The organism is Pseudomonas sp. BNK-15, assembly GCF_047456105.1.
Lineage (GTDB): Bacteria > Pseudomonadota > Gammaproteobacteria > Pseudomonadales > Pseudomonadaceae > Aquipseudomonas > Aquipseudomonas putida_E.
Map to the genome: position 1 here is coordinate 572,329 of NZ_CP179898.1, position 113,278 is coordinate 685,606.

Annotated in this window: 108 protein-coding genes, 5 tRNA genes and 1 pseudogene (1 of these 114 cut by a window edge); 38 read left to right on the forward strand and 76 right to left on the reverse strand. The window is 61.5% G+C overall.

Going from position 1 to position 113,278, the window contains the following annotated elements; translation table 11 throughout:
- Positions 1-105 carry the start of a LysR family transcriptional regulator gene (locus ACMGF5_RS02525; RefSeq protein WP_115274237.1) on the reverse strand. The gene continues 789 nt to the left of window position 1, outside the view, so 105 of the gene's 894 nt are visible here — the first part of the coding sequence; its start codon is at positions 103-105; its stop codon lies beyond the left edge, outside the window.
- A 132-nt stretch (positions 106-237) separates the two neighbouring features.
- Between ACMGF5_RS02525 and ACMGF5_RS02530 the strand changes: the two genes are divergently transcribed.
- The 3 genes from ACMGF5_RS02530 to ACMGF5_RS02540 all read left to right on the forward strand — a co-directional run bounded on the left by ACMGF5_RS02530 (position 238) and on the right by ACMGF5_RS02540 (position 2,401).
- Positions 238-1,218: an aldo/keto reductase gene (locus ACMGF5_RS02530; protein WP_115274238.1), complete on the forward strand. Its 981-nt coding sequence runs from the start codon at positions 238-240 to the stop codon at positions 1,216-1,218.
- 86 nt (positions 1,219-1,304) lie between these two features.
- Positions 1,305-1,994, forward strand: coding sequence for a carboxymuconolactone decarboxylase family protein (locus tag ACMGF5_RS02535; protein ID WP_254466040.1), 690 nt, complete (start codon positions 1,305-1,307; stop codon positions 1,992-1,994).
- A gap of 95 nt (positions 1,995-2,089) precedes the next feature.
- Entirely contained in the window at positions 2,090-2,401 is a 312-nt protein-coding gene (locus ACMGF5_RS02540) for a putative quinol monooxygenase (protein WP_115274240.1), read from the forward strand.
- A gap of 530 nt (positions 2,402-2,931) precedes the next feature.
- On the opposite strand, the gene ACMGF5_RS02545 is transcribed toward ACMGF5_RS02540, so the two are convergent.
- The 6 genes from ACMGF5_RS02545 to dapA form a co-directional block, all read right to left on the reverse strand.
- Complete coding sequence (locus ACMGF5_RS02545) at positions 2,932-3,462, reverse strand: hypothetical protein (protein WP_346640884.1); 531 nt, start codon at positions 3,460-3,462, stop codon at positions 2,932-2,934.
- A 775-nt stretch (positions 3,463-4,237) separates the two neighbouring features.
- Positions 4,238-4,327, reverse strand: a tRNA-Ser gene (locus ACMGF5_RS02550).
- Positions 4,328-4,419: 92 nt separating this feature from the next.
- On the reverse strand, positions 4,420-5,130 hold the full coding sequence (purC, locus tag ACMGF5_RS02555; RefSeq protein WP_012315794.1) for a phosphoribosylaminoimidazolesuccinocarboxamide synthase: 711 nt from the start codon (positions 5,128-5,130) through the stop codon (positions 4,420-4,422).
- A gap of 30 nt (positions 5,131-5,160) precedes the next feature.
- A complete protein-coding gene (locus ACMGF5_RS02560; protein ID WP_115274069.1) occupies positions 5,161-5,919 on the reverse strand; it encodes an MBL fold metallo-hydrolase in 759 nt (252 codons plus the stop codon).
- Complete coding sequence (gene bamC, locus ACMGF5_RS02565; RefSeq protein ID WP_196996893.1) at positions 5,920-7,038, reverse strand: outer membrane protein assembly factor BamC; 1,119 nt, start codon at positions 7,036-7,038, stop codon at positions 5,920-5,922. It lies immediately after the preceding gene.
- A 17-nt stretch (positions 7,039-7,055) separates the two neighbouring features.
- Positions 7,056-7,934, reverse strand: coding sequence for a 4-hydroxy-tetrahydrodipicolinate synthase (dapA, locus tag ACMGF5_RS02570; RefSeq protein ID WP_012315797.1), 879 nt, complete (start codon positions 7,932-7,934; stop codon positions 7,056-7,058).
- 260 nt (positions 7,935-8,194) lie between these two features.
- Between dapA and ACMGF5_RS02575 the strand changes: the two genes are divergently transcribed.
- Complete coding sequence (locus tag ACMGF5_RS02575) at positions 8,195-8,755, forward strand: glycine cleavage system protein R (protein WP_008097509.1); 561 nt, start codon at positions 8,195-8,197, stop codon at positions 8,753-8,755.
- Positions 8,756-8,766: 11 nt separating this feature from the next.
- A complete protein-coding gene (locus tag ACMGF5_RS02580; RefSeq protein WP_039605383.1) occupies positions 8,767-9,240 on the forward strand; it encodes a peroxiredoxin in 474 nt (157 codons plus the stop codon).
- A 114-nt stretch (positions 9,241-9,354) separates the two neighbouring features.
- Here the strand turns inward: ACMGF5_RS02580 and ACMGF5_RS02585 are convergent, their stop codons facing one another.
- Entirely contained in the window at positions 9,355-10,425 is a 1,071-nt protein-coding gene (locus ACMGF5_RS02585; protein ID WP_046787985.1) for an AI-2E family transporter, read from the reverse strand.
- Between the two features lie 20 nt (positions 10,426-10,445).
- Positions 10,446-10,685: a sulfurtransferase TusA family protein gene (locus ACMGF5_RS02590; protein ID WP_012315801.1), complete on the reverse strand. Its 240-nt coding sequence runs from the start codon at positions 10,683-10,685 to the stop codon at positions 10,446-10,448.
- Positions 10,686-10,804: 119 nt separating this feature from the next.
- On the opposite strand from ACMGF5_RS02590, the gene ACMGF5_RS02595 reads away from it, so the two are divergent.
- Positions 10,805-12,241 (forward strand): M48 family metalloprotease, encoded by a 1,437-nt coding sequence (locus ACMGF5_RS02595; protein ID WP_012315802.1) that lies wholly within the window; start codon positions 10,805-10,807, stop codon positions 12,239-12,241.
- A 96-nt stretch (positions 12,242-12,337) separates the two neighbouring features.
- Here ACMGF5_RS02595 and nadA read toward each other — a convergent pair whose 3' ends face one another.
- Positions 12,338-13,396, reverse strand: a complete 1,059-nt coding sequence (nadA, locus tag ACMGF5_RS02600) for a quinolinate synthase NadA (RefSeq protein ID WP_119687636.1) — start codon at positions 13,394-13,396, stop codon at positions 12,338-12,340.
- Positions 13,397-13,694: 298 nt separating this feature from the next.
- Positions 13,695-15,203, reverse strand: a complete 1,509-nt coding sequence (locus ACMGF5_RS02605; protein ID WP_174142327.1) for a YdgA family protein — start codon at positions 15,201-15,203, stop codon at positions 13,695-13,697.
- 548 nt (positions 15,204-15,751) lie between these two features.
- Between ACMGF5_RS02605 and ACMGF5_RS02610 the strand changes: the two genes are divergently transcribed.
- The 4 genes and pseudogenes from ACMGF5_RS02610 to ACMGF5_RS02625 all read left to right on the forward strand — a co-directional run bounded on the left by ACMGF5_RS02610 (position 15,752) and on the right by ACMGF5_RS02625 (position 20,271).
- The gene (locus ACMGF5_RS02610) at positions 15,752-17,104 is read left to right on the forward strand and encodes an APC family permease (protein ID WP_046787983.1); all 1,353 of its coding nucleotides are present in this window, start codon (positions 15,752-15,754) and stop codon (positions 17,102-17,104) included.
- Between the two features lie 285 nt (positions 17,105-17,389).
- A pseudogene (locus tag ACMGF5_RS02615) lies at positions 17,390-18,379 on the forward strand (HAMP domain-containing protein); the annotation flags it as partial.
- A gap of 102 nt (positions 18,380-18,481) precedes the next feature.
- Positions 18,482-19,237, forward strand: coding sequence for a methyl-accepting chemotaxis protein (locus ACMGF5_RS02620; RefSeq protein ID WP_371928101.1), 756 nt, complete (start codon positions 18,482-18,484; stop codon positions 19,235-19,237).
- Positions 19,238-19,311: 74 nt separating this feature from the next.
- Positions 19,312-20,271, forward strand: coding sequence for a cation diffusion facilitator family transporter (locus ACMGF5_RS02625; RefSeq protein ID WP_046787981.1), 960 nt, complete (start codon positions 19,312-19,314; stop codon positions 20,269-20,271).
- A 62-nt stretch (positions 20,272-20,333) separates the two neighbouring features.
- Here ACMGF5_RS02625 and ACMGF5_RS02630 read toward each other — a convergent pair.
- The 18 genes from ACMGF5_RS02630 to ACMGF5_RS02715 form a co-directional block, all read right to left on the reverse strand.
- A tRNA-Lys gene (locus tag ACMGF5_RS02630) sits at positions 20,334-20,409 on the reverse strand.
- Between the two features lie 61 nt (positions 20,410-20,470).
- Positions 20,471-21,145 (reverse strand): 7-cyano-7-deazaguanine synthase QueC, encoded by a 675-nt coding sequence (queC, locus tag ACMGF5_RS02635; RefSeq protein WP_046787980.1) that lies wholly within the window; start codon positions 21,143-21,145, stop codon positions 20,471-20,473.
- Between the two features lie 16 nt (positions 21,146-21,161).
- Positions 21,162-21,809, reverse strand: coding sequence for a 7-carboxy-7-deazaguanine synthase QueE (gene queE / locus ACMGF5_RS02640; RefSeq protein ID WP_174142329.1), 648 nt, complete (start codon positions 21,807-21,809; stop codon positions 21,162-21,164).
- Positions 21,810-21,968: 159 nt separating this feature from the next.
- Positions 21,969-22,784 (reverse strand): tol-pal system protein YbgF, encoded by an 816-nt coding sequence (ybgF, locus tag ACMGF5_RS02645; RefSeq protein WP_046787979.1) that lies wholly within the window; start codon positions 22,782-22,784, stop codon positions 21,969-21,971.
- A gap of 6 nt (positions 22,785-22,790) precedes the next feature.
- The gene (gene pal / locus ACMGF5_RS02650) at positions 22,791-23,288 is read right to left on the reverse strand and encodes a peptidoglycan-associated lipoprotein Pal (RefSeq protein WP_115274062.1); all 498 of its coding nucleotides are present in this window, start codon (positions 23,286-23,288) and stop codon (positions 22,791-22,793) included.
- A gap of 54 nt (positions 23,289-23,342) precedes the next feature.
- Positions 23,343-24,614, reverse strand: coding sequence for a Tol-Pal system beta propeller repeat protein TolB (tolB, locus tag ACMGF5_RS02655; protein WP_046787978.1), 1,272 nt, complete (start codon positions 24,612-24,614; stop codon positions 23,343-23,345).
- A 26-nt stretch (positions 24,615-24,640) separates the two neighbouring features.
- Positions 24,641-25,717, reverse strand: a complete 1,077-nt coding sequence (gene tolA, locus ACMGF5_RS02660) for a cell envelope integrity protein TolA (RefSeq protein WP_012315815.1) — start codon at positions 25,715-25,717, stop codon at positions 24,641-24,643.
- The gene (gene tolR, locus ACMGF5_RS02665) at positions 25,717-26,169 is read right to left on the reverse strand and encodes a protein TolR (RefSeq protein ID WP_039603824.1); all 453 of its coding nucleotides are present in this window, start codon (positions 26,167-26,169) and stop codon (positions 25,717-25,719) included. Before tolR ends, tolA begins: the two co-directional genes overlap by 1 nt.
- Positions 26,170-26,183: 14 nt before the next feature.
- Positions 26,184-26,879 (reverse strand): protein TolQ, encoded by a 696-nt coding sequence (gene tolQ / locus ACMGF5_RS02670; protein ID WP_010952367.1) that lies wholly within the window; start codon positions 26,877-26,879, stop codon positions 26,184-26,186.
- A gap of 2 nt (positions 26,880-26,881) precedes the next feature.
- Positions 26,882-27,334, reverse strand: coding sequence for a tol-pal system-associated acyl-CoA thioesterase (gene ybgC / locus ACMGF5_RS02675; protein WP_414157554.1), 453 nt, complete (start codon positions 27,332-27,334; stop codon positions 26,882-26,884).
- 125 nt (positions 27,335-27,459) lie between these two features.
- On the reverse strand, positions 27,460-28,506 hold the full coding sequence (ruvB, locus tag ACMGF5_RS02680; RefSeq protein ID WP_414157555.1) for a Holliday junction branch migration DNA helicase RuvB: 1,047 nt from the start codon (positions 28,504-28,506) through the stop codon (positions 27,460-27,462).
- Complete coding sequence (gene ruvA, locus ACMGF5_RS02685) at positions 28,503-29,120, reverse strand: Holliday junction branch migration protein RuvA (RefSeq protein ID WP_115274061.1); 618 nt, start codon at positions 29,118-29,120, stop codon at positions 28,503-28,505. Before ruvA ends, ruvB begins: the two co-directional genes overlap by 4 nt.
- A gap of 109 nt (positions 29,121-29,229) precedes the next feature.
- The gene (ruvC, locus tag ACMGF5_RS02690; protein ID WP_012315820.1) at positions 29,230-29,754 is read right to left on the reverse strand and encodes a crossover junction endodeoxyribonuclease RuvC; all 525 of its coding nucleotides are present in this window, start codon (positions 29,752-29,754) and stop codon (positions 29,230-29,232) included.
- A 196-nt stretch (positions 29,755-29,950) separates the two neighbouring features.
- Positions 29,951-30,697 carry a YebC/PmpR family DNA-binding transcriptional regulator gene (locus ACMGF5_RS02695; protein ID WP_012315821.1) on the reverse strand — a complete coding sequence of 249 codons (747 nt, stop codon included), beginning with the start codon at positions 30,695-30,697 and terminating at the stop codon, positions 29,951-29,953.
- A 111-nt stretch (positions 30,698-30,808) separates the two neighbouring features.
- Positions 30,809-32,584: an aspartate--tRNA ligase gene (gene aspS / locus ACMGF5_RS02700; protein ID WP_012315822.1), complete on the reverse strand. Its 1,776-nt coding sequence runs from the start codon at positions 32,582-32,584 to the stop codon at positions 30,809-30,811.
- Between the two features lie 95 nt (positions 32,585-32,679).
- The gene (locus ACMGF5_RS02705; protein ID WP_046787975.1) at positions 32,680-32,901 is read right to left on the reverse strand and encodes an FmdB family zinc ribbon protein; all 222 of its coding nucleotides are present in this window, start codon (positions 32,899-32,901) and stop codon (positions 32,680-32,682) included.
- 93 nt (positions 32,902-32,994) lie between these two features.
- Positions 32,995-33,324, reverse strand: coding sequence for a ribbon-helix-helix domain-containing protein (locus ACMGF5_RS02710; protein WP_046787974.1), 330 nt, complete (start codon positions 33,322-33,324; stop codon positions 32,995-32,997).
- A gap of 189 nt (positions 33,325-33,513) precedes the next feature.
- Positions 33,514-33,987 (reverse strand): Dps family protein, encoded by a 474-nt coding sequence (locus ACMGF5_RS02715; RefSeq protein WP_012315825.1) that lies wholly within the window; start codon positions 33,985-33,987, stop codon positions 33,514-33,516.
- 282 nt (positions 33,988-34,269) lie between these two features.
- Between ACMGF5_RS02715 and ACMGF5_RS02720 the strand changes: the two genes are divergently transcribed.
- Entirely contained in the window at positions 34,270-34,863 is a 594-nt protein-coding gene (locus tag ACMGF5_RS02720) for a cold-shock protein (protein WP_012315826.1), read from the forward strand.
- 39 nt (positions 34,864-34,902) lie between these two features.
- Here ACMGF5_RS02720 and ACMGF5_RS02725 read toward each other — a convergent pair whose 3' ends face one another.
- Entirely contained in the window at positions 34,903-35,109 is a 207-nt protein-coding gene (locus ACMGF5_RS02725) for a SlyX family protein (protein ID WP_039602955.1), read from the reverse strand.
- A 1-nt stretch (position 35,110) separates the two neighbouring features.
- The gene (locus ACMGF5_RS02730) at positions 35,111-35,530 is read right to left on the reverse strand and encodes an HIT family protein (RefSeq protein WP_046787973.1); all 420 of its coding nucleotides are present in this window, start codon (positions 35,528-35,530) and stop codon (positions 35,111-35,113) included.
- Between the two features lie 759 nt (positions 35,531-36,289).
- Here ACMGF5_RS02730 and ACMGF5_RS02735 point away from each other — a divergent pair.
- From ACMGF5_RS02735 to ACMGF5_RS02745, 3 genes are all read left to right on the forward strand, one after another.
- The gene (locus tag ACMGF5_RS02735) at positions 36,290-37,573 is read left to right on the forward strand and encodes an OprD family porin (protein ID WP_346640934.1); all 1,284 of its coding nucleotides are present in this window, start codon (positions 36,290-36,292) and stop codon (positions 37,571-37,573) included.
- Between the two features lie 160 nt (positions 37,574-37,733).
- The gene (locus tag ACMGF5_RS02740) at positions 37,734-39,449 is read left to right on the forward strand and encodes a proline--tRNA ligase (protein ID WP_046787972.1); all 1,716 of its coding nucleotides are present in this window, start codon (positions 37,734-37,736) and stop codon (positions 39,447-39,449) included.
- A gap of 20 nt (positions 39,450-39,469) precedes the next feature.
- A complete protein-coding gene (locus tag ACMGF5_RS02745; protein WP_115274059.1) occupies positions 39,470-40,423 on the forward strand; it encodes a hypothetical protein in 954 nt (317 codons plus the stop codon).
- Positions 40,424-40,453: 30 nt separating this feature from the next.
- Here ACMGF5_RS02745 and dinB read toward each other — a convergent pair whose 3' ends face one another.
- Positions 40,454-41,512, reverse strand: a complete 1,059-nt coding sequence (gene dinB, locus ACMGF5_RS02750) for a DNA polymerase IV (protein ID WP_174142345.1) — start codon at positions 41,510-41,512, stop codon at positions 40,454-40,456.
- Positions 41,513-41,731: 219 nt separating this feature from the next.
- Here dinB and ACMGF5_RS02755 point away from each other — a divergent pair.
- The 5 genes from ACMGF5_RS02755 to ACMGF5_RS02775 all read left to right on the forward strand — a co-directional run bounded on the left by ACMGF5_RS02755 (position 41,732) and on the right by ACMGF5_RS02775 (position 46,414).
- A tRNA-Met gene (locus tag ACMGF5_RS02755) sits at positions 41,732-41,808 on the forward strand.
- A gap of 136 nt (positions 41,809-41,944) precedes the next feature.
- Positions 41,945-42,021 (forward strand) — tRNA-Met (locus ACMGF5_RS02760).
- A 135-nt stretch (positions 42,022-42,156) separates the two neighbouring features.
- Positions 42,157-42,233, forward strand: a tRNA-Met gene (locus ACMGF5_RS02765).
- Between the two features lie 246 nt (positions 42,234-42,479).
- On the forward strand, positions 42,480-45,122 hold the full coding sequence (mprF, locus tag ACMGF5_RS02770) for a bifunctional lysylphosphatidylglycerol flippase/synthetase MprF (RefSeq protein ID WP_414157556.1): 2,643 nt from the start codon (positions 42,480-42,482) through the stop codon (positions 45,120-45,122).
- Entirely contained in the window at positions 45,122-46,414 is a 1,293-nt protein-coding gene (locus ACMGF5_RS02775) for a virulence factor family protein (RefSeq protein ID WP_119687642.1), read from the forward strand. The genes mprF and ACMGF5_RS02775 overlap by 1 nt, the downstream gene beginning before the upstream one ends.
- Before the next feature lie 38 nt (positions 46,415-46,452).
- Here the strand turns inward: ACMGF5_RS02775 and ACMGF5_RS02780 are convergent, their stop codons facing one another.
- Positions 46,453-48,351: a potassium transporter Kup gene (locus ACMGF5_RS02780; protein ID WP_046787967.1), complete on the reverse strand. Its 1,899-nt coding sequence runs from the start codon at positions 48,349-48,351 to the stop codon at positions 46,453-46,455.
- A 236-nt stretch (positions 48,352-48,587) separates the two neighbouring features.
- Between ACMGF5_RS02780 and rimO the strand changes: the two genes are divergently transcribed.
- The 5 genes from rimO to tsaA all read left to right on the forward strand — a co-directional run bounded on the left by rimO (position 48,588) and on the right by tsaA (position 52,502).
- Positions 48,588-49,919, forward strand: a complete 1,332-nt coding sequence (gene rimO, locus ACMGF5_RS02785) for a 30S ribosomal protein S12 methylthiotransferase RimO (RefSeq protein WP_046787966.1) — start codon at positions 48,588-48,590, stop codon at positions 49,917-49,919.
- Positions 49,920-50,003: 84 nt separating this feature from the next.
- On the forward strand, positions 50,004-50,459 hold the full coding sequence (locus ACMGF5_RS02790) for a GNAT family N-acetyltransferase (protein ID WP_115274054.1): 456 nt from the start codon (positions 50,004-50,006) through the stop codon (positions 50,457-50,459).
- A gap of 121 nt (positions 50,460-50,580) precedes the next feature.
- Positions 50,581-51,291: an rRNA pseudouridine synthase gene (locus ACMGF5_RS02795; protein WP_046787964.1), complete on the forward strand. Its 711-nt coding sequence runs from the start codon at positions 50,581-50,583 to the stop codon at positions 51,289-51,291.
- A 47-nt stretch (positions 51,292-51,338) separates the two neighbouring features.
- Entirely contained in the window at positions 51,339-51,800 is a 462-nt protein-coding gene (locus tag ACMGF5_RS02800) for a DUF1456 family protein (protein WP_115274053.1), read from the forward strand.
- 6 nt (positions 51,801-51,806) lie between these two features.
- Complete coding sequence (gene tsaA, locus ACMGF5_RS02805; RefSeq protein ID WP_046787962.1) at positions 51,807-52,502, forward strand: tRNA (N6-threonylcarbamoyladenosine(37)-N6)-methyltransferase TrmO; 696 nt, start codon at positions 51,807-51,809, stop codon at positions 52,500-52,502.
- 246 nt (positions 52,503-52,748) lie between these two features.
- On the opposite strand, the gene fpr is transcribed toward tsaA, so the two are convergent.
- Positions 52,749-53,528 carry a ferredoxin-NADP reductase gene (fpr, locus tag ACMGF5_RS02810; protein ID WP_012315841.1) on the reverse strand — a complete coding sequence of 260 codons (780 nt, stop codon included), beginning with the start codon at positions 53,526-53,528 and terminating at the stop codon, positions 52,749-52,751.
- 117 nt (positions 53,529-53,645) lie between these two features.
- Between fpr and finR the strand changes: the two genes are divergently transcribed.
- On the forward strand, positions 53,646-54,572 hold the full coding sequence (gene finR, locus ACMGF5_RS02815) for a LysR family transcriptional regulator FinR (RefSeq protein WP_046787961.1): 927 nt from the start codon (positions 53,646-53,648) through the stop codon (positions 54,570-54,572).
- On the opposite strand, the gene ACMGF5_RS02820 is transcribed toward finR, so the two are convergent.
- From ACMGF5_RS02820 to ACMGF5_RS02835, 4 genes are all read right to left on the reverse strand, one after another.
- Positions 54,569-54,931, reverse strand: coding sequence for a diacylglycerol kinase (locus tag ACMGF5_RS02820; protein WP_046787960.1), 363 nt, complete (start codon positions 54,929-54,931; stop codon positions 54,569-54,571). The genes finR and ACMGF5_RS02820 overlap by 4 nt on opposite strands.
- Positions 54,932-55,004: 73 nt before the next feature.
- Positions 55,005-55,655, reverse strand: coding sequence for a response regulator transcription factor ErdR (gene erdR / locus ACMGF5_RS02825; RefSeq protein WP_012315844.1), 651 nt, complete (start codon positions 55,653-55,655; stop codon positions 55,005-55,007).
- 178 nt (positions 55,656-55,833) lie between these two features.
- Complete coding sequence (locus tag ACMGF5_RS02830) at positions 55,834-56,544, reverse strand: tRNA-uridine aminocarboxypropyltransferase (RefSeq protein WP_115274052.1); 711 nt, start codon at positions 56,542-56,544, stop codon at positions 55,834-55,836.
- A gap of 81 nt (positions 56,545-56,625) precedes the next feature.
- The gene (locus ACMGF5_RS02835; protein WP_158621143.1) at positions 56,626-56,769 is read right to left on the reverse strand and encodes a hypothetical protein; all 144 of its coding nucleotides are present in this window, start codon (positions 56,767-56,769) and stop codon (positions 56,626-56,628) included.
- On the opposite strand from ACMGF5_RS02835, the gene ACMGF5_RS02840 reads away from it, so the two are divergent.
- Positions 56,768-57,187, forward strand: a complete 420-nt coding sequence (locus tag ACMGF5_RS02840) for a quorum-sensing-regulated virulence factor family protein (protein WP_012315846.1) — start codon at positions 56,768-56,770, stop codon at positions 57,185-57,187. The genes ACMGF5_RS02835 and ACMGF5_RS02840 overlap by 2 nt on opposite strands.
- Here the strand turns inward: ACMGF5_RS02840 and ACMGF5_RS02845 are convergent, their stop codons facing one another.
- The gene (locus ACMGF5_RS02845; RefSeq protein ID WP_046787958.1) at positions 57,188-57,391 is read right to left on the reverse strand and encodes a hypothetical protein; all 204 of its coding nucleotides are present in this window, start codon (positions 57,389-57,391) and stop codon (positions 57,188-57,190) included.
- Positions 57,392-57,693: 302 nt separating this feature from the next.
- On the opposite strand from ACMGF5_RS02845, the gene ACMGF5_RS02850 reads away from it, so the two are divergent.
- A complete protein-coding gene (locus tag ACMGF5_RS02850) occupies positions 57,694-58,812 on the forward strand; it encodes an LOG family protein (protein ID WP_414157557.1) in 1,119 nt (372 codons plus the stop codon).
- Between the two features lie 25 nt (positions 58,813-58,837).
- Here ACMGF5_RS02850 and recX read toward each other — a convergent pair whose 3' ends face one another.
- The 5 genes from recX to ACMGF5_RS02875 form a co-directional block, all read right to left on the reverse strand.
- Positions 58,838-59,308 carry a recombination regulator RecX gene (gene recX, locus ACMGF5_RS02855; protein WP_046788328.1) on the reverse strand — a complete coding sequence of 157 codons (471 nt, stop codon included), beginning with the start codon at positions 59,306-59,308 and terminating at the stop codon, positions 58,838-58,840.
- Between the two features lie 17 nt (positions 59,309-59,325).
- Positions 59,326-60,393: a recombinase RecA gene (recA, locus tag ACMGF5_RS02860; RefSeq protein ID WP_046788327.1), complete on the reverse strand. Its 1,068-nt coding sequence runs from the start codon at positions 60,391-60,393 to the stop codon at positions 59,326-59,328.
- A gap of 103 nt (positions 60,394-60,496) precedes the next feature.
- Complete coding sequence (locus tag ACMGF5_RS02865; RefSeq protein ID WP_012315851.1) at positions 60,497-60,979, reverse strand: CinA family protein; 483 nt, start codon at positions 60,977-60,979, stop codon at positions 60,497-60,499.
- Positions 60,980-61,085: 106 nt separating this feature from the next.
- Positions 61,086-61,421: a phage holin family protein gene (locus ACMGF5_RS02870; protein WP_115274050.1), complete on the reverse strand. Its 336-nt coding sequence runs from the start codon at positions 61,419-61,421 to the stop codon at positions 61,086-61,088.
- A 202-nt stretch (positions 61,422-61,623) separates the two neighbouring features.
- Positions 61,624-62,370, reverse strand: a complete 747-nt coding sequence (locus ACMGF5_RS02875) for a S24 family peptidase (RefSeq protein WP_046788325.1) — start codon at positions 62,368-62,370, stop codon at positions 61,624-61,626.
- A 139-nt stretch (positions 62,371-62,509) separates the two neighbouring features.
- Between ACMGF5_RS02875 and mutS the strand changes: the two genes are divergently transcribed.
- Positions 62,510-65,083, forward strand: a complete 2,574-nt coding sequence (gene mutS / locus ACMGF5_RS02880) for a DNA mismatch repair protein MutS (RefSeq protein WP_119687643.1) — start codon at positions 62,510-62,512, stop codon at positions 65,081-65,083.
- Positions 65,084-65,223: 140 nt separating this feature from the next.
- A complete protein-coding gene (fdxA, locus tag ACMGF5_RS02885) occupies positions 65,224-65,547 on the forward strand; it encodes a ferredoxin FdxA (RefSeq protein WP_012315871.1) in 324 nt (107 codons plus the stop codon).
- A gap of 499 nt (positions 65,548-66,046) precedes the next feature.
- Here the strand turns inward: fdxA and rpoS are convergent, their stop codons facing one another.
- The 8 genes from rpoS to ACMGF5_RS02925 all read right to left on the reverse strand — a co-directional run bounded on the left by rpoS (position 66,047) and on the right by ACMGF5_RS02925 (position 73,269).
- The gene (gene rpoS, locus ACMGF5_RS02890; protein WP_012315872.1) at positions 66,047-67,054 is read right to left on the reverse strand and encodes an RNA polymerase sigma factor RpoS; all 1,008 of its coding nucleotides are present in this window, start codon (positions 67,052-67,054) and stop codon (positions 66,047-66,049) included.
- Positions 67,055-67,162: 108 nt separating this feature from the next.
- Positions 67,163-68,020 carry a peptidoglycan DD-metalloendopeptidase family protein gene (locus tag ACMGF5_RS02895; protein WP_119687644.1) on the reverse strand — a complete coding sequence of 286 codons (858 nt, stop codon included), beginning with the start codon at positions 68,018-68,020 and terminating at the stop codon, positions 67,163-67,165.
- Positions 68,021-68,206: 186 nt separating this feature from the next.
- Positions 68,207-68,845, reverse strand: coding sequence for a protein-L-isoaspartate(D-aspartate) O-methyltransferase (locus tag ACMGF5_RS02900; protein ID WP_414157842.1), 639 nt, complete (start codon positions 68,843-68,845; stop codon positions 68,207-68,209).
- Positions 68,846-68,883: 38 nt separating this feature from the next.
- Complete coding sequence (gene surE / locus ACMGF5_RS02905; protein ID WP_039601868.1) at positions 68,884-69,633, reverse strand: 5'/3'-nucleotidase SurE; 750 nt, start codon at positions 69,631-69,633, stop codon at positions 68,884-68,886.
- Positions 69,621-70,679 (reverse strand): tRNA pseudouridine(13) synthase TruD, encoded by a 1,059-nt coding sequence (truD, locus tag ACMGF5_RS02910; protein ID WP_046788322.1) that lies wholly within the window; start codon positions 70,677-70,679, stop codon positions 69,621-69,623. The genes surE and truD overlap by 13 nt, the downstream gene beginning before the upstream one ends.
- Positions 70,676-71,149 carry a 2-C-methyl-D-erythritol 2,4-cyclodiphosphate synthase gene (ispF, locus tag ACMGF5_RS02915; protein WP_119687645.1) on the reverse strand — a complete coding sequence of 158 codons (474 nt, stop codon included), beginning with the start codon at positions 71,147-71,149 and terminating at the stop codon, positions 70,676-70,678. The genes truD and ispF overlap by 4 nt, the downstream gene beginning before the upstream one ends.
- A gap of 144 nt (positions 71,150-71,293) precedes the next feature.
- A complete protein-coding gene (fghA, locus tag ACMGF5_RS02920) occupies positions 71,294-72,148 on the reverse strand; it encodes an S-formylglutathione hydrolase (RefSeq protein ID WP_115274045.1) in 855 nt (284 codons plus the stop codon).
- Between the two features lie 8 nt (positions 72,149-72,156).
- The gene (locus ACMGF5_RS02925; RefSeq protein ID WP_046788319.1) at positions 72,157-73,269 is read right to left on the reverse strand and encodes an S-(hydroxymethyl)glutathione dehydrogenase/class III alcohol dehydrogenase; all 1,113 of its coding nucleotides are present in this window, start codon (positions 73,267-73,269) and stop codon (positions 72,157-72,159) included.
- Between the two features lie 107 nt (positions 73,270-73,376).
- On the opposite strand from ACMGF5_RS02925, the gene ACMGF5_RS02930 reads away from it, so the two are divergent.
- On the forward strand, positions 73,377-74,273 hold the full coding sequence (locus ACMGF5_RS02930; protein ID WP_115274044.1) for a LysR substrate-binding domain-containing protein: 897 nt from the start codon (positions 73,377-73,379) through the stop codon (positions 74,271-74,273).
- Between the two features lie 134 nt (positions 74,274-74,407).
- Here the strand turns inward: ACMGF5_RS02930 and ispD are convergent, their stop codons facing one another.
- The 22 genes from ispD to rpsB all read right to left on the reverse strand — a co-directional run bounded on the left by ispD (position 74,408) and on the right by rpsB (position 99,493).
- Positions 74,408-75,115 (reverse strand): 2-C-methyl-D-erythritol 4-phosphate cytidylyltransferase, encoded by a 708-nt coding sequence (ispD, locus tag ACMGF5_RS02935; RefSeq protein WP_174142340.1) that lies wholly within the window; start codon positions 75,113-75,115, stop codon positions 74,408-74,410.
- Entirely contained in the window at positions 75,112-75,393 is a 282-nt protein-coding gene (gene ftsB / locus ACMGF5_RS02940) for a cell division protein FtsB (RefSeq protein ID WP_012315882.1), read from the reverse strand. Before ftsB ends, ispD begins: the two co-directional genes overlap by 4 nt.
- A gap of 162 nt (positions 75,394-75,555) precedes the next feature.
- Positions 75,556-76,845, reverse strand: coding sequence for a phosphopyruvate hydratase (eno, locus tag ACMGF5_RS02945; protein WP_012315883.1), 1,290 nt, complete (start codon positions 76,843-76,845; stop codon positions 75,556-75,558).
- Between the two features lie 195 nt (positions 76,846-77,040).
- Positions 77,041-78,669: a CTP synthase gene (locus ACMGF5_RS02950; protein WP_046788316.1), complete on the reverse strand. Its 1,629-nt coding sequence runs from the start codon at positions 78,667-78,669 to the stop codon at positions 77,041-77,043.
- A gap of 269 nt (positions 78,670-78,938) precedes the next feature.
- Complete coding sequence (gene tilS, locus ACMGF5_RS02955; RefSeq protein WP_046788315.1) at positions 78,939-80,219, reverse strand: tRNA lysidine(34) synthetase TilS; 1,281 nt, start codon at positions 80,217-80,219, stop codon at positions 78,939-78,941.
- A gap of 55 nt (positions 80,220-80,274) precedes the next feature.
- Positions 80,275-81,222: an acetyl-CoA carboxylase carboxyl transferase subunit alpha gene (gene accA / locus ACMGF5_RS02960; protein ID WP_042111686.1), complete on the reverse strand. Its 948-nt coding sequence runs from the start codon at positions 81,220-81,222 to the stop codon at positions 80,275-80,277.
- Between the two features lie 105 nt (positions 81,223-81,327).
- Complete coding sequence (gene dnaE / locus ACMGF5_RS02965) at positions 81,328-84,852, reverse strand: DNA polymerase III subunit alpha (RefSeq protein WP_046788314.1); 3,525 nt, start codon at positions 84,850-84,852, stop codon at positions 81,328-81,330.
- An 89-nt stretch (positions 84,853-84,941) separates the two neighbouring features.
- Positions 84,942-85,565, reverse strand: coding sequence for a ribonuclease HII (rnhB, locus tag ACMGF5_RS02970; RefSeq protein ID WP_414157558.1), 624 nt, complete (start codon positions 85,563-85,565; stop codon positions 84,942-84,944).
- A gap of 1 nt (position 85,566) precedes the next feature.
- Complete coding sequence (gene lpxB, locus ACMGF5_RS02975) at positions 85,567-86,694, reverse strand: lipid-A-disaccharide synthase (protein WP_174142343.1); 1,128 nt, start codon at positions 86,692-86,694, stop codon at positions 85,567-85,569.
- 1 nt (position 86,695) lies between these two features.
- Entirely contained in the window at positions 86,696-87,472 is a 777-nt protein-coding gene (lpxA, locus tag ACMGF5_RS02980; RefSeq protein WP_012315890.1) for an acyl-ACP--UDP-N-acetylglucosamine O-acyltransferase, read from the reverse strand.
- Positions 87,469-87,909, reverse strand: coding sequence for a 3-hydroxyacyl-ACP dehydratase FabZ (gene fabZ / locus ACMGF5_RS02985; protein WP_012315891.1), 441 nt, complete (start codon positions 87,907-87,909; stop codon positions 87,469-87,471). Before fabZ ends, lpxA begins: the two co-directional genes overlap by 4 nt.
- A 112-nt stretch (positions 87,910-88,021) precedes the next feature.
- The gene (gene lpxD, locus ACMGF5_RS02990) at positions 88,022-89,077 is read right to left on the reverse strand and encodes a UDP-3-O-(3-hydroxymyristoyl)glucosamine N-acyltransferase (RefSeq protein ID WP_012315892.1); all 1,056 of its coding nucleotides are present in this window, start codon (positions 89,075-89,077) and stop codon (positions 88,022-88,024) included.
- Between the two features lies 1 nt (position 89,078).
- Entirely contained in the window at positions 89,079-89,582 is a 504-nt protein-coding gene (locus tag ACMGF5_RS02995; RefSeq protein WP_012315893.1) for an OmpH family outer membrane protein, read from the reverse strand.
- Positions 89,583-89,626: 44 nt separating this feature from the next.
- Positions 89,627-91,975, reverse strand: a complete 2,349-nt coding sequence (bamA, locus tag ACMGF5_RS03000) for an outer membrane protein assembly factor BamA (RefSeq protein ID WP_119687649.1) — start codon at positions 91,973-91,975, stop codon at positions 89,627-89,629.
- A gap of 70 nt (positions 91,976-92,045) precedes the next feature.
- Complete coding sequence (gene rseP, locus ACMGF5_RS03005) at positions 92,046-93,398, reverse strand: RIP metalloprotease RseP (RefSeq protein WP_115274038.1); 1,353 nt, start codon at positions 93,396-93,398, stop codon at positions 92,046-92,048.
- A 61-nt stretch (positions 93,399-93,459) separates the two neighbouring features.
- A complete protein-coding gene (gene ispC, locus ACMGF5_RS03010; RefSeq protein ID WP_174142369.1) occupies positions 93,460-94,650 on the reverse strand; it encodes a 1-deoxy-D-xylulose-5-phosphate reductoisomerase in 1,191 nt (396 codons plus the stop codon).
- Positions 94,647-95,462, reverse strand: a complete 816-nt coding sequence (locus tag ACMGF5_RS03015) for a phosphatidate cytidylyltransferase (RefSeq protein WP_046784286.1) — start codon at positions 95,460-95,462, stop codon at positions 94,647-94,649. Before ACMGF5_RS03015 ends, ispC begins: the two co-directional genes overlap by 4 nt.
- Complete coding sequence (gene uppS, locus ACMGF5_RS03020) at positions 95,462-96,217, reverse strand: polyprenyl diphosphate synthase (RefSeq protein ID WP_046784287.1); 756 nt, start codon at positions 96,215-96,217, stop codon at positions 95,462-95,464. The genes ACMGF5_RS03015 and uppS overlap by 1 nt, the downstream gene beginning before the upstream one ends.
- Positions 96,218-96,232: 15 nt before the next feature.
- A complete protein-coding gene (gene frr, locus ACMGF5_RS03025) occupies positions 96,233-96,790 on the reverse strand; it encodes a ribosome recycling factor (RefSeq protein ID WP_008094910.1) in 558 nt (185 codons plus the stop codon).
- Positions 96,787-97,530, reverse strand: a complete 744-nt coding sequence (gene pyrH / locus ACMGF5_RS03030; RefSeq protein WP_008094912.1) for a UMP kinase — start codon at positions 97,528-97,530, stop codon at positions 96,787-96,789. Before pyrH ends, frr begins: the two co-directional genes overlap by 4 nt.
- 176 nt (positions 97,531-97,706) lie before the next feature.
- Entirely contained in the window at positions 97,707-98,570 is an 864-nt protein-coding gene (gene tsf, locus ACMGF5_RS03035) for a translation elongation factor Ts (protein ID WP_008094914.1), read from the reverse strand.
- Positions 98,571-98,755: 185 nt separating this feature from the next.
- Positions 98,756-99,493, reverse strand: coding sequence for a 30S ribosomal protein S2 (gene rpsB, locus ACMGF5_RS03040; RefSeq protein ID WP_012315900.1), 738 nt, complete (start codon positions 99,491-99,493; stop codon positions 98,756-98,758).
- A gap of 304 nt (positions 99,494-99,797) precedes the next feature.
- Here rpsB and map point away from each other — a divergent pair, with 304 nt between their 5' ends.
- Genes map through dapC form a run of 3 tightly spaced genes read left to right on the forward strand, consistent with a single transcriptional unit; the run spans position 99,798 to position 104,546 of the window.
- Positions 99,798-100,580, forward strand: coding sequence for a type I methionyl aminopeptidase (gene map / locus ACMGF5_RS03045; RefSeq protein ID WP_004375406.1), 783 nt, complete (start codon positions 99,798-99,800; stop codon positions 100,578-100,580).
- Between the two features lie 36 nt (positions 100,581-100,616).
- Complete coding sequence (locus tag ACMGF5_RS03050) at positions 100,617-103,319, forward strand: [protein-PII] uridylyltransferase (RefSeq protein WP_039601208.1); 2,703 nt, start codon at positions 100,617-100,619, stop codon at positions 103,317-103,319.
- A 30-nt stretch (positions 103,320-103,349) separates the two neighbouring features.
- Positions 103,350-104,546 (forward strand): succinyldiaminopimelate transaminase, encoded by a 1,197-nt coding sequence (gene dapC / locus ACMGF5_RS03055; protein WP_161872977.1) that lies wholly within the window; start codon positions 103,350-103,352, stop codon positions 104,544-104,546.
- Between the two features lie 60 nt (positions 104,547-104,606).
- On the opposite strand, the gene ACMGF5_RS03060 is transcribed toward dapC, so the two are convergent.
- Complete coding sequence (locus ACMGF5_RS03060) at positions 104,607-106,256, reverse strand: Na+/H+ antiporter (protein ID WP_414157559.1); 1,650 nt, start codon at positions 106,254-106,256, stop codon at positions 104,607-104,609.
- Positions 106,257-106,572: 316 nt separating this feature from the next.
- Here ACMGF5_RS03060 and ACMGF5_RS03065 point away from each other — a divergent pair, with 316 nt between their 5' ends.
- The 4 genes from ACMGF5_RS03065 to ACMGF5_RS03080 all read left to right on the forward strand — a co-directional run bounded on the left by ACMGF5_RS03065 (position 106,573) and on the right by ACMGF5_RS03080 (position 109,692).
- Complete coding sequence (locus ACMGF5_RS03065) at positions 106,573-106,920, forward strand: ArsC family reductase (protein WP_075043977.1); 348 nt, start codon at positions 106,573-106,575, stop codon at positions 106,918-106,920.
- 42 nt (positions 106,921-106,962) lie between these two features.
- Positions 106,963-107,997 (forward strand): 2,3,4,5-tetrahydropyridine-2,6-dicarboxylate N-succinyltransferase, encoded by a 1,035-nt coding sequence (dapD, locus tag ACMGF5_RS03070; protein ID WP_046784321.1) that lies wholly within the window; start codon positions 106,963-106,965, stop codon positions 107,995-107,997.
- 82 nt (positions 107,998-108,079) lie between these two features.
- Complete coding sequence (locus ACMGF5_RS03075; RefSeq protein WP_125924499.1) at positions 108,080-109,285, forward strand: cysteine desulfurase; 1,206 nt, start codon at positions 108,080-108,082, stop codon at positions 109,283-109,285.
- The gene (locus ACMGF5_RS03080) at positions 109,282-109,692 is read left to right on the forward strand and encodes a SufE family protein (RefSeq protein ID WP_204918738.1); all 411 of its coding nucleotides are present in this window, start codon (positions 109,282-109,284) and stop codon (positions 109,690-109,692) included. The genes ACMGF5_RS03075 and ACMGF5_RS03080 overlap by 4 nt, the downstream gene beginning before the upstream one ends.
- A gap of 21 nt (positions 109,693-109,713) precedes the next feature.
- Here ACMGF5_RS03080 and tcdA read toward each other — a convergent pair whose 3' ends face one another.
- Entirely contained in the window at positions 109,714-110,523 is an 810-nt protein-coding gene (tcdA, locus tag ACMGF5_RS03085) for a tRNA cyclic N6-threonylcarbamoyladenosine(37) synthase TcdA (protein WP_039601802.1), read from the reverse strand.
- Positions 110,524-110,655: 132 nt separating this feature from the next.
- On the opposite strand from tcdA, the gene ACMGF5_RS03090 reads away from it, so the two are divergent.
- Positions 110,656-113,247, forward strand: coding sequence for a glycosyltransferase (locus ACMGF5_RS03090; RefSeq protein WP_046784325.1), 2,592 nt, complete (start codon positions 110,656-110,658; stop codon positions 113,245-113,247).
- The last annotated feature ends 31 nt before the right edge of the window (positions 113,248-113,278 follow it).

A 113,278-nucleotide genomic window follows, 5' to 3' on the forward strand; every position in this document is an offset into this window, starting at 1 on the left:
GATAGCGGATTGGGACACACCCAGATGGGCAGCGGCCCTAGTGAAACTGCGCTCACGCGCTACGGTGATAAACACCGAAAGGCTGTTGAAATCGTACTGGGCCACTATGAATTTATCTCATGCCGGTTATCTCAGTATGCCACTTCTTGAATGTATAAGGTGTTTTTAAAGTAGCTGCATCCCCAGTAACCCGACAGTTTGAGGGTTGGTTTCTCATACCTTCAAAGGAGATGGATGATGCAAAAGCGCAAAATCGGCAGCAACGGCCTCGAGGTTTCAGCCATTGGTCTGGGCTGCATGGGCCTGACATTCGGCTATGGCCCCGCCACTGACAAAGCGGAAGCAATCAAACTCATCAGGGCGGCTTTTGAGCATGGTGTCACTCTCTTCGATTCGGCCGAAGCCTATGGGCAAGTCAACGAAGAAATGGTGGGCGAAGCCGTTCAACCATTCCGCGAGCAGATCGTCATCGCGACAAAATTCGGTTTCAAAGACGGCAATCCCGTTGCTGGGCTGGACAGTCGGCCGGAGCGCATCCGACAGGTAGCGGAAGAGTCACTCAAGCGCCTGAAGACCGACTGCATTGACCTGTTTTACCAACATCGCGTTGATCCTAACGTCCCCATGGAGGATGTTGCCGGGGCCGTGCGCGACCTCATCAAGGAAGGTAAGGTCAAATATTTTGGCATGTGTGAAGCCGGCGTAGACGCTATCCGTCGCGCCCATGCGGTACAGCCGCTGTCAGCGCTTCAAAGCGAGTATTCGATGTTTACCCGCGAGCCTGAACTGGAAATTATTCCAACCCTTGAAGCGCTCGGGGTTGGTTTCATTCCCTTCAGCCCCCTGGGTAAGGGTTTCCTGAGCGGGAAAATTGATGCCAGCACGACCTTCTCCAGCGGTGATGTACGGAACAATCTGCCTCGTTTTGCTGACGGTGCCCGGGAGGCTAACCACCATCTCGTCGCCCTGATTGGTGAAATCGCCCAGCGCAAGCAAGTAACCTCGGCTCAGATAGCATTGGCTTGGCTGCTGGCACAAAAGCCGTGGATTTCACCTATCCCCGGTACCACCAAGCTGCATCGCCTGGAAGAAAACGTAGGCGGAGCATACGTGCAATTGACCGCAGAAGACCTTCGTGAACTCAGTGAGGTTCTGGCAGAGGTGCCTGTGCAAGGTGAGCGTTATAACGCGCAGATGATGAAAACCATCAACCGTTAAGCATTCTTCAGCGCGTGACGCTGTTTCTTAGAGCCAGCGTCACGCGCTCGTTTCCAACTATTCATCTGCACGAGCGATCATTCACTATGAAATCAGACAAAGCGGACTTCGCCGTACCGGCATTTGTACGCTACACCCAAGACGTGCTTCTGGAAGAGATATGGCAGCGTCCCCAATTGCTGCCCCGGGATCGCAGCATCGTGACCGTTGCCGCCTTGATTGCGCTGCATCAGCCAGCCGAAATGGTCCGCCAATTCGATTTGGCGTTGGACAATGGTGTTACGCCCACCGAACTGAGTGAAGTCATCACTCATCTAGCATTCTATTCAGGCTGGGGCAGTGCCACATTAGCCGCATCCATCGCCAAAGACGTATTTGAGGCCCGCGATATCGCCCGAACCGCTTTGGCGGATGTACAGGACAGCATGCTCCCCGTCGACGAAACCTTTGAGCAGATGCGCGTGGCGGCGGTAGAACAGATGATCGGCCCTGCATTCGAAGCGCTTGCAGGCTATACCACTTCGGTACTGTTCCATGACCTGTGGCTGCGCCCGACGCTAACTCCGCGTGATCGCTGTCTGGTCACGGTCGCAGCCCTGGTTGCAGTGGGGCAAGCCGCTCAAATTCCCTTTCACGTGAATAAAGCCATGGACAATGGCCTGACCCAAATTCAGGCCGCTGAAGTCATTACCCATCTGGCCTTCTACGCCGGCTGGCCGAACGCAATGTCGGCGGCTGCGATAGCCAAAGGCATATTCGAAAAGCGCTCCGAGTAAGTCGCCAAGCAATTCCGGCGATGTACGTCGAATCGGCGGCCGCGAATCGGTCGTTTCGCGTCAGCTAAGGGCTCCTCTAGATCCAGGATACAAACATGCAAAGCAGCAAATCCGAAGAGCGGCACATCATCTGCGAGCTTCGCTGCAATGACTGCAATATCGACCGGGTCAAAGCGTTGATCATGCGATTTGTCGAACCGGCAAGAGCGGAACCCGGCTGCCTGTATTACAACCTCTATCAGAGCTTCAAGGCACCCAATACGTTTTACATTATCGATGGCTGGATGAACCAGCAGGCTGTCGAAGAGCACGCTGCCAACCGGCATGTCTCCAGTGTTATGGATAAGCTACGTCCACTGCTCACTTTCGGCCCCGTCATTACCCTCAATGCTCGTGTAAGTGATTAAGGCCAATCGGCTGGTTGCACTTATTGGAAGTGCCGACGGTTATGCAATTCAAATTTCACCAAGAGCGGTTTTTGATTGATGTCCATTTAGGGTCCAGGCTGTGTGAAAACGCTTGGCGCGATCCGGCTGGTTAGAAAATGACCAGAATTTCGCGCTCCTGCGCGAAATCTGGGTTAGCTGAATAAGACCAAGCCATTTCAGATTTCACGTACGCTCGCGATCTTCAGAGACCCGTTTGGGTTTTCACACAGCCTGGACCCATTGCAGCCGTTCGATAACGACTGCAAATGGCCGATAGCGATCCGTAGTCGAGCATTAGCCAGAGGTGCCCTATGCCCCTAGATCCCGTCTAATACCTCACTGGATGGCTACGCCCTCGCCTCACACATAGAGGGCATAGCTCAAGCCCCAATCGAGACTGGAAACATTCCGGCAGAGCCGGGTCAGTCCTGCGATCGCACAGTGATAGAAACTCGAAATGCGTTATCCGTTATGGTAGGGATCGTAAGCTTACGCATTAATGCGAATGCTTAGTCTCCGCCGCACTGATACATTTTCACTGTCCCTATCAAGCTACTGGCTGGAATAAAGACAAGCTCGCCCAAAGAGTGCTCAGACACATATCCTTCCCAAACGAAATCCACGAGACTTGAAACCTCCTTGGAAAACTCAGCGGGCAGGGTAAACGACCTTAGTACTTTTAGAACTTTTGCCTGGGTGTCGACAGCGTGCAGATCAACCTGGATTCTGGTATTTGGAGTGGGGAAACTGGAGGGAGTGTATTTGGCCTCAGGGATCAACCGAGGGTCGAATGGGCACTCAAACTCCATGTCATCAATCCGGAACAAGATGATGATCAGAAACCCTTCAAGCCTATACCCGACTTTAACTGAGCCCGAACGTAGGCATTTCACTTCAGACTTGAGCATGCCGGGGAGGCATACCTGAAGAAGAAATGAGTCATCGATAAAGAACTGTGCAGAAGCACCCTCATAGCAAGCGAGCGGCAAAGGGTATTTAGAGCCAACTGCAAGGGACTGGCGTTTCTTTTGGTTGTGCATAATGCTCTCCTTTGAGCGTAAATACTTTACTGACTGCCATGCAAAGGAGATGAAGCTAAAATCTGTGGCGAACCACAGTAAAAGCCACTTAAAAAGATAAGCGATATATAAAATATTTCAGAGTTTTCTTATCACGTCAAGCCCCGAATTAGATGCAGGCTGATAATAGATTACCAGCGGTACGTAATTTCGGAATTAAAGACGTACACTTTCGGCCCCAACCGACGGGCTAAGTTGACCGGCAGAATCATACTGTGCAACAAAACTTTTCATTCGAGAAAATTGGGAATTGCCCAATCAAGCGCTAAACTCACTACTGCTCAGACACCGCCATACAAGCATGCTCACTCGTTCTGAAGGCCAGTACTGCGATTCGCCTGCTACTCGCGTACCCCATGCCACGGAGCCCTGGCGTGTCTAATTTGAGCATTCAGACTGATTGGCTAGACTGCTAACGGGTCGGCTAATGGAAATCGCTGCGAGGGCGCTGCAAGCTCTTTCAGCGAGACCGCTCCCACCACCTCCCCTACCGCCTTCTCACGATGATCTCTGTGGACGCTGGCGAGTGGACTCGCGCTGACTGTGATGGGAGGAAAGAGGTGCTCTGGAAATTGCCAGCCTGAGGATTTGGCGTAGGCTTTCGAGGTAAAATCGGCACAACGAAAAAAGCCCAATCGTGGGATTGGGCTTTTAGAAAAAGTGGGATCATAGTGGGATCACCACCATTTTCGCCACTTCGTAAAAAGTTGGAAAAAAACCTCCAACCCTTTAAATATGGCGGAGAGATAGGGATTTGAACCCTAGGTACTGTTGCCAGTACAACGGATTTCGAATCCGTCCCGTTCGACCACTCCGGCATCTCTCCAATGCCGCGCATCATACCAGCGAATTCTGAAAACGCAAACCTTTATTTTCAAAAAAACCGCGTGGTATCAGGCGCTTGCGTGAATGCGCCGCTTACAGCGGCACGCCCAGGCGCTTGGCAACTTCTTCGTAGGCTTCGATCACATCGCCCAGGCCCTGGCGGAAGCGGTCCTTGTCCATCTTCTTGCGGGTTTCTTTGTCCCACAGGCGGCAGCCGTCCGGGCTGAACTCGTCACCCAGGACGATCTGGCCGTGGAATACACCGAACTCCAGCTTGAAGTCGACCAGCAGCAGGCCGGCGTCATCGAACAGCTTGTTCAGCACTTCGTTGACCTTCAGCGACAGCTTCTTCATCTCTGCCAGTTGCTCGGCGGTGCCCCAGCCGAAAGCGACAACGTGGGATTCGTTGATGAACGGGTCGCCCTTCTCGTCGTTCTTCAGGAACAGTTCGAAGGTGGACGGTTCGAGCTTGATGCCCTCCTCCACGCCCAGGCGCTTGACCAGGCTGCCGGCGGCATAGTTACGCACTACGCACTCGACCGGGATCATGTCCAGCTTCTTGACCAGGCACTCGTTGTCGCCCAGCAGCTTGTCGAACTGGGTCGGCACGCCGGCTTCTTCGAGCTTCTGCATGATGAAGGCATTGAACTTGTTGTTCACCATGCCTTTGCGGTCCAGTTGTTCGATGCGCTTGCCGTCGAACGCCGAGGTGTCGTTGCGGAACAGCAGGATCAAGCGGTCGGCGTCGTCGGTCTTGTAAACCGATTTGGCCTTGCCGCGGTAGAGTTCTTCGCGTTTTTCCATGATTGGGCTCCGCTTGCTTGAGTGGTTGGGCTAGGCGATTTCGCGCCAGTCGAGCCCGTGTTCCTGATTCGCCACCTGGAGCCAGTCCGGGTCGCACCCAAGGGTGTCGACGAAGCACTGGCGGGCCAGATGTGGCAGGTTGTTCTTGCTGCTGAGGTGGGCCAGCACCAGGTGCTGCAGGTTGCTCCACCCCAACTCGTCCACCAGGCGCGCGGCCTGGTGGTTGTTCAAATGTCCTTGCATGCCGCCGACCCGCTGCTTGAGGAAGTACGGGTAGTGCCCGCGGGCCAGCATGTCGCGGCAATGATTGGCCTCGATCAGCAGTGCATCCAGGCCCTGATAGCGCTCAAGCAACAGCGCGTCGTACGAACCCAGGTCAGTGAGCATGCCAAAGCGTCGGCGACCGTCGCTGATGACGTACTGCAGCGGCTCGTAGGCGTCGTGCTCGACCCGCGCCGCACTCACTTGCAGGCAGCCGATACTCAGGCTGTCGCCACAGGCAAGAAAACCGGCCGCCTCCACCGGCTTGCGCATGCCGCGCAATGTGCCCTGGCTGAGGTAGACCGGTACATTGTAGCGCCGCGACAGCAACCCCACCCCATGCACATGGTCGGCATGTTCGTGGGTCACCAGCACGGCGCTCAGTTGAGACGCCTGCACCCCGAGCAGCGCCAGGCGCCGCTCGGTTTCACGCAGGGAAAACCCGCAATCGACCAGGATGAACGTGTCACCACTGGCGATCAGCGTGCCATTTCCCTGGCTGCCGCTTCCCAGTACCGCGAAGCGCACTTAACCCAGGTGGTCCTGAATGGCACTCAGCACGCGGCGAGCGACATCGGCCGGGGCCACGGTGTTGATGTTCTTCTCGACGGTAACCTGCACGCTTTCGCCAACCTTGCTCAGGCGCACCTGGTAACGCTCGGCGCGGGCTTCAAGCTCTTCCTTGGTTGGCTCGCTGCCAAACATGCGGCTGAAGAAGCCAGGCTGGTTCTGCTTGTCGTCGGGCTTCTCAGACAGGTTGATGTAGTACAGGCCCAGGCTGCGGTTGATGTCTTCCACACGCCATTCGCCACCCTGCTCCAGGGCACGGCCCACGCCGGACCAGGCACGGTCCAGGTCGGCGCCGAGGAACAGCACGGGGTTGCCGCTGCCGTCTTCGCTCAGGCTGACGCGGCTCGGCGCATCGAAGTCGCGCGCAGCCAGCAAGGACACCGAACCGCCCTTCTCGGCGCTGCGGTTCATGCTGGCGAGCATTTCGTCGACCAGCAGCGCATCGGCGGCCGTGTTGCTGGACGCGGACGGGAACCCAGGCTCGGCAGTGCTGCCAGCCGGGCGCTCGACACTGACGACATACACCTCGGAGGTGTTGCGTTGTACGCCAGGCTCCATGCGCACACGCACGCGCACTTCGCTGTCACCATTGCTGGCGGTGCTCGCCAGGCGCTGGCCGAGCGATGCCGACAGCTCGTCAAAACGCTGCCAGGTGGTGGTGAACTCGCCCGTCTGCGGGCGCTCTTCGGCAATACGGAAGCCGTTGTCTTCGAAGAACTGATGCGCTACCGGCCAGACTTCGGCCGGCGAACGCTGGGCCAGCACCCAACGGCTGCTGCCGCTGCGCTGCAGGCTGAAATCGCTGACGTCGGCGCCAGCCGACAGCGGTTGCGGACGCGGCACTTCGAACTCGCCCTTGGCGGTATCGTCGGCGACGTTGCGCGGGATCGGCAGCAGCGGGTCAAGGCGCTTGACGTTGCTGGCGTCCTGCGGGAGCTGCATCGGTGCAGTCGGGTGCGCCTGCAGGTAATCGCTGCCGCGGTCGCGGAAATAGCCATCCTCGCCCCACAGCCAGCCACACCCACTGGTGCTGGAAATGATCAGGGCGAGCGCGGAAAGACCAGCCAGTCGCTTCATGCGGTGTACTTCCTCGATTAAACCAGTACGCCGGACTGGCGCAAGGCAGTACGGACTTTTTCGTGACAGCCTTCGCTCAGCCAGGTCAGTGGCAGGCGAATGCCTTTTTGCATCAGGCCCATTTCGACGAGCGCGTATTTCACCGGAATCGGGTTGGCTTCGCAGAACAGGTCTTTGTGCAGCGGCATGAGTTTTTCGTTGATTGCGCGGGCCTTCTCGGCGTTGCCCTCAAGGGCGGCCTCGCACAGATCGGCCATTTCGCGCGGGGCGACGTTGGCGGTGACCGAAATGTTGCCTTTGCCACCCAGCAGGATCAGCTCGACGGCAGTCGGGTCGTCGCCGGACATGACGATGAAGTCCTTGCTGACGCCATCGAGGATGGCCTTGGCACGGGCCAGGTCGCCGGTGGCTTCCTTGATGCCGATGATGTTGGGCACGGTCGACAGGCGGATCACGGTCTCGGCCTGCATGTCGCAGGAGGTGCGGCCGGGTACGTTGTAGAGGATCTGCGGGATGTCGACGGCTTCGGCGATGTGCTTGAAGTGCAGGTACAGGCCTTCCTGGGTCGGCTTGTTGTAGTACGGCACCACCAGCAGGCAGGCGTCGGCGCCGGCGTCCTTGGCGTTCTGGGTCAGGTGCACGGCTTCGGACGTGGAGTTGGCACCGGTGCCGGCGATGACCGGAATGCGGCCAGCGACCCGCTTGACCACGAATTCGATGACCTCGATGTGTTCTTCGACGCTCAGGGTGGCCGACTCGCCGGTGGTGCCGACGGCGACGATCGCGTGGGTGCCGTTTTCCAGGTGGAAGTCTACAAGTTTGCCGAGGCTGCCCCAATCAAGACGCCCTTGTGCATCCATGGGTGTGACCAATGCCACCATACTGCCCGCAATCATGTAACTGCTCCTGCCGGAAAAAGAGAGCGGTAATGGTACTGGGGGCATCGGCCTTGCACAAGCGAAGCAGGCGGGTGGAGCATTCCCCTCGGCGCCTTATTTCGCTACCCTTGATCCTTTGATCGGTGCAGCGCGGCCCGCCGGGCCGTCGACCTTGCTCCCCGGCCAGCGTCCACGTCCTCGCATGCGAGCCTCGGGCCCTGCCGACAGGAGGCTTTCGCCCGTCCTGTGCCGACCGCTCATCGCTTTAGGAATGCTGCATGTCCACCCCCACCGTCCGCGAACAATTCCTTGTCATCAGTGCCCTGGGCCCCAACCCCATGGAGCTGGCCAACGTCCTCAGCCGCGCTGCCTTCGAGAACCGCTGCGCGGTCGTCACCTCGCGCCTGAGCCGCCATGGCGAGACCAGCGCCCTGGTATTGCAGGTCGGTGGCAGCTGGGACGCCCTGGCGCGCCTGGAGTCCACCCTCCCCGGCCTGGGCAAGAAGCACGGCCTGACCCTCGACGTGGTGCGCAGCGCCGACCAGGAAGTGCGCCCGCAGGCCCTGCCTTATGTGGCCTATGTCAGTGCGGCCTACCGCCCGGACATCATCAACGAGCTGTGCCAGTTCTTCCTCGACCACCGTGTCGAGCTCGAAGCCATGACCTGCGACACCTACCTGGCGCCGCAGACTGGCAGCAGCATGCTCAACGCCCAGTTCACCGTGATCCTGCCGGCCGGCACCCAGATCAGCTGGTTGCGCGACCAGTTCCTCGACTTTGCCGACGCCCTCAACCTGGACGCGCTGATCGAGCCTTGGCGCCCACAGAACCCCGTTTAAGGAATGCATCCATGGCAGTAGCACTCGACCAACCCGTCGCCGATTTCCAGGCCCAGGCCACCGGCGGCCAGACCGTCAGCCTGGCCGAGCTCAAGGGCCGTCAGGTAGTGGTGTACTTCTACCCCAAGGACAGCACCCCAGGCTGCACCACCGAAGGCCAGGGCTTCCGCGACCAGCATGCAGCGTTCGAAGCGGCCAACACCGTGGTGTTCGGCGTGTCGCGCGACGGCATCAAGTCGCATGAGAACTTCAAGGCCAAGCAGGGCTTTCCGTTCGAGCTGATCAGCGACAAGGACGAGGCCCTGTGCCAGCTGTTCGATGTGATCAAGCTGAAGAAGCTGTATGGCAAGGAGTACATGGGCGTAGACCGCAGCACCTTCCTGATCGACAAGGACGGTGTGCTGCGCCAGGAATGGCGTGGCGTGAAGGTGCCGGGCCATGTGGATGCCGTACTCGCGGCGGCCCAGGCGCTGAACAAGGCTTGAGATTGACTGGGGCTGCTGCGCAGCCCTTTCGCGGCACAAGCCCGCTACAGGGGGTTGCGTTCGTCTGTAGGAGCGGCCTTGTGCCGGGAAAGGGCCGCAAAGCGGCCCCATGCATCACAACATCGGCGCCACAGCAGGTTCCTGCCGCGGCCAGGCATCGAGCACTGCCTTGATCAGCGTCGCCAGCGGGATCGCGAAGAAGATCCCCCAAAAGCCCCACAACCCGCCAAACAGCAACACCGCGCAGATGATCGCCACCGGGTGCAGGCTCACCGCCTCTGAGAACAGCAGCGGCACCAGCACGTTGCCATCGAGCGCCTGAATGATGGCGTACACCGTCATCAGGTAGATGAACTGATCACCCCAGCCCCATTGGAACAGCGCGATCAGCGTCACCGGCACAGTCACCACCACCGCCCCTACATACGGCACCACCACCGACAGGCCTACCAGCAGCGCCAGCAGCGCGGCGTAATTGAGCCCCAGGCTGATGAACGCGATGTAAGTGGCAATACCGCAGATCAGGATCTCGATGCCCTTGCCGCGGATGTAGTTGGCGATCTGCCGGTTCATTTCAGTGCCTACCCGGTTCAGCAAGGTCCGCTGGCGCGGCAGGTAGCCACTGACCCAGCGGCCGATCTGCTCACGGTCCTTGAGAAAGAAGAACACCAGAATCGGCACCAGCACCAGATAGATCATGGCACTGACCAGCAGCGGCAGGCTCGACAGCGAGAAGGTCAGTGCCCATTGGCCGAACTTGCCGATCTCGCCGCGCACCGACTCGATGGCATGCAGCACCTGCTCATCAGACACCAGATGCGGGTAGCGCTCGGGCAGCAGCAACAGCAGCGACTGCCATTTGCCGAGCATGCCCGGCAACTCGTTGAACAAGGTGATCAACTGGTGCCACAGCAACGGCACCAGCACCAGCAGGAACACCGCCAGCGCGCCCATGAACAGGGCGAACACCACCATCACCGCCAGCCGCGTCGGCACCCGAAGGCGCTCCAGGGCATTGACCAGCCCCTGCATCAGAAAAGCCAGCACCATGCCCGCCAGCACCGGCGCGAGCATGCCGCCCAAGGTAAGGACCGCGGTAAAGGCCAGAAACAGCAGGACCGCCAGCACCACCGCTTCCTCATCGGAGAAGTAGCGCTCTATCCAGTCGCGAAGCACTTTGAACATTGACGATCCTTGATTGGGGCTCAGGCCTTGCGCAGCCAGTAGGTATAGGTGCCGGCCTCGGCCATTTCATGCAGCAGCGTATGACCGGCCAGCTGGGCAAAAGTGCGGAAGTCGCGCTGTGAGCCTGCGTCGGTCGCAATCACCTTCAGCACCGCGCCACTGGCCAGACGGTTGAGCTCCATCTTCGCCTTGAGCAGAGGCAGGGGGCAGTTCAGCCCGCTGGCGTCGAGTTCGGCGTCGCAGGTCGGGGTGCTAGTCATCAGGGGTCTCCAAACGTGGGGCAGACGTCTTTGGTAACAGGCTGGCTAGCATACCGCCACTGGTCGCCAACGTGTGAGCGGGCTACAGTAGGGGCTTTGACCCGACGCGAGCTTCGTGCATGAATCTACTGCGCCCTACCCTGTTGACGCTGGCCTGCCTGATGGCCCTACCCGGCCATGCTAGCGACCTGCCTTCACTGGGCGACGCCAGTTCCGCGATCGTCTCGCCGCAGCAGGAGCACCAGCTCGGGCGCGCCTGGCTCAGCCTGCTGCGCGGCCAGGTCAACCAGCTGAACGACCCGCAGCTCAAGGACTACGTCGAAACCACCGTGTACCGCCTGGCCGAAACCAGCCAGCTGCAGGACCGGCGCCTGGAATTCATCCTCATCGACAGCCGAGAGCTGAACGCCTTCGCCGCCCCCGGCGGCATCGTCGGCGTCAACGGCGGCCTGTTCCTCAACGCCCAGACCGAAGGCGAATACGCCTCGGTACTGGCCCACGAACTGGCGCACTTGTCGCAGCGCCACTTCGCCCGTGGCGTCGAGGCCCAGCAACGCATGCAACTGCCAATGATGGCGGCGCTGCTGGCCGGTATCGTACTGGCGGCAGGGGGCGCCGGCGATGCCGGCATCGGCATGATTGCCGGCACCCAGGCGGCGGCGATCCAGGAGCAGCGGCGCTTCTCGCGGCAGAACGAGCAGGAAGCCGACCGCGTCGGTATCCAGAACCTGGAAAAGGCCGGTTACGACCCGCGCAACATGCCGACCATGTTCGAGCGCCTGGCGCGCCAATACCGCTACGACGCCAAACCACCAGAATTCCTGCTGACTCACCCGGTGACCGAATCGCGTATCGCCGACACCCGCAACCGGGCCGAACAGGCCCCCCCGGGCGGCGTCGAGGACAGCCAGCGTTATCAGTTGATCCGCGCCCGCGTGGCCCTCATCTACGAAGGCACGCCGGGCCTGGCGGCCAAACGCTTCCGTGCGCAGTTGGACGAAGACCCCAAGCTGGACGCCGCCCGCTATGGTCTTGCCCTGGCACAGATCAAAGGCGGCCAGCTCAACGAAGCGCGTGAGAACCTGAAGCCGTTGCTGGCCAAGGCGCCCAACGACATCACCTACAACCTGGCGCAGATCGACCTGGACATCACCAACAACCGCTTGGCCGATGCGCAGCAGCGGGCGGAGCGCATGCAAGGTTTGTATCCGGGCAACTACCCGCTCAAGCAGGTGCGTGCCGACCTGCTGATCAAGCAGAACAAGCCCGCCGAGGCCGAAAAGGTACTGAACGACCTGCTCAAGAACCGCCCGGATGATCCGGATGTGTGGTACGACATGGCCGAAGTGCGTGGTTTGTCGGGCAACACCATAGGCCTGCACCGGGCTCGGGCAGAGTACTTTACCCTGGTGGGTGACTTCGACCAGGCGATCCAGCAGCTGGATTACGCCAAGCGTCGTGCCGGTAGCAACTTCCCGCTGGCGTCACAGATCGACCAGCGCCAGCGCGAGATCATGGAGCAACGGCGCATGGTGCAGGAGATGATGGGGCGTTAAGGGGGCTGCTTTGCGGCCCAATCGCCGGCAAGCCGGCTCTCACAGGTTCTGCAGCGCTGCAGATATTGTGGGAGCCGGCTTGCCGGCGATTGGCCCTCAGGCGTTACCCGACAGCTTGAGCCGAGCAGCCTGGGTGAAGTCCAGCATGCGGTTCAAAGGCTTGATCGCCTTCGGCACCAGCGCCGGGTCAACGAAAATCTCGTTGCTGCCTTTGCGCAAGCAATCCAGCACCCGCTCCAGGGTGTTCATGGCCATCCACGGGCAGTGCGCGCAGCTGCGGCAGGCCGCGCCGTTACCGGCGGTGGGGGCTTCGACGAATTCCTTGTCCGGGCACAGCTGCTGCATCTTGTAGAAGATGCCGCGGTCTGTGGCGACGATGAAGGTTTTGTTGGGCAGTGTCTGCGCGGCCTTGATCAGTTGGCTGGTGGAACCCACCGCATCGGCCAGGTCGATCACTGCCTCTGGCGACTCCGGGTGCACCAGGATCGCCGCATCCGGATACAGCGCCTTCATGTCCGCCAGCTGGCGCGATTTGAACTCTTCGTGGACGATGCAGGCACCGTCCCACAGCAGCATGTCGGCACCGGTCTGCTTCTGGATGTAACGGCCCAGGTGCTGGTCCGGGCCCCAGATGATGGTCTCGCCGTTGTCCATCAGGCTTTCGACGATCTCCAGCGCGCAGCTCGAGGTCACGACCCAGTCGGCACGCGCTTTAACGGCGGCAGAGGTATTGGCATACACCACCACGGTACGCTCGGGGTGCTGGTCGCAGAAGGCCGAGAACTCTTCGACCGGGCAACCGAGGTCGAGCGAGCAGGTAGCCTCCAGGGTCGGCATCAGCACGCGCTTTTCCGGGGTGAGGATCTTCGCGGTCTCGCCCATGAAGCGCACACCGGCGACGATCACCGTCTGGGCAGGGTGGTTCTTGCCGAAACGGGCCATTTCCAGCGAGTCGGACACGCAACCGCCGGTCTCTTCGGCAAGCGCCTGGATAACCGGGTCACAGTAGTAATGGGCAACCAGCACGGCATTCTGCGCCTGGAGCTCGGCAGCAATGGCCGCACGGTATTCGGCCTCCTGCTCGGCTGTCAGCGGGTTGGGCTGCTTGGCGTCGAGGTGGGCCTGAACCAACAGGCGTTCGGATATCTGGGTCATGATCGCTGGACCTGCAGGCGCGCATGCGCGTCAAATCGAGTGTATCACCCGGCCCTGACAGATCGGCTAAGGGCGCCGGACGGCAGGCAAGCCGCCACGGCCCTCTGCGGGCGCGGATTATTATCGGACGCCGAAGGCTACAGACAATCAAGGGATTTCTAAAGCGGTTTTTGTGTGGCCAGTACTGGCCTCATCGCCGGCAAGACAGTTGCCCCCACAGGTGTACACAGGCCATGAGGCTGTAGCCATCCTGCAGAAGCCGGCTTGCCGGCGATGAGGCCGGTACAGGCTCAATCAATCAGCCCTGCGGCTGCATCGCCGCAAAGTGCGCCGCGAGGATCATGGCGAACTCTTCAACGGTCATCTTCTTGCCATTGAAGTCGACCATGCCATCGACGTAGTGCAGGCTAGCCACCACGTCATTGCCCTGCACGGTGGCCATGCCACTCTGCAGCGCCATCATCCCGACCATCTCACCCGCCTGACTGGATTGCATGGCAATCGCCTGGGCATCGGTCTGCCCTTCCAGCAACGCCTGCAAGGTCGCCAGGTCACCCATCATCGGTTTGGACAGCGACAGCTTGCTCTTCACCTGAGTGATCAGCTGCTTGCTCAACTGGTCAGGCGGCAGGTCGAAGGAGGTGGGGCTGGCGAAGTCCATCGACAGGTTGAACCGGCTCTCGCCGTTGGCCGTCTTGAACGAAAGGTTCTCCACCGCCACCTGCGGCTTGGATGCCAACAGTTGCTTCAGGTCGCCCTGGAACTTGGCCTTCTCCTGTTCACCCATCTGGATTTGCGGCATCGGCTGGCCTGCCGCGGCGGCCTGCTCGAACTCCGGCAGATGGGCCTGGTACCACTGCGAGAGCGACTGCAAGGCCGGGGCGTTGAGCGACTTGATGCTGACCGCCATCTGCCCGCTGCCGACTGCGCGGCCATCCCAGCTGATGTCCGCGACCTTGTAATCCACGCGGCCACCGACGGTATCGGGGCCATCGAGGGTTTGCAGGACGTGCTGCTCCAGGCCTTTGAGCAACAGTACCTGTTGCTTGGGCCCCAGCGTCGCCTTGGCTTCGGCCAGCAGCACATCGACGTTACCGACATAGATCGCGTCATGCTGGGTAGCGGCCAGGTTACCGCCGATTTTCAGGCCCTTGAGCTCGAACGTGGCCGGCGGGTGATCATCCCCGACCAGCTTCATTTCGAAGCGATCGGCAGCACCATGGAATTTCGACGCCTTGCCTTCACTGTCGCCACTGATCTGCAGCTGCATACCCGAAAAATCGAGGGTCGTGCCGTTGTCTTCGGCCAGCTTGACCGGCGCCAGGAAGATGCTGCCATCGACACTGCCGTCAAAGCCCAGGCTGGTTTGCGAGCTGACCGGGACCTTGTCGCCGGCGGCGGCGAACCAGGGCGCGGTGAAGTCGTCCTTGTCCAGCGCACTGTTGCTGGCTGCCAGCACCGGCATCAGCCTGAAGGCCTTGACCCGCGACCAAGGGAACGGGCCGTGCTCGATCTGATCGGTTACACCCACATCGAAACTGATCGGCTCACCGTCAGACAGGCGAATGTCACGGACCTTGAGGCGATAGCGTGCGGTACTGGTGAAGAAGTGCTGCTCCAGCGAGGCCACTTCGATGGTCATGCTGCCGCCAACCCCGACAAGGGCCTTCTTCAACTGGGCATTGCCCTGATTGACGGCTTGCTCCAGCTGCGCAGGCAACTGCTTGCCGGTGTACCAGGCGCCAGCGGTGGTTACGACGGCAATGGCGATGGCCAGGCCGGAAAGGATGCCTACTGATTTCTTCATGAATAGAACCGATTGATGTCCATATTGGCGTGTTCGCAGCCATGAGCTGCGGGGGGAGCAGAATAGTATCACTCCCACCCCTTGGACGACGGTCGACACGCGGACGAAATGGGCAATCGAGACCTACCTGACGCTAGCGTGGGAAACTTCCCACTCGTTAAATTTTACGAACATCCGCATCGATCAAAACCGCAAAAAAGCGCGCAAAAACCGAACATTTCGGCTAATAAATCGATAAATATTTCAATTTAGTAACATCTTGTCATGTTTAACTTGACAGCCACCTACCCATCGTTTTTTATTTTCACCGCCTTGCCCAGCGCCACCCACGAAGAAGAACAGACGCGCCGTCATGATGCCTCACCGCCCCTGCCCGCACGCCCCACCTTCCTAGCCCAGGCTCTGCCAGCTCGCCCCCGGCGCATCGCCTGCGCCTACCTCTGCTCCGACAATAAAGGTGAACAACATGGAGCCCACCCGCTCGCCATTGCCGCATGCGCAATACAACCCGCCAGCCGTTCACGCCCAGCCGCAGGAGCCACGCCAGCATGCAGCCTGACCACAGCGCCACCGGCAACGGTCAACTCCGCAAAACCCTGCGCCTCTGGCACGTGATCATCATCGGCCTGGCTTACCTGACGCCGATGACCGTGTTCGACACTTTCGGCATTGTCTCGGGGATTACCGCAGGGCATGTGCCCAGCGCCTACATCCTGGCGCTGACCGGCATCCTGTTCACTGCCGTGAGCTACGGCACCCTGGTGCGCCGCTTCCCTCAATCGGGTTCGGCCTACACCTACACACAGCGCGCCATCAACCCGCATGTGGGCTTTCTGGTCGGCTGGTCGTCGCTGCTCGATTACCTGCTGCTGCCGATGGTCAATGCCTTGTTGGCCAAGCTCTACCTGTCGGCCATGTTCCCCGAGGTGCCGGAGTGGATCTGGGTAGCGGGCTTCGTCACCCTGATCAGCCTGATCAACATGCGCAGCGTCAACCTGGTGGCACACTTCAACCTGCTGTTCGTGGCCGTGCAGGTGGCGATCATCGCTGTGTTCATCTACCTGTGCGTGCGTGGCCTGGACCAGGGTGAAGGCCTGGGTACCGCGTGGAGCCTGCTGCCGTTCGCCGACAGCCAGACCCAGTTCAGCGCCCTGGCGGCCGGTGCGACCATCCTGTGCTTCTCGTTCCTGGGCTTCGACGCCGTGACGTGCCTGTCCGAGGAAACCCGCGACCCTGCCAAGACCATCCCACGGGCGATCTTCCTGACCGCACTGATCGGCGGCCTGGTGTTCATAACCGTGTCGTACTTCATCCAGGCCTACTTCCCGACCATGGCACGCTTCCATGACCAGGAAGCGGCCCTGCCGGAAATTGCCCTGTACGTGGGTGGCAAGCTGTTCCAGTCGATCTTCATCGCCTGCACGGTGATCAACACCATCGCTTCGGGCCTGGCCTCGCAGACCAGCGTCTCGCGCCTGTTGTATGTGATGGGGCGTGACAAGGTGATCCCGGCCGGCATCTTTGCTCGCCTGCACCCACGCTACAAAACACCGGTGCTGAACATCGCAGTGGTCGGGCTGATTTCCCTGTCGGCGATCTTCTTCGATCTGGTTACCGCCACCTCAATCATCAACTTCGGAGCACTGGTGGCGTTCAGCTTCGTCAACCTGTCGGTGATCAACCACTGCTATGTGCGTGAAGGCAATCGCCAAGGGCTGGCGAACAAGCTCATGTACCTGGTACTGCCGACCATCGGTTTCTGCATCATCGTGTCGCTGTGGCTAGACCTTAACGAACACTCGCTGATGTTCGGCGGGGTATGGGCGCTACTTGGCCTGGTGTACCTGGCCTGGCTGACCAAGGCCTTCACTGCCGCCCCCCCGAACTACGTTGCCGAATGACACTTGCCCTCTACACCGCCCGCGCCTGAACGCGGGCGTTGTCCTTGCACGAAAAGGAAAGCTCTCATGCCGCTGCGTCGCCTTTCTATCCAGTGGAAGATCACCTTGCTCGCCGGCCTGTGCCTGCTGGCCATCGTCGCGCTACTGGTGGCCACCTCGCTGACCCAGGCACAGCGCAGTGCAGCCTTGGTCAGCCAGGCCAACAGTGAAATGCTCGACCACAGCGCGCGCCTGCGCCTGCAGGCCCTCGCCGAAACCCAGACCCTGCGCATTCAGCGCTACTTCATGGACGCCTACCAGTACGCGAACGGTTTTACACGCCTGGTTCAGGTACTCAAAGCCCACGGTGGCAGCGACCTGCGCGCCGAACTGACCCACCAGGCACGCGCCAGCCTGGCGGGCAACCCGGACCTGATCGGGCTTTATGTGGTGTTCCAGCCCAACGCCCTGGACCACCAGGACAGCCAGTTCGTCGCCCAGGAGGCAGTCGGCAGCAACGACAGCGGGCGCTTTTCGCTGTACTGGTCGCAGCCCAGCCCGGGCAACCTTGAGCGGGAGGCCATGCCTGAAGCGATGCTGGCCGACAGCACGGTTGGCGCCAACGGGGCGGCACAGAACCGCTGGTTGACCTGCCCTCAGGAAACGGCCAAGGCCTGTGTGGTCGAGCCCTACCTCGACGAGGTCAATGGCCGCCAGGTACTGATGACGAGCATCGCCCTGCCCCTGCTGGAGGGCGGCAAGGTAGTAGGCGTAGTGGGCCTGGACATCGGCCTAGACAACCTGCAGCAGTTGAGCCTGGACGGCCGCCAGGAGCTGTTCGATGGCCAGGGCCAGGTGAGCATCGTCAGCACTACCGGCTTGCTGGCCGGGCACAGCCGCGACGCCAGCAAGCTGGGCACTCTCCTGGACAACGACGTGGCGCAGGGCCTGTTGCGCGTCGGCCGCCCGTTCGCCCCGATCCCCGGCGCCGCTCCCTGGCAGGTACTGCTGGAGCTGCCCGAAGCTGTGCTTCAAGCACCCGCCGTCGCTCTCAATCAGAGGCTGAGCGAACACAACCAAAGCGCCAATCTGACCAGCCTGCTGATCGGCCTGGGTGCCGCGATCGTCGGCCTGCTGCTGGTTTGGCTGACCGCACGTGGCGTGACCCGGCCGATTCTGGCCGTAGCCGCACGCCTCGAGGATATCGCCAGCGGTGAGGGCGACCTGACCCGGCGCCTGGACTACGCGCGCCAGGACGAACTGGGCCAGTTGAGCGGCTGGTTCAACCGCTTCCTCGACAAGCTGCAACCGGTGATTGCCCAGGTCAAAGGCTCGCTGCTCGAAGCCCGCGGTACCGCCGATCAGTCCGCTGCCATCGCCAGCCAGACCAGCAGCGGCATGCAGCAGCAACAGCGCGAGATCGAGCAGGTGGCCACCGCCGCCAACGAGATGAGCGCAACTGCCCAGGATGTCGCCCACAACGCGGCGCAAGCCGCCCAGGCAGCACGTGGCGCCGATCAGGCGAGCCGCGAAGGCCTGCAACTGATCGCCAGCACCCGCCAGGCGATTGACAACCTGGCAGTCGGGATGGATGCCGCCATGGACGAGGCCCGCGCACTGGAGCAGCGCAGCGAGCAGATCGGCTCGGTACTGGAGGTGATCCGCGCCATTGCCGAGCAGACCAACCTATTGGCCCTAAACGCCGCCATCGAAGCGGCCCGCGCTGGCGAGGCCGGGCGGGGTTTTGCCGTGGTGGCTGACGAGGTACGCAGCCTGGCGCAGCGCACCCAGGTGTCGGTGGAAGAAATCCGCCAGGTCATCGAGGGCCTGCAGCAAGGCACCCAGGATGTGGTCGGCGCCATGCATGATGGGCAGAAACAGGCGCAGGCCAGCGCCTTGCAGATGGAACAGGCACTGCCGACGCTGCAGCGGATCGGTGAAGCGGTGGCGGTGATCAGCGACATGAACCTGCAGATCGCTTCGGCCGCTGAAGAACAGAGCGCTGTGGCCGAGGAAGTGAACCGTAACGTGGCCGGTATCCGCGATGTGACTGAATCGCTATCGGGCCAGGCTGATGAGTCGGCGCGCATCAGCCAAGCGCTGAACCGCCTGGCCAATCAGCAGCAGGCTTTGATGGAGCAGTTTCGCGTTTAGCCCGTACGGGCCCAATTACCGGCTACCGGCGATTGGGCCCGTACAGGCACCCACCTTTTGAAAGAGTTTTACCCATGGAAACACCCAACAAATCCCCCTTCTTCGACCTTGCCAGCGAACAGGGCCTGCTACGCACTTCGATCGCCGTCACCCTGTTCATCGCCACCATCGGCATTGCCTTCGGCCTGGCGTCCGGCTCGTTCTCGATCATTTTCGACGGTGTCTACTCGCTGGCCGACGCCGGCATGAGCGGCCTGTCGCTGGTGGTGGTCAAGCTGATCACTACGCACGCCACCAGCCGGCACGTGTCACGCAAGCTGCGCGAGCGCTTCACCATGGGCTTCTGGCACCTGGAGCCGATGGTGCTGGCGCTCAATGGCATCCTGCTCAGCGGTGTGGCGCTCTACGCCCTGATCAACGCCGTCAGCAGCCTGCTCGAAGGCGGACGCCACCTGGAGTTCGGCATCGCCATGGTTTATGCGGCGCTGACCGTGATCGCCTGCGCGACCATCGCTGCAGTCGAAGCGCGGGCCAACCGCGAGCTGAACTCGGATTTCGTGCGCATGGACGTCAAGGGCTGGGTGATGTCGGCCAGCATCACCGCAGCGTTGCTCATCGCCTTCTGCTTTGGCTTTGCCGTGCAGGGCACGCAGTGGGAGTGGGTATCGCCGTACATCGACCCGGCGGTGCTGGCGCTGGTGTGCCTGGTCATCATCCCCTTGCCGCTGTCGGTGGTGCGCCAAGCCATGGCGGATATCTTTTTGGTGACACCTGGCGACCTGATGCTGCACGTGGATGAGGTGGCCGGTGCGTTCGTGGCACGCCACGGACTGGAATCCTATCGGGCTTACGTGGCCAAGGTCGGCCGCTCTCGGGAAATCGAGCTGTATTTCATCGTGCCCAAGCACCTTCCAGCCAAAAGCATTGAAGAGTGGGATGCGCTGCGCTGCGAAGTCGGTGATGCGATTGGCGGTGAAGGACCGGATCGCTGGTTGACGGTAGTGTTTACCGCAGACCCTGAGTGGGCTGAATAAGGAGGGGCAAAAACGACAAAGCCCGCCACCGTTTCCGGTAGCGGGCTTTGACTTACAGCGTATGGTGGGTCGTGTAGGATTCGAACCTACGACCAATTGGTTAAAAGCCAACTGCTCTACCAACTGAGCTAACGACCCGTTGGATGGCGCGTATAATACTGATTTCTAACGGGAAATCAACACCCCATCAAAACTTTTTTCAAAAATAACGGGTTGGGTCGTCTACCCCGGCGGCCTTGAAGCCGTCGGCGCGCAGGCGGCAGCTGTCGCACTTGCCACAGGCGCGGCCCTCATCGTCGGCCTGGTAGCAGGAGACCGTCAGGCTGTAGTCCACGCCACGGGCCATACCGGCCTGTACGATCTGCGCCTTGCTCATGTTCTGCAGCGGCGCCTGGATCCGGAAGCCCTGCCCCTCGACACCGGCCTTGGTCGCGAGGTTGGCCATGCGTTCGAACGCTTCGACGAACTCAGGGCGGCAATCGGGGTAGCCCGAGTAGTCCACGGCATTGACGCCGATGAAGATGTCGCGCGCCTGCAGCACTTCTGCCCAGCCCAGAGCCAACGACAGGAATACGGTATTGCGTGCCGGCACATAGGTCACCGGAATACCCTCGCCCGGGGTTTCCGGCACATCGATGCTGCTGTCGGTCAGTGCCGACCCCCCGATGCCATCGAGGTTCAAGCCGATGACCTTGTGCTCCACGACGCCCAGGTCACGAGCGACCCGCGCAGCAGCGTTCAATTCAGCACGATGGCGCTGGCCATAGTCGAAGCTCATGGTGTAGCAACTGTAGCCTTCGGCCTTGGCCATGGCGACGACAGTGGCCGAGTCGAGGCCGCCGGACAGCAGGATTACTGCGCGTTTCTCAGTCATGTACTTTTGCTCCTAATCAACGTCCGGGCTCGTCGTTCCACAGCAGCTTGTGCAGCTGCAGCTGGAAACGCACAGGCAAGTTGTCGGCAACGATCCAGTCGGCCAGGTCACTGGCCTTCACCTGGTGATGGCTTGGCGAAAACAGCACTTCACCGGCGCGCTCGGCAAGGTTGTACTGAATCAGCTTGGAAACCGCCCAGTCATAGTCCTCGCGTGAACAGATGACGAACTTGACCTGATCATTGCCGGTCAAGTGCTCAATGTTCTGGTAGAGGTTGCGGTGGGACTCTTCAGAGCCCGGGGTCTTGAGGTCGACCACGCGGCTGACGCGAATATCGGTAGCCGAGATATCCAGGGCACCACTGGTTTCGAGCGAAACCTCATAGCCGGCATCGCACAGGCGCTGCAACAGTGGCAAGGCATTCGGCTGGGCCAGTGGCTCGCCGCCAGTCACGCACACATAGCGTGGCTTGAAGCCGGCCACCTGTTCCATGATCGAATCCAGGCTACGCACAGTACCGCCACTGAAGGCGTAGGCACTGTCGCAGTATTGGCAGCGCAGGGGGCAACCGGTCAGGCGCACGAATACCGTGGGCAGCCCAGCCGTGCGTGTTTCACCCTGCAAAGAGTAAAAGACTTCGGTGATACGTAATGTGTCTTGCATGATCGCCACGGGCGTGACAGCTAAACAGGCTGTCCGCCTCCGTCAGGCACTGTCACGGACTCGACATGGCGTTATCCGCAGCAGCGTGTTTAAGAAAAAGGGCAATGATTCTAACGAAAAAACCCGCGCCTGGCGCGGGTTTCTTTTGAACGGTGCTACTTAGAGCTTCTGCAGGTCACGCTGCGCCAGCTGAGCGGCGGATGTGCCGGGGTACTGGGTGATGACTTGCTGCAGGATGCCCTTGACCTTGTCGGTATGGCCCATGCGGCGCTCGACGTCGGCCAGCTTGTACAGGGAGTCCGGTACCTTGCTGTGCTTGGGGTACTTCTGGCTGACCTGGGCAAAAGCCTGGCTGGCACTTTGCAGGTCACCCTTGGCCAGGTTCACCTCACCCAGCCAGTACTGGGCGTTGCCTGCGTACTGGCTGTTCGGGTACTTGCGCAGGAAGGCGCCGAACGCCTGGCTGGCCTTGTCGAAGTCCTTCTGCTTGATCAGGTCGAAAGCCGCATCGTAATAGAGCTTCTCTTTCGCAGGATCAGCCGGCTCGCTGTTGGCGGCCGGTTGCTGTGCAGCAGCGCCAGCGGCGCCTGCTGCTGCACCGGCGGCGGCATCGGGTGCACCACCGGTGGAGGAATTATCGGGGGTCGCGGCAGGCGCGCCACCACTGTTGATGCGGCGATCCAGATCCTGGTAACGCTCCAGGCTTTCCTGCTTCATGCGGGCGACATCGTTTTGCAGCTCTTCGATGATGCCTTGCTGGCGGGATATCTGGTCCTGCATCTGTTGCAGCTGCATGAACAGCTGGCCCTGTGCTGAGGCAGGGGTCGAAGCCCCTGCCCCGGCATAGGCGCCGCTCGTGCCATAACCCGAAGGTGGGTAAGCACCTGCGTTGTCATCTACTACAGGAACCGCAGCCCACGCCGAAAGCGGAAGGCTGAGTGCGAGGACGGTTACAGCACGACGGCACATACGCATAAGAACTTACTTACGCAGTTCTACGCGGCGGTTCTGAGCCCAGGACTGCTCGTCGTTGCCGGTGGCAACTGGACGCTCTTCGCCGTAGGAGACCAGTTCCAGCTGAGCAGGGGAAACACCCTGCAGAACCAGGTAGCGCTGAACGGCTTTGGCACGACGCTCGCCCAGAGCCATGTTGTACTCGCGAGTACCGCGCTCGTCGGTGTTGCCTTCCAGAACAACACGGCTGCCGTTGGACTTCAGGTCCTTGGCGTGAACGTCCAGAGCGCGCATGGCTTCTGGCTTCAGGTCCGAGCTGTCGTATTCGAAGTAGAAGGTGGTGATTGCGCGCAGGGCGGCTTCTTCGCTCAGGGAACCGTCAACAGCGCCAGTGTTGGCACCGTAGCCAGCGTTAGGGTCAACAGCGCCTTCGCCAGCGTTGTCACCGCCCTTCGAGGAGCAACCTACAGCTACAGCCATGGCCAGAGCCAGCGCAGCAAATTTACCAAACTTCAGCATTTCCATCGTGAAACTCCTAATGAAACCCCAGTGTGTTAAGCAAAACGTATTACGCCGCAATCAGTTCAGGTAAGGGGACCAGGACGGTTCTCTGACTTCGCCTTGAGCGGTAGGAAGTGGGAGCCTCACGCGGCCATTAAGCGACACGAGCATCAAGACTCCCCGGCCCTGCTGGCGGGTGGCGTAGATTAGCATGGTGCCGTTTGGCGCAACAGTGGGAGACTCATCAAGACTTGTTTCCGAGAGAATCTTTACACTTCCTCTTTGCAAGTCCTGTGCCGCCACTTTGAAGTTGGTGAAACCCTGCTGACGATGGATCATTACCAGCGTCTTTTCGTCCGCCGAAAGTTTCGGGTTGGCGTTGTAGTTACCTACGAACGTCACACGCTCGGCGCTACCACCACTGACCGACTGTTTGTAGATCTGCGGCTTGCCGCCACGGTCGGAGGTGAAGTACAGGGTGTTGCCATCCTTGCCCCAGAACGGCTCGGTATTGATACCCGGGCCGGCAGTGACACGGCTGATCTGGCGCGAAGCCACATTCATCACGTAGATGTCCGGGTTACCGTCCTTGGACAGCACGAACGCCAGGCGCGAACCATCCGGCGACCAGGCCGGAGCACCATTGAGGCCTTCGAAGTTGGTGACCTGTTCGCGGCGGCCGGTGTCGATGTGCTGGATGAAAATGCGCGGCCGCTTCTGCTCGAACGAGACATAGGCGATACGCTTGCCATCCGGCGCGAAACGCGGCGACAGGATAGGCTCACGCGACTGCAGCAAGGTCACTGCACGCGCACCATCGTAGTCCGAACGCTGCAGGGTGTAGCGGGTATTGTTGGTCGAGAAGCGCTCGGCGGTCACGTACAGCATGCGGGTGGAAAACGCACCCTTGATGCCGGTGAGCTTCTCGAACGACTGGTCGGCGATGTAGTGCGACATGTCGCGCAACTGGTCGACGCTGCCGGCAACGCTGCCGGTCAGCACTTGCTGCTCGGTGGCGACGTTGAACAGTGCGTACTGCACCTGCAGGCGAGCGCCCGACGGCACGATGCTGCCGACCATCACGTACTGGGCGCCCAGGGCTTTCCAGTCACGGAAGATCACTTCGCTGGCCTGGGTAGGCTGGCTGATCATGTTCTGCCGTGGGATGGGCGCGTAGTAGCCAGAGTTGCGCAGGTCATTGCCGATGATATCGGCCATGTCTTCCGGCAGCACACTGCCACCCTGCAGACCGAACGGCACTACCGCGATGGGCGTTGCCCGATCGCTGCCGCTGGTGACCAGGATGTTCTTTTCCTCTGCCATGGCCATGCCTGCCACGCAGCACAGCATGACCAGCAGTCCTCGAAGGAGTTTAATCACAACGCTAGATCCTCAGGTGTAAATGTCATCTTGAACGAACGGTACGGATTGAACTCGTTCGGCTTCAAGCCCTGCATTTCGGTCAGACGACCGATGTTCTTCACTGCTGCCACCGCAGAACTGTCGAACGGACCGTCGCCACTGGAGCGCGACACGCTGACACTGGTGATGGTGCCATCGGGCAACATGTTGATCTGCAGGACTACCGTCATGCCCTTGCGCGCAGAAGGTGGACGCGCCCAGCCTTCGGCCGCGCGCATGCGGATCAGGTCGTCGAAGTCGCCGGCCACCTGGTCACCCTGCTCGTCGGCCAGCGCCTGCTGCCGCTCGGTGGTATCGGACAACAGCTCGGCCAGGGCCTGGGCTTTCTTGTCTTCTGCCGCCTTGCGGGCCGCCTCCTGTGCCTTTTTCTTCTGGGCATCTGCAGCGGCCTTTTTCTTGGCCTCTTCAGCTGCCTTCTTCTTCGCGTCCTCGGCCGCCGCTTTCTTCTTGGCGTCCTCGGCCGCTTTCTTCTTGGCCTCCTCGGCTGCCTTCTTCTTGGCATCCTCGGCGGCTTGTTTCTTGGCCTCTTCGGCCGCCTGCTTCTTGGCCTCTTCCTCAGCCTTTTTCTTGGCAATGTCGGCCTGCTGCTTTTCAGCGGCTTTCTTCGCCTCGTCGGCCTTCTTGGCTTCAGCGGCTTTCTTGGCCTCGGCGGCCTTGGCAGCGTCTTCTGCCTTCTTCGCCTCGGCGGCTTCGCGAGCCTCCTCGGCCTTTTGAGCGGCATCGGCTTTCTTTTGTTCCGCAGCCTTTACGGCCTCCTGCTCGACCTTCTTCTGTTCCAGCTGCTCGACTTCGGTCTGACGCGACGCGGTTTTTTTCGCTTCCCCGGCAATCTTCTGATTGGTCTGGGTGGTCGCCTGACTCTTGGACTTGAGCTGATACAGCGTAGCCTGAACGATCGGCTTGGAAGGCGGCAATTCTGGCGTCATGGCAAAACTGACGAACAGCAATGCGAACACAAGCACATGCAGGCCGATGGCCCAGACACTGGGCCAGAAGTAGCTTTCCGAGGCGGATGGCTCTCGCTGTTGCATCAGGGCGCCTCGGTAATCAGGCCAACGTTACCGACACCGGCCTTCTGCAACCCGCCCATGGCACCCATGACCGCGCCGTAGTCGACAGCCTTGTCGCCACGAATGAAGACCTGGGTCTGCTTGCCCTGGTCGCGACCGGCGGCAATGATCTTGGTCACTGCACCGGTCATTTCGGGCAAGGTCATGGCCTTGTCCATCTGCTTGTCGGTGTCGACTTCGCTGCCCAGGTTCCAGTAATAGGTCTTGTCGGCCTTGATGGAGATGGTGAGGATTTGGACATTGTTGTCCTGCGGCAAGGCTTCGCTGGAAACCTTGGGCAGGTCGACCTTCACGCCCTGATTGAGCATGGGAGCGGTCACCATGAAGATGACCAGCAGCACCAGCATCACGTCGATGTAGGGCACCACGTTCATCTCGGCGACCGGCTTGCGTTTGTGGCGAACTCGGGCCATGGGTTTGTACCTGATTACTCTTCGCTGGTGTGCACTTTGCGGTGCAGGATCGCCTGGAACTCGTCGGCGAAGGTGTAGTAACGACCGATCAGCACTTCGCTGCGCGCGGCGAAACGGTTGTAGGCGATAACCGCCGGGATTGCCGCGAACAGGCCGATGGCGGTGGCGATCAGCGCTTCGGCGATACCCGGGGCCACGGTGGCCAGGGTCGCCTGCTGGGCGCTGGCCAGGCCGCGGAAGGAGTTCATGATGCCCCACACGGTACCGAACAGGCCGATGTACGGGCTGGTCGAACCGACGGTGGCGAGGAACGGCAGGCTCTGCTCGAGTTTTTCTTCCTCACGCGAGATGGCTACGCGCATGGCCCGGCCAACGCCTTCCATGACCGCGTCGGGGTCCACACCCGGCTGCTGGCGCAGACGCGAGAACTCCTTGAAACCGGCCCGGAAGACCTGCTCCACGCCCGAATCCGGGTCCGGGTTGCTGCCTGCCTGACGGTACAGCTTGGACAGGTCGATACCCGACCAGAAGCGTTCCTCGAAGGCATCCAGCGCACGACGACCGGCGCGCAGCATGGTGCTGCGCTGGAAGATCATGATCCATGAGGTGACCGAGGCGGCCACCAGGGTCAGCATTACCAGCTGTACCACCACGCTGGCATTGCTGACCAGACTCCACATGGAGGTATGGTCGACGACGTTAGCTTCCACGCTTATTCTCCTGCATTCGATTGAGTACCCGAGCCGTCCGCCACAAAGGCGTCGCGCAGCTTGGGGGGTATGGCTCGGGGTTTGAAAGTGTCGGCGCGTACGGCGGCCACCAGGAACTGCCCTTCGCAGAGCAGCGTTTCATCCTTTTCCCGCCAGACCTGCTGCACGAAACGCAGGCTGGCGCGATTGAGTTCAAGTACTTGCGCGGTCACCCGAAGTTCATCGTCCAGGCGCGCCGGCGCGTGATAGCGCGCTTCGCTCGAGTGGACCACGAACAACAGGTTCTCCCCGGCCAGTTGCTGCTGGGAAAACCCCAGGTGCCGCAGGCGCTCGGTCCGCGCGCGCTCCATGAATTTCAGGTAGTTGACGTAATACACCACGCCACCGGCATCGGTATCTTCGTAATAGACGCGACAACGGTGTGCGATAGGTTCCAGGCCATTTTGCGCGCGCATACTCTAGTGCTTACTCCTCAGCTTGCCAATCCGCTGCGGCAACTGTTTTTTCTTCATTAATGTCGTATTGCCAGCGCACCTGAGGCATGCCAGCGGTAGGACCACGAAAAGCGGGTTTCGATCTGTCATTCATCGCCTGCTTCGGAAAAATCTGCCCCCTCACCCAGGCGCCCGGGAACATTCAGGCCAAAGTGCAGGTAGGCGTGCCGAGTGACCACACGACCACGGGGCGTACGCATGATATAGCCCTGCTGAATCAGGTAGGGTTCGAGCACATCCTCGATGGTATGACGCTCCTCGCTGATCGCTGCCGCCAGGTTATCCACCCCCACCGGGCCACCATCGAACTTCTCGATCATGGTCAGCAGCAGGCGGCGGTCGGAATGGTCGAAACCACGCTCATCGACGGCCAGCAGGTTGAGCGCCAAATCAGCCACTGCCTTGGTGATCTGCCCTTTGCCGCGCACCTCGGCGTAGTCACGCACGCGGCGCAGCAAGCGGTTGGCGATACGCGGCGTGCCGCGGGCACGGCGGGCGATTTCGTAAGCCCCCTGGTCCTCGATGACCAGCCCCAGAATGTTGGCCGACCGGCTGACGATGGTCGCCAGGTCCTTGTCGCTGTAGAACTCAAGGCGCTGGACGATACCGAAGCGGTCGCGCAGCGGGTTGGTGAGCATACCGGCGCGGGTTGTGGCCCCCACCAGGGTGAAGGGCGGCAGGTCGAGCTTGATCGAGCGGGCAGCCGGGCCTTCGCCAATCATGATGTCGAGCTGGAAGTCCTCCATGGCCGGGTACAGCACCTCCTCGACAACCGGTGACAACCGGTGAATCTCGTCGATGAACAGCACGTCATGCGGTTCGAGGTTGGTCAGCATGGCTGCCAGGTCGCCCGGGCGCTCGAGAATCGGCCCCGAGGTACTCTTGACCGATACGCCCATTTCCTGGGCGATGATATTGGCCAGGGTGGTTTTACCCAACCCTGGCGGGCCGAAGATCAGGGTGTGGTCGAGCGATTCATTGCGCCCCCGCGCAGCCTGGATGAACAGCGCCATCTGCTCGCGCACCACCGGCTGGCCGATGTATTCGTCCAGGCGCAGCGGGCGGATGGCACGGTCCTGGACTTCTTCGCGGTCGCGGCCACTGGCGGCAATCAGGCGGTCGGCTTCGATCACTTGGTAATCATCCCTTTGAGGCTGCGACGGATCAGCTCCTCACTGCCAAGGCCCGCCTTGTCCTTGATAGCGGATACTGCCTTGCTGGCTTCCTGCGGCTTGTAGCCCAGGGAAATCAAGGCACTGACGGCATCGGCCTCGGCTGTGGAGGCGCTGCTGACCGGTACCGGACCATCCGATACAAGCGTGAACATGGCGGGCGAGGTTTCCCAGGCCTTGAAGCGGTCCTTGAGCTCGACCAGCAGGCGCTCGGCAGTCTTCTTGCCGACGCCAGGCACACGCACCAGCGCCGATGTGTCCTGCGCCTGTACGCAACGCACCAATTCGTCGGCCTCAAGGCTCGACATCAAGGCCAGCGCCAGCTTCGGGCCCACGCCATTGAGGCGGATAAGCTCGCGGAACAGCTCGCGCTCGCGCTTCTCATGGAAGCCATACAGCAGGTGGGCATCTTCGCGAACCACCAGATGGGTATGCACGATTACCGTTTCGCCAACTTTCGGCAGGCGGTACAGGGTGGTCATGGGCACTTCAAGCTCATAGCCCACGCCGTTGACGTCGATAATCAGGTGCGGCGGTTGCTTTTCCGCCAGGGTGCCGCGCAAACGTCCAATCACGTTTCGATCCTTCCTCTCGGGGAGCCGATCAAAGACCGCTCAACCCTATCAGCAAATACGTCGGGTGAACGTGCCACCCGGACAAAATGTGTATCAGCTCATGAAGCAGCTACAGACGCAAGCGCCCACCGCGCCGCCGCGCCGTGGCTAGGCCGTGCGGCACCAGGCTGGAACGGGTATGGGCATGGCACAAGGCGATCGCCAGGGCATCAGAGGCATCGATCTGTGGCTTCTGGGTCAGCTTGAGCAGGTGCATGACCATCAGCATCACCTGCTCCTTGTTAGCCCCACCGGTGCCGGCCACGGCCTGCTTGACCTGAGTCGCACTGTATTCGGCGATTTCCAGGCCGGCCTCGGCGGCGGCGACGATGGCCGCGCCGCGAGCCTGGCCGAGCTTGAGCGCCGAGTCGGGGTTGCGCGCCATGAACACGCGCTCGATGCCCATGGTCACAGGGCCATGCTGGGCAATGATTTCACTGACACCGCGAAAAACGATCTGCAAGCGCTCGTGCAGCTCGCCGCTGCCGGTACGGATACAACCCGACGCCACGTACTCGCAACCACGGGCAGTCTGGCGCACAACGCCATAACCGGTGATGCGCGAGCCGGGGTCGATACCAAGAATCAGAGTCATAACGCCTGTCGTGTAGGGGGGATGCTTGAAAGCCTGAGCTCAATTCAAGGCTATTGGGGCCGCTGCGCAACCCATCGCCGGCAAGCCGGCTCCCGCAGGCACAGCGCAACTCTCGGCGGGTGCGCTTACCTGTGGGAGCCGGCTTGCCGGCGATGGGCCGCGCAGCGGCCCCAATTACAACCTTGCTGGCGACACCTTAGCCGAGTTTTTCCATGATCTCGTCGGAAATCTGCGCATTGGAATAGACGTTCTGCACGTCATCCAGGTCTTCGAGCATGTCGATCAGCTTGAGCACTTTCTCCGCCCCCTCCTGATCCAGCTCGGCACTGGTGGTCGGCTGCATGACGATTTCCGCATCCGCAGCCTTGAAGCCGGCCTCCTCCAGGGCATTACGCACGGCATAGAAGCTGTTGAACGAGGTGAACACCTCGAACGAACCGTCTTCGTTGGCCACGACATCGTCGGCGTCGGCTTCCATGGCGGCTTCCATCAGGGCATCTTCGTCCACACCCGGGGCGAAGCTGATCTGCCCCTTGCGCTCGAACAGGTAGGCCACCGAGCCATCGGTACCGAGGTTGCCGCCACACTTGGTGAAGGCATGCCGCACGGCGGCTGCGGTACGGTTGCGGTTGTCGGTCATGGCCTCGACCATGATCGCCACGCCGCCCGGGCCGTAGCCCTCGTAACTCAGCTCTTCAACGTTATCGCTTTCGTTGGTGCCGGCACCTCGGGCCACGGCGCGATCGATGATATCGCGGCTCATGTTGGCACCCAGGGCCTTGTCCAGCGCCAGGCGCAAGCGCGGATTGGAGGCCGGATCGCCACCACCCTGCTTGGCAGCGACGGTCAGCTCACGGATCCACTTGGTGAAGATCTTGCCTCTCTTGGCATCCTGGCGCTCTTTGCGGTGCTTGATGTTCGCCCACTTGGAATGACCAGCCATAACGACTCCAAACTCTTGAAACACAAACAATTGCGCCCCGAGAGGGGCGCAACGACAAATACCTGCGCCGAAACGCAAAGGCGCATCCATCTGGATGCGCCCGGGGCCCGCTTACTCGACCTTGGTCTGTTCGCGCAGGCGGATATGCAGCTCGCGCAGGGCCTTGGCATCGACCAAGCCCGGAGCCTGAGTCATGACGCACGCGGCGCTCTGGGTTTTCGGGAAGGCAATCACTTCACGGATCGACTGGGCGCCGGTCATCAGCATGACCAGGCGGTCCAGGCCGAAGGCCAGGCCACCGTGAGGCGGTGCGCCGAACTTCAGGGCGTCGAGCAGGAAGCCGAACTTCTCTTCCTGTTCTGCCGCTTCGATACCCAGCAGGCGGAACACCGCCTGTTGCATCTCTTTGCGGTGGATACGGATCGAACCGCCACCCAGCTCGGTGCCGTTCAGCACCATGTCGTAGGCACGCGACAGCGCGGTGGCCGGGTTGGCCTCGAGCTCTTCGGGGGTGCACTTGGGCGCGGTGAACGGGTGGTGCAGGGCAGTGAAGCTGCCGTCTTCGTTCTCTTCGAACATCGGGAAGTCGACGACCCACATCGGCGCCCACTCGCAGGTCAGCAGCTCGAAGTCGTGGCCCAGACGGATACGCAGCGCGCCCAGGGCCTCGCTGACGACTTTGAACTTGTCAGCACCGAAGAACACGATGTCGCCGTCTACCGCACCTACGCGATCGAGGATCACGTTGAGGTTGGCTTCAGGGATGTTCTTGACGATCGGCGACTGCAGGCCTTCAACGCCCTTGGCGCGCTCGTTGACCTTGATGTAAGCCAGGCCGCGGGCGCCGTAGATGCCGACGAACTTGGTGTACTCGTCGATCTTGCTGCGCGGCATGCTGGCGCCACCTGGCAGGCGCAGCGCGGTAACGCGGCACTTCGGATCGTTAGCCGGGCCTGCGAAGACCTTGAAGTCGACATCTTTGAGCTGGTCGGCAACGTCTACCAGTTCCAGCGGGTTACGCAGGTCTGGCTTGTCGGAACCGTAGCGGCGCATGGCTTCTTCGAAGGTCATGTGCGGGAATTCGCCGAATTCCAGGTCCAGGACTTCCTTGAACAGCTTGCGGATCATGCTTTCGGTCAGGCCCATGATCTCGGACTCATCGAGGAAACTGGTCTCGATGTCGATCTGGGTGAACTCCGGCTGACGGTCAGCACGCAGGTCTTCGTCACGGAAGCATTTGGCGATCTGGTAGTAACGGTCAAAGCCAGCGACCATCAGCAGCTGCTTGAACAGCTGAGGCGACTGCGGCAGGGCGAAGAAGCTACCGGCGTGGGTACGGCTGGGCACCAGGTAGTCGCGCGCGCCTTCTGGCGTGGCACGGGTAAGGATCGGCGTTTCGACGTCGAGGAAGCCGTTCTCGTCCAGGAAGCGACGGATGCTGCTGGTGATGCGCGAACGCAGGCGCAGCTTGTCGGCCATTTCCGGGCGACGCAGGTCGATGAAGCGGTAGCGCAGGCGGGTTTCCTCGCCGACGTCAGAGTACTCGTTCAGCGGGAACGGCGGGGTTTCCGCTTCGTTGAGCACGTTCAGCTGGTAACCGAGAATTTCGATGGCACCGGAAGCCATGTTGGCGTTCACCGCACCGTCAGGGCGCTTGCGCACCTTGCCGGTGATCTGCACCACGTACTCGCTGCGCACGCGGTCGGCCGCTGCGAAGGTTTCGGCGCGATCGGGATCGAAGACGACCTGGGCCATGCCCTCGCGGTCACGGATGTCGAGGAAGATCACCCCGCCGTGGTCGCGGCGACGATGGACCCAGCCGCAAAGGGTGACTTCCTGGCCGTCCAGGCTCTCGTTCAGTTGGCCGCAATAATGGCTGCGCATCATGATGGTGGTTTCGCTTCTCGTGATTCGTGTATTCGATGGAGGCCTTGGCCGCCCCAGGGGGCTAATACTGCAAGACCCGGCTACTGCAATTCAACTCAGTCGGCCTTGTCGCCGCCTGCCAGATTCTTTTTCGCCCCGGTCTTGAAGTCGGTTTCGTACCAGCCGCTACCGCTCAGGCGAAAGCCAGGGACCGACAACAGCTTCTTCAATGCCGGCGCCTGGCAGGCCGGACAGTCGGTCAGCGGCGCTGCGCTGATCTTCTGCAACGCTTCCATCCGGTGATCGCAGGATGCACATTGATAGTCATAAAGGGGCATGGGTGTCTCTCGTCAACCATTACGCAGGCTGCCCGGGGCAGCAAAAAGCGGGATTATATATGGTTAACAGGCACTGCGCAGCCCGCCTGGCGATCAGCGCACACTGGGCGGCTCCTGCAGCCAGGCAACACAGATCACCCGGATCAGGCCGCTGAAGTTGCGCACCCCACCCTGGCGCAGGTGCACCTCGCGATCCACATAGGAAAGCACGGCACTGACGGAGCACTCATTGGCCTCGGCGATGCGCTCGAGGATGCGCCAATAGACCGCTTCCAGGCGCAAACAGGTGGAAAACCCGTTGAGCCGGACCGAGCGCGATACCGGCTGAATCTGCATCATGTCGAAATCCGCCTTGAACGGATCAATGCACTGCTTGCCCAGGCAGCGCCCTTTGCCTACTACACGCTTGCTCGCTTGCATCATGCGCCCACATCCTCGCCACAGGTATTTTTCCCTGCACCGCAAGACAGGCACGGGCGCAGGAACCAGAGGCTCAATGAAGCGCGTACAGCCGGACGCAAAGCAGCGGCAAAGCCTTCCCGCACAAACGGAAAAGCCCGGTGAGCGTCACTCGACCGGGCTTGGCAGGCCGCTATTTATACAAGCGACCGATCATTTACCGTCAAGCAGCACTCGCAGCATCCAGGCAGTTTTCTCGTGTACCTGCATACGCTGGGTCAGCAGGTCTGCAGTCGGCTCGTCACTGACCTTGTCCACTACCGGAAAAATACTGCGGGCGGTACGCACGACCGCCTCCTGCCCCTGGACAAGCTGATGGATCATCTCGTCCGCTGCGGGCACCCCTTCCTCTTCCTTGATGGACGAATGCCGCGCATAAAAAGCATAGGAACCCGGCGCGGGGAAGCCCAGGGCGCGAATCCGCTCGGCGATGGAATCGACCGCCAGCGCCAGTTCATTGTATTGCTCTTCGAACATCAGGTGCAGGGTACGGAACGAAGGACCGGTGACGTTCCAGTGAAAGTTGTGGGTTTTCAGATACAGCACGTAGGTATCCGACAACAGGCGGGACAGCCCTTCGACGATGGACTTGCGATCTTCTTCACTGATACCGATATCGATTGCCATGAAGTTCCCCTTTTTCATATGGCTTGATGATGATCAAGCGGGCCCCACACACTGTATCAATACTTGGCGCCACGCGCCCATGACGCAGGGCAACTCATCGCCGACAGCCACCTGCGGTTTGAGAAGGCCCCGCGTTTGCTGTTAAATAGGCACCGTGCCACCCGTGCGTGCTGTCATTGCCGGGTGCATAGGCTGGCCCAACATGTGTTCGCGCCCTACACCTCATGCGCACCGTGTCGCCAGCTCTTCCTGTGATCGGCCTTATCAATTGCGAGCCAACCCATGTTCAAGATCGTCCATCTGTTGACGGGCGCTGCAGCTTTGCTGCTATCGCTCATACCCAGCCTGAAATACGACGCAACACCCTTCCTGCAGCAACCGGAGGCGGTCTACCTGGCCCTGCTCGGCCTGCTCAACCTGCTGCTGGCACCTGTCGTGCCGCTGTACTACCGCGGCGCCCGCCAGCAATTGCAGCACCTGGCCTGCGCCTTGCTGGTGGTGGCCGTGGTCCTGCAAACCCTGACCTTGCTGGCCCGCCCCGAAATGGGCAACCTGGCGGCATTGGTCTGCGCAGGCCTCGCCGTCATTCTGCACCTGGCCGCAGGCTTGGCCCGCAGCCCCAGAAAAAACCGGCCAAGCCAGGGCGCGCCGCTGGAGACCGGCATGCGCGATACCGGCACTGTGAAGTGGTTCAACACCTCTAAAGGCTTTGGATTCATTTCCCGCGATTCGGGTGACGATATCTTCGTCCACTTTCGCGCCATTCGCGGCGAAGGCCATCGCATCCTGGTCGAAGGCCAGCGCGTGGAGTTTTCGGTAATGCACCGCGACAAGGGCCTGCAGGCCGAAGATGTGGTCGCGGTAACCCGCCGCTGACCCTTTGCAGCCCTGGGGCAAGCCCAGGGCTGGCACCAATCAGTAATGAGGTGGCGGCGCTTCCTCACCCTCACTGCCATACTGGCCGACCATTTCCTCGTAACGCTTGATCAACTCGGCCATCTGCAACTGCAGACGCTGAATCACCCGCCCCTGCTCGACCACCACGTCGTTCAACTCTTGAATGGTATCGTCCTGAAACGCCTGACGGGTTTCCAGTTCGACAATGCGCGATTCCGGCGACATGTCAGGCCTCCTCATATGCATCATTGAGCAGGGCGCGCAGGCGCTGGCGAATGGCATCGACCTGCCCCGGCCCGTATTCGACAGGGGGCACCTTGCCCCAGACCGGCGCCGGCCAGGCGGCATCCCCATGGCGACGGACAATCACGTGCATGTGCAGCTGGCCGACCACATTCCCCAGCGTGGCAACGTTCATCTTATCCGCCGCGAACTCGCCCTTGAGCGCTTCGGCCAGGCAGGTTGTTTCTTTCCACAGCTGCGCCTGATCGTCCTGGCTCAGGTCGAACAGTTCGCTCACGCCGGCACGCTTGGGCACCAGGATGAACCAAGGGTAATTGGCATCCTTGCTAAGCAGCAGACGGCACAGCGGAAAATCCCCAAGAATCAAAGAGTCCTGCTGCAAACGCGAATCCATCTCAAACACTGAAAACCTCCACCAACGAAAGGGCCCCGGCGTGCGGGTCAATGCCGCAAGGATACCCTGCTTCGTCTGCGCAAGCATGCTGCACGCCCTCTGGCTGCACCCTTATAGCTCAGTAATTGATCCAGGCTGCACAGGCGCGGTAACACATCGCTACTTTTCGCACCAAAATGAGGCCGCAAACGAGTACACCACTACGCATCGACACACACAAATGACTCAACTTGAACAGTGGGCGGTAACACCTTGACTTGCAAGGCAGCTTTTTAGTTTGCAACCGGACTGCGGCCCGGCACACCGCCAGACGGGGGCCGGCCTGTATTTACGGGCACTTTCGAGCTGCGCCGGCGGAATTTGTGAAAATTTCATGAACCGTTGTTAATTTTGAGCACGCTTGTTGCATTCTCCCCACACCAAGTCGGCACGACATCTGCATAAAGCGATGGACGCAACAAATAACAACAGCCGCTTTGGATCCACCAGGGAGTTTCCCCAACCGAAATCGATAGTTACAGAATCGTTACGGTGACAGGAACAGCGCTGGCGTTGTACGGACCGATTAATCGGGGCGTGATTTGCGACATGGAACTACCTGAAAGCGACATGGCCGTAAACTTCTCGAAACGTTGTATATGCCCATATCGCCAACAACAGTCTGCGTGCTATACATTTCCGCCGACATAACAAGAAAGAGCTGCCCCATATAACTAAAAGACTTGGGCGCAGCGGTACTCTTCCTAAAAACCAAAGGAGCAAATCACGATGCGCGTGATGAAGTGGAGCATGATCGCCCTGGCCGTTTCGGCAGGGACCTCGCAGCTGGCCTTTGCCTCTGCACAGGACGAATCCAAGGGTTTCATCGAAGACAGCCAGCTGAACGTCAAGACTCGCATGCTGTACTTCAGCCGTGACGCTCGCAACAATGATCGCGACCCTGTTACCGGCGATCGCCAGAGCCGCACGGAAGAAACCGGCCTCGGCTTCCTCGGCACCTTTGAATCGGGCTTCACCCAAGGCGCCGTAGGCTTCGGCGTCGATGCCATCGGCATGCTTGGCCTGAAACTGGACAGCGGCAAAGGCCGTGCCGGCACCGGCCTGTTCCCGACAGGCTCCGACGGACGCTCGCAAGACGACTACTCCGAAGCCGGCGGCGCTGTGAAAATGCGCTTCTCCAACACTGTGCTGAAGTACGGTAACCAGTTCACCGCCCTGCCGGTATTCGCTACCGACGACAGCCGACTGCTGCCGGAAGTTGCCGAAGGCACCTTGATCACCAGCGACGAGATCGAAGGCCTGACCCTGCACGCCGGCCACTTCACCGGCATGAACGCCCAGGCCCAGACCTACCGCGACAGCCTGCGCCTGACTGAAGCCAACATCGTCGGTGGTACCTATGCCCTGACCGACAGCCTCAGCACCAGCCTGTACTACTCCAAGGTCGAAGACTACTGGCGCAAGTACTACGGCAATGTCAACTGGGCACTGCCGATTTCGGACAAGCAAGGCCTGGTGTTCGACTTCAACATCTATGACACCAAGAGCGAAGGCAGCGCCCTGTACAAAGCGTACGACGGCGACAAGCTCGACAACACCGCTTTCAGCCTGTCGGCTGCGTGGAATATCGGCGCTCATACCTTCACCATCGTGCATCAGCGCGTTCACGGTGATGGTGACTACGGTTATGGCGTCGACGGCGGCGGCACGGTCTTCCTGGGTAACTCCGTTGCACGTTCCGACTTCAACGCCGAAGACGAGAAGTCCTGGCAAGCCCGCTACGACCTGAACTTCGCTGAGTTCGGCGTACCCGGCCTGACCTTCATGACCCGTTACGTGCGCGGTACCGACGCCAATGTCGAAGGCACCACCAACGGCAAGGAATGGGAACGCGACATCGACATCAAGTACGTGATGCAGGAAGGCCCCGCCAAGGACCTCAGCTTCCGCGTCCGTCAGGCCACCTACCGCTCCTCCGACGGCGTCTACTACGGCTCCCCGTCGCTGGACGAACTGCGCCTGATCGTCGAGTACCCGCTGAGCATCCTGTAAGCCACGCTTATAGTGCCCCGCACCTGAAAAAGCCCGGCACGCTTGCCGGGCTTTTTCTTGGCTGACATTTGCCACGCCCTGGGGCATCCTGTACGCCTTCGTTTCGCCCCCGTACAATGCGGGGTCATTTCAATGTCTTAGGCAATCGACACGGCTAACCATGCGCACCAGTCAATATTTGCTCGCCACCCAGAAAGAAACCCCTGCCGACGCAGTGGTCATCAGCCATCAGCTCATGCTGCGTGCCGGCATGATCCGCAAGCTGGCTTCCGGCCTGTACACCTGGCTGCCGATGGGCTTGCGGGTAATGCGCAAGGTCGAAGCCGTGGTGCGCGAGGAAATGAACGCCGCCGGCGCCCTGGAAGTGCTGATGCCCAGCATCCAGCCCGCCGAGCTGTGGCAGGAGTCCGGCCGCTGGGAACAGTACGGCCCTGAGCTGCTGCGCCTGAAAGACCGCCACCAGCGCGACTTCTGCGTCGGCCCGACCCACGAAGAGGTCATCACCGACCTGGCCCGCAATGAGCTGTCCAGCTATAAACAGCTGCCGCTCAACATGTACCAGATCCAGACCAAATTCCGTGATGAGATCCGCCCACGTTTCGGCCTGATGCGCGGCCGCGAATTCATCATGAAGGACGCCTATTCCTTCCATGCCGACCAGGCTTCCCTGCAGGAAACCTACGACCGCATGCACCAGGCGTACAGCAACATCTTCACCCGCCTGGGCCTGGACTTCCGCCCAGTGCAGGCCGACACCGGCTCCATCGGCGGCAGCTACTCGCATGAATTCCACGTATTGGCCGAGTCTGGCGAAGACGACGTGATCTTCAGCGACAGCTCCGATTATGCCGCCAACATCGAGAAGGCCGAAGCCATCCCCCGCGAAACCGCGCGCCCGGCCCCAACCGAAGAACTGCGCCTGGTCGATACCCCGGACGCCAAGACCATCGCCCAACTGGTCGAGAACTTCGGCCTGCCGATCGAAAAGACCGTCAAGACCCTGATCGTGCGCGGTGCCGAGGAAGGCAAGCTGGTCGCCCTGATCGTCCGTGGCGACCACGAACTCAACGAGATCAAGGCCGCCAAGCTGGAACAGGTCGCCGACCCACTGGTCATGGCCACCGATGCCGAGCTGCGCGAAGCCATTGGTGCCGGCGCCGGCTCCCTCGGCCCGCTGAACCTGCCACTGGAATGCATCATCGACCGCTCGGTTGCCCTGATGAGCGACTTCGGCATCGGTGCGAACATCGATGACAAGCACTACTTCGGCGTCAACTGGGAGCGCGACCTGCCGGTCCCACAGGTTGCCGACCTGCGTAACGTCGTCGAGGGCGACCCGAGCCCGGATGGCCAAGGTACCCTGGTGATCAAGCGCGGCATCGAAGTCGGCCACATCTTCCAGCTCGGCACCAAGTACAGCGAGGCACTCAAGTGCCAGGTACTGGGTGAGAACGGCAAGCCAGTGGTGCTGTCCATGGGTTGCTACGGCATCGGCGTATCCCGCGTGGTCGCCGCCGCCATCGAGCAGAGCTACGACGACAAAGGCATCATCTGGAATGACGCCCTGGCCCCGTTCCAGATCGCCCTGGTACCGCTGCGCTACGAAACCGACGTGGTTCGCGAGGCCACCGACAAGCTCTACGCCGAACTGACGGCCGCAGGCTTCGAAGTGCTGCTGGACGACCGTGACAAGAAGACCAGCCCAGGCATCAAGTTCGCCGATATGGAGCTGATCGGTATTCCGCACCGCATCGTCGTCAGCGACCGCGGCCTGGCCGACGGCAACCTGGAATACAAGCACCGCACCGAACAGGATGCTCAAGCGCTGCCACTCAATGAAGTGCTGACCTTCCTGCAGGCCCGCGTTCGCCGCTGATAATCAATGCACGAGTGATCATGTCCAAGCGAAGTACCTTTACCCTGGGGGGCGCCGCACTGTGCGGCGCCCTGCTCCTCAGCGGCTGCGCCAACCAGATGTCCCAGCGCAGCGAGCACGAAGAGCGCGTCGAGCGCAAGCTGCTCGAACACACACTGCAGATTGATGTCGGCGAGCCCAAGGTGATGGAGCTTCCGCAGCGACGTGTACGCGTCAATGAACAGAGGCGCTTCGAGGTCACCGAGTTCGAAGTTACCCGCCGCTATGACCGGTATACGCCCTACCAACCCTGGCGGGAAGTCTACGAAATCCCGCTGGGCGCGGTGGCGGTGGTGGCCGGCGTAGGCGCCAACGTGGTCAACGTGTTTGCATTGGGCAACCTGCCGCAGAGCATCACGCACGACTGGCTCAGTTATGGCGTGGCCGGGCTCAACCCGTTCATGAACGTGCAGTCCAACGGTCGCGCCCAGCAGAACCTGGCAGGGATCAGTGAGCTGCAAAAGGACAAGCGCGAGGAGTTCACCAGCCTGCCCTGGAGCGAACGCCTGGTCGAGGTAAAGGCCGGCAAGATGACCCACGCGCTGACCACCGACAGAAACGGCGTGCTACGCCTGAACCTGCTGGACAGCCCATTCTCGGAGCAGCACCTGAACCACGTCGGCACCCTGCACCTGCAAGTGGTCGATGAAGACAACGCAGTGCGGGGCGACGCCAGCCTGCTGGTCAGCGCCACCCTGCGCAACAAGCTGCGTGAAGCCCATGAGTTGATTTTCGATGACCTGGAAGACGACGATGTCGGCCAGTGGGTTCACCGGGTCAAGCGCCTATCGGAGCTAGGCCTGGAAGAGGAAGCCAGTGAGATGGAGCAGAGCCTGATCGAGCTGACCCGCAACGATCCGGAGCTGCAGCAGGAGTTTCTGCAGGCACTGACCAAGGCTACCGGCCGGTTGGTGGCTGACCCAGGCGCACATTAATGAAAGAGGGGCTGCAATGCAGCCCCTCTTTCATTTGTCCGCGAACAACTCTAATTGCTCGTGAGCCCCACGCAAGTCGCGCAACCTCACCCCTACCCCTAGCAATCTCACCGGCTTGCCACCCCGGGCGAATGCTTGCCGTAGCAACTGCCGGTAGCTGTCCAGATCCCTACCCGCCCCTGCCTGCTCCAGGGTGGTCTGGCTGAAGTCATGGAATTTGACCTTGACGAAAGGTTTGTCCGGCCGATAGCTACTGTCCATACGAGCGATCCGCTCATTCAGGCTGTTCAGCAGTTCAGGCAAGCGCTCCAGACAACTGGCCAGATCCGGCAGATCCGTATCGTACGTATTCTCCACGCTTACAGACTGCCTACGGCTATCGTTGTGCACGGCGCGATCATCGATACCCCGCGCCAACCCCCAGAGGCGTTCACCGAAACTGCCGAATTCACGCACCAGCGCCAGCCGCGACCAGTCACGCATGTCCAGGCAGGTGTCGATACCCAGCCGGGCAAGCTTGTCTGCGGTAACCTTTCCGACACCATGCAGCCTGGCGACAGGCAATGCGGCGACAAAGGCCTCCACCTGATCAGGCGTAATCACGAAAAGACCGTTGGGCTTGCGCCAGTCACTGGCGATCTTGGCCAGGAACTTGTTGGGCGCCACCCCAGCCGAGACAGTAATGTGCAGGGTGCGCGCAACACGCCTGCGAATATCTTCGGCGATGCGCGTGGCGCTGCCGGCGAACCATTGGCTGTCGCTCACATCCAGATAGGCCTCATCCAGTGACAATGGCTCGATCAGTTCGGTGTAGTCGCGGAAGATGCCGTGGATCTCGCGCGATGCTTCGCGGTAGGCCTCGAAACGCGGTTTGACGATCAGCAAGTCAGGGCAAAGCTTCAGTGCATGGCGGGAGGACATGGCCGAGCGCACCCCATAGGCACGCGCTTCATAATTGCAGGTGGCAATCACCCCTCGATGATCCGGCGAACCACCCACAGCCATGGGGCGGCCGACCAGGCGCGGGTCATCACGCATCTCGATCGCGGCGTAGAAACAATCGCAGTCGATGTGAATGATCTTGCGCAAAGACATGGATGACCGTCAGCACTGTAAATTCATACAGATAGTACCGCATGCTCTGTCAGCGAGACAGCCGGCGCAGGAGCGCGCGCGACAATTGGCCTGAAAGCCCCGGTGCTCCTGAGCTGCCTGCCTTATTGAAAGGCTAAGGGTTTGAACGAAAACGGTTTTTTTAACTAAATGCTTGACAGGGGCGGTTAAATCCGTAGAATTCGATCTCACAGGCGCGGGATGGAGCAGCCTGGTAGCTCGTCGGGCTCATAACCCGAAGGTCGTCGGTTCAAATCCGGCTCCCGCAACCAGATTCGAGAAAAGGCCACTGTTAACGCAGTGGCCTTTTTCTTTTGCCTGAAAAATAGTCGGCGATTGAAAACTCAAGAAAATCAATAAGTAACGCTTGACACTCCGCGCTTTCACTGTAGAATTCGTTTCCACAGGCGCGGGATGGAGCAGCCTGGTAGCTCGTCGGGCTCATAACCCGAAGGTCGTCGGTTCAAATCCGGCTCCCGCAACCAGATTCGAGAAAAGGCCACTGTTAACGCAGTGGCCTTTTTCTTTTGCCCTCGAAAAGCGGGCAACGCGTTAATTACTGGTCAATCAAAAGTAATGCTTGACCACCCCCTTCAAAGCTGTAGAATGCGCACCTCTGACGCGGGATGGAGCAGTCTGGTAGCTCGTCGGGCTCATAACCCGAAGGTCGTCGGTTCAAATCCGGCTCCCGCAACCATATTCGTCAGAACAAACCCCGCCTGTGTAACAGCAGCGCGGGGTTTGTTGTTTTTCCCCGCCTGAAAACCTGGATTCATTCAGCCAAGCCCCGGCCTTGTAAGGCCGCTTTCTGGATGAACTATCTTTAACCCTGCCAAAGGACTGAAAGTCACGTTGCCCGGAGTAATATCTGGATACGTTTCCATAGGGACTTTCACTTGGCCGCCCCCTCCCCCTACCTCGCGCTGCTTGCCCGGGGTAACTCATGACCGACCGTAACCCGGAACACCAGGCACCCTTAGCCTCAACCCTGCCCACAGCTGCCCAGCGCTTGCCGTGGCTGGAGCGGGTGAGCCGCTATCGCCAGCCCATCACCCTGGCAGTTACCTTGGCGCTGTTCGCAATGGCACTGATAGCCTGCCGCCACTTGCTCAGTGAACTGGATATCCATGCTCTGCACGATGCGATGCTCAGCGTGCCCACCCGCTCGTTGGCCGGCGCGCTACTCGCTGCGGTTATCGGGTTCTTGATCCTGCTGGGATATGAATGGTCGGCCTGCCGTTATGCCGCCGTGAAGTTGCCTGGGCGTACGCTTCTGTTAGGCGGTTTCAGCGCATTTGCCATTGGTAACGCCATTGGCTTGTCGATGCTCTCGGGCGGTTCGGTACGCTATCGCCTGTATGCTCGAGAAGGCCTGGGCGCTGCCGAAGTCGCGCGCATGACAGTGTTTGCCAGCCTTTCTTTGGGCTGCGCCCTGCCCCCTCTGGCGGCACTGGCCACGTTGAGCAACTTGCCAGCTGCGGCTACCGCCCTGCACCTGCCCACCCCTGTACTGGCCACAGTCGCTATCGGCGTGCTTGCACTGACCGCCGTCCTGGTGACTGGCCTGTATCGCCGACGCCTGGCAGAGCAGCCGCTACCAGACAGCCTGCTGGTGCAACTGGGGCGCCGGACGCTGCGCCTGCCCGGCGCACGGCTGGCTGCACTGCAACTGGCAATCACCGCGCTGGATATAGCCGCCGCCGCGACCGTCCTTTACCTGCTGCTCCCGCAAGCCCCTCCGTTTGGCACATTCGTCCTGGTCTACCTGCTGGCACTTGCAGCCGGTGTACTTAGCCATGTGCCTGGCGGCGTCGGGGTGTTCGAGGCGATTCTGCTCGCAGCCTTCGCCAATCAGCTCGGCGCCGCGCCACTGGCCGCCGCACTGCTGCTGTACCGCTTGATCTATGTGGTACTGCCATTGCTGCTGGCCTGTGGGCTGCTGCTGGCCAATGAAGCCAGGCGCCTGCTGTTTGCGCAGCAGGCGCTCAAGGCCGCCTCCGGGCTGGCTGCACCGGTGCTGGCGATACTCGTGTTTCTCTCCGGTGTGGTGCTGTTGTTCTCCGGCGCAACACCGGAAATCGACACCCGCCTGGAACACATGGGCTTTCTGGTACCGCACCGCCTCATCGATGCCTCGCATTTCGGTGCCAGCCTGATTGGCGTGCTGTGCCTGTTGCTGGCCCAGGGCTTGCGCCGACGCCTGTCTGCCGCCTGGCTACTGACTACCGTACTGCTCCTGGTTGGCGCACTGCTGTCGCTGCTCAAAGGCTTCGACTGGGAAGAGGCCTGCCTGCTGACCTTCACCGCTGCCCTGCTCGCGTTGTTCCGCCGTTCGTTCTACCGCCCAAGCAGGCTGCTGGAGCTGCCGTTTTCCCCGGTGTACCTGGCAGCGAGTGCCTGCGTGGTCGGTGCTTCAGTGTGGTTACTGCTGTTTGCCTATCAAGACGTGCCCTACAGCCATCAGCTGTGGTGGCAATTCACCCTTGACGCCGATGCCCCACGCGGCCTGCGCGCCGCCATGGGCAGCGCAGTACTGTTGCTGGTCGTGGCCCTGACCTGGCTGCTGCGCACTGCCCGGCCAGTCATCCACCTGCCAGACGACGAGGAGATACAGCGCGCCAACCGTATCCTGCAGGTTTCCGACCAACCTGACGGCGGCCTGGCGTTGACCGGTGACAAAGCCCTGCTGTTCCACCCCAATGGCAACGCTTTCTTGATGTACGCGCGCCGGGGCCGCAGCCTGGTGGCCCTGTACGACCCGATCGGCCCGGCCCAGGAACGTGCCGAGATGATCTGGCAATTCCGCGATCTATGCGACCTGCACCACGCCCGCCCGGTGTTCTACCAGGTGCGTGCCGAGAATCTGCCGTTCTACATGGACATCGGCCTGACCGCGCTCAAGCTCGGCGAAGAAGCCCGAGTCGACTTGCGCCGCTTCGACATCGAAGCCAAAGGCAAGGAAATGAAAGACCTGCGCTACACCTGGAACCGCGGCGGCCGCGATGGCCTGAGCCTGGAGATCCATGAACCGGGCCAGGCCCCCATGGTTGAACTCAAAGAGATCTCGGATGCCTGGCTCGGCGGCAAGAACGTGCGCGAAAAAGGCTTCTCGCTCGGGCGCTTCAGCCCTGAGTACCTGCAGCATTTTCGCATCGCCCTGATTCGCTACCAGGGCCGGCCAGTGGCGTTTGCCAACCTGCTTGAAACTCACAGCAACGAACTGGCCAGCCTCGATCTGATGCGTGCCCACCCCCAGGCGCCGAAGCTGACCATGGAATTCATGATGATCGGCCTGATCCTGCACTACAAAAGCCATGGTTACGGCCGTTTCAGCCTGGGCATGGTACCGCTTTCCGGCTTGCAGCCACGGCGCGGCGCCCCGTTGGCCCAGCGCCTGGGCTCGATGGTGTTCCGTCGCGGCGAACAGCTTTACAACTTCCAGGGGCTACGCCGCTTCAAGGACAAGTTCCAACCGGACTGGGAACCCCGCTATATGGCCGTGCCGGCCGGGCTCGACCCGCTGGTGGCACTGGCCGACACTGCCGCCCTGATTGCGGGCGGCCTGACTGGATTGGTGAAACGTTGATGATCCGACGCTACTGGCTGTACCTACTGATACCCCTGCTCTTGGCCGCATTGGCTGGGGCCACTGCCTTCTGGTTGGGGGCCCGACCGGCCCCAGAAGCACGCCTTGAGCAACTGACCGTCAATGACACCCGCATCACCCGCGTCATCCCGGGCGTGCATGCCAAAGCCTGGGTGGCCATCGGCGTGCCCCAGGACCAGGCGCTGACCGATAAACAGTTGCTTGACTTGAGCCAGGCCGGTGAGGCTCAGCTGGTGCAAGTCATCCTGCCGCCGGGGGCCTGCAGTAACCAGCAGCAATCGATGGATAAGGCCATGACCCTTCTGGCCGAAAAACCGACCCTGGTAGCCGGTATCGGCCCTGGTGCAAGCCAGGCCTGGCGTTGGCTGGCCACACAGAATGACGACAAGGCCCGCGCCATCTCCGTGAATTTCAACATGGAACAGCCCAGCTGCGCTGCAGCCTTGCCCAAGTCCGCCCCTCATGGTCACTGGAGCGTCGCCTGGAACGACAACCCGGATGACGCCAGCGCCGCCTTCGTGCGCGACCAGCGCAATGCCGACACCAGCATCAGCGACTACGACATCCACCTGCCACAACTACTCAAGGCGCAACTGACCCAGGCCTTGGTCGGCCACGATGGCAACGCGCTGGCAATCCCGGTCGTGGAAGTGCCTGCCGGGCAAACCACCGACACCGTTACCCTGTTCCTCTCAGGCGATGGTGGCTGGCGCGACCTGGACCGCGATGTGGCCGGTGAAATGGCCAAGCTTGGTTACCCGGTGGTCGGCATAGACACCCTGCGTTACTACTGGCAGCACAAGACCCCCGAGCAAAGCGCTGCCGACCTGTCGGAACTGATGCAGCACTATCGTCAGAAATGGGGTACCAAGCGTTTTGTGCTGACCGGCTATTCGTTCGGTGCCGACGTGCTGCCGGCGATCTACAACCGCCTGCCTGCCGAGGACCAGCAACGTATCGATGCGGTGATGCTGCTGGCCTTCGCCCGCAGTGGCAGCTTTGAGATCGAGGTCGAGGGCTGGTTGGGCAAGGATGGCCAGGAGGCACCTACCGGACCGGAGATGGCCAAACTGCCGGCGCCCAAAGTGGTATGCATATACGGTGTGGAAGAGGCCGATGAAAGCGGTTGCACCGACAAGACTGCAGTGGGCGAGCGCATTAAGCTGCCCGGTGGGCATCACTTCGACGAGAACTATCCGGCACTGGCCAAGCGCTTGATCGATGAAATTGAAATACGCCAGGGCAAGTCCAGCGTGGCAGAACAGAACTGAGGCGTAGCGAGGGGCCGCGTTGCGGCCCCTCGCCTTGATCAGATCTCGACCTGTGTACCCAACTCGATCACCCGGTTGAGCGGCAGGTTGAAGAAACGCAGGTTACCGTTGGCGTTCTTGAGCAGAAACGCAAACAGGTTGCCCCGCCAGCGCGACATCCCCTCAAGACGCGACGCGATCACCGTTTCGCGGCTTAGGAAATAAGTCGTACGCATGGGGCTGAAGTCCAGGCCGTCCAGGTGGCATAGCTTCAGTGCCGCCGGCACATCCGGCTCATCCATGAAACCGAAGTGCAACAGCACCCGGAAGAAGCCATCACCATAGGCCTCCACTTCAAAGCGCTCCTGCTCGGGCACCCGTGGCCGGTCTTCACTCACAACCGTCAGCAGTACCACCTGGCTGTGCAGCACCTGGTTATGCAACATGTTGTGCAACAGCGCATGCGGGACGGCATCGGGCCGCGCAGTGAGGAACACGGCAGTACCTTCTACGCGGTGCGGTGGCTGTACGCGAATGCTGCTGATGAACACCGGCAACGGCAGCCCACCCTCATCAATTCGCTCGACCAGAATCTGCTTGCCGCGCTTCCAGGTGCTCATCAGCAGGAACAGCACACCCCCGGCCAGTAACGGGAAGGCGCCGCCCTGGACAATCTTCGGCACGTTGGCGGCGAAGAACAGCCCGTCGACCAGCAGGAAACCAATCAGAATCGGTACCGCCAGCACCGGCGGCCACTTCCACAACAACAGCATCACCGCCGACACCAGGATGGTGGTCATCAGCATCGTGCCGGTCACCGCCACGCCGTAAGCGGCCGCCAGCGCACCGGATGATTCGAAGCCGATCACCAGCAGCACAACGCCTGCCATCAGCGTCCAGTTCACTGCTGCGATGTAGATCTGCCCCTGCTCGTCGCTGGAGGTGTGCTGGATATGCATACGCGGGATATAACCCAGCTGGATAGCCTGGCGGGTCAGGGAGAAAGCACCCGAGATCACCGCCTGCGAAGCAATTACCGTGGCCATGGTCGCCAGCCCCACCAGCGGCAGCAACGCCCACGCCGGCGCCAGCAGGTAGAACGGGTTGCGCGCAGCGTCAGGGTTTTGCAGCAGCATCGCGCCCTGGCCGAAATAGTTGAGCACCAATGCTGGCAGCACCAGGGCGAACCAGGCACGGGCAATCGGCTTGCGACCGAAATGGCCCATGTCGGCGTACAGCGCCTCGGCACCGGTCAGGGCCAGCACCACAGCACCGAGAATGGCCACACCCATGCCCGGGTGCACGATGAAGAAGTTCACCGCCCAGCCCGGGTTGAACGCCTTGAGCACCTCGGGGCTCTGCGAGATGCCATGCACCCCCAGCGCCGCCAGCACCACGAACCAGGTGACCATGATCGGGCCGAACAGCTTGCCGATCTTCTCGGTGCCATGCTTTTGCACCAGGAACAGCGCCACCAGCACCACCAGCGAAATCGGCACCACCCAATGGTCGATACCGTCGAATGCCAGGCCCATGCCCTCTACTGCCGACAGCACCGACACCGCCGGGGTGATCATGCTGTCGCCGTAGAACAGCGAGGCGCCGATCAGCCCACAGATGACCATCAGCGTGCGCAGGCGCGGGTAGGCCGCCGTAGCCCGCCGCGCCAGCGCGGTCAGGGCCATGGTACCGCCCTCTCCCTGGTTGTCGGCGCGCAGGATGAACATCACGTACTTGAACGACACCACCCACAGCAGCGACCAGAGGATCAGCGACAGGATCCCCAGCACACCATCATGATTGACCGGCACCCCGTAACCGCCGGTGAAGACTTCCTTGAGGGTATACAACGGGCTGGTACCGATATCGCCGTAGACCACCCCAACAGCTGCCACCAACAGGCTCAGCGACCGCGTCGCCCCCTGCCCGCCCTCGGCGTGACTGCTTGCCTGAACCATCGACCACTCCCGCAAACGGCCATCTAGACCGGTAGAATTCTGCCTCGCGCCAGGGGATCGCACATGCCCCGACGCAACGGCGCGAAGCATAGCGCAGCGTTCGTCGCATTTGTGCTGGTCAAGCGACCTTGCGCTCGCTAGAATTGCGCACTTTTTGATCAGAGGCGCCCAGAAGCGCCCGTCAGGATCGCCGCCGTTTCCGGCCGGGCGACCTGTATTCAATACCGAGGTTAGTCATGTCCACCACTCCCGCCACCCCCAAGGTAGGGTTCGTCAGCCTGGGTTGCCCAAAAGCCCTGGTAGATTCCGAGCGCATTCTGACCCAGCTGCGTATGGAAGGTTATGAAGTCGTGCCCACCTACGAGGATGCCGACGTGGTGGTGGTCAACACCTGCGGCTTCATCGACAGCGCCAAGGCCGAGTCGCTGGAAGTGATCGGCGAAGCGATCAAGGAAAACGGCAAGGTCATCGTCACCGGCTGCATGGGTGTCGAGGAAGGCAGCATCCGTGACGTGCACCCCAGCGTGCTGTCGGTCACTGGCCCGCAGCAGTACGAGCAGGTAGTCAATGCCGTGCACGAAGTGGTACCGCCACGCCAGGACCACAACCCGCTGATCGACCTGGTACCGCCGCAGGGCGTCAAGCTGACCCCGCGCCACTACGCCTACCTGAAGATCTCCGAAGGCTGCAACCATAGCTGCAGCTTCTGCATCATCCCGTCGATGCGCGGCAAGCTGGTCAGCCGCCCGGTCGGCGAAGTGCTGAGCGAAGCCGAACGCCTGGTCAAGGCCGGCGTCAAGGAGATCCTGGTGATTTCCCAGGACACCAGCGCCTACGGCGTGGACGTCAAGTACAAGACCGATTTCTGGAACGGCCGCCCGGTCAAGACCCGCATGCTCGAGCTGTGCGAAGCGCTGAGCAGCCTGGGCGCCTGGGTGCGGCTGCACTACGTCTACCCGTACCCGAACGTCGACGACGTGATCCCGCTGATGGCCGCCGGCAAGATCCTGCCGTACCTGGACATCCCGTTCCAGCACGCCAGCCCGAAAGTGCTCAAGTCGATGAAGCGCCCCGCCTTCGAAGACCGCACCCTGGCGCGCATCAAGAACTGGCGCGAACAGTGCCCGGAACTGGTGATCCGCTCGACCTTCATCGTCGGTTTCCCGGGTGAGACCGAAGAAGACTTCCAGTACCTGCTGGACTGGCTGACCGAAGCCCAGCTCGACCGCGTCGGCTGCTTCCAGTACTCGCCGGTCGAAGGTGCGCCTGCCAACGACCTGGGCCTGGAAGAAGTGCCGGATGACGTCAAGCAGGAGCGCTGGGATCGCTTCATGGCCCACCAGCAGGCCATCAGCAGCGCACGCCTGCAATTGCGCATCGGCAAGGAAATCGAAGTGCTGATCGACGAAGTCGAAGAGCAAGGCTCGGTCGGCCGCAGCTTCTTCGATGCACCTGAGATCGATGGCAGCGTGTTCATCGATGGCGACCATGGCTTCAAGCCGGGCGACAAGGTCCGTTGCCGGGTGGTCGATGCCGACGAGTACGATATGTGGGCCGAGCCTGTTTGAGGCTGCGCACTTAGAAGGAGCCCCGCCCACTGGCGGGGCTTTTTGCATCTATGGTTTCCTCAATGACCACCGAGGAACACCGGCATGCATTCGGCACTGACGCTGCAAACACCCCACCTGTGTGATTACCCGGAACTGGTTCAGGTCTGGGAGAACTCGGTGCGCGCGACCCACGACTTTCTGCCTGACGCTTATATCCTGCTGCTGCGCGACCATGTGCTACGCAAGTACCTGGACGCCGTCATGCTGGTCTGCTGCAAGGACCGTCAACGCATCTGCGGCTTTGCCGGTGTCGCCAATGGGCGTGTGGACATGCTGTTCGTAGCACCCCAATACCGTGGCCGAGGCGTGGGCAGGCGCTTGCTGCGCTATGCCATCAGCGAACTGAACGCGCAATGCCTGGATGTCAACGAACAGAACCCCCAAGCCTTGGGCTTCTACCTGCACGAGGGCTTCGAAGTGATCGGGCGCTCCGAAACAGATGGCCTGGGGCAGCCCTATCCATTGCTTCATATGAAGCTGATTCGTACAGCGTCCTAGGACTTTGTCGCAGGATGCCGTGCAATACTTGCGAAATGGTGCATTCGGCACAGATTCCCGTCATCAACCGCAAATGGGCAGGTACAATGTAAGACTTTCCCTGCCTTGCGAATTGCCTGCCATGTCCGAACCCGTCCGCCTGTCCAAACGCCTCATCGAGCAGCTCGGCTGCTCACGCCGAGAGGCAGAGCTGTATATCGAAGGAGGCTGGGTCACGGTCGATGGCGTTGTAGTCGAGCAGCCTCAGTTCAAGGTCGAACACCAGGCTGTCGAGCTGTTGCCGGGCGCCAATGCCGAGGCGCTTGACCCGGTTACCCTGCTGCTCAACCAGCCTGCGGGTGTCGATATCGATACGGCCCGCGCCAGCATGAACATGGCCAGCCTCAGCGAAGCACATCGCGAAGGCGTGCGGCCGCTGCACGGGCACTTCACCCGGCTGACCTGTTCGGCGCCCCTGGAGCGCGGTGCCAGTGGCCTGCAGGTGTTCACCCAGGATTGGAAGGTTACCCGCAAGATCGAGGCCGACCTGCGTCGCCTGGAACAGGAATACATCATTGAAGTGCGCGGCGAGACCACGCCACAGGCGCTGGAGCGCCTGGCGCGCGGCGCGACGCGCAATGATCGGGAACTGCCCAAGGCCAAGGCCAGCTGGCAAAACGAGACCCACCTGCGCCTGGCCCTGAAGAACCCACAACCCGGGCAGATCTCCGAGATCTGCGCCTACCTGCGCCTGGAAATACTCAGTATGCGCCGTATTCGCCTGGGCGGTGTATCCATGGGCAAGCTGCCTGTGGGCAACTGGCGTTACCTGGCCGGCACTGAACGTTTCTAAGCGATGCGCCACGCCCAGGCGTGGCATCTGAACAGGATTTTGCAGCAATGAACCACAACGATGTACTGCGCAGCCTGCGCTACATGCTCAAGGTGAACGACGCCAAGATGGCCGAGATCATCGCGCTCTCGGGCCTGGAGGTTAATCCGGTGGTGCTCGCCACCTACCTGAAGAAAGAGGACGAGCCCGGTTTTGTGCGCTGCCCCGAGCGGGTCATGGCGCACTTTCTCGACGGTCTGGTCTTCCACCGCCGCGGCAAGGACGATAGCCGTCCGCCACAGCCTGTAGAGCTGCCGGTGACCAACAACACCATCCTCAAGAAGCTGCGCGTAGCCTTTGAGCTCAAGGAAGACGACCTGCATGTGATCCTCAAGTCGGTCAACTTCCCGGTTTCCAAGCCCGAACTCAGCGCGCTGTTCCGCAAGGTGGGCCATGAGAACTATCGGCCTTGCGGCGACCAGTTGCTGCGCAACTTCCTCAAGGGCCTGACCCTGCGCGTGCGCGGCTGACTCGCCATGCAACATACGGTTTCGCCTGTCGGCATCGTGCGCTCCTGTTTCAAGGAGAAGTTCGCAATCCCGCGGCAGCCACAGCTGGCGCCGGCTGCACGCGGGGTACTTGAGTTGCTGCCGCCGTTCGACCAAGGCGAGGCCGTGGCGGGCCTGGAGCAGGTCAGCCATGTGTGGCTGTTGTTCCTGTTCCATCAGGCCCTGGAAGACAAGCCACGCCTTAAAGTGCGCCCACCACGCTTGGGCGGCAACAAAAGCATGGGCGTGTTCGCTACGCGAGCGACCCATCGGCCCAATGGCATCGGCCAGTCGGTGGTACGCCTGGAGGCTGTGGAGCCGGGTCGGCTGCTGCTGTCCGGCATCGATCTGCTCGATGGCACGCCGGTGCTGGATATCAAGCCGTATGTTCCCTATGCCGACAGCATCGCCGGGGCGAGCAACCTGATGGCCAGCGATGCGCCTGCCGCGATTGCCGTGCACTGGGGCGATAGCGCCCTGCCCCAGGCCCGCGAACACGCCCTGCGCCTGGGCGAACCACTGGTGGAGCTTATCGAACAGTGCCTGGCACAGGACCCACGACCGGCCTATCAGGTGCCGCCGCCAGAGCGGGTGTATGGGGTGAAGTTCTGGGATGTGCAGGTCAGGTGGCACTACCCGCAGCCGGATGTAATTCGCGTGCTTGAGGTCGTGCCGGAAAACTGAAAGCACTGGCAACCTCAGTCGCACAGGCATAAAAAACGCAGGCCTTACCTTAATGCCAGTCAGTTAGCGTTGTCAGGGCTGCTACGCAGCCCATCGCCGGCAAGCCGGCTCCTACCGGGACCGCACAGTTCTTGAGGTCTGCGCTGTACCTGTGGGAGCCGGCTTGCCGGCGATGGGCCGCAAAGCGGCCCCAAAACGCTTAACTGACTGGCATCAGGCCAAGCCTGCGCCTTCATTGCCGGTCGATTACTTCTCGACGAAAGCACGCTCGATCAGGTAGTCACCCGGCTCACGCATGCGCGGGGAGATCTTCAGGCCGAAGCTATCGAGAACTTCGCTGGTCTCGTCGAGCATGCTCGGGCTACCACAGATCATGGCGCGGTCGTCCTGCGGGTTGATCGGTGGCAGGCCGATATCGCTGAACAGCTTGCCGCTGCGCATCAGGTCAGTCAGGCGGCCCTGGTTTTCGAACGGCTCGCGGGTAACGGTCGGGTAGTAGATCAGCTTGTCACGCACCGCCTCACCAAAGAACTCGTTCTGTGGCAGGTGTTCGGTGATGAACTCGCGATAGGCCACTTCGTTCACGTAGCGCACACCGTGCACCAGGATCACTTTCTCGAAGCGCTCGTAGGTTTCCGGGTCCTGAATGACGCTCATGAACGGCGCCAGGCCAGTGCCGGTGCTCAGCAGGTACAGGTGCTTGCCCGGGTTCAGGTCGTCGAGGACCAGCGTACCGGTAGGCTTCTTGCTGATGATGATCTCGTCGCCTTCCTTCAGGTGCTGCAGCTGGGAGGTCAGCGGGCCGTCAGGCACCTTGATGCTGAAGAATTCCAGGTGCTCTTCCCAGTTGGGCGAAGCGATGGAGTAGGCGCGCATGAGCGGACGGCCGCTGTCCTGCTGCAGGCCGATCATCACGAACTGACCGTTCTCGAAGCGCAGGCCCGGGTCGCGGGTGCACTTGAAGCTGAACAGGGTGTCGTTCCAGTGATGCACACTGAGGACACGTTCGTGGTTCATGTTGCTCATCGATGGGGCTCCTGAAGAAAACGCAGCGCGCACAGCGCACAGTTGCGCGATAGTTTAGGGGCAGCGACAATATCTGTTAACTGAATTATCAAGATATGTGTTATCGGTTATATAGATATGCGATTCACACTTCGTCAGCTACAGGTATTCGTCGCCGTGGCCCAGCATCAGAGCGTCTCTCGAGCCGCCAGTGTGCTGGCCCTGTCGCAGTCGGCTGCCAGCACGTCCATCACTGAACTGGAGCGGCAATCGAGCTGCCAGTTGTTCGACCGTGCAGGTAAACGCCTGGCCCTCAACGCCTTGGGGCATCAGCTGCTGCCGCAAGCGGTTGCGCTGCTCGACCAGGCCAAGGAGATCGAAGACCTGCTCAACGGCAAGTCCGGTTTTGGCTCACTGGCAGTCGGCGCCACACTGACCATTGGCAACTACCTGGCCACCTTGCTGATCGGTAGCTTCATGCAGGTACACCCGGAAAGCCAGGTCAAGCTGCACGTGCAGAACACAGCCCATATCGTGCACCAGGTTGCACAATACGAAATTGATCTGGGTCTGATCGAAGGCGACTGCAACCATCCGGACCTGGAGGTACAGCCTTGGGTTGAGGACGAACTGGTAGTGTTCTGCGCGCCGCAACACCCGCTGGCCAAGGTGGGCCGCGCAGATATCGAAAGCCTGTCCCAGGAAGCCTGGATTCTTCGCGAGCAAGGCTCCGGCACCCGCCTGACATTCGATCAGGCCATGCGGCATCATCGCGCCAACCTGAACATACGCCTGGAGCTGGAGCATACCGAAGCGATCAAGCGTGCCGTGGAATCAGGCCTGGGTATTGGCTGCATATCGCGCCTGGCCCTGCGCGATGCCTTCCGGCGTGGCAGCCTGGTGCCGGTCGAAACCCCGGAGCTGGACCTGATGCGTCAGTTCTACTTCATCTGGCACAAACAAAAATACCAGACCTCGGCCATGCGCGAGTTTCTCGAGTTGTGCCGCAACTTCACCGCAGGGTTTACGCGCAGTGACGAGATCGTCTTGCCACCGATCGCTTAGAGCAGGATAACGCCCCAGACCAACGCCACCATGGTCAGTGCTACGAATTGCGCAGCACTGCCCATGTCTTTGGCGTTTTTCGAAAGCGGATGGCGCTCCAGCGAAATGCGGTCGATGGCCGCCTCCACCGCCGAGTTGAACAGTTCGACGATCAGCCCGAGCAGGCACACGGCGATCATGATGGCCCGCTCGGCGCGGCTTACCGGCAGCCAAAAGGCAATCGGGATGAGCAGCACATTGAGCAGTACCAGTTGACGGAAAGCAGCCTCGCCTTTGAAGGCGGCGCGCAGGCCGTCCAGCGAATAGCCGGCGGCGTTGAAGATACGTTTGAGGCCGGTCTGGCCTTTGAATGGCGACATGTGCGTCACTTCACCGATGAAAGGCCAGCAGACTAGTTCAAAATGAGTCAAAAAAGCGTGAAGCGGCAAGCATTTAGCTGCTCGCAACGGATTCAAGTTGTTGCAGCAACAAGGCCGCCTGGGTCCGAGTGCGCACACCCAGCTTGCGGAAAATGGCCGTCACATGGGCCTTGATGGTCGCTTCCGACACATTCAGCTCATAGGCGATCTGTTTGTTCAGCAAGCCTTCACAGACCATGGTCAACACGCGAAACTGCTGTGGCGTGAGGCTGGCCAGGCCTTCGCTGGCGGCTTTGGCCTCGGCCGAGACATCGACCCTTTCAAATGCCTGAGGCGGCCACCAGACGTCGCCATCGAGCACCTTCCTCACTGCATCCTGAATCACTTCCAGCCCACTGGACTTTGGAATGAAACCACTGGCCCCAAACTCGCGGGACTTGACTACAACGGCAGCCTCTTCCTGGGCCGAGACCATCACCACCGGGATCTGAGGGTACTGGCCACGCAGCAGGACCAGCCCGGAGAAACCATAGGCGCCCGGCATGTTCAGGTCCAGCAGGACCAGGTCCCAGTCGGCTTTTTCGCTCAGCCGGCTTTCCAGCTCGGCGATGCTCGCCACCTCGACCAGGCGCACATCCGCGCCCAGGCCGAGGGTGACGGCCTGGCGCAGAGCGCTACGAAACAGCGGGTGGTCATCGGCAATCAGGATTTCGTACATGGCCATCGATCTAAGGATCCTGTTCTGTGCCAGGCGCAGCGGCGGAGGAATAGCGCCCGGCGGGGAATCGGCGCCAAGGTGCCGAGCACGGCCGGGCAGGTCAAACCACTCGCCCTGCCGCCTCGCTTCATCCTGGCCGCCAGCCCCGTCATTATGAACCAAAGTGGGGCTTGTGCCCCTTGGACTATAGGAAGGTATGCAAACGCTGGTGGGTCGCGTCCTGCTCGTCCAGAGGCAGGCGACGCTTGCCACTGAGGTAGTGCAGGCTGAACACATCCAGATACGCATCCAAGGCTTGGGAGGCTTGGTCGTCACCCGCAAGGTCCAGGCACATGGCAGCAACTTCCGCAGTACAGAAATGATCATCGCGCTTGGAGCGGCGCAGGCGATAGCGCGACATCTGCTCAGCTTGCAGGCTCAGCACCGGGAAGCGGTCAAGATAAGGGCTCTTGCGGAACATCTTGCGGGCTTCGGTCCAGGTGGCATCCAGCAGGATGAACAGCGGGCGTTTGCCCGGCTCACGCACGACCTCGCTGACCACCCGCTCCTGGGCGACGAATTCGCCAGGGAAGACGATGTACGGCTGCCACTGTGGGTCTGCCAGCAAGGTCAACAAGCGTTCGTCCACCGACGTTCGCAACCAGCCGAAGGCAGAGGTATCTTCGATGAGGTCGGCGATCAGCCAGCCGGTGTTGGTCGGCTTCAATGGCTCGGTATCATGCATCAACAGGCATACGCCAGAGTCGGCGTGCACCTTGGGCTTCCAGGCACACAGGCAATGGGTGGCGATAACCCGACAGTCAGGGCAGCGTTCGGCACGTGAACCACGAGCAATGAACGGCTTGATGCTGCGGGCCAGCCGTTCGGCGCGCAGGCGCGCTACCGCATGGCTCATGCTGGCAAGCCTCGGGACAGGTTGTGACTGGACACTGCGATAACTCGATGAAAACAAAGCGCCAGTCTACCAGAGCGGGCGTCATTTGCCGTGCAGCTGGACCGGCTGGTCCTTTATAATCAGCGTTTTGGTGGCCGCGAGCCTGCCCGCGATTCTGCGGGTTTCATGGAACACCAGCCGTCTGCGCATGTCGAAGCGCCAGTCACCGAACCAGGAGAGATTCATGCTGCGTCTTATCGTCCCGACCCTGAGCCTGTTGCTCACCCTGCCACTGGCAGCCCAGGCGGCCTCCAAGCAGGAGTTCGAGCTGAACAAGATGCTGGAAAAGGTCGCCAAGGAAAGCAGCGTCGGCACCCCGCGAGCCATCAACGAAGATATCCTCGACCAGGGTTATACCGTTGAAGGCAAGGCACTGGTGAACCACCTGAGCGTGCGCGCCGAGCACGCCGCACGCATGCAGCAAAACGCAGAGCAGGTGCGCAGCCAGCTAGGTGACAGCGTCTGCCGGAACAGCGGTTACCGCAACCTGATGTCAAAAGGCGCCGTGATGGTCTATCGCTTCACCGTCTACAAGACCAATCAACCGGTCATGGACCAGGCCTTTGACGCTGCCAGCTGCACTGCCGGAAACAAGAAGAAGTAATCAACTGACCCGCTCATCCTCCGCGCGCCGCGGCTCTTCCTCGGCGCGCATCTCTGCCAGAAGCGCCTGCAGGTAAGGTGACTGGCATTCCAACGCAGCCAACCGCCGCAGGCACTCCGCCTCCAGGCTCACATGATGAACCTGTGCCGCATGTTCCAGCTGCTGATAGAGCTGCCGGTCTACCTCGATGACCAAGCGATGCATACCGCCACCTCCTGCATCGACACGTTTCGCTTCTCCAGTTAACCAAACCCTTGCCATCAATGGCCGCGTGCCGACGAGCGGCCTTGGTGATAGTGCCTGCATGAAGTGGCGCGAGGGTCTAGATTGATAGCGAAGCGCACAAAAACGACAAGATGAATTACGCACCTGCATCAGGGCCTTGAAGGCCTACTGCAATGCTCGGGACGCACACTCGAGCCAGAGCAGCCAGCGACGCACGTAGCGTCGCGGCCGAGCCCAGCCATCAGCTCGGTCAGAGGTTTTGCTGCAGAAGGAGACGTTGAATGCCTTACCAACCCAATGAGTATCTGTTCAATCACTTCAGGGACAGTGGTATCGACCTGAGTAAACTCGATGAACAACTGCAACTGGTCGCACCGGACAGCCCCAACCTGCCACTGTACCGTGACATGATGCTGACCATCTTGCGCATGGCCCACGACGACACCGATCGCTGGAGTGCCAAGATCACCTTGCAGGCCCTTCGCGAGCTGGACCACTCCTTCCGCAGCCTGCAACGCTACAAGGGTCGGCGCAAGGCCACCGTTTTCGGCTCGGCGCGCACACCGCTGGAACACCCGATGTATGCCTTGGCTCGCGAGCTGGGTGCCACACTGGCCCGCTCCGACCTCATGGTCATTACCGGCGCAGGCGGCGGCATCATGGCCGCAGCGCACGAAGGCGCGGGTAGCGATCATAGCTTGGGCTTCAACATCACCCTTCCTTTCGAACAGCACGCCAACCCGACAGTGGATGGCACTGACAAGCTGCTGCCCTTCCACTTTTTCTTCATTCGCAAGCTGTTCTTCGTCAAGGAAGCCGACGCCCTGGTCCTTTGCCCGGGAGGTTTCGGCACGCTCGATGAGGCACTGGAAGTACTGACGCTGATTCAGACTGGCAAGAGCCCACTGGTGCCGGTGGTCCTGCTGGACTCACCAGGTGGCAGCTTTTGGCGTGACTGCCTGGACTTCATCAGCAGGCAACTGGAAGAAAACCGCTACATCCTGCCCAGTGACCTCAAGCTGGTGCGCCTGGTACACAGTGCCGACGAGGCAGTGGAGGAAATCAACCAGTTCTACAGCAACTACCACTCCAGCCGCTGGCTGAAGAACCAGTTTGTGATCCGCATGCACCATCGGCTCAGCGACGCGGCACTGCATGAGATTCAGGAAGCCTTTGCCGATTTACGACTGAGCGGGAAGTACCATCAACATGCCGACAGTGGCGTAGAGCATGAAGTAGGCAACTACAACCATCTGACCCGCCTGACCTTTGCCTTCAATGGGCGTAATCAAGGGCGTCTGCGTGAGCTGGTGGATTTCATCAACCTGTCGGAGAACTGGGCAAAGCCACAGCCGATGCATACCACGCAGCGGGCGCGGGAGGCGTTGAAGGTCAGCTGAGTGCGCCTGCGATGTGGCTGTTAGATCAGTAGTCGTCCAAGTCTCGGCCGCTGAGCAGGCGGCCGATCATGTCCAAGGGAAACCCACGGTAAGCGAGAAACCGGGTTTGCTGGGCACGGCTGCGGGGGTCATGCGGACGTAGCCCGGCATATTTGCGCTGCCAGGCATCCTGTAGCCGCTCTGCCCAGTTCACACCACAGTCACGCAGTGCCTGGTCAATATCGCCACGGTTCAGGCCACGCTGGCCCAGCTCCTCGCGAATACGCGCCGGGCCATAGCCGGCATTGGAACGGTACCTGATGAAGCTTTCAAGGTAGCGGGCCTCACTGAGCAGCCCTTCTTCGGCGAGCCGATCAAGCGCGGGCTCGATCAGCTCATCCGTAGCGCCGCGCTGACGCAGTTTGCGCGTCAGCTCGACGCGACCATGCTCGCGGCGCGCAAGCAGGTCCATGGCTGTCCGCCGAACGGCGACGGGGGTGTCGAGTACGACGGACATGATCGGCCAAGCAGCTATCAATAACCGGCGTCGGCGTCAGCCACGTCGTCGGCTTTGGCATCGGCTGCAGCAGCCTTGCCCGCTTCGGCAACAACACCCGCCTTGAGCAGCTTCTCGCGAATCTGCTTCTCGATCTCGGCACCAATGGCCGGGTTCTCTTGCAGGTACTTGGCTGCGTTAGCCTTGCCTTGGCCGATCTTGTTGCCCTGGTAGGCATACCAGGCACCCGACTTCTCGACCAACCCTTGAGCAACGCCCAGGTCAATGATTTCGCCGTTACGGTAGATACCCTTACCGTAAAGAATCTGGAACTCAGCCTGACGGAACGGCGGCGAGACCTTGTTCTTGACGATTTTGACGCGGGTTTCGCTGCCGACGACTTCGTCGCCTTCCTTGACTGCACCAGTACGACGGATGTCCAGGCGCACCGAGGCGTAGAACTTCAGGGCGTTACCACCGGTGGTGGTTTCCGGGCTGCCGAACATCACACCGATCTTCATACGGATCTGGTTGATGAAGATGACCAGGCAGTTGGCGTTCTTGATGTTACCGGTGATCTTGCGCAGCGCCTGGGACATCAGACGGGCCTGGAGGCCAACGTGCATGTCACCCATCTCGCCTTCGATTTCTGCCTTGGGCACCAGGGCGGCCACGGAGTCGACGATGATTACGTCAACGGCGTTGGAACGCACCAGCATGTCGGTAATTTCCAGCGCCTGCTCGCCGGTATCCGGCTGCGAAACCAGCAGGTCGTCGACGTTGACGCCCAGTTTGCCGGCGTACTCTGGGTCGAGAGCGTGCTCGGCGTCGACGAAGGCGCAGGTGGCGCCGCTTTTCTGGGCTTCGGCGATGACCGACAGGGTCAGTGTGGTTTTACCCGAAGACTCCGGGCCATAGATCTCGACGATACGGCCTTTTGGCAGGCCGCCGATGCCCAGAGCGATGTCCAGGCCCAGGGAGCCGGTAGAAATGGCCGGAATGCCGGTGCGCTCGTGATCGCCCATGCGCATGACCGCGCCTTTGCCGAATTGGCGTTCGATCTGACCCAGGGCCGCAGCCAAGGCGCGCTTCTTGTTGTCGTCCATTGAAATCCTCACGTGTTCGACTTGGCCCTGATGGCCGGAATACCTGTATAAGTAGCCAGTATTATTCCACAGGGAAGCGTTTGAGCAAACCCCTGTCGTCGATTTACTCGGCACCAAGCTGTAACAAGCCGTCTAACGCGGCGATCACCGTCTGTCGGCGCACTGCTTCACGGTCGCCGTCGAAGTGGCGACGCTCACTGCTCACGTGACTGCCATCGGCCCATGCCAGCCACACGGTACCGACCGGTTTGGCCGGCGAGCCACCGTCGGGCCCGGCCACGCCACTGACTGCCACGGCAAAACGCGCACCGCTGGCCGCCTGGGCGCCGCGAACCATGGCTTCGACCACCTCCTGGCTGACTGCACCGACTTGGGCGAACAACGGTTCTGGGACCCCAAGCTGGCGAGTCTTCTGGGCGTTGGAGTAGGTGACATAGCCTGCCTCGAACCAGGCGGAGCTGCCAGGTACGCGGGTGATGGCTTCGGCGATGCCGCCGCCGGTGCAAGATTCGGCGGTGGTGACCTGGGCGCTGAAGCGGCGCAGGTGTTCGCCCAGCCGGGCGGAGAGAACGGTGATCGGGTCCATGGGCAACTCCTGGAAGAGGCTGAGCGACACCCTAGCATTTGAGGGGGCTGATCGGGACAGGCATTGTTCTACCCATGCTCAAACTTTCGCACGCACATCCTCCTGGTCATTCATCGCTCGACGCGGTGCCACGCAAGCCCAGCCGCCTGATCGCCCAGCACTCATAAAGACGCATGGCCACATCGGCTCCACCTACCGCGGTCAGGCAACCAAATGCGCTGGCCGCCCAGATCGACAGGCCGCTGGCATACAGCAACATCACCGTCGAAACTCCGCAGACGATACAGGCGCCGGAGCGCAGCGCCAGCCGTCGCAGCAGCGACCAACCGGTGGCGCCCGCCTTGTCGGCCCGCCACATTTCGCCGCTGAGGCCGCCCAGCGATGCCAGGACGATTACCAGCCAGAGCGGCATCTCCAGTAACACTTGTTGCTCGTTCGTCACTGTCCTGTCTCCTGTGTAACAAAGGCTCAGTCCGCCTTGAGACACAAGCTATGCGTTAGCGCATATGCAGTCAATGCATTTATTCATTTAACTGTAGGCATGACTTTGCTGATAGCCATGAATGCTTTTGCTCATCAGGCTGTAGGGCTTTTCTCCAGACGAAAAAAAACCGCCGAAGCGGGTTTTCTTGAAAAAGGCCTGGTCAGCGGGCGTACATGCCCCACCAGAACACATGCCCGAGCAAGCTGATCTGCTCTTCCTGCAACTGCTGAAAGCTGTAGTCTTCATCAGGGTGTTCGTCGCGATTGAAGCTGCGCAGGCGAATACCGGTGGGTAGCCGATACACCTGCTTCACCCGCAATTGACCATTGTGGTTGATGGCGTAGAGATCACCATCGATGATGTCACCGATCGAACACTTGCCGGTGTTTACCCCGACCGTCGCCCCGTCGCGCAGTACCGGCAGCATGCTGTTGCCGCGCACGGTCACGCATTTGGCCTGGTCGAACTGCACGCCGTTATGGCGCAGGCTGCGCTTGCCGAAGCGCAGGCGGGCGCGCTCGCTTTCCTCGATGACGAACCTTCCTGATCCTGCTGCCAATTCGACCTCACGAAGAAAGGGTACTGACACCTCGTCGTCCTCGACGGGCGTTTCATCGTCCCACAGGCTGATGTCGCTGAGGTCCGCATGGCCGCGGGCCGGCAATGCGGCTTCGCGTGAGGCGCCAAGCTCGGCGCGGCCGCGCAGCTGTTCGGTGTTGACGCCGAAATAGTCGGCAATTTTCGACACGTGCCTATCCGAGGGATCGACGATCTTCTCGCTGAGGATCCGCGACAGGGTGGATTGAGGCACGCCCGTGCGCCGGTGCAGCTCTGTGGGGGACAGGCCGTGGCGGGCGAGCAACTCTCTGAGTACGGTGGCTACATTGCGTTTCTGCATAGCATGCATAATGCAGCGCCGCCACAGGAAATGCAATTCATGCAGCCGGGGCGCGAGGGCACTTGCCCGCCGCCTGCATCTCGGCCAAAAAGCCTGTACCATTGCCGGTTTTACAATCGCCAACCAGATCCCCGCTGTAAGGCCCTGAATGTCTGATCTTTCCGCACACACCCCAATGATGCAGCAGTACTGGAAGCTGAAAAACCAGCACCCGGACCAGCTGATGTTCTACCGCATGGGCGACTTTTACGAAATCTTCTACGAAGATGCGAAAAAAGCCGCAAAACTGCTGGATATCACCCTGACAGCCCGTGGCCAGTCAGCCGGCCAGTCGATCCCCATGTGCGGAATTCCGTTCCACTCGCTGGAAGGCTACCTGGCCAAGCTGGTCAAGCTCGGCGAGTCGGTGGTGATCTGCGAGCAGATCGGTGACCCCGCCACCAGCAAGGGCCCGGTAGAGCGTCAGGTGGTGCGCATCATCACCCCGGGCACGGTCAGCGACGAAGCGTTGCTCGACGAGCGCCGCGACAACCTGATTGCCGCACTGCTGGGGGATGAGCGCCTGTTTGGCCTGGCGGTGCTGGATATCACCAGCGGCAATTTCAGCGTGCAAGAAATCAAGGGCTGGGAAAACCTGCTGGCCGAGCTTGAACGCATCAACCCTGTCGAGCTGCTGATCCCCGACGACTGGCCACGCGACCTGCCGGCCGAGAAACGCCCAGGCGCACGCCGACGAGCCCCTTGGGACTTCGACCGCGACTCGGCACGCAAGGCTCTGTGCCAGCAGTTCGCAACCAAAGACCTCAAGGGCTTTGGTTGCGACAAGCTGACCCTGGCCATCGGCGCCGCCGGCTGCCTGCTGACCTACGCCAAGGAAACCCAACGCACCGCCCTGCCCCACCTGCGCAGCTTGCGCCACGAGCGCCTGGACGACACCGTGATCCTCGACGGGGCCAGCCGCCGCAACCTGGAGCTGGACATCAACCTGGCAGGTGGTCGCGACAATACCTTGCAGTCGGTGATCGATCGCTGCCAGACCGCAATGGCCAGCCGCCTGCTGACCCGGTGGCTGAACCGCCCGCTGCGCGACCTCAAGGTCTTGCAGGCGCGCCAGGATTCGATTCGCTGCCTGCTCGATGGCTACCGCTTCGAGAAACTGCAGCCGCAGCTCAAGGAAATTGGCGATATCGAGCGGATCCTCGCCCGTATCGGCCTGCGCAATGCCCGCCCGCGCGACCTGGCGCGCCTGCGTGATGCCCTCGGCGCCCTGCCCGAACTGCAGAACGCCATGGCTGAGCTGGAAGCCCCACACCTGGCGCGCCTGGCGGCCATCACCGGCACCTACCCGGAGCTGGCCAGCCTGCTGGAGCGGGCGATCATCGACAACCCGCCAGCAGTGATCCGCGACGGCGGCGTACTCAAGGCCGGCTATGACAACGAGCTGGACGATCTGCTGGCGATCAGCGAGAACGCCGGCCAGTTCCTGATCGACCTTGAAGCCCGCGAGAAGGCCCGCACCGGTCTTGCCAACCTGAAAGTCGGCTACAACCGCGTGCATGGCTACTTCATCGAGCTGCCGACCAAGCAAGCCGAACAGGCCCCGGGCGACTACATTCGTCGCCAGACCCTCAAAGGGGCCGAGCGCTTCATCACCCCGGAGCTCAAGGCTTTCGAGGACAAGGCGCTGTCGGCCAAGAGCCGCGCCCTGGCCCGCGAAAAAATGCTGTACGACGCGTTGCTCGAGACCCTCATCAGCCACCTTGCACCGCTGCAGGACAGCGCCGCTGCGCTGGCCGAGCTGGACGTGCTGAGCAACCTTGCCGAGCGGGCGCTCAACCTGGACCTTAACTGCCCCCGTTTCGTCGACGAACCTTGCCTGCGCATCGATCAGGGGCGTCACCCGGTGGTCGAACAGGTACTGTCCACGCCGTTCGTAGCCAACGACCTGGGCCTGGACAACAGCACCCGGATGCTGATCATCACCGGCCCGAACATGGGTGGTAAATCCACCTACATGCGCCAGACCGCACTGATCGTGCTGATGGCGCACATCGGCAGTTTCGTTCCGGCGGCCAGTTGCGAACTGTCGTTGGTCGATCGCATCTTCACCCGTATCGGCTCCAGCGACGATCTGGCTGGCGGTCGTTCGACGTTCATGGTCGAGATGAGCGAAACCGCCAACATTCTGCACAACGCCACTGACCGCAGCCTGGTACTGATGGACGAAGTCGGCCGTGGCACCAGCACCTTCGACGGCTTGTCGCTGGCCTGGGCGGCTGCAGAGCGCCTGGCGCAGCTGCGTGCATACACGCTGTTCGCCACACACTACTTCGAGCTGACCGTACTGCCGGAAAGCGAACCACTGGTGGCCAACGTCCACCTGAACGCTACCGAACACAACGAGCGCATCGTGTTCCTGCACCATGTGCTGCCTGGCCCCGCCAGCCAGAGCTACGGCCTGGCCGTGGCGCAACTGGCAGGCGTGCCGTCGCCGGTCATCCAGCGGGCGCGCGAGCACCTGGGCCGGCTGGAGACCAGCAGCCTGCCCCACGAACAACCCGTGTCGAACAAAGCCAAGGGCGAGCCACAAGCACCGCACCAGAGCGACCTGTTCGCCAGCCTGCCACACCCGGCCCTCGAGAAGCTGGGCAAGCTGGAGCTGGACGACATGACCCCGCGTCAAGCTATCGAAATGCTATATCAACTAAAGAACCTGTTATAACGGCGGGCACTACAAGCTGGTAGAATCCGCCGCGGTTTGCTGGTGCTGCAGGTTATTAGCCTGGCCTGCAGCCACATGCCCGTAAACCGCGCGGCCCTGAGAGGAAGGGCCGCCGCCGTTGCCTGAGGAGAGAACTAGAAATGACCTTCGTCGTCACCGACAACTGCATCAAATGCAAATACACCGACTGCGTGGAAGTCTGTCCGGTGGACTGCTTCTACGAAGGCCCGAACTTCCTGGTCATTCACCCGGACGAGTGCATCGACTGCGCACTGTGCGAGCCTGAATGCCCGGCCCAGGCCATCTTCTCGGAAGACGAAGTGCCTGCGGGCATGGAGAACTTCCTTGAGCTCAATGCCGAGCTGGCGGAGATCTGGCCGAACATCACCGAGCGTAAGGATGCCCTGCCTGACGCCGAAGAGTGGGATGGCAAGCCTGGCAAGATCGCCGATCTGGAACGTTAATCGCCCAGATACGAAAAAGGCCCGCAACGGGCCTTTTTCATTTTCTGCGGGCAAAAAAAGGGGCGGTTTGACCCGCCCACATTTTTTCCGTAGTCCCTGCTTGTCCTAAACATCGTCCTGATGAATCGCGTCTTGCGATGTCCTTGGCGTTCTTCCTGAACGCCTGTGCATGTCCGTGTGCACAGTTCGAATACTAGCGACTTCCGCAGCGCAGGCAACCGCGAACCCTCACAAGACATTACCGGGGACACATTTCCACAAATCTGAAAAGTTCAATTATTTCAGTTAGTTGAGAAAAAAACAGATCTGGAAACGACAATGATTTACTGGCCTTTACGTGTATGGCTTACACAACAAGTAAGCAAAGGCTTACACGCAGTGCATCAGGGGTAGCAAGTTACACATTGATCACCCCCAGATAATTGCCAGCCGCTCTGGCCTGCGCATAAAAAAACGCCCCGAGGTCATCAGGGCGTTTTTGCATACCGGCATGCAGTGCTTACTGGAACAGCGACTCACTGGACAGGCCATTCTTCTCCAGGATCTCACGCAGGCGCTTGAGCCCCTCTACCTGAATCTGCCGCACTCGCTCGCGGGTAAGGCCGATTTCCAGGCCTACATCCTCCAAGGTGCTGCTTTCATGCCCGCGCAGACCAAAACGGCGTACCACCACTTCGCGCTGCTTGTCGGTGAGCTCGCCCAGCCACTGGTCGATGCTCTGTGACAGGTCGTCATCCTGCAGCAGCTCGCACGGGTCGGTAGGACGATCGTCGGTGAGTGTATCGAGCAGGGTCTTGTCCGAATCTGGCCCGAGCGAAACATCCACCGACGATACCCGCTCGTTAAGACCAAGCATGCGCTTGACCTCGGCAACGGGTTTTTCCAGCAGGGTGGCGATCTCTTCAGGGGAAGGTTCGTGGTCGAGCTTTTGGGTCAACTCCCGCGCGGCACGCAGGTAGACGTTGAGCTCCTTGACCACGTGGATCGGCAGACGAATGGTGCGGGTCTGGTTCATGATCGCCCGCTCGATGGTCTGGCGGATCCACCACGTCGCATAGGTCGAGAAACGGAAACCGCGCTCCGGGTCGAACTTCTCGACTGCACGAATCAAACCCAGGTTCCCCTCCTCGATGAGATCGAGCAAGGACAGGCCGCGGTTCACGTAACGACGGGCGATTTTCACAACCAGGCGCAGGTTGCTTTCGATCATGCGCTTGCGCCCGGCTGGGTCACCCTTCTGCGACAGCCGCGCGAAGTGCACTTCCTCTTCCGGTGAAAGCAGAGGCGAGAAACCGATCTCGTTGAGGTACAACTGGGTGGCATCGAGCGCCCGGCTGTAATCGATGTATTTATGCTGCTTGAGCGTAGAGCCTGACTTGGCCCTGGTCCGAACCGACGGTACAGCAGGTTCGTCTGACACCACATCCGTTTCCAAAACGATGCCCGTCTCCATCAGGAGAACGTCATCGTCGATGTCAAACTCCGGCGCTTCTTTATTGAGAGCCATTGTTATAGTCCTTTGCTGAGTTCGAACTCAGACTCGAGCGGCGCCTGCATCCCTGGCATCGCTGGAGCCTCTCCCCTCTACTTCAGAGGAACAGGCCGGGGACAACAATCAACGCCGTGGCAGGAACTGGAGAGGATCGACGGGTTTGCCCTGGCGGCGAATCTCGAAATGCAGCTTCACCCGATCAGTGCCCGTGGACCCCATTTCAGCAATCGACTGCCCTGCCTTGACCTGCTGCCCCTCCCGAACCAACAGCCTGCGGTTGTGACCGTAGGCACTGACGTAGGTATCGCTGTGCTTGATGATGATCAGTTCGCCGTAGCCCCGCAAGCCACTCCCGGCGTAGACCACCGCACCATCAGACGCAGCAAAAACAGGCTGTCCCAAATCACCGGCGATATCAATGCCTTTATTCAAACTACCGTTTGAAGCGAATTTTCCAATCAGCACGCCATTTGCAGGCCAGGTCCAACCGCCCACCGCGCGCTCTGCGGCGGGCACCGTGGTAACGACCGGCGTAGGCGTGGTTCGCGTTGTTGGCGTCGTTTTCCCGCCGCTGGCGGGCGCCGTGATAGGTTTTCCAACGGGGCGACGAATGACCGTCGTCCTGCTCGAAGAAGAGGGGCTGGACACCACCGTGGTACTGCCGGTAGCGCCGCTGCTGAAGCGGATCGCCTGGCCAGGCCGGATGGTGTACGGGGCAGCGATGCCATTGCGTGCGGCGAGCTCCTTGTAGTCCCAGCCGTAGCGAAACGCAATGGAGAACAGCGTATCGCCAGGTTTGACCACATACTGCCCGGAGGTCACGGTCGGCCGCTTGGGCGCCGCATTGCTGCGGTCGACCACGCGTGCGCCGCCCGAGCCGGTGCTGGAGCAACCCGTCAGCAGGGCGCCCATGGCCAGTGCAATCACCAGAAGCTTGAAACCCAACCAATCCTTGCGCTGCCGAATGACTGTATGCCCCACCCGCGCTCCCCTCATGGTGCCGAAAATCGAAAATACGGAAAGAAATGCAATAATGTTGCAATTATAACCGAGCGCCACTGCCTTGGCAGGCTCGGTGCACAGGCTCAGTAAAGAGCCGGGATGCCCCGCCAGATAGACAGGGCGATGCGACAAGAATTCGTCACCACCTCAAATATTCCCAGCAGCTCAAGCCACCGGGCCATTGAGCAGCGGTACAAAGCGCACAGCGCCCAGTACACGGCGAGAGAAGCCCTGCTCCTCACGCACGATAAGCATCAACTGCTGGGCTTCACCAGCAGGGCCTACCGGGATGACCATTCGCCCACCAGGAGCCAGCTGGTCGAGCAGTGCCTGCGGCACTTCCGGCGCCACGGCGGTAACGATGATGCCGTTGTAGGGGGCCAGCGCCTGCCAGCCGTCGCACCCATCCCCCCAGCGGAACACCACGTTGCGCAGGTTCAATTCGACCAGGCGCTCCTTGGCTCGGTCCTGCAGGACCTTGATGCGCTCCACCGAGAACACCCGCTCCACCAGCTGGGCAAGGATGGCCGTCTGGTAACCGGAGCCGGTACCGATCTCCAGCACCTTGTCCAGCGGCCCTGCCTCCAGTAGCAGCTCACTCATGTGTGCGACCATGAATGGCTGGGAGATGGTCTGGTTGTGCCCGATCGGCAGCGCGGTGTCTTCGTAGGCGCGGTGGGCCAGGGCCTCATCGACGAACAGATGGCGCGGCGTACGGCGGATGGCATCGAGCACCTTGGGGTTCGATACACCCTCTTCGCACAAGCGCTGGATCAGGCGCTCGCGGGTACGCTGGGAGGTCATGCCGATACCTCGGCGCTGCAGATCGTCCTGTTCGCGCATCAGAGCACGCCCTCCAGCCAACCGTGGAGCTGCTCGAAGGCATCGTTGAAGGTGCGGTCCAGTTGCAGCGGGGTGATCGACACGTAACCTTGCATCACCGCGTGGAAGTCGGTACCCGGCCCACCGTCCTCGGCATCACCGGCCACGGCGATCCAGTAGCCTTCCTTGCCGCGCGGGTTGACCACCTTGGTCGGTGCCGCCGCCCGCGCCCGGTGACCGAGACGGGTGACCTGTATGCCACGGATGTGCTCCAGCGGCAGGTTGGGAATATTGACGTTGAGGACCGTACGCGGCGGCAGTTCCAGGCGTGACTGCGCCTCGACCAGCCGGCGGGCGATGAACGCTGCAGTCGGCAAGTTGTCGGGCAGACGCGACAGTAACGAGAATGCCAACGACGTACCGCCGAGGAAGCGCCCCTCCAGCGCGGCAGCGACCGTGCCGGAATAGATCACGTCATCCCCCAGGTTGGCACCGAGGTTGATCCCCGAGACAACCATGTCCGGTGTTTCCGGCAACAGGCCATTGAGCCCCAGGTGCACGCAATCGGTGGGCGTGCCATTGAGGCTGATGAAACCGTTGGCCAGGGTTTGCGGGTGCAACGGCCGGTCCAGCGTCAGCGAACTGCCGGCGCCGCTCTTGTCTTGATCCGGGGCGATCACCACGCACTCGGCATAATCCACCAGCGCACCGTGGAGCGCGGCGAGGCCAGGTGCCGTAACACCGTCGTCATTCGAAATCAGAATACGCATGGGCTGTCCGTCTGCCCTGCCGGCACCAGATCGACGAGTTCGCGCACCACCACGGTGGCGAAGCATCCGGCCGGAAGGACGAATTCCAGTTGCAGGATATCAGGCTCGGGATAATGCCACGTCAGGCCGCCAATAGGGAGCCGCAGGATGCGCCGTTCGTGACTCATGCCTGCATTGGCCAACCATTGGCACAGCAATGCATGCTGCTCGCCTATCGTCGTCTCCAGCGTCGCGGCCGCGCCGGCCGCAGGAGACGGGCCTTCGCCCCACATCGGGCCGGTAGGATGCAAGTCCAGAATGGCCAGGCGAGGGTCTGAGCATTCCTGTTCACCCGCCGAAAAAAAACTGCGGCTATCGGTGAATGCCAACAGGTCACCGATTTGGGCCCGCTGCCAGCTGCCGTCGGCAACGCGGGCAGCCAGTACCTGGTTGAACAGGTAGCTGCGGGCAGCCGAGAGCAGCCGCGAACGCACGTTGCGCTGCTCGGGCAGGGCCTTGCGGGCAGCCCAGTGCTGGGCATCCTGGACATTGCCGCCGCCATGCCCGAAACGCTGGCCGCCGAAGTAGTTCGGCACACCCTGCTGTTTGAGCGTCTGCAGGCGGGCATCGAGGGCAGCATGATCAGCCGCCAGCGCCGTTAGGCGCAGGGTGAAGCCATTGGCCGAATGGGCGCCGCGCTGCAGTTTGCGCTGGTGACGCACCTGCTTGAGCACACGCAGGGTGGCATCTTCGGCACGCGACAGGTCGGGGTCTGCCTTGCCAGGCAGGTGCAGGCTGAACCACTGGCGCGTCAGGGCCTGGCGATCCTTGAGGCCGGCGTAGCTGATCGAGCGCACCGGCACACCAGCGGCTCGCGCCAGGCGGCGGGCAGCTTCCTCAGTGTTGAGGTCGCGCTTCTCAACCCACAACCATAGATGCTCGCCCTGGCCCGAAAGCGGAATGTCCAGCACCTCATCGACCTGGAAGTCTTCGGCCACAGCCTTGAGTATCGCAGTGCCCAGGGGTTGGCCCGATGCGCGCGGGCCCAGCAGTTCCAGTTCGGTCATGCTGGCAGCAGCAGGGCGACCGCGTGCACGGCGATACCCTCCTCGCGGCCGGTGAAACCGAGTTTCTCGGTGGTAGTGGCCTTGACGTTGACCTGGTCGAGTTCGACCTGCAGGTCCTCGGCGATCCGTTGGCGCATGGTTTCGATATGCGGAGCCATTTTCGGCGCCTGGGCAACGATGGTGGCGTCGACATTACCGACTTTCCAGCCTTTGGCCTGGACGATGCGGACCACATGGCGCAGCAGCACGCGGCTGTCGGCGCCCTTGAATTGCGGGTCGGTATCGGGGAAGTGCTTGCCAATGTCCCCAAGCCCCGCCGCGCCAAGCAAGGCATCGCTCAGGGCATGCAGCAGCACGTCACCGTCGGAATGGGCCAGGAGGCCGTATTTGTGGGGGATACGCACCCCACCCAGGGTAATGAAATCACCGTCGCAAAAACGGTGCACATCGTAGCCGTGGCCAATACGCATAGAAAAACGCCCTGATTGAGTCAGGGCGTGATTCTACCTTCATTTGGAGCTGCAAGCTGCAAGCTGCAAGCCACAAGCAAAAAGCAGGCGTTGTGCTGCCCGCACTTTCTTGCGGCTTGAAGCTTGCAGCGTGTAGCTGCAGCCCTACCCCCGGCCAAGTGCCACTGCGTGATGGCGCAGGTGCTCATCGATGAAGCTGGCGATGAAGTAATAGCTATGGTCATAGCCAGGTTGCAGGCGCAGGCTCAGCGCATGCCCCCCTTTGCGGGCCGCCTGCTCCAGCGCTTCAGGCTTGAGCTGCTTGGCAAGGAAGTCGTCACGGTCGCCCTGATCCACCAGCAACGGCGGGCATTCGCCCGCTGGCGTCTCGGCAAGCAGCACACTGGCATCCCACTCGCGCCAGCGCGCCCGGTCTTCACCCAGATAACGGCTGAAGGCCTTTTCACCCCAAGGGCAATCCATCGGATTGCTGATCGGCGAGAACGCCGACACAGAGCGGTAGCGCCCCGGGTTGCGCAGGGCGCAGACCAGCGCGCCGTGCCCACCCATGGAGTGGCCACTGATGCTGCGCTGATCCGAGGCCGGGAAGTGCGCCTCGATCAGCTCTGGCAGCTCCTGGACCACATAGTCGTGCATGCGGTAGTGCTTCGCCCAAGGCTGCTGGGTGGCATTGAGGTAGAAGCCGGCGCCCAGGCCGAAGTCCCAGGCGCCGTCAGGGTCGCCCGGCACCTGCTCGCCACGCGGGCTGGTATCGGGCGCGACGATGATCAGGCCAAGCTCGGCGGCCAGGCGCTGGGCGCCGGCCTTCTGCATGAAGTTCTCGTCGGTGCACGTCAGGCCGCTGAGCCAGTACAGCACTGGCAGCTTTTCGCCCTGTTCGGCCTGCGGCGGCAGGTAAACGGCGAACACCATGTCGCAACCCAGCACCTTGGAGTGATGCCGGTAGCGCTTGTGCCAGCCGCCGAAGCTTTTCTGGCAGGAGATGTTATCCAGGCTCATGGCTCACCTCAGAAGTGGATCACGCTGCGGATGCTCTTGCCTTCATGCATCAGGTCGAACGCCTTGTTGATATCTTCAAGGCCCATGGTATGCGTGATGAAGGTGTCCAGCGGAATCTCGCCCTTCTCGGACATTTCCACGTAGCTTGGCAGTTCGGTACGGCCGCGCACGCCACCGAAGGCAGAACCACGCCAGACGCGACCGGTCACCAGCTGGAACGGGCGAGTGGCGATTTCCTGGCCGGCACCGGCGACACCGATGATCACCGACTCACCCCAACCCTTGTGGCAGCACTCCAGGGCCGCGCGCATCAGTTGCACGTTGCCGATACATTCGAACGAAAAGTCCACGCCGCCATCGGTAAGGTCGACGATCACTTCCTGGATCGGGCGATCGTAATCCTTCGGGTTGATGCAGTCGGTGGCGCCCAGTTGACGGGCGATCTCGAACTTGGCCGGGTTGATGTCGATGGCGATAATGCGCGATGCCTTGGCTTTGACTGCGCCTATGACCGCCGACAGGCCGATACCGCCCAGGCCGAAGATGGCCACTGTGTCACCCGGCTTGACCTTGGCAGTGTTGAGCACCGCACCGATACCGGTGGTCACGCCGCAACCGAGCAGGCAGACCTTTTCCAGCGGCGCTTGCTTCTGGATCTTGGCGACGGAGATTTCCGGCAGCACGGTGTACTCGGAGAACGTCGAGGTGCCCATGTAGTGGAACAGCTGTTGGCCCTTGTACGAGAAACGAGTGGTGCCGTCCGGCATCAACCCCTTGCCCTGGGTGGCACGTATGGCCTGGCACAGGTTGGTCTTGCCCGAGCGGCAGAATTTGCACTGACCACACTCAGGGGTATACAGCGGGATCACGTGATCGCCGACCGCCACGGAGGTGACGCCCTCACCTACCGCCTCGACGATCGCGCCACCCTCATGACCCAGAATCGACGGGAAGATACCTTCCGGGTCAGCACCCGAGAGGGTATAGGCGTCAGTGTGGCAAACACCGCTGGCTACAACACGCAGCAGAACTTCGCCAGCCTTGGGCATGGCCACGTCCACTTCGACGATTTCCAGAGGTTTCTTGGCCTCGAAGGCTACAGCGGCACGGGACTTGATCATCAAAGGTCTCCAGACAAAGGGTCAGTTCAGACATGCAGTGTAATTCAGCTTGTTTTGATGAATAATCGCGACGAAGACAAAACATTATTGCCGTACAGGGACAATCAATGAGCAGCCGCTGGGAGGGTATCGATGAATTCGTAGCCGTGGCCGAATCGGGCCAATTCACGGCCGCTGCCGAGCGCATGGGCGTATCGTCGTCGCACATAAGCCGGCAGATCGCCCGCCTTGAGGAGCGTTTGCAAACCCGCCTGCTGTATCGCAGCACGCGTCGCGTGACCCTGAGTGAGGCCGGGCAGACATTCCTGCAACATTGCCAACGCCTGCAGGATGGCCGTGAAGAAGCACTGCGTGCCATGGGCGACTTGGCCAGCGAACCCAAGGGGCTATTGCGCATGACCTGTGCTGTGGCTTATGGCGAGCGCTTCATCGTGCCGCTGGTGACGCGCTTCATGGCGCTGTATCCACAGTTGCGGGTCGAGGTGGAGTTGAGCAACCGCACGCTGGACCTGCTGCACGAAGGCATGGACCTGGCGATTCGCCTGGGGCGGCTTGCCGATTCGAGGTTGGTGGCGACGCGCCTGGCGCCACGGCGCATGTACCTGTGCGCTTCACCCGCCTACCTTGAGCGCTACGGCCGTCCACACAGCCTGTCGGAACTGGCCCGGCACAACTGCCTGGTGGGCAGCACGGACCTGTGGGCGTTGCAACAGGACGGGCGCGAGATCAGCCAGCGGGTGCAGGGCAACTGGCGGTGCAACAGTGGCCAGGCGGTGCTGGATGCCGCTTTGCTGGGAATGGGGCTGTGCCAGTTGCCGGATTACTACGTACTGGAACACCTCAACAGCGGCGCGCTAGTGTCGCTGCTGGAGGCGCATCAGCCGCCCAATACGGCGGTGTGGGCGCTGTATCCGCAGCAGCGGCACTTGTCGCCCAAGGTTCGGCGGCTGGTGGATTATCTGAAGGAGGGGTTGGCGGGGATGCCGGAGTACCGAATGGTCTGACAGTTTAGCGGGTCCGCTTTGCGGCCCAATCGCCGGCAAGCCGGCTCCCACTGGGTTTGCGCTGAACTTGAGAGCAGCTGGGTAACCTGTGGCCGGCTTGCCGGCGATTGGGCCGCGAGACGGACCCGGCAATCTCAGCGGCGCCCTGACCAACGCTGGCGCAGCCACTCCAGGTCTTCCGGGCGGGTCACCTTGATGTTGTCGCTGCGCCCTTCGATCAGCCGCGGAGCCTGGCCGGACCATTCGATGGCTGAAGCTTCATCGGTAACCACCACATCGGACACCAGACACTCGGCCAAGGCCCGATGCAAAGCCCCCAGGCGGAACATTTGAGGCGTAAAGGCCTGCCAGATGGTACTGCGATCCACGGTGGCGCTGACCCGGCCATTGGCATCGGCGCGCTTTAGCGTGTCACGCGCAGGCACCGCCAGCAGCCCTCCTACAGGGTCATCAGCCAACTGCGACAACAGACGGTCAAGATCCGCGCGTGCCAGGTTCGGACGCGCCGCATCGTGCACCAACACCCAGTCAGTGTCCGCCGCACCTTGGGCATGCAACAGCAACAAGGCATTGAGCACCGAGTCGGCGCGCTCACGCCCACCTGACGCACGCTGGATGCGGGGGTCGCTGGCGCAGCGCAAGCCAGGCCAGTAAGGATCATCCGCAGCAATGCTGACCACCACGCCCTTGAGCGCCGGATGGCCAAGAAAACAGTCGAGGCTATGCTCGAGAAGGGTCTGCCCACCCAATTGCAAATACTGCTTCGGGCGGTCGGCAGCCATGCGGGCACCAACACCCGCAGCAGGAATCACGGCCCAGAAGGCCGGTAGGGTTTCGATCATTTTTGCGGCAGCTGGAAGAGGGTTTCACCCTCTTTGACCATCCCCAATTCGTGACGAGCCCGTTCTTCAACGGTCTCCATACCTTTTTTCAATTCCAGGACCTCGGCATAGAGCACGCGGTTACGCTCCAGCAGCCGCTCGTTCTCGGCATGCTGCTCGTCGATCTGCTGCTTGAGCTCAGCCACTTGCGCCAGGCTGCCGTTACCCACCCACAGGCGGTACTGCAGGCCACCAAGCAGCAGGAGCAGGACAAGGAACAACCAATAGGGACTGCGCATCAAGGTATCCAGGTTAAAAAGACCGCCGCGAACAGGCAGACCTCAAATAGCACGAAGCCTGGCCGAGGCCAGGCTTCGTCGACAGAAACCCGCATCATGTGTCAGAAATTTCAGTAAGAAAGTTCCGACAGCTTCGGCTGCTGTCTTTTTACCATCTCTTGCTTAGCCGCGAAACTCGGCACGACCGCGGTAAACCGCTTTGGCGCCCAGTTGTTCTTCGATGCGCAGCAACTGGTTGTACTTGGAGACGCGGTCGGAACGGCACAGCGAGCCGGTCTTGATCTGGCCAGCGGCGGTACCCACAGCCAGGTCGGCAATGGTCGAGTCTTCGGTTTCACCGGAGCGATGCGAGATCACAGCGGTGTAGCCTGCGGCCTTGGCCATCTGGATGGCTTCCAGGGTTTCGGTCAGCGAGCCGATCTGGTTGAACTTGATCAGGATCGAGTTACCGATGCCCTTCTCGATGCCTTCCTTGAGGATCTTGGTGTTGGTCACGAACAGGTCGTCACCGACCAGTTGCACCTTCTCGCCGATCTTGTCGGTGAGGATCTTCCAGCCAGCCCAGTCGGACTCATCCAGACCGTCTTCGATCGAGATGATCGGGAAGCGCTCGGTGAGGCCTTTCAGGTAGTCGGCAAAGCCTTCGGCGTCGAACGACTTGCCTTCGCCGGACAGGTTGTACTTGCCGTCTTCGTAGAATTCGGAGGCCGCGCAGTCGAGGGCCAGGGTCACGTCGGTGCCCAGTTTGTAGCCGGCTTTTTCCACGGCTTCAGCGATGGCGCCCAGGGCGTCTTCGTTGGAAGCCAGGTTCGGCGCGAAGCCACCTTCGTCACCCACTGCGGTGTTCAGGCCACGGGCCTTGAGCACAGCCTTGAGGTGATGGAAGATCTCGGTGCCCATGCGCAGGCCATCGGAGAAGGTCTTGGCGCCAACCGGCTGCACCATGAACTCCTGGATGTCGACGTTGTTGTCGGCGTGCTCGCCACCGTTGATGATGTTCATCATCGGAACCGGCATCGAATACTGGCCTGGGGTGCCGTTGAGGTTGGCGATGTGCGCGTACAGCGGCAGGTCCTGGTCCTGGGCAGCAGCCTTGGCAGCAGCCAGGGAAACAGCCAGGATGGCGTTGGCGCCCAGCTTGGCCTTGTTCTCGGTACCGTCCAGTTCGATCATGGCACGGTCCAGAGCCTTCTGGTCGGAAGGGTCCTTGCCCAGCAGCAGGTCACGGATCGGACCGTTGATGTTGCCAACAGCTTTCAGCACGCCCTTGCCCATGTAACGGCTCTTGTCGCCATCACGCAGCTCCAGCGCTTCGCGCGAGCCGGTGGAAGCACCGGACGGCGCGCAAGCGCTGCCGATGATGCCGTTGTCGAGCAGTACATCGGCTTCCACGGTGGGGTTGCCACGCGAATCGAGAACTTCACGACCTTTGATGTCGACGATTTTTGCCATTGTTGTAAGCACTCCAGAATTGACGAAAACAACGCAGCTTTAGGAAATTCTTGCCTTGCACCAGGCGTAGATGCAGCAGGCAGGCCTGGCAGAAGCAGCCCCTGACCGGCGGGTCAGGGGCAGAACGGACGGTACTTTACCCGAGAAATGAGCTTTGCGCGGTTTATACCGTCGGAAAACTCACAAAGCCTGGGCTCAGGCCTTGTTCTTCTGCGCCAGAGCAGCCTTGACGAAGCCGCTGAACAGCGGGTGGCCATCACGCGGGGTCGAGGTGAACTCGGGGTGGAACTGGCAGGCGACGAACCACGGGTGGTCCTTGGACTCGACCACTTCAACCAGCGCACCGTCTTCGGAACGACCGGATACCACCAGGCCGGCATCGACCAGTTGCGGCAGCAGGTTGTTGTTCACTTCGTAGCGGTGACGATGGCGCTCGGTGATCACGTCCTTGCCATAGCAGTCATGCACCTTGGAGCCGGCAGCCAGTTGGCAATCCTGCGCACCCAGGCGCATGGTGCCACCCAGGTCGGAGGCTTCGGTACGGGTCTCGACAGCGCCAGTGGCATCGGCCCACTCGGTGATCAGGCCAACGACCGGGTGGCCGCTGTTGCGATCGAACTCGGTGGAGTTGGCGTCTTTCCAGCCCATCACATTGCGGGCGAATTCGATCACGGCAACTTGCATGCCCAGGCAGATACCCAGGTATGGCACCTTGTTCTCACGGGCATACTGCACCGCGGTGATCTTGCCTTCCACGCCACGCAGGCCGAAACCGCCCGGTACCAGAATGGCGTCTGCGCCTTCGAGCAGGCTGGTGCCCTGGTTTTCGATATCTTCGGAATCGATGTAACGCAGGTTGACCTTGGTGCGGTTGGTGATGCCGGCGTGGCTCATCGCTTCGATCAGCGACTTGTACGCGTCCAGCAGCTCCATGTATTTGCCGACCATGGCGATGGTCACTTCGTGCTCAGGGTTGAGCTTAGCGTCGACTACCTTGTCCCACTCGGACAGGTCGGCGCTGCTGCACTGCAGGCCGAAGCGTTCGACGACGAAATCGTCCAGACCCTGGGCATGCAGAATGCCCGGGATCTTGTAGATGGTGTCGGCGTCTTCAAGGGCAATCACCGCACGCTCTTCAACGTTGGTGAACTGGGCGATCTTGCGGCGCGACGAGTTGTCGATCGGGTGGTCGGAGCGGCAGACCAGCACGTCAGGCTGCAGGCCGATGGAGCGCAGTTCCTTGACCGAGTGCTGAGTCGGCTTGGTCTTGGTCTCACCAGCGGTGGCGATGTACGGCACCAGCGTCAGGTGCATCAGCATCGCGCGCTTGGCGCCGACTTCGAAGCGCAACTGGCGGATCGCCTCGAGGAACGGCTGCGACTCGATGTCGCCCACGGTACCACCGATTTCCACCAGGGCCACATCGGCATCGCCGGCGCCCTTGATGATGCGACGCTTGATCTCGTCGGTGATGTGCGGGATGACCTGGATGGTCGCGCCCAGGTAATCACCACGACGCTCTTTGCGCAGCACATGCTCGTAGATGCGGCCGGTGGTGAAGTTGTTGTTCTGGGTCATGGTCGTGCGGATGAACCGCTCGTAGTGGCCCAGGTCGAGGTCGGTCTCGGCGCCGTCGTGGGTGACGAATACTTCACCGTGCTGGAACGGACTCATGGTGCCAGGATCGACGTTGATGTACGGATCCAGCTTGAGCATGGTGACCTTTAGCCCCCGCGCTTCCAGGATGGCCGCCAGGGAAGCCGAGGCAATGCCTTTCCCCAATGAAGAAACAACACCGCCCGTGACGAATATGTAGCGCGTCATGAAAAACCCTAGAAGTCTGCGTTAAGGCGGCCAGCGCCGCCGGAGAAAGCGAAGGAAGGCCGAAGCCCCCGATCACCTGCGTCAATCACAGTGCATCTCGAAAAACTGCCGCGTCTGTACAGACCAGGGTTAACCCCGGCATGGAGCTCGCTCGTCATTTCCAGAATCAGCCCAGCAAAAAACTGCGTGGTAATCGGCAACTGCCGTGTTTCCGAGGAACGCACAGAAGTTGTATCAAGAAGGGAGGGTAGTCTACCGGAATGTACCCTTCAGCTCAAACCTTGCGCGTTCGTCGGAGGCTGCCAGTGGAGCTGGCAATCGGCCTGCGCCAATCGGGGCAGATTGGCCACTGCCAGCAAGCGCTCGCCACGATACAGCAGTGGCAGGCGCGGTCGCACGAAGTGCGGGACGTGCAGCTCATTGAGCAGGCGCTTGAGGTCGCGCTTGCCCCGCCCTGGTATGTCCAGCACTTCCCCGCCCTGGCGGTAGGCGATGCGCAAATCACCTAGCGGGGCGCCCTGGAGGCTGACGCTGCCGTTCCCGGGCAATGGCAACGGGCTACCGGGCATCTCCCAGCGCAGCGTCCCGCCGACAGGCTGCAGCCAGTCGCCACACAACCACCAGATCCGCCCGTGGCTGCGCTCCAGCTTGCCGTCGGTCAGCTGCCAGGCAGGCTGGGAATCGACTGCCGCATCACGCAGGGCCGCCCAACCGGCCCAATGCCGGGTGTCGGGCAGGCGGGTGCGCAGGCTCAACCAATATTGCAGGGCATTGCGCTGACGGGCTGGCGAAAGCGCCACCAGGCTCGCGAGGTCAAGCGAGTCGATCCCTGACCACATGGCAGGCGCCCCCTCCCGCGCCACGGCCAGGTCAGCCTGGGCCAGCTCATCAAGCAGCCCTAGCGCCTCACCCAGATGCTCGGCACCGCGAGCCAGGGCCTGGCTGGCCTTCGGCCAACGCTGCTGCAATAGCGGGAACACCTCTGCGCGCAGGAAGTTGCGGGCAAAGGCCGTATCTGCGTTGGACGGATCTTCGGCCCAGATCAACCCATGGGTTTGTGCATATTCATGCAACTGCGCGCGAGAAACGTTCAGCAGCGGCCTGACCACGCGGCCGCGCCCCAGCGGGCGCTGCTGCGGCATTGCGGCCAGGCCACGCAGGCCGGCACCGCGCAGAAGCCGGAACAGCAAGGTTTCGGCCTGATCATCACAGTGCTGCCCCGTGAAAAGGACGTCGCCCGCGCCAAGAACGGTCTCGAATGCCGCATACCGAGCATCGCGCGCAGCCTGCTCCAGGCTCGCCCCGGCAGGGACCTGAACGTGGATGACGGTGAGTTCGATGCCCAGCCGCTCACACACCGCGGTGCAATGGCCTGGCCAGGCATCGGCGGCAGGTTGCAGGCCGTGGTGGATGTGGATGGCATGGAGCGGCGGCGTTGCGTGGATGCGGGCGTAGTCGGCCAGCCAGTGCAGGAGGACGGTGGAGTCGAGGCCACCGGAGAAGGCGATGTACCAGGCAGGGGCATTGAGCCAAGGGGTGAGGTTGATCATTGGAGCCTCACGCGGCTTGAAAGCGTTGGGGGCGCTTTGCGCCCCCAGCGGTGCATCAGAGACCGTAGCTCATCAAGCGCTCATAACGACGGGCCAGCAGCGTGTCGTTGTCGAGCTTACCGAGCATGTCCAGCTGCTGAACCAGATCAGCGCGAATGCTTTCGGACATCTGCGCCGGGTCACGATGGGCGCCGCCCAGCGGTTCCTGGATGACCTTGTCGACGATGTTCAGGCTTTTCAGGCGCTCGGCGGTGATGCCCATGGCCTCGGCAGCGTCCGCGGCCTTGTCTGCAGTCTTCCACAGGATCGAGGCGCAACCTTCCGGCGAGATCACCGAGTAAGTGGAGTATTGCAGCATGTTCAGCTGGTCACACACACCGATGGCCAGTGCACCGCCGGAACCACCTTCACCGATGACGGTGGCGATGATCGGGGTCTTCAGGCGTGCCATGACACGCAGGTTCCAGGCGATCGCCTCGCTCTGGTTGCGTTCTTCTGCGTCGATGCCTGGGTATGCACCCGGGGTGTCGATGAAGGTCAGGATAGGCATCTTGAAGCGCTCGGCCATTTCCATCAGGCGGCAAGCCTTGCGGTAGCCTTCAGGGCGCGGCATGCCGAAGTTGCGGCGAACCTTTTCGCGCACTTCACGGCCCTTCTGGTGGCCGATGACCATGACCGGCTTGCCATCCAGGCGCGCGGTACCACCGACGATGGCAGCATCGTCGGAGAAGTGACGGTCGCCGTGCAGCTCTTCGAACTCGGTGAAGATGTGCTCCAGGTAGTCCAGGGTGTAAGGACGACGCGGGTGACGGGCCAGGCGGGCGATCTGCCAGCTGGTCAGGTTGCCGAAGATGCTTTCGGTCAGGGTGTTGCTCTTGTCTTGCAGACGGGCAATTTCATCGCTGATGTTCAGCGAGTTGTCGTTACCCACCAAACGCAGCCCTTCGATCTTGGCTTGCAGGTCGGCAATCGGCTGTTCGAAATCGAGAAAATTCGGGTTCATAGTCATCCGTCTTGGGTCTACGGCCAGGCGGCCGGCCGGTTGATCCGTTTGGCGCCCTACCTTAAGGGATCAGGCGCATTCAGGTCGAGATTAAATTTCGTCGGTTCAACGATATTGCAGGAAGACGTTCTCACGCCCGAACTGGTCACGCAGCGCCTGAATCAAGCCATCGGCCGGGTCGATCGACCATTGGTCGCCGAACTGCAGCATCGCCTTGGCGTCGCTGCCGGTGTATTCGAGGGTGATCGGGCAACCACCGCGATGGCGGGTGATCAGCTCGCCCAGCCAGTTCAGGCGGTCGCCCTTGAGGGCATCGTGGGTGATCTTCAGGCGCAGGCTCTCGGCCAGCTTGGTACGGGCGTCTTCCATGGTCATCACCTGCTTGACGCGCAGGCGCAGGCCACCGGAGAAGTCGTCATTGCTGACCTCACCCTCAACCACGACCATGGCATCGTTCTGCAACAACGCCTGGGCGCCCATGAAGGCATCGGCGAACAGCGACGCTTCGATACGCCCGGAGCGGTCATCGAGGGTGACAAAGCCCATCTTGTCGCCCTTCTTGTTCTTCATCACCCGCATCGCAATGATCATGCCGGCGATAGTCTGCGTCTCGCGGGAGGGTTTCAGATCGATGATGCGCTGGCGGGCGAAACGGCGGATCTCCCCTTCATATTCATCGATCGGGTGGCCGGTGAGGTATACGCCAAGGGTATCCTTCTCGCCCTTCAGGCGCTCCTTGAGCGTCAGTTCACGCACCTTGCGGTGGTTGGCGTAAACATCGGAGTCCTCCTCGACGAACAGCCCGCCGAACAGATCGACGTGACCGCTATCGGCGGTGCGTGCCGTCTGCTCAGCAGCCTTGATCGCTTCTTCGAGGGCCGACAGCAAGGTCGCGCGATTGATGTCGATACTGGCGTGGTAGGCCTTGATCTCATCATGAAAGTGCGGGCCCAGGCGGTCCAGTGCGCCACTGCGGATCAGCGCATCGAGTGTGCGTTTGTTCACCCGCTTGAGGTCGACCCGCTCACAGAAGTCGAACAGGTCCTTGAATGGGCCACCCTCGGCGCGTGCCTCGACAATGGCCTCCACCGGGCCTTCACCCACACCTTTGATGGCGCCCAGGCCATAGATGATGCGGCCGTCGTCATTGACCGTGAACTTGAACTCCGAGGCATTCACGTCCGGCGCATCGAGGCGCAGCTTCATGCTGCGCACTTCTTCGATCAGCACCACCACCTTGTCGGTGTTGTGCATGTCCGCCGACAGGACCGCGGCCATGAACGGCGCCGGATAATGAGTCTTGAGCCAGGCGGTCTGGTAAGACACCAGACCGTAGGCCGCCGAGTGGGACTTGTTGAAGCCGTAACCGGCAAACTTTTCCACCAGGTCGAAGATGTTGCCGGCGAGGTCTGCATCGATGTTGTTGGCGACGCAACCTTCGATGAAGCCACCGCGCTGCTTGGCCATTTCCTCAGGCTTTTTCTTACCCATGGCGCGGCGCAGCATGTCGGCGCCGCCGAGGGTGTACCCCGCCATGACCTGGGCAATCTGCATCACCTGTTCCTGATACAGGATGATGCCGTAGGTCGGCGCAAGAACAGGCTTGAGGCCTTCGTACTGGTAGTCCGAGTGCGGGTAGGCGAGTTCGGCGCGGCCGTGCTTGCGGTTGATGAAGTCGTCCACCATGCCCGATTGCAGGGGGCCTGGGCGGAACAATGCCACCAGTGCGATAAGGTCTTCCAGGCAGTCGGGCTTGAGCTTTTTGATCAGCTCCTTCATGCCGCGCGATTCGAGCTGGAATACCGCCGTGGTTTCGGCCTTCTGCAGCAACTCGTAGGTCTTGCGATCGTCCAGCGGGATGAAGTCGATGTTGACGTCGGGCAGGTTGTTCTTGGCCTGCTCGCGGTTGATCGTCTCCATCGCCCACTTGATGATGGTCAGGGTACGCAGGCCAAGGAAGTCGAACTTGACCAGGCCGGCGGCCTCGACATCGTCTTTGTCGAACTGGGTCACCAGGCCGCCGCCCTCTTCGTCACAGGCGATCGGCGAGAAATCGGTGAGCTTGGTCGGGGCGATTACCACACCACCGGCGTGCTTGCCGGTACCCCGGGTGACACCTTCGAGCTTGAGCGCCATCTCCCAAATTTCGCGGGCGTCTTCGTCGCCCTTGAGGAAGTCGCGCAGGATCTCTTCCTGCTCGTACGCCTTCTCCAGGGTCATGCCCACTTCGAACGGGATCATCTTCGACAAACGGTCGGCCAGGCCATAGGACTTGCCCTGCACCCGCGCCACGTCGCGTACCACCGCCTTGGCGGCCATGGTACCGAAGGTGATGATCTGGCTGACCGCATTGCGCCCGTAGGCGTCGGCCACGTAGTCGATCACCCGGTCGCGGCCATCCATGCAGAAGTCGACGTCGAAGTCGGGCATGGAAACACGTTCGGGGTTGAGGAAACGTTCGAACAGCAGGTCGTAGGCCAGAGGATCGAGGTCGGTGATCTTCAGTACGTAGGCCACCAGCGAGCCGGCACCCGAACCACGGCCCGGGCCTACCGGCACGCCGTTGTTCTTGGCCCACTTGATGAAGTCCATCACGATCAGGAAGTAACCCGGGAAACCCATCTGGATGATGATGTCCAGTTCGAACTTCAGGCGGTCCAGGTAGAGCTGGCGCTTCTCTTCGTAATTGGGCGTGGTCTCCTTGGGCCAGAGCACCGCCAGGCGCTCCTCCAGGCCTTCGTGCGAAACATGGCGCAAGTAGTCGTCGATGCCCATGCCATTGGGCGTCGGGAAGTCGGGCAGGAAGTACTTGCCCAGCTGGACCTGGATGTTGCAGCGTTTGGCGATTTCGACGGTGTTGGCAATCGCGTCGGGCAGGTCGCTGAACAGCTCGGCCATTTCATCCGCGCTTTTGAGGTACTGCTGGTCGCTGTACATGCGCGGGCGACGCGGGTCGTCCAGGGTCCAGCCTTCACCGATGCACACGCGGCTTTCGTGGGCGTCGAAGTCCGACTGCTTGATAAAACGCACATCATTGGTGGCCACCAGCGGCGCGCCGACCTTGTCGGCCAGCGCCACGGCAGCGTGCACGTATTCTTCATCACCGGCACGATTGGTACGCTGCACCTCGACGTAAAAACGTTCAGGGAACATGCCCATCCAGTCGTGCAGCAGCGCCTCGGCCTCAGTGGTACGGCCGGCCATCAGGGCCATACCGATATCGCCCTCTTTGCCGGCGGACAGGGCAATCAGACCTTCGCTGGCCGGGGCGATCCACTCACGCTGCAGAATGACCAGGCCATTGCGCTGGCCGTCAGTCCAGCCTCGGGAGATCAGCTCGGTAAGGTTGCGGTAACCCTTGGGGTTCATCGCCAGGAAGCAGATGCGCGACAGCGGCGCTTCAGGGTCGGCACCGGCCAGCCACAGGTCAGCACCGCAGATCGGCTTGATACCCGCCCCCATGGCGGCCTTGTAGAACTTCACCAACGCGCACATGTTGCTCTGGTCGGTGATCGCCACCGCAGGCATGTTCATCCCGGCCAGCGCCTTGGCCAGCGGTTTGATCCGCACCAGACCGTCGACCAGCGAGAATTCGGAGTGGACGCGCAGGTGAACGAAGGGAACCGACATGGAAGATCCTGTAGCAGTGCTGAACGACAAAGGCGGGATTGTAGCGTAAAAGCGAGGGGGTTTTGGGGCCGCAAGGCGACCCCGACATGCTAGATCAGAGAATCGGTAATGCCTACGCGGGCTTCCCAGGCGGCCCGTACCGGCGCAAAGGAGCGCCGATGAATGGGCGTGGGCCCGAGCCGGGCCAAGGCTTCCAGGTGTACCGGCGTCGGATACCCCTTGTGCCCGCCAATTCCATACCCCGGATAGATCAGCTCGAATGCGCTCATCTCGCGATCACGGGTCACTTTGGCCAGGATCGACGCTGCAGCGATGGCCGGCACCTGGCTATCACCCTTGATAACCGGCGCAGCCGGCACCGACAGTTTGGGGCAGCGGTTACCGTCGATCAGTGCGAGCCTGGGTGTGACACTCAAGCCCTCCACTGCACGCTGCATGGCCAGCATGGTGGCCTGAAGAATGTTCAGCCGATCGATTTCCTCGACCTCGGCGCGCGCGATGCAAAAGCTCAGGGCTTTGGCACAGATCTCGTCGAACAGCGCTTCGCGCTTGGCTTCGGTGAGTTTCTTCGAGTCGTTGAGGCCGAGGATCGGCCGCGCCGGGTCAAGAATCACCGCCGCTGTGACGACCGCCCCGCACAGCGGGCCGCGCCCGACCTCGTCGACTCCGGCAACCAGGTCCTCGACCAGGTTGAAATCCAGTCCTATCTGCATGTCAGCGGTCCTTGAGCAAGGCCAGCACCGCGTCGGCTGCCTGGTTGGAGGCGTCGCGGCGCAGGGTGCGGTGAATCTCGTCGAAGCGCTCGGTCTGCTGGCTGCCATCGGCCACCAGGGGGGCCAGGGTTTGCGCCAGGGCCTCGCTGGTGGCGGCATCCTGCAGCAACTCTGGCACCAACTCGCGCTGGGCGAGCAAGTTGGGCAACGACACGTAGGGGCTTTTCACCAGACGCTTGAGAATCCAGTAGGTCAGTGGCGCGAGGCGATAGGCAACGACCATGGGGCGCTTGTACAGCATGGCCTCCAGGGTGGCGGTACCCGACGCGATCAGCACCGCATCACAGGCTGCCAGGGCCTGATGCGACTGGCCATCGAGCAGCGTCAGCGGCAAGTCGCGACCTTCAAGCATCTGTTCGAGCTGTGCACGCCGTGCCCCATTGGCGCATGGCACTACAAAGTGCACGCCGGGTATCAGCTCGCCCAAGCGCTGCGCCGCATCCAGGAACAACGCCCCCAGGCGCCCGACTTCCCCGCCACGGCTGCCAGGCATCAGGGCAACCACCGGCCCTGCACCCAGCCCCAGCGCCATGCGCGCAGCCTGCCGATCCGCAGCCAACGGTATGGTATCGGCCAACGGATGGCCGACGAACCTAACCGGCACGCCCTGCTCTTCATAGAAGCGCGCTTCGAATGGCAGCAGCGTCAGCATCAGATCGCAACCTTCACGAATCTTCAGCACACGCTTCTGCCGCCATGCCCAGACCGAAGGGCTGACGTAGTGCACGGTCTTGATACCGGCCTGGCGTAGCTTCAGTTCGATATTGAGGGTGAAGTCAGGTGCATCGATGCCAATGAACACATCGGGCTTTTCGGCAATCAGGGTCTGGATCAGTACCTTGCGCCGCTTGAGCAGCTCACGCAGGCGCCCCAGCACTTCTACCAGGCCCATGACCGCCAGACGTTCCATGGGGAAATACGACTGCATGCCCTCGGCTTCCATCAGCGGGCCGCCGACGCCGATGAAACGCACCTGGGGATGGCGCGCCTTCAAGGCGCGCATCAGACCGGAACCGAGAATATCGCCGCTGGCCTCACCCGCAACCAGGGCTACGCAAAGTTGCGCCATGTCAGCGGGTAATGCCGCGGGCAGAATTCACGATCGACTGACGGAACAAGTCGACCTCTGGGTGTTTGCCTGCCAGCTCATCCAGTTCCTTGACCGCTTCTTCAACGGTCAGGCCCTGGCGGTAGACGATCTTGTAGGAACGACGCAGGGCATGGATGACCTCGTCGCTGAACCCGCGACGGCGCATGCCTTCGAAGTTCATGCTGCGGGCTTCGGCGGGGCTGCCGAATACCGTGACGAAAGCCGGAACGTCCTTGCCGATCGCCGTGCCCATGCCGGAGAAGGCATGCGCGCCGATGTGGCAGTACTGGTGCACCAGGGTGAAACCGGACAGGATCGCCCAGTCACCCACATGCACATGCCCGGCCAGCGCAGTGTTGTTGACCAGGATGCAATGGTTGCCGATCACACTGTCATGGCCGATGTGGGCATAGGCCATGATCAGGTTGTGGTCACCCAGCGTGGTTTCAGCGCGGTCCTGGACCGTGCCACGGTGAATGGTCACACCCTCGCGAATCACGTTGTGATCACCGATCACCAGGCGCGTTGGCTCCCCTTTGTACTTCAGGTCCGGGGTGTCTTCGCCGATCGAGGAAAACTGGTAGATGCGATTGTGCTTGCCGATCCGGGTCGGCCCCTTGAGCACCACGTGAGGACCAATGACGGTACCCTCCCCGATTTCGACATCAGGGCCAACGATCGACCACGGGCCGACCTCGACACCATCGGCCAGTTTGGCCGACGGATCGATGATCGCCCGCGGATCAATCGAATTCATAGCTCACGTTCCGCACAGGTGATCTCAGCCGAGCACACTGGCTTGCCATCGACCAGTGCCCGGCACTCGAACTTCCAGATGGTCTTCTTACGGCCGATGAACTTGGCCTCCAGCACCAACTGGTCGCCCGGCAGGACGGGCTGACGGAAACGCAGCTTGTCGGAACCGACGAAGTAATAGAGCGTGCCGTCGGCCGGCTTGGCGTCGAGCATCTTGAAACCGAGAATGCCTGCAGCCTGTGCCATGGCCTCGATGATCAGCACGCCTGGCATTACCGGGTGTTCCGGGAAATGCCCGTTGAAGAACGGCTCGTTGATGCTGACATTCTTGTAGGCACGAATGCTCTGGGCCTCGAAGTCCAGATCCGTTACACGATCCACCAACAGGAACGGGTAACGGTGAGGCAGGTATTCGCGAATCTCGTTGATGTCCATCATTTCGGGGGAAGCCTGTAATAAGAATAGGGAGCGCAGGTGCTGACCACACGCTCCTTTTGCAATCCAAAGAGGAGCCAGCTAGCGACTGTTCACTCTTGCTCAGGAAATGGTATCAGCCTTCTGATGTCGGCTGGCCACCTGAGGTCACGGTATCGACACGTTTTTCCAGCTGCTGGAGACGTTTGGACATGTCATCCAGCTGGCGGATACGCGCAGCGCTCTTGCGCCAGTCAGCCAGTGGCTGCATGGCAGTGCCGGAAGAATACGCACCCGGTTCGGTGATCGAACGGGTGACCATGGTCATCCCGGAAACGAATACGTTGTCGCAGACATCAATGTGCCCCACCATGCCGACGCCACCGGCAATGGTGCAGTGCTTGCCAATGCGCGTGCTGCCGGAAATCCCGACGCAGGCAGCCATGGCCGTGTGCTCGCCGATCTGCACGTTGTGAGCGATCTGGATCTGGTTGTCGAGCTTGACGCCGTCGGCGATCCGCGTGTCGGACAACGCGCCCCGGTCGACAGCGGTGTTCACGCCGATTTCGACGTCATCACCTATGGTGACACCGCCGATCTGGGCGATCTTGCGCCATACGCCCTTCTCGTTGGCAAAGCCGAAGCCCTCACCACCGATCACCGCGCCAGACTGGATGACCACGCGCTTGCCTATGGTCACGTCGTGATACAGCGTGACCCGCGGTGCCAGCCAGCCACCCTCGCCAACCACACAACGGGCACCGATCACGCAATGCGCACCGATGCTGACGTTGGCGCCAATGCGTGCGCCGCTCTCGATGACCACGAACGGCCCGATGCTGGCACTGGCATCCACCTGCGCATCCTCGGCAACCACGGCGCTGGGATGAATTCCCGCTACAGCCTTGGGTTTGGGATCGAACAGGTGGGAAATGCGCGCGTAGGCCAGGTACGGGTCCGCCACGATCAGCGCATTGCCGGCAAAGCCTTCAGCATCTGCAGCCTGCAGCAACACCGCTGCTGCCTGGCAGTTATCCAGGTATTTGCGGTACTGCTTGTTGGCGAGAAAGCTCAACTGACCGGGGCCGGCCTCCTGCAAGGTGGCCAGCCCGGTGATCTGCAGCGCCTCGGAGCCTTTGAGAGTGGCCCCGAGGGCCTCGGCCAACTGGCCGAGCGTCATGGTCACGGTCATATCAACGGGCTTGGTTCATGCGCTCGATGACTTGGCGGGTGATGTCGTACTGAGGCTTGACATCAATGACCGCGCCACGCTCGAGGACCAGGTCGTAACCGCCTTTCTTGATCACTTCCTCGACAGCGCCGTCGAGCTTGGGCTTGAGCTGCTTGAGCATGTCGCGGTCAGCAACCGCCTTGGCTTCATTCAGTTCCTTGGACTGGAACTGGAAGTCACGGGCCTTTTGCTTGAATTCAAGCTCCAGGCGCTCACGCTCCGGCTGGGCCATCTTGTCGCCGCCTTTGATCAAGCGGTCCTGAATGCCTTTGGCGCTGCTTTCCAGGGTCTTGAGCTTGGTCAGCTGCGGGCCGAACTTCTTCTCGGCATCCACCGCGTATTTCTTGGCGGCATCAGATTCGAGCAACGCCATCTGATAGTTCAGCACGGCAACCTTCATTTCGGCGAAAGCCGGGGTGGCGACCAGCGCCGCGGCCAGTAAGGCCAGTTGAGTCAACTTACGCACGATGCACTCCTGGATAAACCGTTGTCGTTAAGCAAGGGCCGACCTTAGAAGGTCTGGCCCAGAGAGAATTGGAACACCTGGGTATCGGCATCGTCCGGCTTCTTGACCGGCATTGCCAGGCTGAAGCTCAACGGACCCAGCGCGGTGATCCAGGTCACACCCAGGCCCACGGAGCTGGCCATGTCCGAGAAACCGACCTTGGCGCAGTCAGGCTTGGAACCGCAATTGGTGTCGAACACGTTACCCACATCCCAGAACACGGAGGTGCGCAGCGAACGCTGGTCCTTCACGAACGGCAGCGGGAACAACAGCTCTACGCCACCTTGTACCAGGACGTTGCCACCGAACGGCAGTGGGTCCTGGTCCGGGTCTTTAATCGTTCCGGGGTTGGTACCCAGGCTCGGCGTACTGCGCGGACCCAGGCTGCTGTCCTTGAAGCCGCGAACGGAGTTGAAGCCACCCGCATAGTAGTTCTCGTAGAACGGCAGGCCCGAAGTGCCACCGAAACCATCACCATAGCCCAATTCGGTGTGCAGGCGCAGGGTGTAGTCGTTGTTGATCGGCTTGAACAGCTGGCCGCGGTAGTCGAGCTTGTAGAACGAAAGGTCGCTGCCAGGAATAGTGGTTTCCAGGGTCAGGCTCTGGGAGTGACCACGGGTTGCCAGCACGCCTTTGTTCAGGGTCGACTCGGACCAGCCGACGGACGCCTTGAAGTTCAGGAAGCTGTCGCCTTCCTCCTCGAGGAAGTCGAAGATCTCGTCAACGGTATAGCGACCGGTCTTGATCTTGTCCTGCTGCACGCTGAGGCCGTAGGTCAGACGCGAGGTTTCACTGATCGGGTAGCCAAGGCTGACGCCTGCACCCAGGCTGTCGACCGCATAGCTGGCCACGTCAACGTCAAGGTCGTCGTAGTCGGTGCTGCGGTAGAACGCGTTGTAACCCAGGCTGACGCCGTCGGCAGTGAAGTAGGGGTCAACGAAACCGAAGTTGTAGCGGGTCTGGTATTCCGAACGGGTCAGGCCGATGGACACCTTGTTACCGGTACCGAGGAAGTTGGTCTGGCTGATCGAACCGCCCAGGATCAGGCCGGCGCTCTGGGCGAAGCCCACGCTGGCGGTGATCGAGCCGGATGCCTGCTCTTCGACGCTGTAGTTGACGTCGACCTGGTCGTCGGTGCCCGGCACAGGCGGGGTCTCGACGTTGACTTCCTTGAAGAAGCCCAGGCGCTCCAGGCGGGTCTTGGACTGGTCGATCAGGTAGGTCGAAGCCCAGCCGCCTTCCATCTGGCGCATTTCGCGGCGCAGCACTTCGTCTTCGGTCTTGGTGTTGCCGCGGTAGTTGATGCGGTTGACGTAGGCACGCTTGCCCGGGTCGACCACGAACATGATGTCGACGGTATGGTCTTCGTCATTGGGCTGTGGCACGCCGTTGACGTTGGCGAAGGTATAGCCTTCGTTACCAAGGCGGCGGGTGATCAGCTCGGACGTGGTGGTCATCACCTTGCGCGAGAACACCTGGCCCGGCTGCACCAGCAGCAGCGACTTGACCTGGTCTTCCGGCACTTTCAGGTCGCCCGACAGCTTCACGTCACGAACGGTGTACTTCTCGCCTTCGTTGACGTTGACGGTGATGTAGACGTGCTTCTTGTCCGGGGTGATCGACACCTGGGTGGAAGCGATGTCCATGTTGATGTAGCCGCGGTCCAGGTAGTAGGAACGCAGGCGCTCCAGGTCACCGGAAAGTTTTTCGCGGGCGTACTTGTCGTCGTTCTTGAAGAACGACAGCCAGTTGGTGGTCTTGAGCTCGAACAGCTGCGCCAGCTCTTCATCATCGAACACGGTGTTGCCGACGACGTTGATGTGCTGGATGGCAGCGACGGTGCCTTCGTTGATCTTGATCTTCAGGGCAACCCGGTTGCGCGGCTGCGGCACCACCTCGGCGTCGACCTCGGCCGAGTAGCGGCCCTGGGCCACGTACTGGCGCTGCAGTTCGTTACGCACGCCTTCGAGGGTGGCACGCTGGAAAATCTCGCCTTCGGCCAGGCCCGACTGTTTCAGGCCCTTCATCAGGTCTTCGGTGCTGATCGCCTTGTTGCCTTCGATCTCGATGCTCGACACCGACGGGCGCTCGACCACGTTGATGATCAGGACATCGCCGTCGCGGTTCAGCTGGATATCCTGGAAGAAGCCGGTCTTGAACAGCGAACGGGTCGACTCCACCAGGCGCCGGTCATCGGCCTGATCGCCCACGTTCAGGGGCAAGGCACCGAAAACGCTGCCGGCGGATACCCGCTGCAGGCCGTTGACACGAATATCGGAGATGGTGAAGGACTCGGCGTGAACTTCAGCGATCATCAATGCGGAGAGGACCGCAGTTAGCAGCAGACGTTTCATGAAGTCCTTTTATTCCAACTGGCAATAAACAACCTGCCGCAAATGGCGGCAGGTTTGCAATGCGAAGCTTTTATAGTCGACCCAGATCGTTGATCAGGGCGAGCAACATCACCCCTATGACCAAACTGATACCGATCTGGACCCCCCAACCTTGAACCCGATCCGACAATGGACGACCGCGCGCCCACTCGACCAGGTAAAACAGCAAATGCCCCCCATCCAGCACTGGAATGGGCAGCAGGTTAAGAACCCCCAGGCTAATGCTCAGGTAGGCGAGGAAATTCAGGAAATCCCCCACGCCGGACTGGGCTGAAGCGCCCGCCACTTTAGCAATGGTTATCGGTCCGCTCAAGTTTTTTACCGAGAGCTCACCGAACAGCATTTTCTTCAGGGATTCGAGGGTCAGGACGCTCATGTTCCACGTCCGGGAAAGGCCCTCGCCTACCGCATCCAGCGGACCGTAGCTGACCTCACGAAGCATGTCGGCAGGCCATTCGCCACTTTTCACCCCGGCACCCAGATAACCACCGGCAGCCTCGCCCTCACCTTTTCGTGCCAGTGTCACCGGCACATCCAGCGCTGCACCGTCGCGCTCGACACGCACCACCACCTTGGCTTCAGGGCGGGCGCGCACGCTATCGACAACCTGCTGCCAGTCAGTCAAGGCCACCCCATCGAGACTCAGCAGCCGATCACCGGTTTTCAGACCGGCAGCCGCCGCTGGCCCTTTTGGGTCGATCTCGGCCAGCACGGGCGCAACCACAGGGCGCCATGGCCGCAGCCCGAGCGACTGAATCGGATCAGGCTCGTCCGCGCCCTTGAGCCAGCTGTCGAGCTTGACCTGCAACTGACGCTCGGCACTGGAGCCCTCATCGCGCACGCCAACCTGCAATGTTCCGCTTTCGCCCAGGCGACGCACCAACTGCAGATTGACGGCCGACCAGCCACTGGTCGCCTTGCCATCGATGGACACAATTTCCTGGCCGGCAACCAGGCCCGCCGATGCTGCCAGGCTGCCTGGCTCTACCGCACCGATGACCGGACGGATCTGCTGGGTACCGAGCATCGCCAGCAACCAGAAGAAAACGATGGCCAGCAGGAAGTTGGCAATCGGACCGGCGGCGACGATGGCGATGCGCTGGCGAACCGATTTGCGATTGAAGGACTGCTCGGCCAGCGCTGGCGGCACTTCGCCTTCACGCTCGTCGAGCATCTTGACGTACCCACCCAAAGGAATGGCCGCCACCACGAACTCGGTACCGTGGCGGTCATGCCAGCGCAATAGCCCGGGGCCGAAGCCCACGGAAAAGCGCAGCACCTTGACCCCGCAACGCCGGGCCACCCAGAAGTGGCCGAATTCGTGGAAAGTGACCAGTACACCCAGGGCCACCAGGGTGCCGATAATCATGTACAGCGCAGTCATGTCTTTCTCCGAATGACGTTCAGCGGAACGACTTTTCGCACATCCTCTGGGCCGGGCAGCATCAGCGGCCGTGGCGCCTCAACCACTCGCGGGACAACTCTCGGGCGCGCTGATCGGCAGCAAATACCGCATCCAGCGAAGGCACAGGCACCACGGCTTCCTGAGCCAGTACCTGTTCGATCATACCCGCGATCTCCGGGAAGCGGATACGCCGCTCAAGAAATGCATCGACCGCAACTTCGTTGGCCGCATTGAGTACCGCTGGCGCGCTGTTGCCCGCCTCGGCAGCCTGCCGCGCCAGGCGCAGGCACGGAAAGCGCAGTTCGTCGGGGGCCTGGAAATCCAGGCGAGCAATGGCGAACAGATCCAGCGGGGCCACACCAGAATCGATCCGCTCCGGCCAGGCAAGGGCGTTGGCAATGGGCGTGCGCATATCCGGGTTACCCAACTGGGCCAGCACCGAACCGTCAACGTAGTCCACCAGGGAATGGATAACGCTCTGCGGGTGCACCACCACTTCGACCTTGTCCGGCGCCGCATCGAACAACCAGCAAGCCTCGATCAGTTCCAGGCCCTTGTTCATCATGCTCGCCGAGTCCACCGAAATCTTGCGCCCCATGGACCAGTTCGGGTGGGCACAAGCCTGCTCTGGCGTGACATCGGCCAAGTCAGCCTGAGGCGTCTCGCGAAACGGCCCGCCCGAGGCTGTCAGCAGAATGCGACGCACGCCCACCTGGCTCAGACCACGGTCATAGTCACCCGGCAGGCACTGGAAGATGGCATTGTGCTCGCTGTCGATCGGCAGCAGCACCGCACCACTGCGGCGCACAGCTTCCATGAACAGCGCGCCGGACATCACCAGCGCCTCCTTGTTGGCCAGCAGCACCTTCTTGCCCGCCTCGACGGCGGCCAGTGTCGGGCGCAAGCCAGCAGCGCCGACGATGGCAGCCATCACCGCATCCACTTCAGGGGCGGCCGCAACCTCACACAGGCCCGCCTCCCCTTCGAGCACCTCGGTGGCGCAGCCCGCAGCCGCCAGGCCTTCACGCAAGCGCACGGCTGCTTCGCCGTTGGGCACCACGGCATAGGCCGGGCGATGCAGCACGCACAGCGCCAGCAGTTGATCGATGCGCGAATAGCCGCTCAATGCAAATACCTGGTAGCGCTCGGGATGGCGGGCAATCACATCCAGGGTACTGAGGCCGATGGAGCCGGTGGCGCCCAGGACCGTAATGCGCTGTAGCGCTGTCACATCACACCCCATTCAGCAGCCCACAGCAATACCGCGAAAACCGGGATGGCCGCAGTCAGGCTGTCGATGCGGTCAAGCACCCCGCCATGGCCAGGCAGCAGGTTGCTGCTGTCCTTGATACCGGAGCGGCGCTTGAACATGCTCTCGGTCAGGTCACCAATCACCGATGACATGACCACCAGCGCAGCCCCCACGAGCCCCAGCAGAATCTGGCCGACGCCCCAATCGCGAGTGATGCCGACCGCAAGCGTAATCACCAGGCTGACCGCCAGGCCGCCATAGACGCCTTCCCAGCTTTTACCCGGGCTGACTTGGGCAGCCAGCTTGCGCTTGCCGAAAGCACGGCCAGAGAAGTACGCGCCGATATCGGCCGCCCACACCAGCACCATGACAGACAGGATAAGCCAGTTACCCAGCGGCCAGTGCTTGAGCAGCACCAGCCCTTGCCAGGCAGGCAGCAGGATCAGCAGACCGATCAGCAGACGGCAGGCAGCACTGGCCCACAGCTCACTGCTGCGCGGATAAGTCAGCACCAACCAGGTGGCCATGCCCCACCAGATGACCGACGCACCAAGCACCCAGGGCGCCAGGTCAGGCATCAGGTAGAGCAGCATCAGCACACCGGCGACGACAGCGGCATAGGCAATGCGCAGCGGCTGGGCCATCAGCCCGGCCAGGCGCGCCCACTCCCAGGCCGCCAGGGTCACCACCAAGCCGATGAACAGAGCGAAATCCCCGCCGTTGAGCAGGAAGAAACCACCCAGCGCGACCGGCAGCAGGATCAGCGCGGTAATGATGCGTTGTTTAAGCATTAAGCACGAGCTCCAGCCTCGACCTGCTCGCTGGTCTTACCGAAGCGGCGCTGGCGCGAAGCGAAATCGGCCAGAGCATTGCGCATGGCCTCGTGTTTGAAGTCCGGCCAGTACAGGTCGGAGAAATACAGTTCGGCATAGGCCAACTGCCACAGCAGGAAGTTGCTGATGCGGTGCTCACCACCGGTGCGGATGCACAGGTCCGGCAACGGCAATTCGCCCGTCGCCAAGCAGGCTTGCAAAAGCCCTGGAGTGATGTCGTCCGGACGCAGATGGCCGGCCTGAACCTCACGCGCCAGGCGCTGGGCGGCCTGGGCAATATCCCACTGGCCACCGTAGTTGGCGGCGATCTGCAGGATGAAGCGATTATTGCCGGCGGTCTGCGCCTCGGCCTCACGCATGGCGGCCTGCAGCTCTGGATGGAAACGCGAACGGTCGCCAATGATGCGCAGGCTGATATTGTTCTCGTTCAGGCGTTTGGCCTCACGGCGCAGCGCCGAGAAGAACAGCTCCATCAACGCCCCCACTTCCTCGGCAGGGCGCTGCCAGTTCTCACTGGAGAAGGCGAACAGGGTCAGCACCTCGACCCCGGACTTGGCGCATACCTCGATAACCGCACGTACGGCATCGACGCCGGCCTTGTGCCCGGCTACGCCGGGCAACAGGCGCTTCTTCGCCCAGCGATTATTGCCATCCATGATGATCGCGACGTGTCGCGGCACCGAAGACGGTGCCGCCAGCTTGGTCTTTTCCATTAAAAAACCTCGGCCTTAGACGGCCAACAGGTCCTTTTCCTTGGCTTTGAACGCAGCGTCGATTTCGGCGACGAACTTGTCGGTCAGCTTCTGGATCTCGTCAGCAGCACGACGCTCTTCGTCTTCGCTGATTTCCTTGTCCTTGGTCAGCTTCTTCAGGTCGGCCAGGGCATCACGACGCACGTTGCGCACGGCAACCTTGGCGTCTTCGGCAACGGCGCTGGCCTGCTTGGTGTAACCCTTGCGGGTTTCCTCGGTCAGGGCCGGCATCGGTACACGGATGGTGGTGCCGGCGCTGGACGGGTTCAGGCCCAGATCGGAAGTCAGGATGGCCTTCTCGATGGCAGCGCTGAGGTTCTTGTCGTGGGCGACGATCTTCAGGGTGCGCGCATCTTCAACAGAGACTGCAGCGACCTGGTTCAGCGGCATTTCGCTGCCCCACGCCGGGACCTTGACGCTGTCCAGGATGCTTGGGTGGGCGCGACCGGTGCGGATTGACGCCAGGTTGCGGCCCAAAGCCTCGATGGACTTGCCCATGCGATCCTGAGCGTCTTTCTTGATGTCGTTGATCATTTTTGAACTTCCTCGATCAGAGTTCCTTCCGCGCCGCCATGCACGATGTTCAGCAAGGCGCCGGGTTTGTTCATGTTGAAGACGCGCAGCGGCATCTTGTGGTCGCGGCAAAGGCAGATTGCCGTGAGATCCATTACACCCAGCTTGCGATCCAGCACTTCATCGTAGGTCAGATGATCGAACTTCTCGGCATGCGGGTCCTTGAATGGATCTGCAGTGTATACACCATCGACCTTGGTTGCCTTCAATACCACGTCGGCATCGATTTCGATGGCACGCAGGCATGCGGCGGAGTCGGTGGTGAAGAACGGGTTGCCAGTACCGGCAGCGAAGATTACGACTTCTTTGGCGTTCAGGTGACGCATGGCTTTGCGGCGGTCATAGTGATCGGTCACGCCCACCATGGAAATGGCCGACATGACGATGGCGGTAATGTTCGCCCGCTCCAGCGCATCGCGCATGGCCAGGCCATTCATTACGGTCGCCAGCATGCCCATGTGGTCGCCGGTAACACGGTCCATGCCGGCTGCACTGAGCGCCGCGCCACGGAACAGGTTGCCACCGCCAATCACCAGGCCGACCTGGACACCGATGCCGACCAACTGGCCGACTTCCAGGGCCATGCGATCCAGGACCTTGGGGTCGATCCCGAACTCTTCCGAGCCCATCAGGGCCTCGCCGCTAAGTTTGAGTAGAATGCGTTTATAGCGAGCCTGATAACCACTGCCCTGCTGAGCCATTGCGAATCTCTCCTGCGGCGTTTGTAAAATTCTGGCGGGCTGCTTGAGCCTGCGTGTAACTCTAACGTGACGCAGCGACTGCGTCAGCGAGCACGGCCTTGAAAACCGCTCCCGCTTTGACAAAGAGGCTGCGCGCGTGAGCGGGCAGCCTCTTTGGGGCGACAGACGAGTCTGTCTTACTGCTTGGCGGCAGCTACCTGAGCGGCAACTTCAGCAGCGAAGTCGTCGACCGGCTTCTCGATGCCTTCGCCTACTTTGAAGTAGGTGAAGGAAACGATTTCAGCACCGGCCTTCTTGGCCAGCTCGCCGACTTTGACTTCCGGGTTCATGACGAAGGCTTGCTCTTTCAGCGAGGCTTCGGCCTTGAACTTGGTGATACGGCCGTTGATCATGTTCTCAACGATGTTTTCCGGCTTGCCGGCGATCTTGTCGGCGTTCAGCTGCAGGAAGACGTTCTTCTCGCGCTCGATGGCCTCGGCGGAGATTTCCGACGCATCCAGGAACTCTGGGTTCGAAGCTGCAACGTGCATGGCAATGTTCTTGGCCAGCTCGACGTCGCCACCCTTGAGGACGACAACAGCACCGATCTTGTTACCGTGCAGGTAAGCACCGACAACGTCACCCTCAACGCGCACCAGGCGACGGATGTTGACGTTCTCGCCGCACTTGGCGACCAGGGCTTCACGAGCAGCTTCGCGCGAGGCGATCAGCGGAGCGGCATCGGTCAGCTTCTGGGCGAAAGCTTCTTCGAGGCTTTCAGCGACGAAGTTCTTGAAGTCGTCTTGCAGAGCCAGGAAGTCGGTCTGCGAGTTGACTTCCAGCAGGACGGCGGATTTACCGTCGGTCTTGACGGCGATCGCGCCTTCGGCAGCGACGTTGCCAGCCTTTTTGGCGGCCTTGATGGCGCCCGAGGCACGCATGTCGTCAATGGCTTTTTCGATGTCGCCGCCGGCCTTTTCCAGGGCCTTTTTGCAATCCATCATGCCTTCGCCGGTACGCTCGCGCAGTTCTTTGACCAGCGCTGCAGTAATTGCTGCCATTTCAAAATCCTCTTGGAAAGTTTTTCAACCATTCCACCCGCTCATCACGGGCGTTCAATTCTGCAAATCCGCTGTTTCAACCTCAGCCGGCCCATAATGCGGGGCGCTTGCTGACAGCAGGATTTCAAGGTGGCAAAAAGGGGGCCAAGCCCCCTTTTTGCGTGCCAAGCAGACGCTAGCGTCTATTACTCGGCAGCAGGTGCAGCCGCTTCTTCAGCGTAGACTTCGGTGCCGCCAGCAACGTTGTTGCGGCCGCGGATGACGGCGTCAGCCATCGAAGTCATGTACAGCTCGATAGCGCGAATGGCGTCATCGTTACCTGGGATGATGTAGTCAACACCTTCTGGGCTGCTGTTGGTATCGACAACGCCGATAACCGGGATACCCAGCTTGTTGGCTTCGGTGATGGCAATGCGCTCGTGGTCAACGTCGATCACGAACAGGGCATCAGGCAGGCCGCCCATGTCCTTGATACCACCCAGGCTGCGGTCCAGCTTTTCCAGATCGCGCGAACGCATCAGGGCTTCTTTCTTGGTCAGCTTGGCAAAAGTGCCGTCTTCGGCCTGGGTTTCCAGGTCGCGCAGACGCTTGATCGAAGCGCGGATGGTTTTGTAGTTGGTCAGCATGCCGCCCAACCAGCGGTGGTCAACGTATGGCGAACCGCAACGAGCAGCTTGCTCGGCGACGATCTTGCCGGCGGAACGCTTGGTGCCGACGAACATGATCTTGTTCTTGCCCTGGGCCAGGCGTTCTACGAACGACAGAGCGTCGTTGAACATTGGCAGGGTTTTTTCCAGGTTGATGATGTGGATCTTGTTACGCGCGCCGAAAATGTACTTGCCCATTTTCGGGTTCCAGTAACGGGTCTGGTGGCCGAAGTGCACACCGGCCTTCAGCATATCGCGCATGTTGACTTGGGACATGATAGTTCCTTGATAAGTCGGGTTGGGCCTCCACGTATCCCAATGACCAACCCACGCACCTGAACAAGAACTTCGAGAATGCGGGGCACCCAGGTCATCGTGTCGACACGTGTGTGGGTTTGAGCTGACGGGGTCGTCCCCGAAAGCGGCGCATGTTATACCACAGACCGCCAACGAACGGAACCCGCAGAAGTGAACTGTGAATCCAGCCTCAAGCTTGATGCTGGGTTCGCAGCCGCCCTCTGATAGAATAAGGGCCTTTTCCGTTTGTTCGCGCCGCCTGCGGCGCCGTAGAGAGCCAGTAATGACCGTTACCATCAAGACCGCAGAAGACATCGAGAAGATGCGCATCGCCGGCCGCCTGGCCGCCGAAGTGCTGGAAATGATCGAAGAACACGTCAAGCCCGGTGTCACCACCGAAGAGCTCGACCGCCTGTGCCACGACTACATCGTCAACGTGCAGCAGGCCATTCCGGCACCGCTCAACTACAAGGGCTACCCCAAGTCGATCTGCACCTCGATCAACCACGTGGTGTGCCACGGCATCCCCAACGACAAGCCGCTCAAGGACGGGGACACGCTGAACATCGATGTCACCGTGATCAAGGACGGCTACCACGGCGACACCAGCCGCATGTTCCACGTCGGTACCGTGCCGGTATGGGCCGAGCGCCTGTCCAAAGTCACCCAGGAGTGCATGTACAAGGCCATCGAGCTGGTCAAGCCTGGCTGCCGCCTGGGCGATATCGGTGAAGTGATCCAGAAGCACGCTGAGAAGAACGGCTTTTCGGTGGTGCGTGAATTCTGCGGCCACGGCATCGGCAAGGTGTTCCACGAAGAACCGCAGATCCTCCACTACGGCCGCGCCGGCACCGGCATGGAGCTCAAAGAGGGCATGACCTTCACCATCGAACCGATGATCAACCAGGGCAAGGCCGACACCAAGGTGCTGGGCGACGGCTGGACCGCCATCACCAAGGACCGCAAGCTCTCGGCGCAGTGGGAGCACACCCTGGTGGTGACCGCCACCGGCTACGAGATCTTCACCCTGCGCAAGGACGACACCATCCCGCGCACTTCGGCCTGAGTTCACGCCAAAGCCTCTACGACAGGAACGCGATGCATGCCCCAGGTGGATCCCGAGCTGTTCGACCGCGGCCAGTTCCAGGCGGAACTGGCCCTCAAGGCGAGCCCCATCGCCGCTTTCAAGAAGGCCATCCGCCAGGCCGGCGAGGTGCTCGACAGGCGTTTCCGTGACGGCCGCGACATCCGTCGGCTGATCGAGGACCGCGCCTGGCTCGTCGACAACATCCTGCAACAGGCCTGGAAGCAGTTTGACTGGGGCGACGCTGACGGTATCGCCCTGGTAGCGGTCGGGGGCTATGGGCGCGGTGAACTTCACCCGCACTCGGACATCGACCTGCTGATCCTGCTGCGCGACGCCGAACACGAGCAGTACCGCGACGCCATCGAGCGCTTCCTGACACTGCTGTGGGACATTGGCCTTGAAGTGGGCCAGAGCGTGCGTACCGTGGACGAGTGTGCCGAACAGGCCCGCGCCGACCTGACGGTCATCACCAACATGATGGAAAGCCGCACCATCGCCGGCCCCGAAGCCCTGCGCCAGCGCATGCTCGAAGTCACCAGCACCGCGCACATGTGGCCGAGCAAGGAGTTCTTCCTGGCCAAGCGCGCAGAGCTCAAGGCCCGCCACCACAAGTACAACGACACCGAGTACAACCTCGAGCCCAATGTAAAAGGCTCGCCCGGTGGCCTTCGCGACATCCAGACAGTCCTTTGGGTAGCCCGTCGCCAGTACGGCACCCTGAACCTGCACGCCCTCGCTGGCGAAGGCTTCCTGCTGGAAAGCGAAAACGAACTGCTGGCCTCCTCCCAGGACTTTTTGTGGAAGGTGCGCTACGCCCTGCACATGCTCGCCGGCCGCGCCGAAGATCGCCTGCTGTTCGACCACCAGCGCAGCATCGCCGCACTGCTGGGCTACAGCGACGAAAACCCCAAACGCGCCATCGAACAGTTCATGCAGCAGTACTACCGGGTGGTGATGAGCATCAGCCAGTTGTGCGACCTGATCATCCAGCACTTCGAGGAAGTCATCCTCGCCGACGATGACAGTGGCACCACCCAGCCGCTGAATGCGCGCTTCCGCCTGCACGACGGCTATATCGAAGCGGTCAACGCGAACGTTTTCAAGCGCACGCCGTTCGCCATGCTGGAGATCTTCGTGCTGATGGCGCAGCACCCGGAAATCAAGGGCGTGCGCGCTGACACCGTGCGCCTGCTGCGCGAGCACCGGCACCTGATCGACGACACCTTCCGCAACGATATCCGCAACACCAGCCTGTTCATCGAGCTGTTCAAGTGCGAAATCGGCATCCATCGCAACCTGCGGCGGATGAACCGCTACGGCATCCTCGGCCGCTACCTGCCAGAGTTCGGCCTGATCGTCGGGCAGATGCAGCACGACCTGTTCCACATCTATACGGTCGATGCGCACACCCTCAACCTCATCAAGCACCTGCGCAAGCTGCAGTACACGCCGGTGTCCGAAAAATTCCCGCTGGCCAGCAAGCTCATGGGCCGCCTGCCCAAGCCTGAGCTCATCTACCTGGCCGGGCTGTACCACGACATCGGCAAAGGCCGTCAGGGCGACCACTCCGAACTGGGCGCTGTGGACGCGAAGAAGTTCTGCGAGCGCCATCAATTGCCCGCCTGGGATAGCCGCCTGATCGTCTGGCTGGTGCAAAACCACCTGGTGATGTCCACCACCGCCCAACGCAAGGACCTGTCCGACCCGCAGGTGATCAACGACTTCGCCCTGCATGTCGGCGACGAGACGCGCCTGGACTACCTCTACGTGCTGACCGTGGCCGACATCAACGCCACCAATCCCAGCCTGTGGAACTCCTGGCGCGCCAGCCTGCTGCGCCAGCTGTACAGCGAGACCAAACGCGCCTTGCGACGCGGCCTGGAAAACCCGCTGGACCGCGAGGAGCAGATCCGCCAGACACAGAGTGCGGCGCTGGATATCCTCGTGCGCGAGGGCACCGACCCGGACGACGTCGAGCAACTCTGGTCGCAACTGGGTGACGACTACTTCCTCAAGCACAACGCCGCCGATGTGGCCTGGCACAGTGATGCGATCCTGCAGCAGCCCGCCGACGGCGGGCCGCTGGTACTGATCAAGGAAACCACACAGCGGGAGTTCGAGGGCGGCACGCAAATCTTCATCTACGCCCCCGACCAGCACGATTTCTTCGCCGTGACCGTGGCGGCCATGTCGCAGCTCAACCTGAACATCCATGACGCGCGCATCATCACCTCGAGCAGCCAGTTCACGCTCGACACCTACATCGTGCTCGACAATGACGGCGGCTCCATCGGCGATAACCCGCAACGGGTCAAGCAGATCCGCGACGGCCTGACCGAGGCGCTGCGCAACCCCGAGGACTACCCGACCATCATCCAGCGACGGGTACCCCGCCAGCTCAAGCATTTCAACTTCCCGCCGCAGGTGACCATCCTCAACGATGCACAGCGGGCGGTGACCATCCTTGAGATCACCGCACCGGACCGCCCCGGGCTGCTGGCGCGGATCGGGCGGATCTTCCTGGAGTTCGACCTGTCACTGCAGAACGCCAAGATCGCCACCCTCGGCGAACGCGTGGAAGACGTATTCTTCATTACCGATGCCGACAACCAGCCGCTGTCCGACCCGCAGCTGTGCAGCCGCCTGCAGGAAGCGATCGTGCAGCAGCTGCAGGCCGGCCAGGCCAGCGATGCCAGCCCGACTCGCGTGACCTTTTAACGATTAGACGATTGACGAGACCTTGCGCCGATGAACCATGCCTTGACCCAGCTTCAGCCCTACCCGTTCGAGAAACTCCGCGCCCTGCTGGGCAGCGTGAAGCCCGCGGCGGACAAGCGCGCCATCGCCCTGTCGATCGGTGAGCCGAAGCACGCATCCCCGGCGTTCGTCGCCCAGGCCATGGCCGACAACCTCGACAAGCTGGCGGTCTACCCCAGCACCATCGGCCTGCCAGAGCTGCGCCAGGCCATCGGCCAATGGTGCGAACGCCGGTTCGGCGTGCCGAGCGGCTGGCTGGACGCGGACCGCCATGTGCTGCCGGTCAACGGCACCCGTGAAGCACTGTTTGCCTTCACCCAGGCTGTGGTCAACCGCGCCGATGATGGCCTGGTGGTCAGCCCCAACCCGTTCTACCAGATCTACGAAGGCGCGGCCCTGCTCGCCGGCGCCACCCCGCATTACCTGCCGTGCCTGGAAAACAACGGTTTCAACCCGGACTTCGATGCCGTACCCGCCGAGGTATGGAAACGCTGCCAGATCCTGTTCCTGTGCTCACCGGGCAACCCCACCGGCGCACTGGTACCGATGGACACCCTGAAGAAGCTGATCGCACTGGCCGACGAGCATGATTTCGTGATCGCCGCCGATGAATGCTACAGCGAGCTGTACTTCGACGAAGACGCGCCACCACCGGGCCTGCTCAGTGCCTGTGCCGAACTGGGCCGCAGTGATTTCAAGCGTTGCGTGGTATTCCACAGCCTGTCCAAGCGCTCCAACCTGCCGGGCCTGCGTTCGGGCTTCGTTGCCGGCGACGCGGCCATCATCAAGCCGTTCCTGCTGTACCGCACTTACCATGGCTGCGCCATGCCGGTGCAGACCCAGCTGGCCAGCATCGCCGCCTGGCAGGATGAAGCGCATGTGCGCGAAAACCGCGACCTATACCGCGCCAAATACGATGCCGTGCTGGATATCCTGCAGCCCGTGCTGGACGTACAGCGGCCCGATGGCAGTTTCTACCTGTGGGCCAAGGTACCGGGGTGCGATGCCGACTTCACGCGTGACCTGTTCCAAGCCCAGCATGTGACGGTGGTACCTGGTTCGTACCTGTCGCGTGAAGTGGATGGCGTGAACCCGGGGGCCGGGCGGGTACGCATGGCACTGGTCGCACCATTGGCCGAGTGCATCGAGGCGGCTGAGCGGATTCGTGCGTTTGTGCAAACCCGTTGATTGACCGAGTGCCGCACTGTAGCTCAAACACCGGCTCGCCGGCGCTTGAGCTACAGCGGCTCATTTGACTGCAGCCCCCAGGTTCGCCTCGCTCAAGTCCAGCTCCCCCAACACTTGCCGCACCACCTCATCACCAACCAGATGCTGGCGATGCAGGTTATACAATTCCAACCGCTGCGCCCGAAGCGCCCGCAGGCGCAGACGTCGTTCCAGCAAGTCCATCTGCTCCGCCAAGGCCCTCGCCTCGGCCGTGTCGTTGTAACTGTCCAGCTCATCGCGGTATTCGGCCATCAACCTCGCCTTGAGCTCGGTGGCCAGGGTCGCCTGCGCCGCATCCTGAGGTGCGCTGGCATCAACCACGTCCTCGGCCTCCAAGGCATGAATCGCAGCCTCGGCCGTGCGCCGCCAGGCTTCCTGCACCTCCTGATGCAGCCGCTCGTCCGGGCTTCGGGTGACACCTCTCAAGAGAAAGGGCAACGCCACGCAGGCGCTGACCAGCGACAGCAAGATGACGCCGGCAGCGATGAAAATCAGCAGGTCGCGCTCCGGGAAAGCCTGGCCTGCCCCGATCAGCAGCGGTATCGACATCACACCCGCCAGCGTCACCGCACCCCGCACCCCGCCAAGGGTCAGCAACCAGCATGAGCGCGCCGTGGGCATCAGCACCAGTGCCGGCTTGCCGCGCCAGCGACGCACTACCCCGACCGCCCGCCAGATGCTTTGTACCCAGATGAAACGCAGCAGGATCAGCGCCGCAAAGATCGCCAGCACATCCAGGCAACGCCATGCCAGTGTCGGCCAGAGGGTAGGTTCGTGGCTGACCACCGCCTTGATGATGTCCGGCAATTGCAGGCCCAATAGCAGGAAGATCAAGCCATTGAAGGCGAATTCCAGTAGCGACCAGACGCTACGGTTGAGCAGGCGGGTGCTGGTCTGGCGCGGCAGCAGGTCGAGCCAGCTCTGCATCATGCCGGCGGCCACCGCCGAGAGGATGCCCGACACCCCAAGGCGCTCGGCCAGCACATAGGCGGCAAACGGCAGCAAGAGCATGAAAACCACGTGGGTGGCCGGGTCATCCCAGCCACGAGCGATCATCCAGGCGCGCAGCCTGCCAATCAGCCAGCTCAGGGCAACACCAACCGCCAGCCCGCCGATGGCAACCAGGACAAAGCTGAAGCTGGCATCGGCCAAAGAAAATACGCCGGTGATCGCCGCTGCCAGCGCGAACTTGAAGGTCACCAGGCCAGAGGCGTCATTCATCAGCGCCTCCCCCTGAAGCATGCGCATCAGCGGAGTGGGAAGGCGGTCCTGGGTGATGGCCGACACTGCCACGGCGTCGGTAGGCGACAACACGGCCGCCAGGGCAAAGGCCACCGCCAGTGGGATGCTAGGCAGCAGCCAATGGATGAAGTAGCCGGCGCCGACCACCGTGAACAGCACCAGCCCCACGGCAAGTGCCACCACCGGCCCGCGGATGCGCCACAGTTCGCGTTTGGGGATGCGCCAGCCGTCGGCAAACAGCAACGGCGGCAGGAACAGGAAAAGGAACAGCTCAGGATCCAGGGCCACATGCAGCCCCAGGGTCGGCCAGGCCAACAGCGCACCGGCACCGATCTGCACCAGCGGCAACGGCAAGGGGATCACCCGCCCGACCAGTTTCGACACGCTTACCAGCGTCAGCAGGATGAGGACGGTATAGGCTGACTGCATCCGTTAAAGCTTCCTTTGTGAACCGAAGTCAATCCAGGGCGAAAAATCGCCACAGAAGCACTATGTTAGCGGGGTGGGGCAATCATGGGCCGCTGCACCAAAGTCGCAGGAGGCGGATGAATATGTAACATGATGATACTGGAGTTGGGCTGGCAGGGCATGGCGTGAGCCTTAACAGGGCCACTGGGACGCCCCCTCCCCCCGAGTGCGCCCATTTAGCCCCACCCGTGGCGCTCAAAGAGTCGTTCCCGCATAATCGCGCGACTGACATTCGGCAATGGAGAGATTGGGGCAGCCTGTGGCCCCAATGCACACAATGACCTACACGCTCTACGGCATCAAAGCCTGCGACACCATGAAAAAAGCGCGCACCTGGCTCGAAGATCAAGCCATCGCCTACGAATTCCACGACTACAAGACTCAAGGCATCGACCGTGACAGCCTGAACCGCTGGTGCGACGAGCACGGCTGGGAGGTGATCCTCAACCGTGCCGGCACCACGTTCCGCAAGCTCGACGATGCCAGCAAGGCCGACCTCGACCAGGCCAAGGCCGTCGAGCTGATGCTGGCCCAGCCGTCGATGATCAAACGCCCGGTGCTCGACCTTGGCGCACGCACCCTGGTCGGTTTCAAACCTGACCTGTACGCCGCTGCGCTGGCCTGAGTCCATCTACGCATCGCACCCTATTTCGCACGAGGTAATCACATGTCCAATACCCTGTTCAGCCTGGCCTTTGGTGTCGGCTCCCAGAACCGCCAGGGCACCTGGCTGGAAGTGTTCTACGCACAGCCACTGCTCAAGCCGAGCGCCGAGCTGGTCGCCGCCGTCGCGCCGATCCTCGGTTATGAAGGTGGCAACCAGGCCATCACCTTCAGCAATGCCCAGGCCGCGCAACTGGCCGAAGCCGTCAAAGGCATCGATGCCGCCCAGGCTGCCCTGCTGACCCGCCTGGCCGAAAGCCACAAGCCGCTGGTCGCCACCCTGCTGGCCGAAGACGCTGCCCTGGCTTCGACCCCAGAGGCCTACCTCAAGCTGCACCTGCTGTCGCACCGCCTGGTCAAGCCGCACGGCGTGAGCCTGGCAGGCATCTTCCCGCTGCTGCCGAACGTCGCCTGGACCAACCGGGGCGCCGTCGACCTGGCCGAGCTGGCCGAGCTGCAACTGGAAGCGCGCCTCAAAGGCGAGCTGCTGGAAGTGTTCTCGGTGGACAAGTTCCCGAAGATGACCGACTACGTGGTCCCGGCCGGCGTGCGTATCGCCGACACCGCCCGTGTGCGCCTGGGCGCCTACATCGGCGAAGGCACCACCATCATGCACGAAGGCTTCGTCAACTTTAATGCCGGCACCGAAGGCCCGGGCATGATCGAAGGCCGTGTCTCGGCCGGCGTATTCGTTGGCAAGGGCTCGGACCTGGGCGGCGGCTGCTCGACCATGGGCACCCTGTCCGGTGGCGGCAATATCGTCATCAAGGTCGGTGAAGGTTGCCTGATCGGCGCCAACGCCGGCATCGGCATCCCGCTGGGCGACCGCAACACCGTCGAAGCCGGCCTGTACATCACTGCCGGCACCAAGGTCAACCTGCTCGACGAGAACAATGAGCTGGTCAAAGTGGTCAAGGCGCGCGACCTGGCTGGCCAGACCGACCTGCTGTTCCGCCGCAACTCGCTCAACGGCGCCGTAGAGTGCAAGACGCACAAATCGGCGATCGAGCTGAACGAGGCGCTGCACGCCCACAACTGAGAACTCCCGAAGGGTTCGAAGTGTTAAGATCGGGTCTGGCGCACTCACGCCAGACCCGATTTTCATTCCAGGCCCCGTGATCATGTTCCAGCCCTCCCCCTGGCGTGCCGATTTCCCCGCCATCGCCGCCCTGCAACGGCAGCACCAGACCTACCTGGACAGCGCCGCCACCACCCAGAAGCCCCAGGCCCTGCTCGATGCCCTGAGCCACTATTACGGCCACGGCGCAGCCAACGTGCACCGTGCCCAGCACCTGCCCGGCGCGCTGGCGACACAAGCGTTTGAAACCAGCCGCGACAAGGTCGCCGCCTGGCTCAACGCCGCCGAATCGCGGCAGGTCATCTTTACCCACGGCGCCACCTCGGCCCTGAACCTGTTGGCCTATGGCCTGGAACACCGCTTCGAGGCAGGCGACGAAATCGCCGTGAGCGCGCTGGAGCACCACGCCAACCTGCTGCCCTGGCAACAACTGGCGCGGCGGCGCAACCTGCGCCTGGTGGTACTGCCACTGGATGAGCATGGCCGCATCGACCTTGACCAGGCGCTGCAGTTGGTTGGCCCACGTACACGCGTGCTTGCGGTCAGCCAGTTGTCCAATGTGCTCGGCACCTGGCAGCCGCTGCCAGCGTTACTCGCCCATGCCCGCGCCCAAGGGGCGCTGACTGTGGTCGATGGCGCTCAGGGCGTGGTGCATGGCCGCCACGATGTGCAGCAGCTGGGCTGTGATTTTTATGTATTCTCCAGCCACAAGCTGTATGGCCCGGAAGGCGTCGGCGTACTGTATGGCCGTGCGCAGGCGCTGGAACTGCTGCGCCACTGGCAGTTCGGCGGTGAAATGGTGCAACTGGCTGACTACCAGAGTGCCAGCTTCCGCCCGGCACCGCTGGGCTTCGAGGCAGGCACACCACCGATCGCCGGGGTGATCGGCCTGGGGGCGACGCTCGATTACCTGGCCAGCCTCGATGGCCAGGCCGTCGAGCACCACGAGACCCACCTTCACCATCACCTGCTGCGCGGGCTTGCCGACCGTGAGGGGGTGCGGGTACTGGGCACACCACAGGCTGCCTTGGCCAGCTTTGTCATCGAAGGCGTGCACAATGCCGACATCGCCCACCTGCTGACAGAGCAGGGCATTGCCGTACGTGCCGGCCATCACTGCGCCATGCCACTGCTCAAAGGGCTGGGGCTCGAAGGTGCTATTCGGGTATCACTGGGCCTGTATAACGACAGCGATGACCTGCAACGCTTCTTCGATGCCCTCGATCAAGGCCTGGAGCTGCTGCGATGAACCTGCCAGCACCCGCCCAGGAAGCATTGGAGCGCTTCGGGCACGCCCGCGGCTGGGAGCAGCGTGCACGGCTTCTGATGCAGATGGGTGAGCAACTGGAACCGCTGAGCGATACGCAGAAGTGCGAGCACAACCGCGTTCACGGCTGTGAAAGCCTGGTATGGCTGGTAGCTGAACAGCACGACGGCCAATGGCAGTTCAAGGCAAGCAGTGATGCGCGGTTGTTGCGTGGCCTGCTGGCATTGCTGCTGGTGCGGGTGCAAGGGCTCGACAGCCGCGAGCTGGCGGCGCTTGACCTGCGCGAGTGGTTTACCCGGTTGGGGTTGGAGCGGCAATTGTCGCCCTCGCGCAGCAATGGCTTGCATGCGGTGCTACTGCGGATGACCGAGCTGGTTTCAGCCAACTGAACCCAGCACCGACCGCGCGCCTTACTCGGCCTTGACCCGCTCCGACGGCCGCCGGGCGCCAGCCACCAGCTTTTCCACCGCCTTGCTCGCTGCCACCATGCCAAAGGTCGCGGTCACCATCATCACCGCGCCAAAGCCCCCGGCGCAGTCCAGGCGCACACCCTCACCGACAAAGCTCTTCTGCAGGCACACACTGCCATCGCCCTTGGGGTAGCGCAGTTGTTCGCTGGAGAACACGCATGGCACCCCATAATTGCGGCTGACGTTGCGCGAAAAGTTGTAGTCGCGCCGCAGGGTTGAACGCACCCGCGATGCCAACGGGTCGTTGAAGGTTTTGTTGAGGTCGCCGATCTGAATCTGTGTGGGGTCGATTTGCCCACCTGCTCCGCCGGTAGTAACGATCGCGATCTTGCGCCGCCGGCACCAGGCAATGAGCGCCGCCTTGGCCATCACGCTGTCAATGCAGTCGACAACGCAATCGAGCTGCTCGGTGATGTACTCAGCCATGGTGTCGCGGGTGACGAAGTCAGCCACCGCATGCACCGTACAGGCCGGGTTGATCGCCCGCAGGCGCTCGGCCATCACCTCGACCTTGGGGCGCCCCACCTGCCCTTCCAAGGCATGGGCCTGGCGGTTGGTGTTGCTGACACAGACATCATCCAGGTCGAACAAGGTGATCTCACCCACGCCACTGCGCGCCAGCGCCTCGGCCACCCAGGAGCCCACCCCGCCGATACCGACGACCGCCACATGGGCCTGGTTAAGGCGTTGCAGCCCTTCGTCGCCGTACAGCCGGGCAACGCCTGCAAAGCGTGGATCTTCTGTGCTCATGTTCGTACCCCGAGGCTCATACCGCTAAAACGGCGCGCATTATAGGCCAGCAGCGCGGATGACCTCCATCGTTAGGAAAACACCTACTGATCCTGCTTTAATGTCCTACTACTTCGACAGATATGGACGACAATGTCATCTCGCAAATTCGGCTTGAACCTGGTGATTGTCCTGGCCATCGCCGCACTGTTCACCGGGTTCTGGGCGCTGATCAATCGGCCGGTTTCCGCGCCAGCCTGGCCTGAGCAGATATCAGGTTTCTCGTACTCGCCATTCCGTCTGGGGGAGAGCCCGCAAAAAGGCCAATACCCAAGCGACGCCGAGATGCGCCAAGACCTGGAGCAGATGAACAAGCTGACCGACAGCATCCGTATCTACACCGTCGAAGGCACCCAGGCCGATATCCCGCGGCTGGCAGAGGAGCTTGGGCTTCGCGTCACCCTGGGCATCTGGATCAGCCCGGACCTGGAGCGCAACGAGCGTGAGATCGCCACGGCCATCGAACTGGCCAACACCTCGCGCAGCGTGGTTCGCGTGGTGGTCGGCAACGAAGCGCTGTTCCGCGAAGAGGTCACGCCCGAAGCACTGATCCAGTACCTTGACCGGGTGCGAGCCGCAGTCAAGGTGCCGGTAACCACCAGTGAACAGTGGCACATCTGGAAGGAACACCCGGAACTGGCCAAGCATGTCGACCTGATTGCCGCGCACATCCTGCCCTACTGGGAGTTCGTGCCCATGAAGGATTCCGTGGAGTTCGTCCTCGATCGGGCCCGTGAGCTGAAACAGCAGTTCCCGCGCAAGCCATTGCTGCTCTCGGAAGTCGGCTGGCCGAGCAACGGCCGCATGCGCGGCGGCGCCGACGCCACCCAGGCCGACCAGGCCATCTACCTGCGCACGCTGGTCAACACCCTCAACCGCCGTGGCTACAACTATTTCGTCATCGAAGCCTACGACCAACCCTGGAAAGCCAGTGACGAGGGCTCGGTAGGCGCCTACTGGGGCGTATTCAATGCCGAACGCCAGCAGAAATTCAATTTTGAAGGGCCGGTGGTGGCGATACCGCAATGGCGTGCGCTGGCGGTCGCCTCGGTGGTGTTGGCGATGCTCGCCCTGACCGTGCTGCTGATCGACGGCTCGGCCTTGCGCCAACGCGGCCGGACGTTCCTCACCTTCATTACCTTCCTCTGTGGGTCGGTGCTGGTGTGGATCGGTTACGACTACAGCCAGCAGTACAGCACCTGGTTCAGCCTGACTGTCGGCGTACTGCTGGCGCTCGGCGCACTCGGCGTGTTCATCGTGCTACTGACCGAGGCGCACGAGTTGGCCGAGGCGGTGTGGATTCACAAACGCCGCCGGGAGTTTCTGCCGGTGCAGGGCGACAGCGCCTACCGGCCCAAGGTCTCGGTGCATGTACCGTGCTACAACGAACCGCCAGAGATGGTCAAACAGACGCTCGACGCCTTGGCCGCGCTGGACTATCCGGACTACGAAGTACTGGTGATCGATAACAACACCAAAGACCCAGCCGTGTGGGAGCCGCTCAAGGCCCACTGCGAAAAGCTCGGCGAGCGCTTCAAGTTCTTCCACGTCGCGCCGTTGGCCGGGTTCAAGGGCGGCGCGCTGAACTACCTGCTGCCGCACACCGCCAAGGATGCCGAAGTGATCGCAGTGATCGACTCGGACTACTGCGTGGACCGCAACTGGCTCAAGCACATGGTGCCGCACTTCGCCGACCCGAAGATCGCCGTGGTGCAATCGCCGCAGGACTACCGCGACCAGCACGAGAGCGCCTTCAAGAAGCTCTGCTACAGCGAGTACAAAGGCTTCTTCCACATCGGCATGGTCACCCGCAACGACCGTGACGCGATCATTCAGCACGGCACCATGACCATGACCCGGCGCAGCGTGCTAGAAGAACTGGGCTGGGCCGAATGGTGCATCTGCGAAGACGCCGAACTGGGCTTGCGGGTGTTCGAAAAAGGCCTGTCGGCCGCCTACGCCCACAACAGCTATGGCAAGGGCCTGATGCCCGACACCTTCATCGACTTCAAGAAGCAGCGTTTCCGCTGGGCCTATGGCGCCATCCAGATCATCAAGCACCACGCCGCCGCCCTGCTGCGCGGCAAGGGCAGCGAGCTGACCCGTGGCCAGCGCTATCATTTCCTGGCTGGCTGGCTGCCATGGGTCGCCGATGGCATGAACATCTTTTTCACTGTCGGCGCCCTGCTCTGGTCGGCGGCGATGATCATCGTGCCGCATCGGGTCGATCCACCCCTGATGATCTTCGCCATCCCGCCCCTGGCGCTGTTCTTCTTCAAGGTAGCCAAGATCATCTTCCTTTATCGCCGAGCGGTCGGGGTCAACCTCAAGGACGCTTTCGCAGCGGCGCTGGCCGGGCTTGCGCTGTCGCACACCATCGCCAAGGCGGTGCTGTACGGGTTCTTCACCAGCAGCATGCCGTTCTTCCGCACGCCGAAAAATGCCGATAGCCATGGATTGCTGGTAGCGATTGCCGAAGCGCGCGAAGAACTGTTCATCATGTTGCTGCTGTGGGGGGCGGCAGCCGGGATCTACTTGGTGCAAGGGTTGCCGAGCTCGGACATGCGGTTCTGGGTCGCGATGCTGCTGGTGCAGTCACTGCCATACCTGGCGGCGCTGGTCATGGCACTGTTGTCGTCGTTGCCCAAGCCCGAACACAAGATGGCCGAGCCTCAGGAGGCTTGAGGATGCCAGGGCCGCGCAGCGGCCCAATGCC

Bases quoted from the DNA above. Each gene is read 5' to 3' on its own strand.
- ACMGF5_RS02530 (WP_115274238.1), top strand. From the start codon at position 238: ATGCAAAAGCGCAAAATCGGCAGCAACGGCCTCGAGGTTTCAGCCATT.
- ACMGF5_RS02535 (WP_254466040.1), top strand. From the start codon at position 1,305: ATGAAATCAGACAAAGCGGACTTCGCCGTACCGGCATTTGTACGCTAC.
- ACMGF5_RS02540 (WP_115274240.1), top strand. From the start codon at position 2,090: ATGCAAAGCAGCAAATCCGAAGAGCGGCACATCATCTGCGAGCTTCGC.
- ACMGF5_RS02545 (WP_346640884.1), bottom strand. From the start codon at position 3,462: ATGCACAACCAAAAGAAACGCCAGTCCCTTGCAGTTGGCTCTAAATAC.
- purC (WP_012315794.1), bottom strand. From the start codon at position 5,130: ATGGAAAAACGCGAAGAACTCTACCGCGGCAAGGCCAAATCGGTTTAC.
- bamC (WP_196996893.1), bottom strand. From the start codon at position 7,038: ATGAAGCGACTGGCTGGTCTTTCCGCGCTCGCCCTGATCATTTCCAGC.
- dapA (WP_012315797.1), bottom strand. From the start codon at position 7,934: ATGATTGCGGGCAGTATGGTGGCATTGGTCACACCCATGGATGCACAA.
- ACMGF5_RS02575 (WP_008097509.1), top strand. From the start codon at position 8,195: ATGTCCACCCCCACCGTCCGCGAACAATTCCTTGTCATCAGTGCCCTG.
- ACMGF5_RS02580 (WP_039605383.1), top strand. From the start codon at position 8,767: ATGGCAGTAGCACTCGACCAACCCGTCGCCGATTTCCAGGCCCAGGCC.
- ACMGF5_RS02585 (WP_046787985.1), bottom strand. From the start codon at position 10,425: ATGTTCAAAGTGCTTCGCGACTGGATAGAGCGCTACTTCTCCGATGAG.
- ACMGF5_RS02590 (WP_012315801.1), bottom strand. From the start codon at position 10,685: ATGACTAGCACCCCGACCTGCGACGCCGAACTCGACGCCAGCGGGCTG.
- ACMGF5_RS02595 (WP_012315802.1), top strand. From the start codon at position 10,805: ATGAATCTACTGCGCCCTACCCTGTTGACGCTGGCCTGCCTGATGGCC.
- nadA (WP_119687636.1), bottom strand. From the start codon at position 13,396: ATGACCCAGATATCCGAACGCCTGTTGGTTCAGGCCCACCTCGACGCC.
- ACMGF5_RS02605 (WP_174142327.1), bottom strand. From the start codon at position 15,203: ATGAAGAAATCAGTAGGCATCCTTTCCGGCCTGGCCATCGCCATTGCC.
- ACMGF5_RS02610 (WP_046787983.1), top strand. From the start codon at position 15,752: ATGCAGCCTGACCACAGCGCCACCGGCAACGGTCAACTCCGCAAAACC.
- ACMGF5_RS02620 (WP_371928101.1), top strand. From the start codon at position 18,482: ATGCAGCAGCAACAGCGCGAGATCGAGCAGGTGGCCACCGCCGCCAAC.
- ACMGF5_RS02625 (WP_046787981.1), top strand. From the start codon at position 19,312: ATGGAAACACCCAACAAATCCCCCTTCTTCGACCTTGCCAGCGAACAG.
- queC (WP_046787980.1), bottom strand. From the start codon at position 21,145: ATGACTGAGAAACGCGCAGTAATCCTGCTGTCCGGCGGCCTCGACTCG.
- queE (WP_174142329.1), bottom strand. From the start codon at position 21,809: ATGCAAGACACATTACGTATCACCGAAGTCTTTTACTCTTTGCAGGGT.
- ybgF (WP_046787979.1), bottom strand. From the start codon at position 22,784: ATGCGTATGTGCCGTCGTGCTGTAACCGTCCTCGCACTCAGCCTTCCG.
- pal (WP_115274062.1), bottom strand. From the start codon at position 23,288: ATGGAAATGCTGAAGTTTGGTAAATTTGCTGCGCTGGCTCTGGCCATG.
- tolB (WP_046787978.1), bottom strand. From the start codon at position 24,614: ATGCTGTGCTGCGTGGCAGGCATGGCCATGGCAGAGGAAAAGAACATC.
- tolA (WP_012315815.1), bottom strand. From the start codon at position 25,717: ATGCAACAGCGAGAGCCATCCGCCTCGGAAAGCTACTTCTGGCCCAGT.
- tolR (WP_039603824.1), bottom strand. From the start codon at position 26,169: ATGGCCCGAGTTCGCCACAAACGCAAGCCGGTCGCCGAGATGAACGTG.
- ybgC (WP_414157554.1), bottom strand. From the start codon at position 27,334: ATGCGCGCGCAAAATGGCCTGGAACCTATCGCACACCGTTGTCGCGTC.
- ruvC (WP_012315820.1), bottom strand. From the start codon at position 29,754: ATGACTCTGATTCTTGGTATCGACCCCGGCTCGCGCATCACCGGTTAT.
- ACMGF5_RS02695 (WP_012315821.1), bottom strand. From the start codon at position 30,697: ATGGCTGGTCATTCCAAGTGGGCGAACATCAAGCACCGCAAAGAGCGC.
- aspS (WP_012315822.1), bottom strand. From the start codon at position 32,584: ATGATGCGCAGCCATTATTGCGGCCAACTGAACGAGAGCCTGGACGGC.
- ACMGF5_RS02705 (WP_046787975.1), bottom strand. From the start codon at position 32,901: ATGCCCCTTTATGACTATCAATGTGCATCCTGCGATCACCGGATGGAA.
- ACMGF5_RS02710 (WP_046787974.1), bottom strand. From the start codon at position 33,324: ATGATGCAAGCGAGCAAGCGTGTAGTAGGCAAAGGGCGCTGCCTGGGC.
- ACMGF5_RS02715 (WP_012315825.1), bottom strand. From the start codon at position 33,987: ATGGCAATCGATATCGGTATCAGTGAAGAAGATCGCAAGTCCATCGTC.
- ACMGF5_RS02720 (WP_012315826.1), top strand. From the start codon at position 34,270: ATGTTCAAGATCGTCCATCTGTTGACGGGCGCTGCAGCTTTGCTGCTA.
- ACMGF5_RS02725 (WP_039602955.1), bottom strand. From the start codon at position 35,109: ATGTCGCCGGAATCGCGCATTGTCGAACTGGAAACCCGTCAGGCGTTT.
- ACMGF5_RS02735 (WP_346640934.1), top strand. From the start codon at position 36,290: ATGCGCGTGATGAAGTGGAGCATGATCGCCCTGGCCGTTTCGGCAGGG.
- ACMGF5_RS02740 (WP_046787972.1), top strand. From the start codon at position 37,734: ATGCGCACCAGTCAATATTTGCTCGCCACCCAGAAAGAAACCCCTGCC.
- ACMGF5_RS02745 (WP_115274059.1), top strand. From the start codon at position 39,470: ATGTCCAAGCGAAGTACCTTTACCCTGGGGGGCGCCGCACTGTGCGGC.
- mprF (WP_414157556.1), top strand. From the start codon at position 42,480: ATGACCGACCGTAACCCGGAACACCAGGCACCCTTAGCCTCAACCCTG.
- ACMGF5_RS02775 (WP_119687642.1), top strand. From the start codon at position 45,122: ATGATCCGACGCTACTGGCTGTACCTACTGATACCCCTGCTCTTGGCC.
- ACMGF5_RS02780 (WP_046787967.1), bottom strand. From the start codon at position 48,351: ATGGTTCAGGCAAGCAGTCACGCCGAGGGCGGGCAGGGGGCGACGCGG.
- rimO (WP_046787966.1), top strand. From the start codon at position 48,588: ATGTCCACCACTCCCGCCACCCCCAAGGTAGGGTTCGTCAGCCTGGGT.
- ACMGF5_RS02790 (WP_115274054.1), top strand. From the start codon at position 50,004: ATGCATTCGGCACTGACGCTGCAAACACCCCACCTGTGTGATTACCCG.
- ACMGF5_RS02795 (WP_046787964.1), top strand. From the start codon at position 50,581: ATGTCCGAACCCGTCCGCCTGTCCAAACGCCTCATCGAGCAGCTCGGC.
- ACMGF5_RS02800 (WP_115274053.1), top strand. From the start codon at position 51,339: ATGAACCACAACGATGTACTGCGCAGCCTGCGCTACATGCTCAAGGTG.
- tsaA (WP_046787962.1), top strand. From the start codon at position 51,807: ATGCAACATACGGTTTCGCCTGTCGGCATCGTGCGCTCCTGTTTCAAG.
- fpr (WP_012315841.1), bottom strand. From the start codon at position 53,528: ATGAGCAACATGAACCACGAACGTGTCCTCAGTGTGCATCACTGGAAC.
- finR (WP_046787961.1), top strand. From the start codon at position 53,646: ATGCGATTCACACTTCGTCAGCTACAGGTATTCGTCGCCGTGGCCCAG.
- ACMGF5_RS02820 (WP_046787960.1), bottom strand. From the start codon at position 54,931: ATGTCGCCATTCAAAGGCCAGACCGGCCTCAAACGTATCTTCAACGCC.
- erdR (WP_012315844.1), bottom strand. From the start codon at position 55,655: ATGGCCATGTACGAAATCCTGATTGCCGATGACCACCCGCTGTTTCGT.
- ACMGF5_RS02830 (WP_115274052.1), bottom strand. From the start codon at position 56,544: ATGAGCCATGCGGTAGCGCGCCTGCGCGCCGAACGGCTGGCCCGCAGC.
- ACMGF5_RS02840 (WP_012315846.1), top strand. From the start codon at position 56,768: ATGCTGCGTCTTATCGTCCCGACCCTGAGCCTGTTGCTCACCCTGCCA.
- ACMGF5_RS02835 (WP_158621143.1), bottom strand. From the start codon at position 56,769: ATGAATCTCTCCTGGTTCGGTGACTGGCGCTTCGACATGCGCAGACGG.
- ACMGF5_RS02845 (WP_046787958.1), bottom strand. From the start codon at position 57,391: ATGCATCGCTTGGTCATCGAGGTAGACCGGCAGCTCTATCAGCAGCTG.
- ACMGF5_RS02850 (WP_414157557.1), top strand. From the start codon at position 57,694: ATGCCTTACCAACCCAATGAGTATCTGTTCAATCACTTCAGGGACAGT.
- recX (WP_046788328.1), bottom strand. From the start codon at position 59,308: ATGTCCGTCGTACTCGACACCCCCGTCGCCGTTCGGCGGACAGCCATG.
- recA (WP_046788327.1), bottom strand. From the start codon at position 60,393: ATGGACGACAACAAGAAGCGCGCCTTGGCTGCGGCCCTGGGTCAGATC.
- ACMGF5_RS02865 (WP_012315851.1), bottom strand. From the start codon at position 60,979: ATGGACCCGATCACCGTTCTCTCCGCCCGGCTGGGCGAACACCTGCGC.
- ACMGF5_RS02875 (WP_046788325.1), bottom strand. From the start codon at position 62,370: ATGCATGCTATGCAGAAACGCAATGTAGCCACCGTACTCAGAGAGTTG.
- mutS (WP_119687643.1), top strand. From the start codon at position 62,510: ATGTCTGATCTTTCCGCACACACCCCAATGATGCAGCAGTACTGGAAG.
- fdxA (WP_012315871.1), top strand. From the start codon at position 65,224: ATGACCTTCGTCGTCACCGACAACTGCATCAAATGCAAATACACCGAC.
- rpoS (WP_012315872.1), bottom strand. From the start codon at position 67,054: ATGGCTCTCAATAAAGAAGCGCCGGAGTTTGACATCGACGATGACGTT.
- ACMGF5_RS02900 (WP_414157842.1), bottom strand. From the start codon at position 68,845: ATGACCTCCCAGCGTACCCGCGAGCGCCTGATCCAGCGCTTGTGCGAA.
- surE (WP_039601868.1), bottom strand. From the start codon at position 69,633: ATGCGTATTCTGATTTCGAATGACGACGGTGTTACGGCACCTGGCCTC.
- truD (WP_046788322.1), bottom strand. From the start codon at position 70,679: ATGACCGAACTGGAACTGCTGGGCCCGCGCGCATCGGGCCAACCCCTG.
- ispF (WP_119687645.1), bottom strand. From the start codon at position 71,149: ATGCGTATTGGCCACGGCTACGATGTGCACCGTTTTTGCGACGGTGAT.
- fghA (WP_115274045.1), bottom strand. From the start codon at position 72,148: ATGAGCCTGGATAACATCTCCTGCCAGAAAAGCTTCGGCGGCTGGCAC.
- ACMGF5_RS02925 (WP_046788319.1), bottom strand. From the start codon at position 73,269: ATGATCAAGTCCCGTGCCGCTGTAGCCTTCGAGGCCAAGAAACCTCTG.
- ACMGF5_RS02930 (WP_115274044.1), top strand. From the start codon at position 73,377: ATGAGCAGCCGCTGGGAGGGTATCGATGAATTCGTAGCCGTGGCCGAA.
- ispD (WP_174142340.1), bottom strand. From the start codon at position 75,115: ATGATCGAAACCCTACCGGCCTTCTGGGCCGTGATTCCTGCTGCGGGT.
- ftsB (WP_012315882.1), bottom strand. From the start codon at position 75,393: ATGCGCAGTCCCTATTGGTTGTTCCTTGTCCTGCTCCTGCTGCTTGGT.
- eno (WP_012315883.1), bottom strand. From the start codon at position 76,845: ATGGCAAAAATCGTCGACATCAAAGGTCGTGAAGTTCTCGATTCGCGT.
- ACMGF5_RS02950 (WP_046788316.1), bottom strand. From the start codon at position 78,669: ATGACGCGCTACATATTCGTCACGGGCGGTGTTGTTTCTTCATTGGGG.
- tilS (WP_046788315.1), bottom strand. From the start codon at position 80,219: ATGATCAACCTCACCCCTTGGCTCAATGCCCCTGCCTGGTACATCGCC.
- accA (WP_042111686.1), bottom strand. From the start codon at position 81,222: ATGAACCCGAATTTTCTCGATTTCGAACAGCCGATTGCCGACCTGCAA.
- dnaE (WP_046788314.1), bottom strand. From the start codon at position 84,852: ATGTCGGTTCCCTTCGTTCACCTGCGCGTCCACTCCGAATTCTCGCTG.
- rnhB (WP_414157558.1), bottom strand. From the start codon at position 85,565: ATGCAGATAGGACTGGATTTCAACCTGGTCGAGGACCTGGTTGCCGGA.
- lpxB (WP_174142343.1), bottom strand. From the start codon at position 86,694: ATGGCGCAACTTTGCGTAGCCCTGGTTGCGGGTGAGGCCAGCGGCGAT.
- lpxA (WP_012315890.1), bottom strand. From the start codon at position 87,472: ATGAATTCGATTGATCCGCGGGCGATCATCGATCCGTCGGCCAAACTG.
- fabZ (WP_012315891.1), bottom strand. From the start codon at position 87,909: ATGATGGACATCAACGAGATTCGCGAATACCTGCCTCACCGTTACCCG.
- lpxD (WP_012315892.1), bottom strand. From the start codon at position 89,077: ATGACCGTGACCATGACGCTCGGCCAGTTGGCCGAGGCCCTCGGGGCC.
- bamA (WP_119687649.1), bottom strand. From the start codon at position 91,975: ATGAAACGTCTGCTGCTAACTGCGGTCCTCTCCGCATTGATGATCGCT.
- rseP (WP_115274038.1), bottom strand. From the start codon at position 93,398: ATGACTGCGCTGTACATGATTATCGGCACCCTGGTGGCCCTGGGTGTA.
- ACMGF5_RS03015 (WP_046784286.1), bottom strand. From the start codon at position 95,462: ATGCTTAAACAACGCATCATTACCGCGCTGATCCTGCTGCCGGTCGCG.
- uppS (WP_046784287.1), bottom strand. From the start codon at position 96,217: ATGGAAAAGACCAAGCTGGCGGCACCGTCTTCGGTGCCGCGACACGTC.
- frr (WP_008094910.1), bottom strand. From the start codon at position 96,790: ATGATCAACGACATCAAGAAAGACGCTCAGGATCGCATGGGCAAGTCC.
- pyrH (WP_008094912.1), bottom strand. From the start codon at position 97,530: ATGGCTCAGCAGGGCAGTGGTTATCAGGCTCGCTATAAACGCATTCTA.
- tsf (WP_008094914.1), bottom strand. From the start codon at position 98,570: ATGGCAGCAATTACTGCAGCGCTGGTCAAAGAACTGCGCGAGCGTACC.
- rpsB (WP_012315900.1), bottom strand. From the start codon at position 99,493: ATGTCCCAAGTCAACATGCGCGATATGCTGAAGGCCGGTGTGCACTTC.
- map (WP_004375406.1), top strand. From the start codon at position 99,798: ATGACCGTTACCATCAAGACCGCAGAAGACATCGAGAAGATGCGCATC.
- ACMGF5_RS03050 (WP_039601208.1), top strand. From the start codon at position 100,617: ATGCCCCAGGTGGATCCCGAGCTGTTCGACCGCGGCCAGTTCCAGGCG.
- dapC (WP_161872977.1), top strand. From the start codon at position 103,350: ATGAACCATGCCTTGACCCAGCTTCAGCCCTACCCGTTCGAGAAACTC.
- ACMGF5_RS03060 (WP_414157559.1), bottom strand. From the start codon at position 106,256: ATGCAGTCAGCCTATACCGTCCTCATCCTGCTGACGCTGGTAAGCGTG.
- ACMGF5_RS03065 (WP_075043977.1), top strand. From the start codon at position 106,573: ATGACCTACACGCTCTACGGCATCAAAGCCTGCGACACCATGAAAAAA.
- dapD (WP_046784321.1), top strand. From the start codon at position 106,963: ATGTCCAATACCCTGTTCAGCCTGGCCTTTGGTGTCGGCTCCCAGAAC.
- ACMGF5_RS03075 (WP_125924499.1), top strand. From the start codon at position 108,080: ATGTTCCAGCCCTCCCCCTGGCGTGCCGATTTCCCCGCCATCGCCGCC.
- ACMGF5_RS03080 (WP_204918738.1), top strand. From the start codon at position 109,282: ATGAACCTGCCAGCACCCGCCCAGGAAGCATTGGAGCGCTTCGGGCAC.
- tcdA (WP_039601802.1), bottom strand. From the start codon at position 110,523: ATGAGCACAGAAGATCCACGCTTTGCAGGCGTTGCCCGGCTGTACGGC.
- ACMGF5_RS03090 (WP_046784325.1), top strand. From the start codon at position 110,656: ATGTCATCTCGCAAATTCGGCTTGAACCTGGTGATTGTCCTGGCCATC.